This is a genomic window from Actinospica durhamensis (genome assembly GCF_018139695.1).
Taxonomy (GTDB): domain Bacteria; phylum Actinomycetota; class Actinomycetes; order Streptomycetales; family Catenulisporaceae; genus Actinospica; species Actinospica durhamensis.
The window spans coordinates 1-80,989 of the sequence record NZ_JAGSOG010000008.1 but is presented as its reverse complement, the minus strand read 5'-3'; the positions used below and the strand labels follow the sequence as shown (position 1 = coordinate 80,989).

The window sequence follows — 80,989 nt, the reverse complement described above, 5'->3', positions numbered from 1 at the left end:
GGTGAGGGTCGTTCCCGCGGGCGGGTCGAGGGCGCCGAGGTGGGGGACGACTGCCACGCCCTGGCCGATGGCGACGAGGGCGAGGACGGTGGCGAAGTCGTCGGCTTCGTGGCGTATCCGGGGACTGAAACCCTCCGCTTCGCATGCTCTTTCGACCATGGCGCGGCACAACGTGCCGGGGGGCGAGACGATCCACGGGCTCTGGCGGTGGTCCGCGATCGAGCCGGAGGTTCGTGCGGCCAGGTAGAGCGGCTCGCTGAACAGTTCCCGGGTGCTCAGACCCGGTTCGCCCTTCGCGGGGACGAAGTCGTACTCGTGGATCAGGGCGACGTCGAGGTGGCCGGCGCGCAGTGCGTCCGGTACGTCGGCCGGGTCGAGCTCGGTGACGTGCGGCTCGAGCAGCGGGCTCGTGCGGCAGAGCGCGACCAGGGCGGCGGGGATGACGGCGCGGGCGGCGGTCGGGTAGCTGCCGATGCGTACCGGGCCAGCCGGGCCCGTACGGGCGCGGGCCAGTTCGGCCTCGGCCCGGGCGAGGTGTTCGAGTACTGCTTCGGTGTGGTCGACCAGATTCCGCCCGGCGGGGGTGAGGCTGACGCGGCGTCCGGTGCGGGTGAGCAGCGGCACTCCGGCCTCGCGTTCGAGCGTCGACAGCTGCTGCGAGACGGCCGAAGGGGTGAAGGACAGCGCTTGGGCGACGGCGGCGATGGTGCCGCGGTGGGACAGTTCGCGCAGCAGGCGCAGGCGATGCACGTCGAGCATCAGTTCACCTTACGCTCACCATGGGAAATGTGAGCTGGACCTGATGCTGGGCGGGTCGGCACCCTCGAGGTATGAATCCACACGGGATACACGGGATCTATGTGCCGATGGTGACGCCGTATGACGCGGACGGGTCGGTCGCCTCGGACGCGTTGCGGGATCTGGCTCGCTCGGTGCTGGCCGAAGGTGCGGCGGGGCTGGTCGCGCTCGGCACGACCGGGGAACCTGCGCTACTCACTGTGCGGGAGAAGAGCGAGATGGTCGCGGTGTGTGCCCAGGCGTGCCGGGAGTTCGGCGCACCGCTGATCGTGGGGACGGGAGGCAGCGCCACCGACCGTAGCGCGCGGGAGCTCGAGGAGTTGGCCGGCACCGGAGTGGCCGATGCCGCGTTGGTTCCTGCTCCGCCGTTCGTGCGACCTTCCCTTGCAGGAGTTCTGGCGCACTTCACTCATCTGGCCGAACACAGCCCGGTACCCCTGATCGTGTACGACGTCCCGTATCGGACCGGGTGCGCGCTCGATGCCCCGACCCTGCGCGCCCTCGGCCGTCTGCCCGGCGTGGTCGGGGTGAAGTTCGCGCACGGGACCGTGGACCACGACGCCGTCGATCTGCTCGGCGACCTGCCGCCCGGATTCGCCGTGCTGGCCGGGGACGACGTGTTCTTGGCACCCCTGCTCGCGCTGGGAGCGGCCGGCGGCGTCCTGGCTTCCGCGCATCTGGCCACGGCGCGGTTCGCCGAACTCGTCGAAGCCTGGGACAAGGGCGACCTGACGCGGGCACGCGTGCTCGGCCACGCGTTGGCCCGACTGTCGGAGGCGGTGTTCGCCGAGCCGAATCCGGCGGTCGTCAAAGCGGTGCTGGCCGCACAGGGCCGCATCCCGACCGCGGCGGTACGGCTTCCGCTGCTGCCCGCCTCGGGCGACGCGGTCGCCCGGACCCTCAGCGCGTTGAACGCGTTGAATGCTTTGGAATGCTCTGATCACCGGGCTCTACTTCGTGCGCAACCCTGAGAAGCTCCCGCCTCGAGCAGGAGGCCGCTCTACGTCGCTGAGTTGTCGCCAAGCCGACGAGTGAGGTGCGCGAGCGATGAGAACTGCGAGCCGACCGATCCTGCGAATGCCTCTGATCAGGCGGCTACGCGCAGGCCGTGGCGGCGCTCGTGTTCGTCGAGGAGGCGCTCGAGGCGTTGGCGGGTGTCGGTCTCGGCGAGCGGGGTGTGCATGACGACGGTCAGGTCCGGCCATTCCGGCACGCGCAGCTGGGTGGTCTCGAAGCGCAGCTCGCCTACTTGTTCGTGCTGGTAGACCTTGTGGTTCACGCCTGCGGCCTCGACTTCGTGCAGGTCCCAGAGCTGGGCGAAGTAGGGGCTGGTGCGCAGCAGGCGGTTGACGACCTCGTGGTAGCCGGGGTCGCCGGGGCTGTTGGTCATCTCGGCGCGGTACTGGGCCACGAGGCGGCGGGAGATCTGGTCGGCGACCTGGTAGCCGCGCTTGAACTGCTCGCCTTCGAAGAACTCGACCAGGCAGTTGCCGCCCGCCCTCAGGCCGAGGACCAGGTGGGCCGCGGCGTTCGTGGCGGTGATGTTCCAGTAGCGGTCGACGATGTGGCCCGGGTTGGGCCACCAGGCGTCGATCATGCGCTGCAGGGCCGGGCAGCCGTCCTGGGTGCGCATCGCGGCGGCGCGCAGGGGCGGCGGGGTCAGGCCGGCGAGGGCGTAGAGGTGCTGGCGCTCGGGCTCGGAGAGCTTCAGGACCCGGCCGACGGCGTCGAGTACCTGGGCCGAGACGGTGATGTCGCGGCCCTGCTCAAGCCACTGATACCAGGACACGCCGACGCCGGCGAGTACGGCCACCTCTTCGCGACGCAGGCCGGGGGTGCGGCGGCGGCCCGCGCCGGCGGGCATTCCCGCCTCGGCCGGGGAGATCTGGGCCCGGCGGCTGATCAGGAAGTCGCGCAGTTCGGCGCGGCGGCGTTCGTCGGGGGCGAGGACCGGAGCCGCGGCGGGATCGAGTGCGGCGGGTGCGGGGGTGGCGAGCACCATGTGCGGGTTCCTCTCACGCCGTGGCTGGTGGTGGCGACACCACCATAAGCACACTCTCGGGACGGATTGTTCCGCGGCCGCAGGCTGGGGGCATGACCGAGATCTTGAGTGGTGCGCGCGGGATCGATGCGCAGAGAACTGATAGGGACGTGGAGCCGGCGTCGAGGCGCGGCGGGGGGATGGACCGGCGGGGGCGGCTGGTATTGCTGGTGCTGTGCACGGCCAACTTCCTGGTCGGCATCGACTTCTCCATCCTCACCATCGCGGTGCCGGCGATCGGGCGCGATCTGCACCTCGGCGAGTCGGACCTGCAGTGGGTCGCGACGGCGTTCGCGCTGCCATCGGGCGGACTGCTGTTGCTGTTCGGGCGCACCGGGGACCTGATCGGGCGGCGACGGGTGTTCCTGGGCGGGATGGTGCTGTTCACGCTCGCGTCGCTGCTGACGGCGCTGGCCTGGAGTCCGGCCGTGCTGCTGACGGCGCGGGCGTTACAGGGCTTGGGCGCGGCAGGCGTGGTGCCGACCGGGATGGCGCTGCTGACCACGTCGTTCGCGGAGGGGCGGGCCAGGGACCGGGCGCTGGGAATCGCCGGGTCGCTGATGGCCACCGGGTTCACCGTGGGCACGCTGATCGGCGGCGTGGTGACCGACCTGGTCGGCTGGCGCTTCACCATGGTGCTGCCGATCGTGCTCGGCGTGCTGGTCGTGGCGGGCACGCCGCTCCTGGTCGAGGAGAGCCGCAACTCCCGGCGCGAGCGGCTCGACCTGCCCGGCGCGGTGACCGTCACAGGTGGGCTGCTCGCGCTGATCTACGCGCTCAGCACGGCCGCGCAGGGCGGGTGGGGGCGGCCGAGTGTGCTCGGGACGCTGGCCGCGGGCGTGGTGCTGCTGGCCTTGTTCCTGGCGGTGCAGGCGCGCTCCGCGCAGCCGCTGGTCTCGCTCAGGGTCCTGCGTCGCCGCACGGTGGCGCTGGGAAACCTGGGCGGACTGCTGGCGTTCGCCACCGCCACCTCGGTGTCCTTCGTCGGCGAGCTGTTCCTTCAGCAGGTCAACGGCCTGAGCCCGATCCAGACCGGGCTGGTGTTCGGCTGGCTGGGCGTGGTGGCGGCCGTCTCGGGCAACCTGGCGCCGCGGGCGATCGGGCGCTTCGGCTCGGGGAACGTGCTGGTGGTGGGACTGTTCGTGCAGGGGCTCGGCACCGTGGTCATCGCGACGATGACCCGCGGCGACAGCGTGGTGATCCTGTTGCTGGGCGGGACCGTGTGGATCTACGCCAACCTGCAGGCGATCGTCGGATACAACGTGACCGCGACCTCCGGCCTGCCGGACGTGGAGCAGGGGCTGGCCACCGGCCTGGCCACCACGACGCAGCAGGTGGGGTTGACCGTCGGGATCCCGGTCATGAGCGCCTTGGCCGCCGGCCGTACGAACGGGCTGGTGCGCTCGGGGCGGGGCCAGCTCGACGCGCTGGCCGGCGGGTTCCACCTGGCGATGGGGGTGAACGCGGCGATCACGCTGGGCGGCGCGCTGCTGCTGGGCGTGGCGCTGCGGCGGCGGGTGCGCGAGCGCTGACGCGGCGGTGCGGCGCGGTCCCCGTCCGCTGCCCGCGGACGGGGATCATGCGCTGAACAGGGCGCGAAGAAGACAAACCCGGCTTTCGCCACGGCGCGCTACTTGCGAACTATTTGCATTTGCGGCCATGATGCATCAGGGCTCGCGACCGCGGGCGCCCTGAGACCCGTCCCGGACCCGTCTCGAGCCACCGCCGACCGTGAGGAAACTCCCGTGACCGCCACGATGCCCGACCAGGCCATGGGCCGCATCGCCCGGCTGCGCGCGATGCTCACGCCGCGCGAGTGGCGCCGGATGCTGCTCATGTTCGGCATCATCGCGCTGCTGCACGTGATCGGCTTCGGCATCTTCGCGGTGGCGGTCGTGCCGGAGCACTACAAGGGGCTGGGCATCGGGGTGGCCGTGCTGGCCTACACGCTCGGGATGCGCCACGCCTTCGACGCCGACCACATCTCCGCGATCGACAACACCACCCGCAAGCTCATGCACGAGGGACAGCGGCCGCTGAGCGTCGGGTTCTTCTTCTCGCTCGGGCACTCGACCATCGTCATGGCGATCGGTATCGGAATCGTGTTCGCCGAGCGGGCCGTGTACTCGGCCGTGGCCAACCCGAACTCGCGGCTCGAGCAGTTCGGCGGGGTCTTCGGCACGAGCGTCTCGGCCACCTTCCTGTTCCTGATCGCGGCGCTGAACCTGGTGATCCTGGCCGGGATCATGAAGGTGTGGCGCTCGATGCGGCGCGGCGAGTACGACGAGGAGGCGCTGGACGCGCAGCTGGCCCAGCGCGGCCTGATGAACCGGTTCTTCGGGCGGTGGATGCGCACGATCCGCAAGCCCTGGCAGATCTATCCGGTCGGGGTGGTCTTCGGGCTCGGCTTCGACACCGCGACCGAGGTGGCGCTGCTGGCCACGACCGCGCTGCTGGCCAGCCAGCACGTGCCCTGGTACGCGATCATGGCGCTGCCGGTGCTGTTCACCGCGGGCATGACGCTGTTCGACACCATCGACGGCTGTTTCATGAACCTGGCCTACGGCTGGGCCTTCCTGAACCCGGTGCGCAAGGTCTACTACAACCTCACCATCACCGGTCTCTCGGTGGGCATCTGCCTGTTCATCGGCTCGATCGAGGCGCTCGGGCTGCTCGGACAGGAGCTGCACCTGTCCGGATCGTTCTGGAACGCGGTGTCCGGGTTCGACATCAACCGGGCCGGTTTCGTGATCGTCGGGCTGTTCGTGGTGACCTGGCTCGCGGCCATGGCGGTGTGGCGGTTCGGGCGGATCGAGGAGAAGTGGGGATCCGCGCTGCGCGACGCGCCGTGACCGGCGCTCTTGGCGTAGAGTCCGTGGCGCCGCCTGCAACCGGAGCCGTGTGCCAAACGTCTCTAGGTCAGCCGGTTTTCTCTGGTCACGGGTTATACCCGAGAGCTCCTCGAGAAGGGGGTTGCGCACTATGTCCATGATGATGGGAGAGTCCATACCGGAGGCCGCCGAAAGCGGGCGTCCTACCGTGCCCTATGACGGCATCCAGATCACGGACGAGCAGCGCGCCGCGTTCGACCGCGACGGCTTCTTCATCATCCGGGACGCGATCCCGCCGGTGCTGATGGAGCGGCTGATCGAGGCGCAGGACCGGGTCTACGCGCTGCAGAAGGCCGAGGGCCGGCTGGACAAGCGCGATCAGAGCATGCACCTGATGGGCTTCCTGCACCGGGACAAGGTCTTCCTCGAGCTGCTCGAGCTGCCCACCGTCTTCCCGCTGGTGTGGGGCATCCTGGGCTGGAACATCCACGCCTATCACCACCACATCGACATCCACCCGGGCGTCCCGGCCGAGACCCGCAAGACCTGGCGCTGGCACCAGGACGGCGGCCGGCAGAACCTTGAGATCGAGACCGGGCCGGAGCGGCCGCTGCTCTCGATCCGCACCGCGTTCTACCTCTCGGACCTCTCCGAGCCGGGCCGCGGCAACTTCATGTGCATCCCGGGCTCGCACAAGACCAGCAGGCTGGCCCGGCCGGAGGACCTCTCGGTCGACGTCGAGCAGCCCGAGGGCGCGATCGAGGTCTGCGCGAACAAGGGCGATGTGGTGCTGTTCGACCGCCGGCTCTACCACGGCCGCTCGGACAACTACTCGGACATCGCCCGGCGCTGCCTGTTCATCGGCTGGACCTACCGCTGGATCGCGCCGCACGAGGACCGGGTCCTGACCCCCGAGCACCCGTGGTGGAACGAGCTGACCCCGATCCAGCAGCAGTTGCTCGGCGGGGGCAAGGACGCGCTGTCCTACTGGGGCATCGGCGACAGCTACCCGCTGCGCGAGTACCTGCGGGAGCGCAGCCTGCTCGACATGAAGGTGAACAACAACCGCTGACGGCCCGGCTCCGGCGCGGCGCACGGTGCGTACGCCGCGCGTGGAGCGGGTAGGAGTGCCCCCGATTCGCCGCATTGAGCCGGATTGGGGGCACACATGTCCGACCAGCCCGCCGTATCAGACGTCGATATCGCGGTCGTCGGGGGCGGTGCGGCCGGGTGCGTGCTGGCCGCGCGCCTGTCCGAACGGCCGGACCGGACGGTGGCCCTGATCGAGGCGGGCCCCGACTACCCGGATCCCGAGGCGCTGCCGGAGGATCTGCGCTCCGGGTGGCGCTCGGCCGGCAGCCACGACTGGGGGCTGACGGACGAGGCGACCGGTGCGGTGGTGGCCCGGGCCAAGGTGGTCGGCGGGTGCAGCGCGACCAACGGCACGATCGCGTTGCGCGGGGCGAGCGCGGACTTCGACGGCTGGGCCGCCCTGGGCAATCCCGGCTGGTCCTTCGCGCAGGTGCTGCCGGACTTCCGGCGGATCGAGACCGACCTCGACTTCAGCGACGACTGGCACGGGCAGCATGGTCCGGTGCCGATACGCCGGTACGGGCCGAAGGAGCTGACCGCGGTCAACGCGGCGGCGTACGAGGCCTTGGTCGAGGCCGGGTTCGCCGAGGTGACGGACCACAACCGGCCGGGCGCGATCGGGGTGGGCCCGGCGCCGGTGAACACGGTCGGCGGGGTGCGGATGAGCGCGGCCGCGACCTATCTGCGCCAGGCCAGGGACAGGCCGAATCTCAGCATCCTGGCGGACGCGACCGCGGACCGGGTGCTGCTGGAACGGGGCACGGCCACCGGGGTGCGTCTGGCCGACGGCCGGATCGTGCGCGCGGGCCGGGTGGTGCTGGCCGCCGGAACCTACGGCTCCCCCGCGATCCTGCTGCGCACCGGCATCGGCCCGGCGCACGACCTGGCGGTGCTCGGACTGCCGTGCCGCTCGGATCTGCCCGGCGTGGGCGCGAATCTGCAGGAGCATCCGGGGATCTCGGTCATCTGGCCGCTGGCCCGGGAACTGCCGGACGGGCCGCGCTTCCAGATCGTGGCGACGCAGGCGGCGCCGGGGCACACCGCGGGCGACGGACCGTGGCTGCAGCATGTGCCGGCCGCGACTCCCACGCTGTTCTGGGTCTCCGCGACGGTGATGAATCCGCGTTCGCGCGGCCGGGTACGCCTGGCCACGCTCGATCCGCTGGCTCGGCCGCGGATCACGCTCAACCTGCTGGCCGAGCTCGAGGATCTCGCGGCGATGGTCGAGGGCGTGCGTTCGGCCCGGCACGTCGGCGCGCGCGGCCCGCTCAAGGAACTGGCCGGCGGGCCGGAGCAGTGGCTCGGCGCGGGGATACAGGATCCTGCCGAACTCGCGGACGCGCTGCGCCGGGCGGTGTGGACGTACCACCACGCCTGCGGAACCTGTGCCATGGGCCCGGATCCGCAGACCGGCTCCGTGGTCGACGCGCAGGGGCGGGTCTACGGGGTGGACAACCTGTGGGTGGCGGACGCCTCGATCATGCCGGTGATTCCGAGTGCGAACACGCATCTGCCGACTCTGATGATCGCGGAGCACCTGGCCGGCCAGATCGCCGCGGCGGACTGAGCAAGGCCGTTTCGCCATGTTCCACGTGGAACAGTATGCTGCATAATGCATGATGTTCCACGTGGAACACTGCCGGAAAGCCGTGAGCAGGATCTGCCCCGCGGGTCTCGAGCCCCTCCAGACAAAGGTACGCCGGACCCGGCCCGCCAGTGTGCGGTCTGGCGAAAATGGCCGGGTCCGGCGCTCCCTGTGCGAGCGCTTACCCTCAGTCAGCGCTCGTCTTCATCCCCGCTCACGGAACCGCGGGCGAGGGGGTCGGGAAGTAGGCCAGTGTCGGGCTCAGGCTCCAGCCGGAGTTGCCGGGGCCGAGCACGAACTGGAACTGCGGGGTGGCCGGCGGGTACTGGTCCTGCACCGTGCCGGTCACGCCGACGCCGGAGGCGTGCACGTTCGCCACGTACGCGCTGCCCTGCGTCTCGCCCTGGAACACCACCGTGCCCACGTTCTGGATGTCCGCGTGGTCGATGGTCAGGCCGCTGATGCCGAGGCCGGTGCCGTCGCCGGAGACCAGTTCGAAGACGCTGTACGGGGTGTCGAAGACGTTCAGGTAGGTCAGGTTCACCTGGACGCCGGTGAGCGCGTAGTCGTACGCGTCGATCTGGACCGCGCTCATCGGGTGGCCCCAGTTCGGGTTCATCGCGCCGGCCCGGATCACGGTGTCGTGCGAGGCGTCGATCGTGCCGGAGAGCGTGGTGAAGCCGGGGCTGGCGAACTGCTCGTTGGAGATGGTCAGGCCGCTGCCGAGGGCGTTGGTGTCAGCGATGACGTCGTGCGCGATGGTGTTGTCGGTGCCGCCGTACTCGGCGATGCCGTTGGCCAGGTTGGTCTGCTCGACCGTGTCCCAGGCCAGGACGTCGTGCGCGTCGTTCGCCGGATAGGACCACAGGGCCAGGCCGTCGTCGCCGGTGTTGCGCACGAACACGTTGTACACCAGGTCGCCGGTGGCGTTGCCGTTGAGGTTCAGGCCGTCCGCGTCGGTGTCGAAGATCTCGGTGTTGCGCACGGTCACGTTCGTGTTGCCGTACTGCAGCCACAGGCCGACGTTGGTGTTCTGGATCCAAAGGCCGTCCACCACCGCGCCGGTGCCGAGCGAGCCGTTGATCGCGTTGGCGGTGCTGTCATCGTGCCGGCCGACGGTGGAGCCGAGGATGGCGAAGTTCTTCAGGTTCACCGGGCCGGGGACGGCGGCGGTGTTGTCGATGAAGGCGTTCGAGTGGATCCGGGTATACCAGGACCCTGCGCCCTCGAGGGTGGCGGCGGAGATCTGCAGCGAGGAGCCGACGGTGAAGTCGCCCGCCGGGATCCAGACCGCCTCGTGCGCGGCGTTCGCGGCGGAGACGGCAGCCGCGAACGCCGCGGTCGAGTCGGTCGCGCCGGTCGGGTCCGCGCCCTCGCTCAGCACGGAGACCGTGTGCGCGGGCTGACGCAGCGGCGCGGCCACCTGGTAGAAGTCGGCGAGGTTGATCGTGTACGGCAGCGCGGTGTCCTGGGCGTCGGCCTGCAGCCGGACCGTGTCGCCGCGGTGGAGCTGGAAGCCGAACATGATCCGGACGTCGTTGTAGAAGTGGTGCGTCTGGCTGCCGTAGATCTGCGGCGTGTCGATGTAGCTGTACGCCGAGGTGAGCGAGAGCTCCTGCTTCTGGCGCACGCCGTTGACGTAGACCGACAGCGTGCCGGTGGTTCCCTGCGGCAGGGCGTAGTCCACGTCCACCGCGTTCGCACTGGCGGCGAGGGTGAACTGGACGTACTGGCCGGCCGCGGTCAGTTGCACGGCTTCGCGTCCGACGGCCTCGGAGGCCAGGGTGCCCTGGGTGTAGTCGGGGCCGATGACCGAGCCGTCGGTGGCGGCGTTCGCTCCGGTGGCCAGGTATTCGCCGGTCAGTCCGGGCACCGTGGCGCCGCCGTCATAGGACGGATCGAAGGCCGAGCGTGGTCCGGTCGCCGTGTGCGCGGCCGCGGAGTTGGCGGCCGGGGCGGACGCGGACGCGGCCTGGGCCGCACCGGTGACGCCGAGGCCCAGCAGCCCGGACGCGGCGGCGGCGGCGAGCAGGCCGAGACGTGCACGTGGTCGAGGCAAGGACGGTTCCTCTCCATTGAGTAAGGGTCTTGCGGATCAGTGGTGCGACGGTGCGGCGGTGCAGGTGCGGTAATGCGGTGCAGCGGTGGTGCGGTGGTGCGGTGGAACCTTGGCACCCCCGTGTGCGCGCGGGGGAAGGGGAAGGCCGGGCTCAGCTCAGCCGGAGCCAGGCGGCGGTGTCCGCCGGCAGCAGGCCGTCCTCGGTGAGCGGGCCGGACTGGAGCAGGATCGTGCTGTGCGGCGGCAGCGGCGCGGGCTCGGTGCCGAAGTTGAGCACGCTGGCGAAGTCCTCGCCGCGGCGGAAGGCGAGCACCTCGGGGGCCGAGGGCAGCCAGCGCAGGTGCTCACGGTCGCTGCGCAGCCCCGGCTCGGCGCGCCGGACGCGCAGGGCTTCGCGGTAGAGCTCGAGCATCGAGCCCTGCTCCCCGGTCTGCGCCTCCACCGTCATCCGGCTCCAGCTCTTGGGCTGCTCGGGCAGCCAGGGCTGCTCGCTCGCGCCCTCGGGGCTGAAGCCGAACGGCGGCTCCTTGCCGGACCAGGGCAGCGGCACCCGGCAGCCGTCGCGTCCCGGGTCCTCCCCGTTGGTGCGCAGCCACATCTGGTCCTGCTTGTTCTCGTCCGGGATGTCCTCGACCTCCCACAGGCCGAGCTCCTCACCCTGGTAGATATATGCCGACCCGGGCAACGAAAGGCTCAGCAGCGCGGCGGCACGGCCGCGGCGGGTGCCGAGCTCGAGGTCGAGCGGGGTGTCGAAGCGCCGGGTGGCGAAGGCGAAGCTGGTGTCGGCCCGGCCGTAGCGGGTGACGTGCCGGGTGACGTCGTGGTTCGAGAGCACCCAGGTCGCCGGGGCACCGACCGGCAGGTGCGCGGCGATGGTCTCCTCGATGACCCGGCGCAGCTCCCGCGGATCCCAGGGGCAGGAGAGGAAGGCGAAGTTGAAGGCGGTGTGGATCTCGTTGGGGCGCAGGTACATCGCGAACCGGTTCGGGTCCGGCAGCCAGACCTCTCCGATCAGGGCCCGGGGCGCGGCGTAGGAGTCGGCCACCGCCCGCCACTCCCGGTAGATGTCGTGGATCCCGTCCCGGTCGGTATAGGGGTGCGGCGCGTCGACGGGGGCGTCGGGGTCCATGTCGGCCAGGAACGGGTCCTTGACCAGGATCGCGGCGGAGTCGATGCGGATGCCGTCGGCGCCGCGGTCGAACCAGAACCGGAGGATGTCGAGGTGCTCCTCGCGCACAGCGGGGTGCTCCCAGTTCAGGTCCGGCTGCTCGGGCGCGAACAGGTGCAGGTACCACTGCCCCGGGGTGCCGTCCGGCTCGACGGTCCGGGTCCAGGCGGAGCCGCCGAAGTGGGAGATCCAGTTGTTCGGCGGCTCGTTCCCGCCGGGGCCGCGGCCGGGCCGGAACCAGAACCGGGCGCGCTCGTCCGAACGCGGCTCGGCGGCGAGCGCGGACCGGAACCACGGGTGCTGATCCGACACGTGGTTCGGCACGATGTCGATGATGATCCGGATACCGAGCGCGTGCGCCTCGTTGATGAGCGCGTCGGCCTCGTCCAGGGTGCCGAACACGGGGTCGATGTCCCGGTAGTCGGAGACGTCGTAGCCGCCGTCGGCGAGCGGCGAGGGGTACCAGGGGTTGAACCAGATGGCGTCGATGCCCAGGTCGGCGAGGTAGGGCAGACGGTCTCTGATTCCCTGCAGATCGCCGACTCCGTCACCGTTGCCGTCGGCGAAGCTGCGTACGTACACCTGATAGGTGATCGCGTCGCGCCACCAGGGCCCGCCGGCGGGGCCGCGGGTCGCCGCGTCCTGCGTGGCGGGCGCCACGGGGGTCGGGCGCTGCGCGGCGGTCTGATGGAGAGTCACGGGGCGGGCTCCTTCTCTGTCACATGCCGGTTGCGCACAACATACATAGCCCCACACAACTACGCAAGAGATCTACGTTTCCTGTGCAAAAACTAGATCACACATTGCCGGGTACGTCAGGCGAACCTGCTGGTGTCCTGCTCGTCTTGCGGAGCACAGCCGAAGCCGGGCGGGCCGAGGACGCCGGGAGGTGTCGAGTGCCGCGGGGGTGGGGATGCCGCTGGAGCGAAGAGAACGCCGGGGTGCGCGGCGCACCCGCCGCGCACCCCCGATCCAGGGCTCGCACGTCCTGCGCGCCCACCGCGCAGGACCGCTCCCACCACACCGGATGATCCTCACGGCAGCCGGCGAACCCGGTGACGAGCACGAATCCTGATGTGCCGGGGCGGACCGGGGCCGGGGCGGCGCACCGGCGGATCAGTGCCCTGCGCCGGGTGCGCCGCAAGCGCGCCGCGCAGGTGCGGCGCACGCGTACGGCGGGAGCTTGCCGCCGTGTTGCCAGGAGCGTGGCTGACGGCCGCCCCATCATGCAGAGTTGATTTTTTGCAGGACTTAGATCGAGGTCTTGCTAAGTTCAGCGTGCGTCTGTATGTTTTCGGCAGCCGAAGTACCGGAAGCCCGTCCGGGCGCTGCGGCCAGCCCTGAGATCCACTCAATGCAGAGATCCGCTCATTGACCAGCGCATCGGGAGCGAAATCCACTCCGATCCGCTGCACAATCCGGAAGGGATCCGTCGAATGAAAGCTCGCAAGGCCGCTGTGGCCGTCGCCGTTGGAATGGCGTTCGCCGCAGCCGGATGTTCCAGCAGCAGCAATAACTCCGGTACGCCGACCGCCGCCAACACCGGGCCGGTCACCATCACGGTCGGATGTGAGCCGCCTACGACTCAGAAGGCGCAGCGGCAGATGTTCCTCGACGACATCACCGCCTTCGAGAAGGCAAACCCCAACATCACGGTCAAGGGTGACGACGCGAACCCCTGCGACGTGCCGGCCAAGTTCACCGCGCAACTGGCCGCGGGCACCGAGGACAACGTCTTCTACACGTACTTCACGGACGCCCAGACGGTCATCTCGTCCGGCCAGGCGGCTGACATCCAGCAGTACGCCAGCCAGATCACCAACTACAGCAGCATCCTGCCGGGCCTGCAGAGCGTGTACAAGCCGAACGGCACCGGGGACCTGTACGGCATACCGGTGAACAACTACTCCGAGGGCCTGGTCTATAACAAGACCCTGTTCCAGAAGGCGGGCATCGCCAGCGCGCCGAGCACCTGGGACGAGGTCGAGGCCGACGCCAAGAAGATCAGCGCACTCGGCCCCGGCTACATCGGCTACGTGGACCTCAGCGCCCAGAACACCGGCGGCTGGCACTTCGCGGCCGAGGTCTTCTCCCGCGGCGGGCAGATGGTCACCGGCACCGGCGACAACGCCAAGGCCGCCTTCGACAACAGCACCGGCCTGTCGATCCTGCAGATGCTGCACCAGATGCGCTTCGTGGACAACGACATGGGCACCAAGCAGGGTCTGGCCTGGTCCGACCCGCAGCAGCTGATGGCCAGCGGCAAGCTGGGCATGTACATGGGCGCGCCGGACACCGTCACCAACATGCACTCCACGTACAACACGCCCTACACCAACATCGCCATGGCCCCGCTGCCCGGCGTGAGCTCGCCGACCGCGACGCTGCTCGGCGGTGACGGGTACATGTTCAACAAGAAGGACACCGCGGCCCAGATCCAGGCCGGCATCAAGTTCCTCAACTTCGAGTTCCTGACGCCCGGCGACGGCCAGTTCAACTACACCCGGACCGCCCAGCAGGGTCAGCCGGTGGGCCTGCCCGAGCCGGACCTGTTCACCTCCGGGTCGGCCGCCGACCAGCAGGCGAGCTCGGACGAGGCCGCCTCGGCGAACGTGCCGACGGACAACTTCAGCTCCTTCGCCCAGGCTCTGGGCACCATGCAGCTGATCGTCGAGCCGCCGGCGGCGCAGTCCATCTACGCCCAGGGCGACAAGATGATGTACGCGGTGCTGACCAACCCGAACGCGAACCTCCAGGCGCTGCTGGACACGTTCTCCAACGCGGCGAACCAGATCCTGCAGAACCAGTAAGCGGCTCCACCCCTGGCGCCGTCCCCGCCGGCCACCCGGCCCGCGGGGGCGGCGCCGATGCCGCCTCTCTCCTCACACCGACCAGACGCCGGGCGTCCGAAAAGAGCGGAAGTGTAGATCCGATGGCGACCATCAACGTTTCCCACGCCAAGGCGCGGGGACTGCCGAGAGCGGGCGGCCCGGTGCCGGCCGCGCGCCGCCGCAAAGCCCCTCTGGGCAGTCGGATACGGCGCAATCTGACCAGCTACGCCTTCCTCGTCGGGGCGATCCTGTGTTTCCTGCTCTTCTCGTGGTATCCGATCGTCCACGAGTTCCTGCTGAGCTTCCAGCACCTGAACGTGATCGGCCAGAGCGAGGGCTGGCGGGGCTGGCGCAACTACGAGAACATGATCCACGACCCGGGCTTCTGGACCTCGGTCCGGGTCACGCTCATGTTCACCGGGCTGGCCCTGATCTTCGGGTACGCGATGCCGTTCGTGCTCGCCGTGGGGCTCAACGAGTTCCGCCACGCGCAGAGCTACTTCCGACTGCTGGTCTACCTGCCCGTGATGCTGCCCCCGGTGGCCGCGGCGTTCCTGTGGAAGTGGTTCTACACCCCGGACAACAGCGGCATGTTCAACTCGCTGCTCCACTTCCTGCACCTGCCGACCTCGGCCTGGCTGCAGTCCCCCAACAACACCTTCGTCGTGTTCTGCATGGTCGTGTTCTCCACCTGGTCGAACATGGGCAGCGGCGTGCTGATCTACCTGGCCTCGCTGCAGGGGATCCCGGGTGAGCTCTACGAGGCGGCCGAGTTGGACGGGGCCGGGATCATCAAGCGGGTCTGGCACGTGACCATCCCGCAGACCCGGCTGATCCTCTCGCTCATGCTGCTGACGCAGATCGTGGCCACGATGCAGACGTTCACCGAGTCGCTGGTGCTCACCGGCGGCGCGAACGGCACCGGCACCATGGTCTACCTGATCTACCAGGACGCGACGAACCTCAGCAACTTCGGCGGCTCCGCGGCGATCAGCTCGGTGCTGCTGGTCGTGCTTGCCCTGTTCTCCGGGGCGTATCTGTACGTGAACCGGCGCTCGGCGGAGGTGTGAGACATGGCTGACTCGCAAACCAGGACCCTGATCTCCAGGGCCCAGCTGAGCCGGCCGCTGGCCCGCCGGATCTACTGGACCGCGCTGGTCGTCACGATCGTGGTGTTCGCGGTGTTCTTCCTCTTCCCGCTCTACTGGGTCGCCTCCAGCGGCCTGAAGTCGGCCGCCGAGGTGGAGCAGATCCCGCAGACCCTGATCCCGCACACCTGGGAATGGGGCAACTACGCCACCGCCTGGTCTAACTACGACCTCGGGCGGCTGATCTTCAACACGGCCTACTACGCCTTCGGCGCCCTGGTGCTGCAGCTGATCTTCGACGTCGCGGCGGCCTACGCGCTCTCGAAACTGCGGCCGGTGCTGGGCAACGCGGTGCTGTTCCTGATGCTGGGCACGCTGATGATCCCGGCCACGGTGCTGGTGATCCCGAACTACCTGACCGCGGTCAACGTGCCGTTGCTGCACTGGAGCCTGATCAACTCGCCGCTGGCGATCTGGCTGCCCTCGGTGGCCAACGGGTTCAACATCTTCCTGCTCAAGCGGTTCTTCGACTCCATCCCGGAGGAGCTGATGGCCGCGGCGGCGATCGACGGGGCCGGGCCGCTGCGCGCGCTGCGCTCGATCGTGCTGCCGATGTCCCGGCCGATCCTGGCGGTGGTCTCCATCTTCGCCATGGTCGCGGTCTGGAAGGACGTGCTCTGGCCGCTGCTGGTGATCACCGACACCTCGAAGATGACCATCAACGTCGGCCTGCTGAACCTGACCGGGGACGGCATCCCGATGAACGTGGAGATGGCCTCGCTGACCGTGGCCGCCATCCCGACGATCATCTTCTTCCTGATCTTCCAACGCAACATCATGTCGGGCCTGACGGCCGGCAGCCTCAAGGGCTGACGCCGCCCGGCGACCGACCGCTCCGGCCGGGAGCGCAGGTCAGCCGATTAGGTAAGCGCGCACAACGAATCGGGCCGTCCTCCCCACCGGTGTGGGGAGGACGGCCCGATCATTTCTTGCGCGATCTCGCCGCGGCCCGGCGGAGCCTATGCCGCGGCCGGAGCCGGGGCCGGAGCCGGCGCGGTGGAGCCGCGCACCACGAGTTCGGGTTCGAACAACAGCTCCTCGGCGGTGACCGGGAAGCCGTCGATCTGCCCGACCAGCATGGCCACCGCGGCCCGGCCGATCGCCTCGAGCGGCTGGCGCACCGTGGTCAGCGGCGGGTCGGTGCAGTTCATGAAGGCCGAGTCGTCGTAGCCGACCACGGACACGTCCTGGGGCACCCGCAGCCCGGCCCGGCGCACCGCGCGCACGGCGCCCAGCGCTATCGGGTCGCTGGCGCACACGATGCCGGTCACCCCGGCCTTCAGCAGCCGGGAGGCGGCCACCTGCCCGCCCTCGGTGGAGAACATGGTGTGCTCCACGAACTCGGCCGGAGCGGCCAGTCCGGCCCGCCCCGCGGCGATCAGGAAGGCCTCCTGTTTGCGCCGTGAGGGCATGTGGTCGGGCGGCCCGAGGATCAGGCCGATGCGTTCGTGGCCGAGCGAGACGAGGTGCCCGAAGGCCTGCTCGACGGCCACCGCGTCGTCCGTGGACACCCGCGGGAAGTCGAGGTTCTCGCTGGCCGCGTTCACCAGCACCACCGGCAGCCTCAGTTCGAGCAGGCGCAGGTAGTGGCCGTGCGGGGCGTCCGCCTCGGCGTACTGGCCGCCGCCGAAGACCATCCCGGAGACCTGCCGCTCGAGCAGCATGTCCACGTAGTCGGCCTCTGACATGCCGCTGGTGGTTCGGGTACAGAGCACCGCGGTGAAGCCGCGTTGCGCGAGTGCCCCGCCGACCACCTCGGCCAGCGCCGGGAAGATCGGGTTCTGGAGTTCGGGCAGGACGAGGCCGATCAGCCGGGCGCGCTCGCCCCGTAGCTGGGTGGGCCGCTCGTAGCCCATCACGTCGAGCGCGGTGAGGACGGCCGCGCGGGTGGCGGCCGAGATCCCGGGCTTGTCGTTGAGCACGCGGCTGACCGTGGCCTCGCTGACGCCGGCCTTCTTGGCCACATCGGAGAGTTTGCCTGGCATGCCTGCAAGTATACGGCATCTCGGTGCAAGAATGTTGCGGGAATTTCGATCTCTTGCGTTGTCTCGCGTGCGGGTTTGTTCACGCGGACGGCGAGGGGCCGTCGGGGCTTGTGTCCGCATTGCCGGAGTACCGGAACAGGGCACGAAGATCGCAGGTCCGTGAGCTGCCATGTTCGTTTCGTTATACGGCGTTCATTGACGGGAAACCGGGCCACGGCTTTACTTTCTCGCACGGTACCGGTTACGGAACCGGTACCGGAGGCGAGGAGGCAGCGTTGCCGATCACCATCACCGACGTCGCGATGCGCGCCGGCGTGAGCAAGACCACTGTCTCGCGCGTGCTCAACGGCAAGGGCGAACTCGACGCCGCGACCGCCGCCCGGGTCCGCCAGGTGATCGCCGAGCTCGGCTACGTTCCCAAGGCCGGGGCGGTGGGCCTGGCCCGCGGCCGCACCCGCGTCATCGGCATGCTGGTCCCCTCGCTCACCTGGCCGTGGATCGGCGAGGTGCTCCAGGGCACCGTGGACGTGGTCGAGTCCGCCGGATACGGGCTGATGCTCTTCACCTGCAACCAGGGCGATCAGTCCATGCGCCAGTTCGCCGGGCAGGTCTCGGCCAAGTCCTTCGACGGCCTGCTCGTGATCGAGCCCGAGGGCACCCTCGACTACATCAACTCCCTGCACGAACAGGGCCTGCCGGTGATCCTGATCGACGACCGGGAGCACCGCCCACGCTTCCCCTCGGTGGCGACCACCAACCGGATCGGCGGCGCCAGCGCGGCCGAGCACCTGCTCACCCTCGGACGCACCAAGCCCGCCGTGATCACCGGCGAGGTGCTCTGGGGCTGCACCAGGGAACGGCTGGCCGGCTTCCGGGCCCGGCTGGCGGAGGCGGGCCACCCGCTCGACCCGCGGCTGGTGCAGGGCGGGGACTTCACCTTCGAGGGCGGGCTGCGCGCGACCACCCGGCTGCTGCAGTCCGGCATCGCCTTCGACTCGATCTTCGCCCACAACGACCTCTCGGCCGCCGGCGTACTGCAGGCGCTGACCGAGGCGAAACTGCGCGTCCCCCAGGACGTGGCCGTCGTCGGGTTCGACGACGTCCCCCTGGCGGCGTACACCAACCCGCCGCTGAGCACCGTGCGCCAACCCATGCGCGCGATGGGAGAGGCGGCGGCACGGCTGCTGATGACGCACCTGGACTCCGGCGAACAGCTGCCGGACGAGGCGTTCATCGTCCCCACGGAACTGGTGGTCCGCGGATCCTCGCACCCCCAGGCCCGCAGCGCGGAGAACTGACCGCGCCGCAGCGCACACCCCCGACAACCAGTCCGGCCCACCGCGCAAAGAGGTGGGCCGGGTGGGACAAGGACCGGCAGCACGTTCCCGCGTGCGCCGTTCCACCGCACGTCATCCGCGAGTAGACGAAACTCAAGTGAGGGATACATGCGTACATCGAGAACTATAGCGGCCATAGCCGCCACGATCCTGGCAGCAGGCACCCTGAGCGCCTGCGGAGGTTCAAGCGGTTCGTCGACCGGCGGCGGCAGCTCCAGTAGCTCCGGGGTGCTCGACATCGGCATGCCCAACGGCCCGCAGAGCGACAACAACAACCCGTTCCTGAGCTCTTCGGCCGCCAACAGCCTCGGCTACAAGAACGTCATCTACGAACCCCTGGTGATGACGAACGTGGTCGAGCCCTCGCAGGCGGGCGAGGCGTGGCTGGCCACCGCGTGGAAGTGGTCGAACAACTACGAGCAGCTGGTGCTCACCATCCGCAACGGGGTGACCTGGTCCGACGGCCAGCCGCTGACCGCCGCGGACGTGGCGTACACGTTCAACCTGATCAAGAACAACGTGGCGCTGAACTCCTTCGCGATCCACTTCGGCACCATCAGCAGCAGCGGGAACACGGTCACGCTGACCTTCCCGACCTCGCAGTACGTGTACCAGACGCACATCCTCAACCAGTTCATCGTGCCCGAGCACATCTGGTCGAAGATCGCGAACCCGGCCACCGACCCGGACACCAACCCGGTCGGCTCGGGCCCGTACACGCTCTCGCACTTCAGCTCGCAGACCGTCACGCTCGCCCGGCGCGCCAGCTACTGGCAGGCCCTGCCGGCGGTCAAGACGCTGAACTACACCTCGTACTCGTCGAACACGACGCAGGAAACCGCGATGACCGACGGCGAGTCGGACTGGACCTTCGAGTTCATCCCGAACCCCTCGGTGACCTACACCGCGAAGGACCCGAAGCACCTGCAGCTGTGGTTCCCGGCGGTGCTCGGCATCCACGGCCTGTGGATCAACACCACGGTCAAGCCGTTCGACAACGCCAACCTGCGCAAGGCGATCAACGACGTGATCAACCGGGCGACGATCGTGCAGACCGGTGAGGACGGGTACTTCTACCCGACCGTCACCAGCAACACCGGCATCCCGACCCCGGCCGGCACCTCGTTCATCCAGGGCGCCTACACCTCCGACAACGCCACGGTGGACGTCAGCGCCGCCAAGGCCCTGATCACCGGCACCGCCGGGTTCAGCTACAGCGGCTCCACGCTGATGTACGGCGGCAAGGCCGTCACGCTGAACCTGTCCGACCCGGCCGGCTGGTCGGACTACGACACCGACCTGACGCTGATCCAGAACGACCTGGCCCAGATCGGCATCAAGGCCACCGTGTCCCAGCCGAACGCCAACACCTGGACCACGGACGTGGCCAACGGCGACTTCCAGGCCGTGCTGCACTGGACCAACAGCGGCTCGACCCCGTACGACATCTACGAGTCGATCCTGGACGGCGCCCAGTACGAGCCGATCGGCAAGACCGCCAACGAGAACTTCGAGCGGTACAACAACCCGGCGGCCACCGCCGCGCTCGACGCCTACGCCAACGCGGCCACCGACGACGCGCGCAACACGGCGCTGAGCACGCTCGAGGGCATCATGGTCAACGACATGCCGATCATCCCGATCATGGCGGCCAACGGCGGCGGCGAGTTCAGCACCAAGGACTGGACCGGCTGGCCCTCGGCGAACAACCCGTACGCCCCGGCCCAGCCGACCCTGATCAACTCGCTCGACATCATCCTGCACCTGCAGCCCGCCTCAGGGTCCTGATCCATCGCACTCGAACCACGGGAGTCGGCCGGCCGCGCGCCGGCCGGCTCCCGGGGCCTGTCGCACTCTCGCGCGGCGGGCCCCTCGACCCGTAGAAACGGAAACGAATGTGGACGTGATAGCCGCCGAGACGGCCGTCCTCGAGGCGGAGGGTCTCACCAAGCACTTCCCCCTGCCGGCCTCCGGCCGCGAACTACTCGGCGGACACGCCCGGGTGGTGCACGCGGTGGACGAGGTCACCCTCACCCTGCACCGTGGGCGGGTGACCGCCCTGGTCGGCGAGTCCGGCTCGGGCAAGTCGACCGTGGCCCGGCTGCTGGCCCACCTGCAACACCGCACCGACGGCTCGGTGCGGCTGCACGGGCAGGAGGTGAAGGTGCGCGGCGGACGCAAGCTGCGCGCCTACTGCCGCAGTGTCCAGCTGATCTTCCAGGACCCCTTCGCCTCGCTCAACCCGGTGCACACCGTGCGCTACACCCTGTCCCGGGCCCTGCGCGTGCACGGCCACGCGGGCCGGTCGAGAGCCGAACTCGACCAGGCCCTCACCGACCTGCTCGGCCGGGTGAGGCTGACCCCGGCCGAGCAGTACCTGGCCAAGTTCCCGCACGAGCTGTCCGGCGGCCAGCGCCAGCGCGTGGCCATCGCCCGCGCCCTGGCCGCGCAGCCGGAGGTGCTGCTCGCGGACGAGCCGGTCTCCATGCTGGACGTCTCGATCCGCCTGGGCGTGCTCAACCTGCTGCGCGACCTGAAGGAGCAGCTGCACCTGGCCGTGCTCTACATCACCCACGACATCGCCTCGGCCCGCTACTTCGCGGACGAGACCCTGGTGATGTACGCGGGCCGGATGGTCGAGGGCGGGCCGAGCGAGACCGTCACCCAGCACCCCGCGCACCCCTACACCAGGCTCCTGATCAACTCGGCACCCGACCCGGAGCGCCTGGGCACCGGGTTCGGCGAGTACGACGAGGACGGTGAACTGACCGAGGAGGAGGACCTGGGCGAGCCGCCGAGCCTGGTCACCCCGCCGACCGGCTGCCGCTTCCACCCCCGCTGCCCGCACGTGATGGAGCGCTGCAGCACCGAGACCCCGCCGCGGTTCGAGGTACCCGACCCCGACGGCGCACCCACGACCCAGTGGGCGGCCTGCTGGCTCTACGCGAACGAGGAGGCGAGCGCCGCATGAGACGCCTGCTGACCCGCCTTGGCTTCTATCTCTTCACCGCCTGGGCAGCGATCACGATCAACTTCCTCATCGCGCACACGCTGCCCGGCGACCCCGTCAGCGCCCTGCTGGCCAAGTACGCCGGCCAGATCAACTCCAGCGCGATCGCCTCGCTGACCGCGCTGTTCGGCCTGAACAAGCACCAGTCGCTGTGGGGTTCCTACCTCTCCTACTGGGGCCAGCTCGCGCACGGGAACCTGGGCATCTCCTTCACCCAGTTCCCCACCCCGGTCAGCACCCTGATCGGCCAGTACCTGCCGTGGACGCTGTTCCTGGTGGGCACCGCCACGGTACTCAGCTTCGTGATCGGCACCGGGCTCGGCGTGATCTCCGGCTGGCGGCGCGGGGCGTGGACGGACGGGCTGCTGCCGGCCGCCTCGTTCCTGTCCTCGATCCCGTACTTCTGGCTCGGCCTGATCGCGATCACCGTGTTCACCGGCCCGGGCAGCTGGCTGCCGGGCTCGTTCAGCTTCAGCCAGGGCCTGACCCCGGTGTGGACCACGTCCTTCGTGGGCGACGCGCTGCAGCACGCGATCCTGCCCGCCGCCACCATCGTGGTCTCCACCATGAGCGGCTGGATGCTGAGCATGCGCAACATGATGGTGACCGTCACCTCGGAGGACTACATCACCGTGGCGCACGCCAAGGGCCTGTCCGAGCGGCGGGTCATGCTCAGCTACGCCGCCCGCAACGCGCTGCTGCCGAACATCTCCGGCTTCGCCCTCTCCCTGGGCTTCATCGTCAGCGGTACCTTCCTGGTGGAGATCGTGTTCAACTACCAGGGCGTGGGCCTGCTGCTGCTCCAGGCCATCGGCGCGGACGACTACCCGCTGATGCAGGGGATCTTCCTGGTCATCACCCTGGCGGTGCTGGCCGCGAACTTCCTGGCCGACCTGGCATACCTGATCCTCGACCCGCGCACGCGCCAGGAGGGCTGACCGATGCGACCGAACCGATTCCGGTTGCCGCGCTTCCTGCGCAACCACAAGGCCGCCGCGGGCGCGCTGATCCTGTTGTTCTTCCTCGTCTTCGCGGTCATCGGACCCTGGATCGCGCCGTACAGCCCGGACCAGACCGGCACCGCGATCGTGGTGGGGCCCTCCTCCGCGCACTGGTTCGGCACCGACCAGCTCGGCCGGGACATCTACAGCCAGCTGCTGGTGGGCACCCGCGGCGTGGTCGTGGTCGGCTTCCTGGCCGGCGCGATCGCCACCGTGCTCTCGATGCTGATCGGCATCGCCTCCGGCTACCTGCCCGGGCGCGGCGGCGAGAGCCTGTCCGTGCTCTCGAACGTGTTCCTGGTGCTCCCGGCGCTGCCGCTGCTGATCATCATCACCTCCACCCAGCAGAGCAACGGCTGGGTGGTCATCCTGGTGATCGGGCTCACCTCGTGGGCCTGGAACGCCCGGCTGATGCGGGCTCAGACCCTCTCGCTGCGCCGGCGCGACTACATCGAGGCGGCCCGCGCCACCGGCGAGTCGACCTCGCGGATCATCGTGTTCGAGATCCTGCCGAACCTGACCGCGCTGATCGCCTCCGGCTTCATCGGCACCGTGGTGTTCACCGTGCTGACCGAGATCACCCTGGCCTTCGTCGGGATCAGCGTCTCGGAGTGGAACTGGGGCACGGTGCTCTACTGGGCCCAGAGCCAGGACGCGCTGGCGCAGAACGCCTGGTGGTGGTTCGTCCCGGCCGGTCTGGCCATCGCGCTGCTCGGCACCGGCCTGGCGCTGCTGAACTTCGGCATCGACGAGTTCGTCAACCCGCGGCTGCGCTCGAGCGGGCCGGCCCGGATCAAGACCGCGACCGGCCGCAGGGTCCGGATGCGGATCGGCTTCACCCCCGTCACCGGCGCGCCGGGCGAGCTCGTCCCCGCACTGGCCCAGGACCCCGAGGGAGAGACGCTGTGAGCACGATTGACGCGCCGAACCCGGCGGTGGCCGGGGACATCGGCCACAGCCGGGCGCACCGGCCCGGCTTCGGCGAGCCGGTGCTGGAGATCAGGAACCTGAGCGTGGACTACGGCACCGGCCCCTCGGCCGTGCGCGCGGTGCGCGAGGTGGACCTGACCCTGCACCGCGGCGAGGTGCTCGGCCTGGCCGGGGAGTCGGGCAGCGGCAAGTCCACCCTGGCCTACGGCATGACCCGGCTGCTCGCCCCGCCCGGGGTGGTCTCCGGCGGCCAGGTGCTCTACCACGCCCCGGACACGGAGCCGGTGGACGTGCTGCGGATGAACGACGCGGAGCTGCGCCGGTTCCGCTGGGCGCAGACCGCGATCGTGTTCCAGGGCGCGATGAACTCGCTCAACCCGGTGCACCGCATCCGGACCCAGATCGGCGACGTGATCAAGGCGCACGAGCCGGACACCAGCCCGGCCGAGCGCACCGATCGCATCAAGGAACTGATGGCGCTGGTGGGCATCCCGGAGGACCGGCTCGAGGCCTACCCGCACCAGCTGTCCGGCGGTATGCGCCAGCGGGTGATGATCGGCATGGCCATGGCCCTGCATCCGCAGGTGGTGGTGATGGACGAGCCCACCACCGCGCTGGACGTGGTGATGCAGCGGCAGATCCTCAGCCGCCTGGTCCGGCTGCGCCGCCGGTTCGACTTCGCCGTGCTCTTCATCACGCACGACCTGTCCCTGCTGGCCGAGTTCGCCGACCGGATCGCCATCATGTACGGCGGCCGGATCGTGGAGAGCGCGACCTCCGCGCAGCTCTACCGGGAGCCGCTGCACCCCTACAGCCAGGGCCTGCTCGGCTCCTTCCCGGCGCTGCGCGGTCCGCGCCGGGAGCTGACCGGCATCCCCGGCTCCCCGCCCGACCTGCGTGCCATGCCCGCGGGCTGTTCCTTCCACCCGCGCTGCCCGCACGCCTTCGAACCCTGCTCCGCGCGCCGTCCCGAACTCGGCGCGCCGCAGCAGAACGCCGACGGCGCCGCCGCGCCCGCCCCGCTCCCCCTCTCCCTGACCCGACCCGCCGAGACCGGGCCCGGCCGCAGCGTCGCCTGTTGGCTGCATGCCACCCCCGAAACAGAGGACTGACATGAATTTTCCCACGGCCTCCGAGAGCGCTGCCGTCGCCGGAACCGCTTCCGGTATCCACAATGCCCCGCCGAACGGTCCGGCGCCCGAGCTCGGCAGCCTCGCCGCGCTCGCCGGGGTCTCCCCCGCCTCGGCGCTGCGCATCGCCCAACTGCCCCGCGACTTCCGCTGGGGTGCGGCCACCTCCGGGTACCAGATCGAGGGGGCGGTGGCCGAGGACGGCCGCGGCCCCTCGGTCTGGGACACCTTCTGCCGGGTGCCCGGGGCGATCGACAACGGCGACATCGGCGACCTGGCCTGCGACCACTACCACCGGATGCCCGAGGACGTGGCCCTGATCAAGGAGCTCGACCTCGACGTCTACCGCTTCTCGGTGGCCTGGCCGCGGGTGCAGCCGGGCGGGCGCGGCCCGGCCAACGCGGCCGGCCTGGACTTCTACGAGCGCCTGGTGGACGCGCTGCTCGAGGCGGGCGTGGACCCGTGGCCAACGCTGTTCCACTGGGACACCCCGCAGGAGCTCGAGGACGCGGGCGGCTGGCCCAACCGGGATACCGCTTACCGCTTCGCCGACTACGCCGAGCTGGTCTACAACCGGTTCGGCGACCGCGTGCGCACCTGGACCACGCTGAACGAGCCCTCGGTCGTCACCACCCACGGCTACCTCGGCGGCGTGCACGCCCCGGGCCGCACCTCGCTGGCCGACGCGGCCGCCGCGGCGCACCACCAGCTGCTCGGCCACGGCCTGGCCGGCCAGCGCATGCGCGAGCTCGCGGCCAGTGCGGGCAACGACTTCAAGCTCGCCGTCACGCTCAACCTCGGGCCGGCCACCCCGGCCAGCGACACGCCCGAGGACCTCGACGCGGTGCGCCGGGCCGACGCCATGAACAACCGGATGTACCTGGATCCGCTGTGGTACAAGCGCTACCCGACGGACCTGATCGCCGACCTCGAGGCCGAGGGCGTGAGCATCCCGGTGCAGGACGGGGACCTGGAGATCATCGGCGCGCCGATCGACTCGCTGGGGGTGAACTTCTACTTCGGCCAGCAGCTCAGCGGCCGCACCGAGGACGGCGCCACCCACGACGCGCAGGGCCGCCCGGTCTCCCGGCACGTGCTCCAGGGCCTGCCCCAGACCCACATGGGCTGGGAGATCATGCCGCACGACTTCGCGTCGCTGCTGATCCGGGTCGGGCGCGAGTACCCGGGCGTGCCGGTGTACATCACCGAGAACGGCGCCGCCTTCGACGACAAGCCGGACGAGACCGGCTACGTGCACGACGCCGACCGGGTGGGCTACATCGCCGACCACCTCGCCGCCGTGGCCGAGGCCCGGGAGCAGGGCACGGACATCCAGGGCTACTTCGTCTGGTCGCTGCTGGACAACTTCGAGTGGGCCTTCGGCTTCGACAAGCGCTTCGGCATCATCCGGGTGGACTTCGAGACCTTCAAGCGCACCCCCAAGCTCAGCGCCCGCTGGTTCACCGAGACCCTGCGCCAGGTGCGCGCGGGCTCCGGCGACGCGCAGGCGTGAGCCGCCTCCGGCGCCGGGCCACGCGCCGCACCGCGTCCCCGGCGCCGGACACACCGATCCCGGCCGACGTTCTCACGTCGGCCGGGATCGGCCCGGGTAGCGATACCGCGCAGCGGTAGGTTCCGCCCGCGCTGATATGCGCTCAGCTCTTCTTGAACAGGCCCTTGACCTTATTGACGGCGTCTTCGCCCATCTTCTTCATATCCTCGGCGTCGACCTTGCCGTCCGCGTTGCTGTCCATCTTCTTCTTGGCCTGATCCATTGCTCCGGAGGCCTTGTCCTTCATGGACTGGGACTTGTCACCGTCCTGGTCCTGCGCCTGCTGCGCGGCTTGCTCGGCCCTGTTCTTCGCCTCGTCGAGATCGGGCATAGGGATTCACATCCTTCACGGTGATGGAGAGTCTGCGGGCCGCGCGGATGCACGGCTCCCCCGACACCGGCCACGCTAGCTCAGCGTTACCCCCTATGCACCTTTTGTCGTATTTTTTGGAGAACGCGCTGGTCAGGCGCCTCACTCGTTCGGCGGAGCGTGCTGCGGCCGGGTCAGTCCGCCGCGTCCCCGGAGGCCTCGGACCGCCGCCCGCCCCAGTCCTCCCAGTGCCGGAAGCGGTCGAGCCCGAGCACCAGGAACTCGTCGCGCTCCGCACTCGTCTCCACCACCCCCAACCCGGCCAGGGCCTGCGAGATCGCCGTGCTGCCCGGTGCCCGCCCGCTGGCCGACAGGCGCCCGGTCGTCACCGGCCCGAGCGCGACCTGGCCGGCCTCCCACAGCACCGCCTTCTGGTCCCCGGCGCCGCCGAAGTACTCCGCCTCCACGTACACCAGCGGCCAGTCCTTCGACGCCTGCGCGCACAGCTCGGCGAGCGACTCGCCGAGCCACCAGAACGGCTTGATACGTTCCGATACCCGCCCCGCCACGAAGGCGTCGTACACGGCGGCGGTGTACGGAACCAGTGCGAATCCCTGCTCGAGCGGTACCGCCACCGCGGCGGACCCGAGCGCATTCGCCACGCCTTGCGCGGCCGATATCCGGCCGATCACCCCGCGCAACTGGTAAGCCATGGCTCGCATGATGCCAGTCCGGGGTACGGCAATGGAATGGTTGTGTGATATCGCGGCCGACGATTGCCGAATTCGGCCTCGAACAACGCGGGAATCGGCCCGGGATCGGCCTGCGCTCGGCCCTCGGCGGGCGCGGATCAGTCCGATTCGGCGGTCGGCGAGGCCCCGGCCGCGATCAGCTTGTGGTGACGCACGACCTCTTCGACGATGAAGTTCAGGAACTTCTCGGCGAACTGCGGCTCGAGCTGCGACTCCTCCGCCAGCCGACGCAGCCTCCTGATCTGCTGCGCCTCCCGCTCCGGGTCGGCCGGGGGCAGTTCGTGCTCGGCCTTGAGCCGGCCCACCTTCTGCGTGCACTTGAACCGCTCGGCGAGCACGAACACCAGCGCCGCGTCGAGGTTGTCGATGCTGTCCCGCAGCAGCCGCAGCTGCCGGGCCACGTCCTGCGGCGCCTGCCGCTCGTGCCCGACGCCGGGCCGGCCGTCCTCGCTCGGCTCGTTCTGCTCGCTCATCGTCTCTTGCTCCTCGGCGGCGCGGTGCGGATCACGGCACCTCAAGCCGACCCTAGCGCGTCACCGGGCCCGGAAACCGCCCGTCTCACTCCGCGAGCCGCGCCCGGCGGGTGTGTAATGACGCCTGTCAGCACTCGTGCGGCGGCCCCCGAGGAGCCCGCCGCGACGCGTCGGAGGTCGTCGATGGTCGGGATGCAGGGGCGGGTGACCGGGCGGATCGGGCCGGGTCTGGTGGGCGAGGTCATGGTGCGGGTGCGCGGGGGCGCGGAGGCCTTCATGGCGTACGCGGCGGACCCCGAGGAGCGGATCGCGCCCGGCACGATCGTGGTGGTGATGGACTATCACGCGCCGCGTACCGTCTACGTTTCAGCCCTCTGACAGGAGTGTGACGCAGCACACTTTCTCGCCGCTCGCGTACGGGCGCGGACAGGAGTACACCAGTGGTCGGGGCTCGCGGCATCGGGCCGCAGTTTCCATTCACATGCAGGGGGAAGTGACCTCAAGTGCCTCTGGCACTGATGATCGGGGTAATCGCGGCGGCCGCTGTTCTGGTCTTCGTCGTCGCGTTCAAGGCGGCTTGGCGCGTGGCCGAGCCCAACCAGGCGCTGCTGATCTCGGGCGCGAAGCACCGCGTCGACGGCGTGGAAGACGGGATGGGCTTCCGGATCGTCACCGGACGCGGCACCCTCGTGCTGCCCGGGGTGCAGGCCGTGCGCAAGCTCTCGCTGGACCTCAACGAAGCGGATCTGGCCGTGGACTGCGTCACCGCCCAGGGCATCCCGGTGCACGTCAAGGGCGTGGTGATCTTCAAGGTGGGCGACGACCGGGTGTCGATCGCCAACGCGGCGCGGCGGTTCCTGGACCAGCAGGCGAACATGAACACCCGCGTGCACAACATCCTGGCCGGACACCTGCGCTCGATCGTGGGCAGCCTGACCGTGGAGGAGATGATCCGCGACCGGGAGCGGCTGACCGAGCAGACCCGCGCCACCAGCGGACACGAGATGGAGAAGCTGGGGTTGACCATCGACTCCCTGCAGATCCAGGAGATCGAGGACCCGACCGGCTACATCAAGGCGCTGGCCGCTCCGCACACCGCCGCGGTCCAGCGGGACGCGCGCATCGCCCAGGCCGACGCCGAGCGGGTGGCCACCGAGGCCGAGGCCGAGGCGAACGCGCGCAAGGCCGAGGCGATCCGCAACGCCAACATCCAGCAGGCCGGATACCAGGCCGAGGTGGACCAGGCGCAGGCCCGCTCCAAGGCGGCCGGACCGCTGGCCGCGGCCGCCGCGCACCAGGAGGTCGTGGTCCAGGAGACCAGGGTCGCCGAGCTCGAGGCGAACAAGCGCGAGCAGCAGCTCCAGGTCGACGTGCGCAAGCCGGCCGACGCCGAGGCGTACAAGACCGTCACCCTCGCCCGGGCACAGCGCGAGTCGAAGGTGCACGAGGCCGAGGCCGAGGCCAAGGAGACCGAGCTGCGGGCGAGCGCCGACGCGATGCGGGTGAGGGCCGCGGCCGAAGCCGAGGCCGCCTCCACCCGGGCCCGCGGTCTGGCGAACGCCGAGGCCACCCGGGCCACCGGTGAGGCCGAGGCCGCCGCGGCCAAGGCGCGGGGCCTAGCCCAGGCCGAGTCCGCGCGCGCCCTCGGCCTGGCCGAGGCCGAGTCGATCAAGGCCCGCGCCGCGGCGTTGGCCGAGAACCAGGAAGCGGTCATCGCCCAGCAGCTGGCCGAGAGCTGGCCGGAGATCGTCAGGGCCGGCGCCCAGGCCTTCGCCGGGGTGGACCACATGGTCGTGCTCAACGGCGCCGAGGGCGTCGACGACATGCTGGCCAAGGCCCTGACGATGGGCGGCACCGGCCTCGGCCTGGCCCGCAACCTGCTCGCCTCGATGCGCCAGGACGCGGCCACGCCCACCGCGGACTCCGCGGCGAAGGACAACCACCGGCCGACGCAGCAGGTGACGATCCAGGCCGGATAGAAGGCGGGGCGCGACGCGGAACGCAGCGCCCCGAACGTCCGGGTCATCCTGGGCGCTCCCGACACGCTGAACGTCCCTCGCGTCGCGCACCCGCTCCCGCACATGCCCGGCGGTTGAGCACCACGCGATCGGCGCAAGGACGCCGCCGGATCCGACACGGCGAGGATGCCCCCGGATCCGGCGACGCCCGCCGGCCCTCCCGACTCACCCGCACCCCTTCTCCGCACGCTCCCGAGCGGGCCGGCGATGTCGCCGCCCGTGACCTCGGCGTGCCCTCAGTTCCGCGATTGCTCCTCATTCATCCCTGTTGACGGCCTTCCACACGTCGGGAGAGACACATGCCCCCCTCCGGCTCCAATCGAAAATCCCTGCGCGAGGGCTACCGCGCGACCGGCCGCGGATTCGCGCTGACCGTTCCGGTCCTGATCGCCGCGCTGGTCCTGATCGCCGCGGTGACCGCGGTCGGGATCTGGCTGTGGACCTCGAGTTCCGGCGTGCGCGGCGACGCGTCGGTCACCCGGCAGCACAACTCCGGCCAGAACCAGGTGGCGCAGAACACGAAGCTGCTCGGCGACCAGGCCACCGTGCTCTCCGACCAGCAGAAGATCCAGGTGCTCGCCGCGAACGTGACCACCCAGCAGGACAAGATCGACCTGCAGGGCCTCGAGCTCAACTGCCTGACCGACGTCGCCGCGTACAACGCCGACGTCCGCAACATCCTGGCCTCCGGACTGCTGCCCAGCGGCCTGCCCTCCGCCTATCCCACCACCGTCTGCGAGGTCTCCAAGTCATGAAGCCCACCCAGGTCCGCGCCCGCCACCACCGTATCCGCGTCCTGATCCTCGCCACCCTGGTCGCCGTGCTCGGCCTGGCCACGCTCGCCGCGTGCACGGGCTCGTCCGGCAACCAGGTCTCCGGCGGCAACGTGATATCGCAGACCACGTACAAGGAGTTCAACCAGGCGGTCCCGTATCCCTACACCGCCGCGGCGCCCTCCGATCCGCTCGAACGGGAGAATCTCGCGGCCCGGCTGAAGCTGTACAACTCGGCCGGGGACACCAACTACGTCTACATCTTCGCCTGGGGCTCCCCGACGCCGATCGGCTACTACGTCATCAAGGGCAAGGTCTCCTCGACCGAGTCCCAGATGACCGCCACCCAGATCACCACGAACTGCGGCAGTGCCGACGGCTGCGTGCTCGACGCGATCGGCGACGACGGCTCCTACGGTCCGGAGGAGGGCGGGCAGTACGGGGTCTTCTTCTTCACCTCCACCGGCACGCTGGTGGAGACCGACCAGCCGTTCGTGGTCTCCTCGGAGCCGATCAAGCTGTACGTGAACGTCCCGGAGCTCGACGCGACCGTCGCCCAGCCCGGCAACTGATCCGGGCCCGGGTAGGGGTACCGGCCCGGGGTACGTCGACGGGTGAGGCGTCGAAGTCTCCTCACCCGTTGACTTACCCCGACCCGATCACTACGTTCCCTGCCATGTCGAATCCGAACAGCCTCGTCGAGGGCTGGGCCCGGCGCTACGGTCGCCTCGAGGCCCGGCCCTCGGTCGTCAACCCGCTCGACGAGTTCACCGGGTTCTCCCGGCGCCTGCGCGGGCTCAGGCTCAAGGAGTGGATCGGCTTCACCCTGCTGCACCCCGACTGGTACTCCTCGCTCATCATCCAGGACGCGCACTACCTGGCCAGCTCGGAGATCTACGCGTACGACCGGGCCGCGCACGTGCTGCACCAGCACGCCGTCACCATGCGCAGCGGCTCCCTGTCCATGCCCGCGGCGCTGTTCGGCAGCACGTACACGGCCCGGCGCGGCGGCTACTCGATCGCGTACGAGTTCGCCGACACCGACGGCGAACACCGGCTGACCTTCGACGTCGCGGCCACCCCGACCGCCCCGGCCATCGCCGGCGAACTGCGCCTCGACGCCGCGCACGCCGGCCCGCCGCTCTCGGTCAGCTCCCGCCTGCCCGGCCGCCGCGCCCGCATGTACACGCACAAGGCGCTGTTCCCGGTCAGCGGCGTGCTGCGGGTCGGCGACAAGAAGCTCCTGTTCGACGCCGAGCGCGACCTCGCCGTCCTCGACGAGCACCGCTCGCTGCTGCCCTACCGGACGAACTGGCTGTGGGGCACCTTCGCGCTGCGCACCCCGGCCGGCCTGATCGGCGCGAACTTCGTCGACCGGCCCGAGGTCCCCGGCGAGCCCGAGGAGTCCTGCGTCTGGACGCCGCAGGCCTGCGAGCCCCTCGCCGACATCACCTTCGAACCGGCCGACCCCGCCGATCCGAACGCCCCCTGGCACATGCGCTCCGCCGACGGCCGCCTCGATGCGGCCTTCACCCCCGAAGGCCGCAAGCAGGTCAAGCACCAGCTCGGGGTCTTCGCCATCGACTACTTCCAGATGTTCGGCCGCTACACCGGCACCGTGCGCGGCGCCGACGGCACCCACCGGTTCGCCGACGTCCACGGGGTCTGCGAAAGCATGCGCGCGCGGCTGTGATCCGGACTGTGGCGGAACCGTTGATAGCAGGGTACTAACAAACGGGTAGAGTCGACGGCGTCCGCCGCGGCCGCATCGCCGGCGCGCGGACGCGGGAAGACAATCGAAATGGGGAGGCATCGGTGCGCACGCGCCGCACAGCGCTCTGCGCTGTCCTCGTCGTCTCGACAGTGGGCATGGCCCCGGCCATCGCCTCTGCCGACTCGACGAGTTCCACCATCATCTACGTCGACGGTTCGTCGACGGCTTGCAGCGACTCGGGTACGGGCACCGGCGCGGTTCCGTTCTGCACTCTGCAGAACGGCGTGAACGCGGCGGTGGCCGGAGACACGGTCGAGGTCTCGGGCAGCGTTCTGTACGCTCCCGTGACGATCTCCAACACCGGTACCGCCACGGATCCGATCACCATCGAGGGTTCGATCACGTCCACCACGTCGGTCGGCGTGGCGGCGGGCTCGGCCGACACCGTGCCCGTGATCGCCGTGGACGGCGCCTCGTACGTCACGATCTCGGGCTTCCAGATCACGAGTACGCTGGGGACCGCGGTCTCCGTCTCCGGCTCCTCGCACGTGACGCTCGACAAGATCCGAGGCCGCGCGGGCTCGGCCGGGCAGACGGACGCCGCTCCCCTCGTCGAACTCGCCGCGTCGTCTTCGGCGGTGACCGTCAGCCGCAGTGAGCTGATAGTCTCCGGCCCCACGACCGCGCCGGTGATCCAGGTCGACGCGGGCGCTTCGGGTGACGTGATCACGACGAACTTCATCCAGAACATCTCGAGCACCCTCGCCACCTCGTACGCGCCCCTGATCTCGGTAGTCGGCGCCACCGGCACGGACGTCGTGAGCAACACCGTCAGCACGGGTTCGGCCTGCGGCACCGCCGTCGGCGTGAGCGGGGCGTCGGGCGGATCCGTCGTCGAGAACAACATCCTGACGGTCGGCGGCGCGGGCGACTGCGTGACCGGGACCCCGGCGACCGGCATGCTCTCCGTGTCCGACTCCGCTCAGGCGCCGGTCACCGCCGACTACAACCTGCTGTGGCCGTCGGCGAACGTATCCGGCGTCTTCTACCCCTACGCGTGGAACGGAGCCTTCTACAGCACAGCCGCCGCGCTGGCTTCCGCCACCACCGAGGGCGCGCACGATCTCGTCGCCGACCCGCAGTTCACCGCCATCCCGAGCCCGTCTGCCAACAGTCCCGCGATCGGCTCGGCCGACTCGTCCGCGCCGGGCATGCTGAGCACCGACTACTTCGGGAATCAGTGCACGTACGATGCGTTCGCAGCCATCGCGGGCGCCGGGAGCCCCGACTACTGCACCCGCGGCGCCGTGCAGTACCAGGCCTACTCGACCGTGCTCGGCTCCATGTCCTTTCAGCCGCAGGACGCGCTGACCGTGGCCGTCTCGGACAGCGAGCCGCCGGTGAACCCGCAGGGGTACTCGTTCAGCTGGGGTGACGGCACCACCACCCAGAGCACGACGCCGAACGTGACGCACACCTACGCGAAGTCGGGGCACTACACCATCCTGGCCACGGTCACCGAGGCCGACGGCGCCACCGAGTCGCTCTCGACGACCCTGGGCACCAACGGCTCGGACTTCACGCCGTACGGCCCGGTCCGGATCCTGGACACCCGACACGGAGTCGGCACCACCCAGGGAGCGGTGACCTCGGGCGCCGTCATCCGGCTCAAGGTCGCCGGCACCGGCTCGATCCCGACCGGGATCACCGCGGTCGCGCTGAACCTGACCGCCGTGGACGGCACGGGCTCCGGCTTCCTCAGGGCCTACGCCGACGGTGTCAGCGCGCCCAGCGTCTCCAACGTCAACTACGGCGCCACCGCGGCGGTGGCGAACGAGGTCATCGCCCCGGTCGGGGCCGACGGCTGGGTGGACATCGCGGATAGCGGCATCACCTCGACCACGGCCGTCGACGTCATCGCCGACGTCACCGGCTACTTCTCACAAGACCACTCCACCAGCGGCTACGAGGCCGTGCCTCCGGCCCGGATCCTCGACACCCGGCACGGCGTCGGCGATCCCCAGGCGCCGCTCGGCCCGCTCGACACCATCGCGCTGCAGATCGTGAACGCCGACGGCGGCGCTCTCCCGTCCTCCGGGATCACGGCCGTCTCGCTGCACGTGACCGCGGTCGACACCACCTCCAACGGCTTCGTCACCGTATTCCCGGACGGCACGTCCACGCCGGCCGCCTCGAACCTGAACTACCTCAAGGGCCAGACGATCTCGAACACGGTGATCGTGCCGGTGGGCGCGAACGGCAATATCGACCTCTACAACGGTTCGCCCACCGGGAGCACGGACCTCATCGCGGACGTCACCGGCTACTACACCGAGGCGTCGGGCTCGGCCGCGTACGTACCCGGGATCCCCACCCGGGAGCTGGACACCCGGGGCTACCTCTCTCCGGTCTCGGCAGGTGCGAGCGTCAACCTGCCTGCCGAGAGCCCGGGTACCACGTACGTGCTGAACCTGACGGCTCTCGAGGGCACGGGCAACGGCTTCCTCACCGCCGCACCCGCCGGCGGTGCCACGCCGAACGTGTCCAACGTCAACTACCTGGCCGGCCAGACGGTGTCCAACATGGCCCAGGTAGCGGTCACCACGACGGGCTCGGACCAGGGGATCACCATCACCAACAACGAGACCGGGACCGGGTACAACACCGTCGAGATCATCGGGGACGTGTTCGGCTACTACAGCGCCACGTAGTCACACCGGACTTCCGTCCCGCGGAAAGGCCACGGCCCCGGCAGCCTTCGCAGGCTGCCGGGGCCGTGGCCTCGCCTGGCTCAGCCGGTCGTGAAGTAGCCGAACACGTCCAGGATCACGTCGCCGTGCCCGGTCGACTGGTTGTAGACGCTGAGCTTCTGCTGCGCGCCGCTGGTGGCCACGATGCTCAGCCCCGCCACGGTCTGGCCGGTGAGGTAGTTGAGGTTCGAGACACCCGGCAGCGCGCTGCCGGCCGCGAAGGCGGTGACGTACCCGTTGGCCGTGGTGTCGGCGACGGTGATGTTCGCCGCGATCGTCGCGCCCGAGGGGATGCCCAGCTGCGTCTGCGTGGCACCGAGCGCGTAGGTCGTGGTGCCGTTGGAGACGAGCGCGGTGCCGCTCTTGCGCGAATCCCAGGCCCGATACGGGGTGACCGGCACGTACGTGCCCTTCGACGCCGCCGAGTAGTACCCGGCCACATCCCCGATCAGGTCCACCGCCCCACTGCCGCCGCCGTTGTAGAGCTCGATCTTGCCGTCCGCGGCCACCGGCACGATCACCGTGTTGGAGACCGTCTGGCCCTTGAGGTAGTTCAGGATCGAGGTCGTCGGCGTGCCCGCACCGTCCGGCTCGGCCGCGATCCAGCCGTTGGCGGCCGCGTCCGTCACGGTCACGTGCAGCGCCACGGCGGTGACCCCGGACGGGATCGAGTCCGCGCCCGCGATGCCCACGGACAGGCCGGAGTTCCCGGCGACCTGCTTGGCCGGGGCGCCGGTGCCGTGGCGGGTGTCGAGGATCCGGGCCGGAGTCACCGGGGTGTACCCGCTGCCCACGCCCCCGGCGAAGTAGCCGGAAACGTCGGCGATCAGGTCGGCGCTGCCGCCGCTCGAACCGACGACGTACAGGTCGACCTTGCCGTCCGCGGCGACCGGGGCGATCACCGTGTTCGCCTTCGTCTGTCCGGCCAGGTAGTTGAGGTTCGAGGTCGCGGCGCCGGTACCGTCCGGCTCGACGCTGACGTAGCCGTTGCCCACGGTGTCGGTCGCGGTGACGTTCAGGGCCACGGCGGCCACGCTCGCCGGGATCGAGCCGTTACCCGCGATCTTGAGCGCGACGTAGCTGCCGACGGCGACCTTCGCCTTCGGCGCGCCGAGGCCGTAGCGGGTGTCGAGGATCCGGGTGGGTCCGGTCGAGGCGTACTGGGAGCCCACGCCGGTCCCGGTCAGCGTGATGCTCATCGCGCCCTGCCCGGTGTTGGTGGAGACCTCGTAGACGCCCGAATAACTGGTCAACGCGGTCGGGGTGAAGGTGACCGAGACGGTGTAGCTCTCCCCCGGCGCCAGTTCCTGGTTCTCCGGGATCGGGTTGACCGCGCCGAACGGCGCGGCCGCCGGTGCGGCCTTGGTCACCGTCAGATTGACGTTTCCGGTGTTGGCCACGGTGAAGGTCTGCGTGGCGACCTGGCCGATCGCGACGTTGCCGAAGGACAGGCTCGTCGGATTGATCGTCACCTGTGGATCGGCCTGGATCCCGACGCCCGTCAACGGGATCGTCACCGAGCCCTGATCACTCGTGAGCACGATCGAGGAGCTGTCGTTCTCGACTGCGGTCGGCGCGTAGGTGACGCTCATCGTCTCGGACACCCCCGGCGCGATCGTGCTGCCGACGGCGGGAAGTCCGCTCGCGGTGAACGGCGCGCTCGGCCCCGTCACACCGGTGATGGTCTCGGTGGTCGTGCCGGTGTTCGTCACGCCGACGGTCAGCGTCTCCGAACTGCCCACGGCCATGCTTCCCCAGTCCTGGGACGCGGGAGTCGCGGCCAGACCTCCTTGGGTGCCGGTACCGCTCAGTCCGAAGTTCACCGTGCCCTGATCAGTGGTCAGCGAGAGTGTGCCGGTACTCGCACCCCAGGCCGTCGGGCTGTAGGTCACCGGAACGGTCAGCGTCTGACCGGCCGTCAGCGTGACCGGCAGGGCGGGAGTGGTGGTCGCGCCGACCCCGAACGGGGCGCTGGTGGTGGCCGCGGAGACCGTGACCGTCCTCGCCGCGGTCAGCGTGACGTTCGCCGAGCTGGTGGAGTCGACCGCCACCGAGCCGAACGCGGCCCCGCTGCCCTGCAAGGGCTGCGTCGTGGGCGCGCCGAACGCGATCAGGTTGCCGTCGCGGGTGCCGACGTAGATCCGGCCGTTGTTCGTCGCGGGCACCGAGAACTTGGAGACGGTGCCCAGCGGCCAGGAGCGCAGCAGGGTCATCACGCCGTTCGAGGGCACCGCGTTGTAGACCATCAACTCGCCGTTGCTGCCGTTCGGCCCTGAGGCCTGCACGACCCAGACCAGGGCCGAGCCGGACGTGGTGCCGTTCGAGGTCACCACGGGCGAGCCGGAGGTGTAGCCGAAGCTCTCCGCGCTGTTTCCGGCCACGTGCAGCGCCGGCTGCCCGGTCCCGGTCAGCCCGTAGCCGAGGGCGACCAGATGGCTGTAGGCCTCGTCGACGTACACGTATCCGCCGTCCCCGCCCCACACCGCGGGATGCCCCCAGACGCCGGCCAGGGTGGTCTCGCCCACGACCGCGTCGGTGCCGCCCGCGCCCTGCGCCCGGCCGCCGAGGGAGTCGCGATTGAGGAGGAACAGCCGTCCGTCCTTGCCGATCTCCACCATCAGATGCGGGTCGGCCGTGGTGCCGAACTCGGCGTCGGGCAACGCGACCGGACCGCCGGAGGCCACGTCCTGGTCGTTCGCGTCCAGTGTCGCCGCGTTCGCGGGCGCGAAGAAGTCGGAGGCCGAGATGGTGCCGTCGGCCGCGACGGCCAGGTGCACCACGGACTCGGAGAGCGTGGTCGGCGGCGAGGTGCCGGGCCCGACCGGAGGCGTGACCCCGTTGCCGGTCGCGATGAACATGCCGCCCGCGCCGTCCGAGACGATCCCGCCGCCGGAGAGCCAGACCCCCGCGCCCGACGCGTTCGCCCCGGCCTCGGTGGTCCACATGTGCTGCACCTGCGTGCCGATGTTCACCCCGACCACGTAACCGCGGTAGGGCTGGTAGTCGCAGTGCCCGCCGAAGGCCAGGTAGATGCTGCCGTTCTGCAGCAGCAGGCCCGGGCGCTGAAGCTGGTCCTCGGTGTCGAAGGTGTTCGTCGGGTCGTTCGAGGGCGAGCCCCCGATCGTCACCGGCCACCCCGGTCGCACCGCGCCCGTGGCCGCGTTCAGCGCGTAGAGGTAGTAGTGCGGCAGACTGGCGCTGGTCCCGTTGTTCACCTTCGCGGTCAGGTAGACGTACCCGGAGGACGGGTCGTAGACCGGGGTCGAGGTGATCCCGATGTCGGGCACGAGATCGCCGCAGCCGATGGTGGAAGCCGGCCAGGACGGGCCGAGGTAGGTCGACCAGAGGATGGCCCCGGTCTCGCTGTTGAGCCCGTAGACGTAGTTCTCCTCGGTCCCGACGATCACCGTCGAGCCCACCACCAGCGGCTGCGCGTAGATCTGCCCGTCGAGCGCGGTCGAGAACAGCTGGCCGAAGTCGCTGCCGGTCACCGACCCCGACGAGAGCGCGGGCTCGTTCTGGTCCCACCCCGTGCGCTGGTTGTCATTGGAGACGGTGTCCACGTCGGCGCGCGCGGGCGCCGCGCTCACCACCGCCCCCGCCGACACACCGACGAGTAGGGACAACACGAGCGCCCACACGCGCACGGCACCACGGCGCGACGAATTGGCCGGCATGGATAGGTCCTCCCAAGCCCGGCACCCCGGGCACCTGCGAAAACGATGTGCCCGCCGTCAGCAGGCGGGCCGCGAGGCTTTACCCCGCCTTGACTCCCGGATGACCATAAGGGGGCATTCATGATCAGTGCGAGAGCGGGACGGAAGTGTTACAGAGCCCATACGTTCCGGTCGGGCCGGCTGCGAAGCCGACGCACTCAGGCTGCTGCGCCGAACCGTGCCGAACCTCTGCCGAGCGCCGCCCCGCTACAGTCCTGCGCATGGACTTCCACCTCGAAGGACCCGTACTCGAAGGTCGGTTCGTTCGGCTCGAACCGCTCGATCAGCACCACGCTGCGGGCCTGGCCGCGGCAGCGCAGTCGCGCGATTCATACGGGTACACCTGGGTTCCCTCCACGCTGGAGGAGGCAGTCGACTACGTCGAGCAGCAGCACGCGCGGGCCGCCGCCGGGCGCCTGGCCCCCTATGCGCAGATCGAGGTGGCCACGGGTCGGACGGTGGGCGCCACCTCCTTCTGGGACCCGCGCCGCCGCGAGGACGGCAGCCTGTACGCGATCGAAGTCGGCTTCACCTGGCTCGCCGCCGACGCGCAGGGCACCGGCATCAACACCGAAGCCAAATACCTGCTGTTCCGGCACGCGTTCGAGGCGTTCGGCGTCATGCGCGTGGACTTGAAGACCGACGCACGCAACGCGCGTTCGCGGGCGGCGATCGAGAGCGTGGGTGCGCGCTTCGAAGGCGTGCTGCGCAACTGGTCGCGCTCCTGGGCCCCCGGCGAAGACGGCCTGCTGCGCGATGCCGCGATCTTCTCGATCACCGGCGCCGAGTGGCCCGACGTGCGCCGGCACCTGGAGGCGAAGCTCGTCGCGCGCCGGTCCGTATCAAAGCCGTGACGAAAATATATGGCCTGAAACGCTGGTGAGCAGTAGCGTCGGTTGGCTCAGCTCTGTCGCCCCGTGCTCTCGCAGCGCGGAAAACATCCAGGGGAGGATGCGGTGCAACGCCGCTCTGTCTTGATACCGCTGGCCCTCGTCGGCTCGTTCGGTATCGCTCTCACCCCGACTCTCGCCGAGGCCGCCACACCGGCCGCGTCGGCTTCGTCGGCCCACGCGTTCGTCAAGTCCGCCGCGTCGCTCGCGCAGGCTGCCGGAGCCAGGACCTTCACCAGCCCGGCGAGCAGTTCGAAGCTCGTCCGCACGCTCGACGCGACCTCGACCACGACGCCCAACCCGAACCTGGCCGTCGCGCTCCAGGCCCAGGAAACCAGCGCCCTGGGCGTCGAGCTGACGGTCGACGTCACCGGCCTGACGACCGGAACCGCGCAACTCGACATCAAGTGGGGCGACGTCTCGGAGATCTTCCAGACCGTCGACGCAGGCGCCACGGAACCGCTGAAATTCCAGCACGCATACGGCTATTCCGGCCCCGAGACGATCACCGTCACGGTGGACGACGGCTCCGGCGACACCGCGACCAACTCCGTCGCCGTGCAGACGCTCGGCTCCGAGTTCACCGCGTTCGGTCCGTGGCGGATGCTCGACACCCGCAAGGGAATCGGCGCGGCCGCGGCCCCGGTCGCCCCGCACGGCACGCTCAAGCTCAAGGTCGCCGGAGTCGGTGTGAGCGACGGCGCCCAGAAGTCCTCCACCCCCGTCGGCGTCACCGCCGTCGTGATGAACGTGACGGCGACCGGGGGCACCGCGAACGGCGTGCTCACGGTGTACGGCGACGAGGACCAGTCGGGCAAGGCGTCGACGCGTCCGATCACGTCGAACGTGAACTACGCCAAGAACAAGAACGTGCCGAACCTCGTGGTGGTGCCGGTCGGCAAGAACGGCCTGATCGACTTCTACAACAACTCGAGCGGCTCGACCGGCATCGTCGCCGACATCCAGGGCTACTTCACCGACGCGAATGCCGACGCGTACTTCCCGGTCACGCCGACGCGGATCATCGACACCCGCAAGGGGATCGGCACCGGCAAGATCGCCCGGATCCCGGCCAACGGGACCATCTACGTGACCGTGTCCGGCATCAAGGGCGGCGTGATCCCGTTCGACGCGGCGGCCGTCGCGGTCAACCTGACCGCGGTCGACGCCACGCACCCGGGCGTGATCACCGCCTACTCCACCAGCAACCCGAGCGGCACCGGGCCGATCCCGTCCGCCTCCAACCTCAACTACGCGGCGGGAGCGGCTTCGGCCAACGCGGCGATCGTGCCGATCAGCTTCGAATCCCCCACGATCGGCCAGATCGCCATCCACAACAGCGGTGCCGGTCCCGTGGACATCATCGCCGACGCCTCCGGCTACTTCACCGGCACGCCCAGCCCCGCGGGCGGCAGCGCCTACGTCCCGCTCTCCGGGCCGATCCGCATTCTGGACACGCGCAGCACCGGCGGTCCGATCCAGGCCGGCCTCCCGCAATCGGAGCCCTTCCCGGTGGCCGCATCCGACTCACCGGCCTTGCCCACCGCCGCGATCTTCAACGCGACGGTGACGCAGCCCACGGGCAACGGCTACCTGTCGCTGTACCCGTACAGCCCGATGGTGCCCGCGGCGCTGAACCCGACCTCGAACCTCAACTACACGGCCGGCCAGACGATCGCGAACCTGGCGTTCCTCGCTCCCGGTACGAACGGCTACGCGATCTACCTCGGCGGCAACGGAAGCGCCCAGGTGATCATGGACTGGTTCGGCTACTTCGAGAACCAGTGATCCCCGCCGTCCGGGCGCCACGCTGTGAAGACCGGCGCGGCGCCCGGGCGGCCCCGGGCGGCCGGCGGACAGCCGCAGCCGGATGCCGAAGAAACCACCAGCACCTCGCCGCAGCCGGCCTGATCGGCAAGTACCTCTCCTTCGAATTCGCCCTGAACTGGTACGCCCGGCTCGGCCTCGACACCAGCGAAGCAATCCGCACCAGCGGCGTCCTGTGAGCGAGCGCGAGGAGCACTGCGCAAGCCCCCCGCCAAGCGACGTCCCGACACGACCTATGCAGCAGGGCCCTGACCATCGGTGCCATCGGTGCCGTCAGTGCCATCGCTGTCGCCCCTGTCGCCGCTGCTGCCTGCGGTGAGGTCCGTACCGGCGACAGTGCTGACGCTGGCGCGGAGTTGCCGCCGGCGCACCGCGAAGCCGCCCAGTGCGAACGCGGCGAGAACGATCAGGCTCCACAAGGCGTACGTGCCAAGCGAGGAGGCCGCGGCCGTGTTCTGCGCAGCAACATCCTGAGCCCCGAGCGCACGTGTGGGAGCCGAGACAGGCTCGCCGGTCACGCCCGGCGCGGCCTGCGACGCGGTCGCGCCTGCGGTCAACGTGGGCGCGCTGCTGCTCGGCGCCGACGCTCGCGGCGTGCTGCTGTGCACCGTGCCTCCGGTGCCCGAGCTCCCACTCTTCGTGCCTCCCGAAGTTCCGCTGCTCCCGCCGGAGCCGGCTTCAGGGGCTGGACCGTCGAAAGCCGCCGATACGTAGCCAGAGCCGTAAGTGCCGAGATCGCCCCCGGCCGAGCACTTGTCGGCATCGACATAGACGTTGGCACCATAAGCGCCGTACAGATCACCGGTCGCGAAGGTGAAGCCGACCTCGACCTTATGGGTGCCGGTCGACAGCGTCCCGATGGCAAGATCGGGCCCCATCCAATACGGCAAGCCGGACACGTCAGTGATCCACGACACCTGCGGGTTGTGCCAAGCGCCGCCGTCGAGGCTCCACTCGACGCCCGGCAGCGGTGGCCGATTCGTCGCCCCCTGCATCTGCGGGACGATCTGCAAGCGAATCTCGGCATGGGGCAGCGCACCGAGACTGTTCCCGATCACAGTCGTCGAATACACCGTATGACCCGGCGTGCTGGTCTGGCTGTCGTACAGATCGGTGTTCGCGGACATCGACAACTGCCCATCGGGTCCGCACGCCGCCGCGGGCGAACTCGTGCTCGTACCGGGGGAAGCCGTGCCCGTCGCAGCACTCGCGGGCCCTGCGTAAGCCAAGGCTCCCGAAGCAGCCGCACCGGCGGCCACTGTCCACAGCGCACGCCGCATAGGTCCCTCCCGAGGTCAATTGCGGCACAGACTACGGCAACAGCTCAGCCACCGCCGACAACTCCCTACTCGTTCCCGCATACACGTTCCCGGCCCATGAGTGGAGCGCCGATCAACCCGACTCGGACACGCTGCCGATGAGCTCGTGCAGCAGCGCGGCGCTGCTGAGGTCGGTGGGCTGCTTGGTGCCGAGGCGGCTGGCAGCGCCGAGGTAGACGTCCACGCCCTCGCGCACGACCGTCACCGTCTGACTCAGGCGGCGGCCCTCGGTACCGTCCATGGTCACGGCGAAGTCCTGCACCCCGAGGCCGCTGGGCGCGGTTGCCGGAAGGACGGCCATCCGGCCGACCTCGGTCGGGGTGAGGTCGGCCACGATCGTGCGGCAGGAGGACCAGGTCGCCGAGAGATCGTCGTAGAACACGTCGGCCAGACCCGAGCTCGCGAACTGGTAGACCGCCTCCGAGTAGGACTCGCTGGTGGCATTGTTGAAGACGAGGTTCGTCGCCATCGCGGTCTCGCCGAATCCCGGACGCCACAGGTCGGTGACCAGTTGCGGACAGCTCAGATGCTGCGGATCGTGCAACGGGGCCGCCGTCGTGATCGAACCGCCGGAGTCGAGCGCGGCGGTTGCGCTGGAGGCGAAGCCCGCAGGGAACTGATCCGGGGTCAGCAGCAAGGCTGCCAGTTGGCTCCCGGTCAGCTGTGCCGGACCCGCCGGCGTCGGGCTTGCCGGCGGGCTGCTCGCCGCCGCTGTGCTCGGCGGGACCGGCGAAGCAGTGGACGGTTGGGCACCGGGGCCGGAGCCAGAACCCGAGCAGCTCACCATGGTCATCGACGTCACGATCGCAAGCACGGAAATCATCAACTCTCGGCGAGCCATAACACTGATTAAACGTCGGCCGCATCACAGCCGATGAACCTCGGCGTCTCGGATTGGGCATGCTCTACGCCCATCGGCCGGCGAGTGAGCTCATCGAGTCCTCACAGGTCACACTGCTGTGCGCTGATGTCACCGGCCTCAAAACCGAGTCGACGCCGCGATACCGGATCCGGCGCGCCGGCGCTTTCGGGCCGAATCAGCAGCGGCCGCACGGACTCGGCCCGGAACGGGCGCGAAGGCGACGCAACTTCCCGCCCCCGCCGCGCATATCTCCTAGCGTGAACCCGAATACGCAGCGCTTCGCGGCCCCTGGCAGTCGCTGATGAATCAGGCGACGACGCAGGCACAGTTCACCGAGTACGTCACCGGCAGACAGGCGTGGCTGCGCCGGGTCGCCTACCTGCTCTGCCAGGACTGGCACCGCGCCGACGACCTGGTGCAGACCAGCCTGACGAAGCTCTTCCTCAACTGGCGTCGGATCGACGAGACGGCGAATCCGGATGCCTACGCCCGCACGGTCCTCGTCAACACCTTCCTCGCCGAGCAGCGCAGCCCGTGGTGGAAGCGGGTCGTCCTGCACCGGGAGGCGGAGGGGGCGGCCGAAGTGGAGCAAGCCGCCTTCGAGCGGGCAGGCGGCGGCCAGGCGGGCCCCGATCTGGAGGGCACGGCCGATCTGCGCCGCGCCCTGCCGCTGCTGCCGCCCAGGCAGCGCGCGGTGATCGTGCTGCGTTACTACTGCGAGCTGTCCATCATCGAGGCCGCAGACGCCCTCGGCTGCTCGACCGGCACCGTCAAAAGCCAGACCTTCCGGGCGATAGAGACGCTACGCCGGCTGATGCACGTCGAGGCCGAGGACGCGGACGCGGCGGCCGGGCTCCGGTCCGAAGAGCCGGACGGCGGTGCCGCAGCCGCCGTACCCCACGGCGTACCCAAGGGCGCGGAGCGGGCCGAACGCGCCCGCTCCGGACGGCTCGGTCCGCCCGAGCCGGGCACCACCAGCCTCGGTGGCCTCGCGGCCGCCAACACACACCTCAGAGGAGGAATCCGAGATGGACTTTGACAATCTGCTCGGCGAACAGCTGAGCAGCATCGCCGACGACGCGGCCCCGGTAGGCACGATCGATCCCCACCGCGCGATCGGGCAGGCGCAGCGGATCAGGCTTCGCCGCCGAACCGCGGGGGCGGGCACCACGCTGGCCGTGCTGGGCCTGGCCACCGGGCTCGGTTTCACGCTGACCGGGGGCGCCGCCGCCATCGCCCCGGCCACCTCGACCGGCATGGGTCTGACCTCTTCGGCCGCTCCGACGGAACACCGGTCCGTCGCCGGCACCGATCCGCTGACCGTGGACGGGTATTTCGGCAAGTTGGCCTCGCCGCTGGTGGCCACGAGCGTCAGCGTCTCCGACTCGGGCTTGCAGCAGATCGAGGCGACCGACGAGAGCACCAGCACCGTCTTCACCGTGACGCTCCTCGACTCCGGACCCGACCCGGCGATGGGCTACCCGCGGGCCCCTGATGTGAACGGCGACACGGCCTACTGGGACGAGGCCGGCAGCCTCGGCCACCTCTCCGGCGTTCCGAACGGACTGTCCTGGCGGTACTCGCCGAACGGCTGGGCCGACCTGATGTTCGACCAGGCCACGGCGAGCAAGACCGAGTTGGCGGAGATCGCCGACGCGGTGCACTTCGGCTCGACCGCGGTCCGCATGCCCATCGCCCTGCCCACGGCCGCCGGCTTCACCCTCGGCAAGGCGGCTTCCCTGACCTTCAACGCCGACGGGAGCTTGAAGCAGGCGACGATCACGCTCAGGGCGCCCGCAAGCACCTCCATCCTCACCATCGCCGTCTACCCGGCCGGCTCGGTTCCGGCCGGCGGGACGGTCGCCAAGTGCGCTTTCCCCAGCACCGGCACCGCCTCCTCGCCCGAGACCACGACCTTCCTCGGCGAGGACTGCGACGGCTTGTTCGTCGACGCCTACCTCAACTCGCACGACCCGGCCACTGTGGCCGCCGCCGCGAGCCTGCTGAACGGAGCCGTCTGGTACGGCACCAACCCGGAGGACTGGACCGTCAACGTCTACCGATAAGCCTGCCGGGTCGGCCCACTTCGCGGCCGACTGAGCCCAGACCTCGTGCGACTGGGCCCATACCTCGTGAACGTCCGCACGGCGATCCGGCCCACGCTCGTTGAGCGTGGGCCGGATCACCGCTGTCGGCACGCGGACGGCGCCTCGCGGGTTGGTGTGGTGGGAGAATCGGTATGATCTTGGGGGCCGTCGCGCCTGCTGGCCAGGCCCGGCGAACCGCCGAACCCGACCACACGCGGAGGCCTTGCCGAGGTCTTGGCGGCGACGCGCCGGGTACTCCACCAGGAACCCGTCATGCCGCCGCGTGGAGAGCGCGGCATGGTCAGGGTGTGCGGCAGGAGTATCGGGCTTCGGCTCAGCCGGATCAGGTGTCTTAAGGGAATCGCGCGACGCCTGTCGCCGACGGAGAGGTAGACGACGTCATGAGCGCCATCGACGACTTCCGCGTGAGCGGCCTGGAGTTTCCCGCGGGGTTCACCTTCGGCGCCGCGACAGCGGCCTACCAGATCGAGGGCGCTGCCACCGAGGACGGGCGCGGGCCGAGCATCTGGGACACCTTCAGCCAGACCCCCGGCAAGGTCGAGAACGGTGACACCGGCGACGTCGCGATCGACTTCTACCACCGCGTCGAGGAGGACCTCGACCTCATCAAGAGCCTGGGCCTTTCCGCCTACCGCCTCTCGATCGCGTGGCCGCGGATCATCCCGGCGGGCCTCGGCGAGGTCAACGAGGCCGGCCTCGCCTTCTACGAGAAGGTCGTCGACGGACTGCTCGTGCGCGGTATCGAGCCCGTAGTGACGCTCTACCACTGGGACCTGCCGCAGCCGCTCGAGGACCGCGGCGGCTGGACCGTCCGGGAGACCAGCTACGCCTTCGCCGAGTACGCGCGGGTCGTGGGCGAGCGCCTCGGCGACCGCGTCGCGGTGTGGACCACGCTGAACGAGCCGTGGTGCTCGGCCTACCTCGGCTACGGGAGCGGCGATCACGCCCCCGGCCGCCGCAGCGAGGCCGCGTCACTGCAGGCCGTGCACCACTTGAACCTCGCACACGGCCTCGCGCTCATCGAGCTGCGCAAGGTCGTCACGCGGCCGGACGCCAGGTACTCGGTGACCAACAACCTGGCGATGGCCTATGCCGCGGACCCCGCCAACCCCGAAGACGTCGATGCCAAGCGCCAGATCGAGGCGCTTCAGAACCGCGCCTTCACGGACCCGCAACTGCGCGGCTTCTACCCGCAGGACCTGCTGACGGACACCAAGCACATCACCGACTGGTCGTTCGTGCACGACGGCGACCTCGAGCTGATCAACCAGCCGATCGATATCGTGGGCATCAACTACTACTGCACCGGCACGGTGCGCCGCGGTCCCGAGCACTCGACCGAGGGCACCGCGTACCCGGGCGCAACCCGGGTCGAGTCCGTCGAGCAGCCCGGGCCGCACACCGACATGGGCTGGAACATCGCGCCGCAGGGCCTGTACGACCTGCTCGTCGCCACGCACGAGGCGTACCCCGAGTACGAGATCATGGTCACGGAAAACGGTGCGGCCTACGGCGACCAGCCCGTCGAGGAAGACGGCGGCAAGCGCGTGCACGACACCGAGCGCGTCGACTTCCTGCTGCGCCACTTCGTCGCGGCACATCGCGCCATCGAGGCCGGCGTGCCGCTTACCGGCTACTTCGTGTGGTCGCTGATGGACAACTTCGAGTGGGCCTTCGGATACACGAAGCGTTTCGGCATCGTCTACGTCGACTACGAGACCCAGGAGCGCACCAAGAAGGACAGTGCCCTGTGGTACACGAAGCTCGCCGAAACGGGCGTGATCCCGGAGGCTTAGCCCGCGACGTCGAAGCGCAGGGGTCGGCGCGTGTCGACGAGCTGTACCCCTGGGTGACTGCTCCTCAGGCGGACTATCAGGCGGACTATATTCACCATCATGGAATCGGTCCGCTTCAGCTACCCGGCCGCCGTCCGGTGGGGCTCCATCGGCCCCGCGGCCGCGGTGATGCTCGGCACGTCCGCGCTGAACAGAACCGGGTTCCTGAGCGCTCGCCACGATTTCACCCAGCTCATCTTCTTCGCGCCTTTTCTCCTGCTCATGGTGCTCTACCTCTGGGGATCCTCGACCACGGCGTCCGCGACGGGACTCACCACCCGCTACTGCTACGTCATACGCCGCAAGGTCTCCTGGACTTCGATAGCCGGCATCACCACCGAAGCCAGGTCCGGTAAGAGCGCCGGACTGTACGCACGAGTCATCCTGCAAGACGGCAGTACCCTCCCGGTGCTTCCAGGGTTGATAGGCCGCAACGGCGCATCCATGGAAAAGTTCCGCACCGACCTGGAAACGCTCAGGGGCCGCTGGGAGCGCGCATATCCCCACGACCGCCTCAGCTACGCAGACCTGGCCATCCTGCAACGATCGGGCAGCCCGACCGACACGTGGAAACCGATACGGCGGGCCGCGCGCGCGACACTGACGATCCTCGTCCTCTGCGCGGCCGGCGCAAGCGCGTTCGGGCTCTACAACACCGTACGCGTACGGGCCGCCGATCACGCCGCGGCCCTCGCGTCCACCTCCGCGAAGCACTGCACACTCTACGAGTTCGGCTCGTCATCGGCCGACACCTGGTGCCTGCTCACCGACCTCACGCCTCAGATCGACTACACGGAGCCCGACAGCAACGCTGCGTCAAGTGTCAGCTTGGAATTCCAGCTTGACGCCGCAGAAGGCTCCGGCAGCCCCGCCCCGGACTATCCCATCCCGAGTTTCCTCGCCGACGCCTATTTCGGTCCCGGTCCGAGCCTCCCGGCCGCGATCCAGACGGCCCAGACCGTCTCCGCCGTCATCCAGGGCGGCGGAGGCAGCACCGTGGCATCGATCACCGTGGGCTCGAGGACCTACGCCACCGCGGACGCCCCAGCCGTGCGGTACACCACCGACACCGATTCCGCGATCGCCGCCGGGGCGTGCCTGCTCCTCTTCGGATACTGGAGCCTCAAACGTCTGCGGCACCTGCGTGGCCCACTGCACACCGGTGCACTGCTCACGGCTGTGGCCAGCACATTCACGGCGATCGCTTTCGCCGCACACGGGCCCGGTGCGAACTCCACCAGCGCCACCGCGGACTGGTATACCAGCAGCCTCGTCCTAGCCGTGGGCGTCATCACGTCAACGGCTCTCTGGCGGCTTCTACCCAAAAGCCGCACACGCTACTGAGAACTGCATAACGATGCCCATCTCGGAAATTCGAAATTACCACTCAAAACGGTCATTTCGACAGCCAGGACGCCGAAGGTTCTCGGGATGCGGCCTCCGATTGAGCCCGCGGAACCGGCCGGAAGTCAGGGTTCGATAAACAGATTCGTGGGGCGAAATCCGCATCCATTCGCATTTCGGCTCCCACAGCCCGGCCGGGAGCCCGGTGAGCCCGGCGGGTCGCGCGACGGCTCGGATGCCGATCTTCATGCCGGCGAGGCCTTGCCCCGGCACACGGGTTCCCGCGTCGGCACACCGGCGTGCCCGGCGTCACGATCCGGTGCCAAAAAGTGGCGCCTTCGGCGGCGGTCGCTGAAGGAATGCCTGGTCGTGACCGTCCGATCGCGCAGGCATGATCTCGCCACGGTCGGGGAGATGTGCGATCCTGTCATCGTCCTCGCGCGGTCAGGTCATCGTCGATGGGGGGCTCTGTCGATGGTGTCGCCGTCCCTTGAGCCAACTTCGCGACGGCCTGACCTGCACCGGCCGGACCCGTCCGATCCGAACATCCGAAAGGTCGTTGTGAAGGTCTTCGTCCAGGTCCCGTGCCTCAACGAGGAGGCGACGCTTCCCGCCGTTCTCGGCAGCATTCCGAAGTCGATCCCCGGTGTCGACGAGCTGCACGTGCTCATCATCGACGACGGCTCCACCGACCGCACCGTCGAGGTCGCCCGTGAGCACGGCGTCACGCACTTCGTGCACCACGTCCGCAACCAGGGCCTCGCCCGCTCGTTCCGCGACGGCGTTCACTACGCGCTGAGCCAGGGCGCCGACATCGTGGTCAACACCGACGGCGACAACCAGTACCCGCAGGCGATGATCCCGGCGCTGCTCGCTCCCCTCCTCGCCGGAGAAGCCGACATCGCGATCGGCGACCGCCAGACGCACCTGATCGAGCACTTCTCGCCGTTCAAGAAGCGGATGCAGCGGTTCGGCAGCAAGGTCGTCAACATCGCGGCCGAGACGGATCTGCCGGACGCCGCCTCCGGGTTCCGGGCCTACAGCCGGGACGCCCTGATCAAGCTCAACGTCGTCACGCAGTTCAGCTACTGCATGGAGACGATCATCCAGGCCGGCAACAAGCGCATGAAGATCGCCAGCGTCCCGATCACCACGAACGCGAAAACCCGCGAGTCGCGCCTGTTCAGCTCGATGGGCGAGCACATGCTGCAGTCCGGCAAGGCGATCGCCCGCAGCTACTTCATGTTCAAGCCGTTCGCCTTCTTCGCCGGGCTCGGCATCTTCTTCGGCGTCGTCGGCCTGATCCCGTTCATCCGGTACGCGATCCTGATCGCGACCGACTCCGGCGGCAACCACCTGCAGTCGCTCATGCTCGGGATCTTCCTGCTCGTGGCCGCGGCGCTGTCGTTCGCGCTTGCGGTCATCGCCGATCTTCTGCGGACGAACCGGATCCTGCAGGAGGAGACCCTGGAGCGGCTCAAGGAGATGCACTACGGGGTCGTCCGAGAAGGGGTCCGCCTGGACGCCCGCGAAGAGGTCCGCCTCGACGCGTAGCGGTGCGATGACCTCCCTGACCGGATCCCGCAGGTCCCCATCTCTCTCCCCGGCGACGTCGTCGATAACGGCGTTCGGCGGGTATCCGTGCTGGTCGAGCACTCGGCCACGCCCTTTACCTGCGACTTCACGAAGAATGGCACTCCGCCGGGGCACACCTGAAGAAATGGGCGCGCAGCAACGAAGAGGTTGCCGCGCGGCTCAAGGCGGATGAAATACATCAAAGATTCGTCGAAGCTAAGCGAGCTGATCTCAGCGAGAATCAGCTGATCGGGCTTATTCGCGCGCTCGACCGTGGTGGACTTCAGACGAGAACGTCCGCGCGATGGAAGAGATACCCGCCGACGAGGACGCTGATGCCGGCGATCACCGCCAGGCCGAGCAGGCCCTCGCCCACGGTGGAGACTCCGAACTGGGCCGCGGTGATCCAATACGAGGTGGTTCCGATCATCCGAGGCGAGGCCAGCCCCATATAGCCGGTGACCCAGCGGGTGAAGGCGATCGCCGATACGCCGGGCAGGAAGTACCCGACGGCCACGGAGCCGAATCCGACCGACAGGCCCGTGACCACCGCACCGAGCACCCCGCGGGTGACGGCGGCGAGCGCGCTGCCGAGCAGCGCGTAGACCGCGAGGACGACGCACGCCTTACCCACCACGATCAGCCCTGCCATCGTGTTGAACGCGGGCTGCGAGTCCAGGGGTATGGGCGCATTCTCCCGGTAGAACCAGGCGAAGACGGCGAGTTCCAGCCAGATGACCGCCATCCCCGCAACGCACACCAACCAGAGGCTCAGTGCCTTGACGGCGATGGCGAGCACCCTGCGGGGCTGGCCGGCCAGCATCGTGCGCGCCGTTCGGTGGGTCCACTCGCCCCCGACGTGCCCGGCCGCGAGCAGCATGACGAGCAGGAAGCCCAGCATCGAGGTCATGACCGCGCCGGCTTGTACCCCGACCCCGAGCGGGCTCTGTTCCAGGTGCGCGGCGTTCTGCGTCTGCTCGTAGTTGAGCAGGATCTTCGCGTTCGACGAAATGACCCCGGACAGCTCCTGATCGCACACGGATCCGGCCGGGTAGCGCCGGCCGTACGTGCACGAGACGGCGTCGGCGCCGGAGCCGATCGTCACCGTGCCGGTCTCGATGGAGGCCAGTTCGGACGGCGCGCCGGCCACGGCCGCCATCGCGCTGCGTCCGGCGCTCTGCTCGGCGTGGATCGCGAACCCGGCGAAGACCGCGGCGAGCAGGAGTACCGCGAGACTGAGCGGACGCCGCAGTTTGAGCATCTCCGCGGACAGCATGTGCCTCATTCCCCGGCCTCCTTCAAGCTGGCGAAGTAGAACGCCTCCAGGCTCTCTCGGCGCGGCGCCACCGACTCGGGCGCGATCCCCGCGGTCGAGAGCACCCGTACGACCGCCTGCCCGGAGTCGATCTCGACGTGCAGGCGGGTACCGCCTCCGCCGCTCACGCGGTGCCCTGAGCGCTCGAAGGCGGCAGCCGCGGCGCCCACGTCGGCGGAGGCGAGTTCCACGACGAAGGAGCGCTCGTGGTCGGGCTGCCGCACCGGTCGGGATCCGAGCACCCTGCCGCGGTGCATCATGACGACCGTGTCGCAGAACCCTTCGAGTTCGGCGAGCAGGTGGCTGGAGATGAGCACGGTGGCGCCACGCTCGCGCTCGGCGAGCAGCAGCGCACGCAGGTCGGCGATGCCGTCCGGGTCCAGGCCGTTGCCGGGTTCGTCCAGGATCAGCAGGTCGGGCTCGTGGGCGATGGCGACGGCCAGAGCCAGGCGCTGGCGTTGACCCTGGGAGTAGGTACCTGCTCGGCGGCCGGCGATCTCCTCGATGCCGGTGCGCCGCAGCGCGGACTCGATGGCGCCCCTGTCCAGGTCGCGGCCCCAGGAACGATGCGCGGCCAGCAGGTTGCGTCGGGCATTGAGCCACGGATAGAAGGCAGGCCCCTCGATCGTGACGCCGATGCGCCTGGCCGCAGCGGTCGTGCCGGGTCTGTGCCCGCACACCGTCGCACTACCCGCGTCCGGACGCACCAGGCCGGCGAGGACGCGCATGAGCGTGGTCTTTCCGGCGCCGTTCTGGCCCAGCAGTCCCACGATGCCTTCGGCCGGGATCTCCAGAGTGCACCCGTCCAACGCCCTGGTGCGCCCGAAGGACTTCGAAAGCTCGCGCGCCAGCGCGACGGGCGGTCCGCTCATGGTTCCTGTCCAGTCCTCGCGTCGAACGGAGCGGGGCCACACGCGCCGACCGGCCCCGGTGGGCTATGAAACGTCGGTGCAGTCGGTTCCGTCGGTGAAGTAGCCGCTGCCGTTGCCGTACACGTAGGTGCGGGCACAGTAGGTGCCGGTGGGTTCGTTCTTGTCCGGCGATCCCGTGCAGGCCGATTCCGTGTAGATCCCGGAGAGCTTCACGAGGTTTCCGGAGCACACGTGGAATCCGTTGGGTCCGTCGAGCGAGACGAAACGAGTCTCCAGCGTGCCCACCTGATCGACACTCGTCGCCTGCCAGTACGACACGTACGGGCCGGAACCTTGGATGTAGATGCAGGTCGCATAGTTGTACTGGGTACCGCAGTTGGACGCGGTCAGTGGATGGACCGTGACCGCGGCCGCAATCCCCGCAGTGCCGACCAACCCGAGCCCCAGAGTCGCGGCCCCCACAGTCGCCCGTGCGAAACGATGAGCCATGATACCTCCATGTGTATCAGCATGCACAGAAGCGGAGTGACAATATCATGACTCAGGGCTTTGATCAATGGTAACCATGGGATCTTCAACCGCAGTCACCTGTGATTGACCCCATCGATCTTCGCGCGGAAGCGCGGCAGTTCTGCCGGGAGCTCGATGAACCGAATGCAATTATGTGGCACGGGCATACCAGCGCGCGGAAATCGGCATACGAAGCGCACGGCCGAAGGGCCGAGCTCTGCGAATGGAGTCGACACGGCCGCACCGTCAGCCGGTGTCGCCCCTGGAGAAAACCGGTGCGCCGTCAGGGACTCGAGCCCCGAACCCGCTGATTGAGTTAAGCCGTGCTCTTCATGGCTACATATCCCACGCTGCCGTCGTCAACTCCGTCGTGCCGCTCAGCTCCTCAGCTCCGCCCCGTTTCGCGGCGCCCACTCGATCGCCGCTCGCTCCGATCCGGCCGAGTGGTCACCGTGCCGCCGTCGGCTTCGGCGCGTTGTGGGCGCGACGGTAGGCCAGTGGCGACAGGCCCAGTTGCGCGTAGAAGTGCTTGCGCAGGGCGACGGGGTCGCCGAAGCCGCAGGCAGTGGCGATCCGCGCGACGGTCAGGTCGGTGGATTCCAGCAGCAGGCGCGCGTGCGTCAGCCGCTGCTGCGCCAGCCACTTCAGTGGGCTGCTGCCCACCTCGCTGCGGAACCCCCGGGTGTACGTGCGCACACTCATATGCGCGTGCCGGGCCATGTCCTCGAGGGCGATCGGCTCAGCCAGGCGGTCCAGTGCCCACTGCCGGGTCGCCGAAGTGGAGCGGTCGGTGTCCTGCGGAACCGGATGCTCGATGAACTGCGCCTGGCCGCCCTCACGCCACGGCGCCACCACGCAGCGCCGAGCGGCGGCCGAGGCCACTGCGGCTCCGTGGTCCAGCCGGACCAGGTGAAGGCACAGGTCTATGCCGGCCGCTCCGCCGGCGGAGGTCAGAATGCGCCCGTTGTCGACGAACAGCACGTCCGGATCGACCTCGACGCCGGGAAACAGCCGGGCCAACGCGTCACACAGCGCCCAGTGGGTGGTGGCCCGCCGGCCGTCCAGCAGCCCGGCCGCCCCCAGCAGGAAGGCCGAGGTGCACAGGCTCACGATGCGGGTTCGTGGCCTGATCCGCTTCAGCGCCGCGGCGAGTTCTTCGGGCAGCGCTCCGGTCGCGAGCAGGTGCTCGCCGGGTTCCTGCGTGGCGAGCACGACGGTGTCCGCGGTCTCCAGCACCGACTCGTCGTGGTCGACGACGATGCGGAAGTCCTCGTGTGTGCGCACCGGGCGGCCGCCGAGGGAGCAGGTGCTGACGGAGTACAGACGGGTCCCGTCCGGTTCGCGGGCCTCGTTGAACACCCGGGCTGGGATGCCGAGGTCCAGAGGCAGGACCCCGTCGAGGGCGAGAACGGCGACATGATGCGGCGGCATGGCCTGAATAGTACGACAGATGGCTATCCGGCCACTCACCCACCGTCGCCGGCAAACGCCACTGTTTCTTCCACCGGGACGTGATCCCGGTGGAAGAAGAAGCGATACGGACGTGAGCGAGGAAAACATGAACGAGCACACCATGAGGGCTGTCACGGTCAGGCGGTTCGGCGGATCGGAGGTGCTGACCGTCGAGGAGGTCGCGCGCCCGGTGCCGCTGCCGACCGAGGTGCTGGTGCGGGTGCACGCGGCCGGGATCAACCCGGTGGACTGCAAGACACGTGGTGGCACCGGGATGGCCGGGGTGCTGGGCGAGCCGCCGTTCACCGTCGGCTGGGACGTGTCAGGCGTGGTGGAGGAGGTCGGCTTCGGCGTGACCACGCTGAAGGTCTGCGACGAGGTGTACGGGATGCCGTGGTTCCCGCGCGCCGCGAACGCCTACGCCGAGTACGTGACCGCACCGGCCCGCAGTTCGCCCGCAAGCCGGCCACCCTCGACCACGTTCACGCGGGCGCCGTGCCGCTGGCCGCGCTGACCGCGTGGCAGACCCTGGTCGACACCGCCCACGTGCGGGCCGGGCAGCGGGTCCTGATCACGGCCGCCGCCGGCGGGGTGGGCCACTTCACGGTCCAGTTCGCCCGGCACCTCGGCGCCCACGTGATCGCCACCGCCGGCGCCGCGCGCCACGCCTGGCTCAAGGAACTCGGCGCCGACGAGACCATCGACTACACCACCACCCGCTTCGAGGACGCCGTCTCAGGAGTCGATGTCGTCATCGACCTGGTCGGCGACGCCCATGACCGGACCGGCACGCGTTCGCTCAAGACGCTGCGTCGTGGCGGCCTGCTGGTCGCCGTTCCGGCCGGTGTCTCCCCGGAACTGGCCCACGCCGCCGAGGCGGCCGGTGTGCGCGTCACCCCGTACCTGGTGGAGCCGGACGGCGCGGCGTTGGCGACGATCGCAGGCCTGATCGACGCCGGGAAGGTCACCGTCGAGGTGGAGGAGACCTTCCCGCTGGAGCAGGCCGGCGCGGCCCACGCCCGCGTCGAGGCCGGCCGTACCCGCGGCAAGATCGTCCTCACCGTGGCCGACTGACCGTGCCCGCAAGCAGTTCGCAGGAGCACCGTGCATGACGGGATCCGCGACCGGGGCCGCGTTCGCCGGGCAGAGCCCCCGGTCAGCCGACGGACACGCCCCCGCCGGATAAGTTGAGCGACTGGACACTCTCTTATAGGCTGAGGGCATGGCCAGACCACGCAACGAGGTTCGCCGCCTCGCGATCCTGTCCGCAGCGACACACGTCATCGCCTCCCAAGGCATCGGTGCGGCGTCGACAGCGGTCATCGCAAAGGGGGCCGGCGTCTCCAACGGCTCGCTGTTCACCTACTTCGACACCAAGACACAGCTGCTCAACGAGCTGTACGTCGAGCTGAAGAGCGAAATGGCGCAAGCCGCGACCGCCGACCTCCCCCCACACGCCACCGCGCGCGAGCAGGTCCGCCACATGTGGCGGCACTGGGCGCGCTGGGCGACCGACAACCCCGCCAAGCGACGCGTCCTGGCCCAACTCCAGGTCGCCGACGAGATCACCGCCGAAAGCCACCAGCAGGTGGCAGCGGCCTCAGCCTCGATCGCGGACCTGCTCGAGCGCGCCCGCGTCGGCGGCCCGGTCCAGGACGCGGCGCTCGGCTTCGTCCTGACCTTGGCCAACGCTCTGGCCGAGGCCGCGATCGACGAGATGATCCGCGACCCCGAGCACGCGGCCGCCAACGCCGACACCGCCTTCGAAGCCCTGTGGCGCGTTCTGGCCGGCGCCATCCCACCGACCGACACCTGATCCGCGGCCACGACCGCCACCACGTGAGGACTGAACGTCATGACCACCCAGACCCGCAAGGCGTGGATCATCACCGGGCCCACCTCCGGCATCGGCCACCGCACCGCGCTCGAACTCGCCCGGCACGGCACACTCATCCTGGTGGGCCGCAGCCCCGCCAAACTCGAGGACGTCGAGAAGGAGATCAACGCCCGGCCCGGCGGCCACGCCGTCTGCGTCGTGTGCGACTTCGCCGACCTCGCGAGCGTGCGGCGCGCCGCAGAACAGATCGCCGCCCTCGGCCTGCCGATCGCCGGGCTGCTCAACAACGCCGGCATCATGCCCACCGCGGCCAGAACCACGTCCCAGGGATGGGACCTGGCGTTCACCACCAACCACCTGGGCCCGTTCGCCTTCACCCAGGCCCTGATCCCGCACCTGCCCGAGGGTGCCAACATCGTCTTCACCTGCTCGGCCGTCGAAGACCCCGAGCGCAAGCCCGCCGTCATGGCCGGCTTCCGCGGTGCCCGCTACCTCTCCGCCGAGGACAGCCTGCACGGCCGCTGGGCGCCGGGTGGCTCGGCCAAGCCCGGCTACGACGCCTATGCCACCTCCAAGCAGGCCAACCTGGCCACCGTCCTGGCCTTCGCCCGGGAAACTCCGCGCCTGCGGTTCAACGCCGTCGAACCCGGCTTCAACCCCGGCACCGGCCTGAGTCGAGACGCCAACCCCCTCCTGAAACTGCTGGCCACCTACGTCCTGAGCCCGCTCGCCCCGCTCATGCCCGGCGGCAGCACACCCAAGCGTGCCGCCCGCATGATCGCCCAGGTGCTCACCGACCCTTCCGGCGGCACCGGCGTCTACCACGACGAGAAGGGCCACCCCATGCATGGCTCCACGCAGGTCCAAGACCCCGCGTTCCAGGACCGCCTCGTCACCGAGACCCGCACCTTGCTCAAGCAACTGTCCTGATTCACCGTGCGAGTTCACCGCGCGGGGCTGAAGTCGATCACGCGGTGTTCCGGGGTGGGCAGCCGCAGCCGCCCACCCCGGAACGCCGGTGGCGTGTTCGTGTCAGCGGGCTGCCGCCGCGAGTGCGGCGCGGGTGTGGATCCGGTTGCGGCGCTTGGCCAACAGCAGGAAGAGCACGGTCGGCACGGCGCACACGGCGATCGCGAAGATGCTGGCCTCGGGGCCGAAGCTACCGCCGCTCAGTATCTGCGGACCGCTGACGGAGGCGTGCAGCAGGCCGCCGGTGTGGCTGTCGGAGCCGGAGACCGCGGTACCGAAGATGCCCTCCTCGGCCACGTTCCAGCCCAGGTGCAGGCCGATGGCCAGCCACAGCGAGCGGGTCGCGGCGTAGATCGCGCCGAACATCAGCCCGGCTTCGATGGCGATGGCCAGCGCGCCCCAGACCGTCGCGTTCGGGTTGATCAGATGCAAGCCGCCGAAGACGAGCCCGGAGGCGACCAGGGCCCCCCAGGTTCCGGCCTTCTCCTCCAGGATCCGGAACAGCGCGCCGCGGAAGGCCAACTCCTCGGTGACCGCCGCGCTGCTCATCAGACCCAGCGAGGTCAGCGCTCCGCCGAACGAGCCCCATCCGTGCACGTGATAGCTCCCGCTCAGCGCGACCAGGGCGATCGTCACGGCGAACAGCCCCACGCCGAACCCGATGCCCCGACCCAGCTCCCGCCGGGCCCGCTCGGGTGCCAGCTCCAGTGTCCTGCGCCCCTCCAGATATCGCACCAGCCTGACGTAGGCGACCAGCGCGAGCCCGCCGGTGGCCACCCCGGCGATCAGGGCGGTCAGCGGTGTCCCGTCGGCGGCGCTGTTGATCCCGCTGGCGATCGCGTCCACGGCCAGCATCAGTACGAACAGCACCGGCAGTCGCACCCACGCCGAGCCTGCCCAGCGCGGGGCGCGGCTGCCGCTGTCCCCGTTCGATCCGATCCGGTCCGCATCACGTGCGCTCTGCAGGGTCGCAGACTGCTGCTGGGTGGACGACATCGCTCGCTCCTCAAAGTCCCGCTCACACTGAGCGCTTCCTGGCTTCCGTTGATGCAAAGTTAGAAGCCGCGACCACCGCGAGTAATCACCTCCCGGTGGGCACCTGCCACCACCGCGGGTCCCCCGAGCGAGCTACCCGACTGCTCTCCCCCGGGGGATGCCGGCGCTGCCCGGCGGGCGCTACGGTCACGTGCGAGGCGTCCGACCTCGTGGAATGGCGCGACGCCTCGCTTGGCCGGACCGACTGCCGCAACGACCGGAACGTGGTGACGATGCAACAGGATCCATCCGACGGGGCATCGCGCCCCGCCTCCCGCGTACTGGCGGAGCCCTCCGGTGATCGGCCGTCGGAAAGCAAGAAGGCAGGGACGGATATCAGCCGTTCCATACGCGACATCAGATTTCTCACACGTATGCGCCCGTGGTCCGCCGCGGCCGACCGGCTGCGCCCGCTGTCTCGTTGGTGGGGATCACGCCCGGCAGCGATCAGAGACCGCGAGTTCGCGCTCGTGTTCACGCTGCTCTCCTTCGCGCAGCCGCTGTCCCGGATCGGAGCGCAGTTCGGCGACCTTCCCGCTCGCGCCGGCTGCGCCGCGAGCGTGCTGCTGGCCGTGGGGCAGTCGCTTCCGCTCGCGGCGCGCACCCGGTGGCCGGCGGTGTGCCTGGCCATGGTGGGAATCTCTTTCGCCGTCTATGAATCCCTCGGATACCCGCCGACCTTCGCCAGCCTGGGGCTCTACATCGCGCTGTACTCCGCCGGTGCCCACCAGCTACGCCACCGGCGCGCGGTGGCGTTGGCTGGCATGGGCGGATACGTGGTCTTGAGCATCACCCTGTACGCAATCGGCTCGCCCGACGTATGGAGCGACTTCGTGGTCTTCGGCATCGCTCTGGCGGCGATGTGGGGTGTGGGCGCCGCGTTTCGCGGGCACCGGGCGCATGAGGCCGAGCGCCGACGGCACAGCGCGCAGGCGGCCATCGCCGCGGAACGCAGCCGTATGGCACGCGAGTTGCACGACGTGGTGACCCACCATGTCACCGCGATGGTGGTGCAGGCCGGCGCGGCGCAGTACCTCACCGCGTCACCCGACCAGGTCGGCGAAGCCCTCGACGCCATCAACGCCACCGGACGGCGCGCCATGGCCGAGCTCCGATTCCTGCTCAACGTGCTGGAGGCGAGTGGCGAATCGGCCTCCCGGGAACCGATGCCGGGCCGGGTACCCGCTCTGGTGGAACAGGCGCGGGCAGCCGGCCAGCCGACCGAGCTGGTCGAGGACGGAGAGCGAACACCCATGGCCACGAGCCTCCAGCTCACCGCCTACCGCGTCGTGCAGGAGTCCCTGACGAACGCGATGAAGTACGCCGCGGGTCGACGCACCCTGGTACGGCTCTCGCACACCCCCGCCTTCACGGACGTCGAGGTCACCACGGCCGGGACGATCGAGCGCGGGGCCGGCTCGCCTGTCCTCCAGCACGGCGGCGTGCACGTCTCCGGGGGCCGCGGCCTGACCGGCCTGCGCGAACGGGTGGAGATGCTCGGCGGGCAGTTCACGGCCGGGGCCCTGGAAAACGGCGGATTCCGCGTGCACGCGCGCATACCGGCAGGAGATACCGTATGAGCATGCAGCCCTCGCCCATCAGGGTCCTGGTGTGCGAAGACCAGGCCCTCGTGCGCGCCGGATTCGTCACGATCTTCTCGGCCCAACCCGACATGGACGTCGTCGGGCAGGCCGCGGACGGCCGAGCCGGCATCCTGCGCGCGGAGGAACTGAAGCCGGACGTCGTCGTCATGGACATCCGGATGCCGCTGCTCGACGGCATCGAGGCCACCCGTCATCTGGCCGGCCCCGATTCCCCCAGTCCCGCGAAGATCCTCATCGTCACGACCTTCAACGTCGACGAGTACGTCTACGACGCCCTGCGGGCCGGCGCGAGCGGCTTCATCCTCAAGGACGCCCCACCACCCGAACTGATCAACGCCGTACGCACGGTCGCGCGCGGCGAGTCCCTGCTCGCCCCCGCCGTGACCCGCACCCTGATCGGCCGCTTCGCCGAACGCATACGCCCCACCGCCACGCCGTCCTCGCCCGAACACGAACGACTCAAACTCCTCACCCCCCGCGAGCACGAAGTGCTCCTGCTCATCAGCAAGGGGCTGTCCAACGCCGAAATCGCCGCCGAACTCGTGCTCAGCCCCGAGACCGTCAAGACCTACGTCTCGCGCATCCTGACCAAACTCGACCTGCGCGACCGCGTCCAAGCCGTGGTCCTGGCGTATCAGGCGGGGCTTGTAGGCGGCGGCTGATCCCGGCCGGCAACTGGCCGCCTCGTTCCCGCTCATCGGAGCCGGCGACGACTTCACCCGGCACGACGGGTCTGCCCGGTGATCGGCGTAACCGGGTTGTGAAGGGTTCTACGTGCGTCCGGCGGACAGGCGTCCGTCGAAGGTGATGTCGAACGCGTTGAACTCGACGATCCGCGGAGATGGTCTGCTTGGAGACCTCGGCGCAGGCGGTGTCGTGCTTCACGTAGCCGAGGTGATCGGTGATCTCCCCGTCGAGGGCCGGCTCCAACAGCCGCTTCGCCAACGCCTGCAGCAGCCCGCCCTCACCGGCCGACTTCACCCCGCGGTCCTTGGCCTGCCCGATCAGCTGGTCGACCAACTGCTGGTCCAGGGCGCCGAGCCCGCCGGCTCCCCTCGAAGCCATGCTCGACCACGGACTGTTCCACTTCCATCACGCTCATCTCATGCAGCCGCGTCATGCTCAGTAGTCACGTCGAAGACGGCACGGTCCCGACCCGCGCCGCGGTCCATTTCCCGACGGTCGGCACCGCTGAGGAGGTGCTCGGGCACCAGCCAGCGTCGAGCACCTGAGCACCTCAGTCCGCGCTCGGTACGCAACCGCGATACCACCGGATCACGTCGATCACACCAGGCTGGTCATCGACCCAGCCGGCATCGGATGTGCCAGAGCGCCACCGCGAAGCGCTCCCTCCCGCCGCCACATGTGCCCGACCCCGCCCGGCCGGCTACGAACCACCCCTTCCGGAATGAGAAGACCGTGCTCCCAGCTCTCCGCGCCCGCGCCGGCCGCGCGCCCCTCGCCGCCAAGGTGCCCGAGATCACCGCACTGTTCTGGCTGATCAAACTTGTCACGACGTTCATGGGCGAGGCGACCTCGGACTACCTCGGCGATGGCAACATCGCTATCGCCGGGCTCGTGGAAGTACTCCTGGTCGTCGTGGCTCTGTGGATCCAGTTGCGCACGCGGCGCTATGTCGCGGTCGCGTACTGGTTCCTGGCCATGGCCGTCGCGGTGTTCGGCACCGGCGCCTCCGACACCCTGCACATCGTGCTGGGCATCCCGTACGGAGGCACCACCGCGCTCTGGGCGATAGTTCTGGCCGGCATTTTCTGGCGCTGGTATCGCAGCGAAGGCACGCTCTCGATCCACAGCATCACCACACGTCGGCGTGAGCGGTATTACTGGGCCACCGTGTTCGCGACCTTCGCACTGGGCACCGCCCTGGGTGATTTCACAGCCGGGTCACTGAACCTCGGCTTCCTGTCCTCCGGCGTCCTGTTCGGCGTGGTGATCCTGATCCCGGCCGTCGCCTGGCGCCTGGGTATGAACCCGATTGCCGCCTTCTGGTTCGCCTACGTGGTCACTCGTCCGCTCGGCGCCTCGTTCGCGGACTACCTGAGCAAGCCGCACTCACTCACCGGCGCGAACTTCGGCGACGGACCCACCAGTGCGGCTTCCGCGGCGATACTGGTCCTGCTGGTCACCTACACCGCGCTCCGGCGCAACGATATCCAGGCGCCGACCGCGCCGGCGGAGATGGCGATGGCGATGGCGACAGAGAACACCGATGCCGCCCGGCGGACCGTCGCGCCCGCAGCGGTGGGCGCGGACCAGCCGTCGTAGCCGTACCTCGGTCCAATCGGCCGTCTCCGACGCTCGCGAGCACCCGGAGCTGCCGCGGAAAGTCCGTCCATGCCGGTCACGGGTCTTCAGCGGCTATGGCCCGCCCGCGATGACCACGGCCCGTGCATCTGCGTCTGGCGTTTCGTCTTCCTCCCCGCCACCCGGATCCTCACCGCAACTCGGGTCCCGCGCCCGGATATCGCGCCGCCGCTCAGGCTGACACCCCGGGCCAGGCAACACCCAGAAGAGTCTGATCGTCACTCCCGGCACCATCATCCTGCGGTAGCGACGTGACCTGCCGCGCCGAGCGCGATACCGAGCCGAGCCCACTCCCCTCCGATTGCCGCCGCAGCGATGAGGAGGCCGAAGCTGGTGGCGGCGACCGGATACAGGACTTCCAGCCTCGAGCGATCGAGTGATGGCGGTGTCAGTGGTGCCGGGTGCCGGCGCGATTTCCGTGTACACGAACTCGTGTGCGAAGCGCTAGATTCTGCGGCGGGGCTCTCGGTTCTGCGACATTTGCTTCGCAGTCTGTTTTTCTTGTTTGGGGAGGATTTGTGCATCGACAACGTCAATGGGCTGCGGCTGTGGTCATCGCGGTCGCGGCGGGCTCGGCCTCTTCGGTCACCTCCGCGGCGCAGGCGACCGCTGCGGGTGCCACGCTCTATGTGAACAACACCGTCTCGGCGTGCTCTGATTCGGGCACCGGCACCCAGGCTGCGCCGTATTGCAACGTCCAGGCCGCGTTCTCCGCTGTCCAGGCGGGCGGCACGGTGATCATCGTCGCGGGAACGTATGCGATTCCCGCGACGCTGAGCACGTCCGGTACCGCCGATGCTCCGATCACGGTGTCGTTCGGCACTCCCGGGGCCACCTTCTCGAACGGTACGTCGCCGAGCCTCTCGGCGCTGACCCTGGCGAACGCGAGTTATGTCAACGTCGACAACGCGTACGTCACTGGGAGCGGCCCGTCCGCGATCTCGGTGACGGACTCCTCGCACGTCACGTTCGCGGGCGGCGAGGTATCCGGTGGCGCCACGGGTCTCGCGATCTCGGGGGCGAGCAGTGACGATTCCGTGACCCGGCTCATCTTCGAGGGCCCCACGACGGCTGCCGTGAGCATCGGCCCGGGCGCCACCGACACGGTGATCGCCACGGACTACGTGCTTCAGGGTGGGGAGGGCATCGTCGTGGACGGGGCCTCGGGAACCGACGTCGTCGGCAATGAGCTCAAGGCCTGCGACGCGAACGTGTCGGTGTCCGGCGGCGCCACTGATACGACGGTCGAGAACAATCTCATCGACCTCGGTTTGGACTCCTTCACCTTCGACTGTGCGGCTCCCACCCCTCTCGGGCTGAGCGTCGATGCCGACTCGGCGGCGAGCACTACGGAGAAGTACGACAGCATCCTCGCCTGGACGTATACGCCGATCGAGTGGGCTGGGGTCGACTACGACTCTTCGGCCGCCTTCCAGGCGGCCACCGGCCAGGGCGCGCAGGAGGTGGTCAGGGTTGGCGCCTCGATGCCCGGGGCGGGTCCGTCGGATTACGTGGACGACGCCGATGCGCTGGCGCCGGGCGAGACCTCGACCGACTTCTTGGGCAACTCCCGTGAGGACGACCCGTACCAGCCGAACACCGGAACCGGCGTCGGCTACTACGATCGCGGTGCTTTCGAGTCGACGGACAACTTCGCGGCGCAGATCGATCAGGCGACTCCGGTGAGCGGAACGGCGAGCACCGTCAGCCTCGCTTGGAATGTCGACGGAGGCTGGGCGGAATGCCCCTCCAACTACAACGTCACGATCGATTGGGGCGACGGGAATTCGAGCACGGTCTCGGGCAAGCCCTGCGCCTCCGCGTCGACGGCAGCCGACACCGCTGCGACCGCATCCAAGGCCGGAACCACGGCGAAGGTGTCGCCGGCCGATCAAGGCTGCGAGGGCGAGTGCGTGTCCAGCACCCACGCTTACGCCGGCCCCGGCACGTACGGGATCACCTTCAGCGCGAGCGATGGCACCGTGTCGGTGACCCGTACGGCGAGCTTCACCACACTTGCCGCTGACTACCGTGCGTATGGTCCGTCCCGGATTCTGGACACACGCAAGGGCGTCGGCGCGTCGAAGGCGAAGATCCAGCAGGGTAAATACGTGAAGCTGAAGGTCGCGGGTGTCGGCGGTATTCCGGCCGATGTCACGGCGGTGGCGTTGAACCTGACGGTGACTGATGCGGTCGGCAACGGCTATGTCTCCGCGGAGGCTGACGGTGTGGGGACTCCGAAGGTCTCTAACCTGAACTACCTGAGCGGGCAAACGGTGGCGAACTCGGCGATCGTCTCGGTGGATACCGACGGCTATATCGACATCTACAACTGCGGTGGTTCGGTGACGAACACCGCTGATCTGATTGCGGATGTGACCGGCTACTTCGTGCCCGCTGCGGCATCGGGGTACGGGCCGGTGGCGCTGTCGCGGATTTTGGACACACGTAAGGGCATCGGCGCTCCGGCCGCACCGGTCGCGGGTGGTGGGAGTGTTCCGGTGACGGTCGCCGGTGTCGATGCGATACCGGCTTCCGGCGTGACGGCGGTCGCGGTGCACGTGACGGTCACTGATACGGCAGGCAATGGCTGGGTCGCGGCGGTGCCGGATGGTGCGGGCGTGCCGAGCACGTCGACCCTGAACTATCTCAAGGGCCAAACAGTGTCGAACACGGTTATCGTGCCGGTCGGTGCAGATGGTGCGATCCGCCTGTACAACGGCGGCAGCAGCACGCCGGCCGATCTGATCGTGGATGTGGCGGGATACTTCTCGGCGAGCGCGCCGAACTACTACGTGCCGTTGAGCACCGCCACCCGGCCGGTCGACACGCGCAAGTCCGGTAGCACCGCGCTTCAAAAGGATGCCTCGAGCCACTTCTGGCTTGTGAGCAGCTCGAACCTCGCGGCGGTGGTGGGGAACTTGACGGTGACGGAGCCCACGGCCAACGGGTTCATCACCGCCTACCCGGATGGCGTCACGCTTCCGGCAGTCTCGAACGTCAACTTCCTGACCGGTCAGACGCAGGCGAGCCTCGCCATCCTCGACACGAACGCGTCCGAGCAGGCGGCCACAAACGTCTACAACGGCTCCACCGGCACGACGGAACTGATCATCGACGTGTTCGGCTACTTCGCCAGCTGACGCGTGGTTGATACCGTCGAGCAGACGACGGGCTCGGACCTCAACGAGGTTCGAGCCCGTCGACTGTGTTTGTGACCGGTGTGATGCCGATTGGAAATCGGCGCGATGGGCGGGGATGAAAAGGACTCTTCACGTGCTGCCCGGTGTAAGCCGTTGGCGTGCCACGGGATCGGTGCCAAAGCCTGAAGGTGCCGCAAAGCCCATCCATGCCGGTCACGGGTTCTCCAGACCACCCACCCAAACCTGTCACCGGAGTTCATCCCCTGGCGCTGGCGCCCCAGACCGTCCCACGGAGCACTCACTACCCGCTGTGCCATGAGTACCTCGATACGCGCCGATCGTTCCGTATACTCCCCCCATGTCGCGAAGCAGCAAGCTGACTGGCGGTACCGCGCTGGTGACCGGTGCGGGCAGCGGGATCGGCGAGGCGAGCGCGCTGCGCCTGGCTGCGGACGGGTGGAGCGTTGTGGCCGCCGATGTCGACGACGCGGCCCTCAAGGCCCTGCGCGGGCGCGATGCGCGCATCAGGGCCCTGTACTGCGACGTCCAAGACGCGGAGTCCGTGGCCGAGGTGGCTGCGTCGATCGGCCCGGTGGACCGGCTCGTGCACGCCGCGGCCGTCTCCCGGCTCGGTTCGGCGCTCGACCAGCCGCGAGAGGAGTTCGACGCGATCTGGCGGATCAACTTCGTCGGCACCGTGCAGGTGGTGCGAGCCGTCGTTCCCGGCATGATCGAACGCGGTCGCGGGGAAGTCGTGCTGTACTCCTCGCTCGGTGGATGGGTCCCGGCACGCAAGCTCTCGGCCTACGCCTCCTCCAAGGCAGCCGTCAACGCCTTCGCCGACGTACTCGCCCAGGAGTGCCGCGGTACCGGCGTGACCATCCGCTGCGTGTGCCCGAGCCAGGTGGACACCCCGCAGTACCGCCGCATCTCGGCAGAGGATCCCGCCGCCACCGCCCACCGCAAGGGCATGCCGACCGACGTGGTCGTCGACGCCGTCGAGCGTTCACTCGGGCGCCCGAGCCTGTATGTCTTCCCGGGCGCCACCGCCAAGGCCGCGATCCTGCTCAAGCGGCACGCGCCGCGCACCTTCGCCAAGATCCTCGATCGCCAGACGCGCTGACCGGGTTCACGCCTGGGCCGCCTCCAGATAGTCGACCAGCGCCAGCAGCACGTCCCGGCTGACGGAACGTTGACGCAGGTCCCCCATCAGGATGGGGATCTGCGGATCGAGATCGAGCGCCGAACGGATTTCGGAGACCGTGCGGTCCTGGTGTCCGTCGAAGTTGTTGACACAGACCACGAAGGGAATGCCCCGGTTTTCGAAGAAGTCGATGGACCCGAAGCTCGTCCGCAGCCGCCGGGTGTCGGCGATCACCACCGCGCCCAGCGCGCCGTGCACCAGATCGTCCCACATGAACCAGAAGCGCTCTTGGCCCGGCGTGCCGAACAGGTACACCACCAGGTCGGAACTCACCGTGATCCGGCCGAAGTCCATGGCCACGGTGGTGGCGTCCTTGTCCCCGACACCCGCGATGTCGTCGACGCCCAGGCTCGCGACGGTCAGGAATTCCTCGGTGCGCAACGGTTCGATCTCGCTGATCGCCCCGACCATCGTGGTCTTGCCCACTCCGAAGCCCCCCGCGATCAGGAACTTCACAGCGGCCGGCGCGCAAACCGCGGGTGTGTGCCGCCTGTCAAAGTCGTCGTAACCCATCTCGCACCGCCTGAAGAAGTCTGATGTCTGGTCTCTGCCCCACTCCGACCGGCACCGGAGAGCGGGCGGTCACCGCTCCCACTGTGATCAGGTCGCTGATCAAGATCTTCACCACCGCCACCGGCAGGTCGATCCCCGCCGCGATCTCGGCCAGTGCCACCGGCTCGCGGCACCTGTCCAGAATGGATCGGTGCTCGGGCTCGAGGCCACGGGTGCCGTACTGCTCCTCGGGTGACATGAGCGCGACGATGATCGTGATCAGCGTCAGGTTTCCGTACGCCGAGAGCGTCCGGCCATGGGTGATCGTGTACGGCCTGACGAAGGAGTCCTCCGGGTCCTCATCGAGGGATTCGTCGGCCCAGTGGTTGATCGGCATCCACGCCCTCCTCGCCGGACTCCGGACCGAACCGCGTCTCGGCGCCCAGATGCTGACCGACCTGAAGCACGAGGGTGTGCATCGCCTCCGCCATCACCTCTGCCTCCACGTCCTGGTCCGCCAGTACCGCCAGGTGGGTACCGCGGCCGGCCGCGCTGATGAACAGCCAGAGATTCGCCAGCTCGACGATGATCTGGCGCACCCCGCCCCCGCCGAAGACCTCGCCGACGCCGCGGGCCAGGCTCTGCTGACCGGTGGAGATCGCGGCCAACCGCTCGGCGTTCTCGCGCTTGATCTCCCTGGACTGACTGATCACCAGGCCGTCGTCGGAGAGCACGATCGCATGCCGGGTTCCGGCCACCTGGTCGACCAGGCGATCGAGCAGCCAGTCCAGATCGCGGTCGGTGGCCGTGGTGCGCTGCGGCATGGGGGGCTGTTGCGTCATTGTTCGCCTTCCCTGGTCTGCTCGGCGTTGGGCGAAGGACGGGTGAGGAGTGGTTCGACGTCCATGGCCAGCCGCATCCGACGGGACTGGCGTTGAAAGGCGCCGACCGTGGTGGCGGACCGACAAGGTCCGGGCGCCGACCGAGCCGGCTCCGAATCCTCCTCTGGTGCCGTGTCGCCTTCACTCCCACGGCTTTCGCGCAGTTCGGCCACGAGATTCGCCTGGCGGACCCGCCTGGGCAGTGGATCCCGCGACGTCGCGGCGGCCGAGTCCGATGATCTGCCGCCGATGCCTGCCAGGAGCTGATCGGATGGGTCCTGCGACCCGGTGGTCTCAGGGAAGACACGTGATACACGGCTCAGTACCGACACGGCCGCGGACTCGTTTACCTCGTGGACCTCGTGGACCTCGGGGACCTCGGGGACGGCGGCCGTCGCGGCGAGCCGAGGCGTGAAGTCGATGTGGTCCGCATCCTCGGCGGACCAGGGGAGCTGGTCCGCGGAGAACACGTGTTCAGCCGGTACCAGGATGACCACGCGAGTGCCGCCGAAAGCGGAAGGCCGCAGTTCCACCTTCACATCGAGCTTCGCGGCCAGCCGGGCGACGACGTACAGGCCGAGTCGCGCGTCGTCGGCCCGCGAGAGCACGTCCATCTTCGGCGGATCCGAGAGCAGCGCGTTGACCTCGACGTACTGCTCGGCGCCCATGCCCATGCCCCGGTCCTCGATCTCGATGGCCAGGCCGCGCGCCACCGGCGCCGCGGTCACCTCGACCGGGGTAGGCGGCTTGGAGAAGGTCACCGCGTTCTCCATCAGCTCGGCCAACACGTGCACCAGCGGACCGACCGCACGCTCGGAAACCCAGAGCCGGCTTTCGATCTCGATCCTGATGCGCCGATAGTCCTGCACCTCGCCCTGCGCGGATCTCAGCACGTCCAGCAGCGGGACGGGCTTGCGCCACCGCCGTTGCGTCTGCCCGCCGCCGAGGATCACCAGGTTCTCTTCGTAACGCCGCAACCTCGCGGCCAGGTGATCGAGGTCGAACAGGCCTTCCAGTACCGCCGGGTCCTCGTACTCCCGCTCCATTTCGCTCAGCCGCTTCAACTGCAGCCCGATGAGCAGCTGGGTGCGACGTGCGATGCGCTGCAACAGTCGTTCGAAGCCGCGGTATTGCTCAACCTGCCGCACGGACGTCTCCAGTGCGCTGGCGCGCGCGGCGTTCAGCGCCCGGCCGAGCATGCCAAGTTCGTCCCGGCCGTAGTGCAGCACCGGAAGTTCGGCATCGGTGTCGATCGCCTCTCCGCTACGCAGTCGCTCCACCACGTCGGGCAGCTTGGTCTCCAGCTCCTCGGCGGCCAGACGCAGCCTGTATATCCGGCGACGCAGGATGCTGACCAGCCACCAGGTGAGCCCGATCGCCAGCGCGACGCCCGCCGCCCCGATGGCGCTCTGAACGGCCAGACGCGTCTCGAGCGAACTGAGCTCCGCGTTGGCACTTGCCAGAACCGAGCCGGTCCCCGCCTGGGTCAGGTGCAGCAACTCCGGTGTGAGCGACGACATCACCTGCTGCCACTGCCGGCCGAGCGCCGGCGGCACGGCGATGTCGCCGTCGGCGGAGACCGGCGCCTCGTCGAGACTCTGTTCGACCTCGGTCTTGCTCTGCCAGACCGGGCCGGTGAGCATCCCCTGGTAAAGGGAAGACACCGCCGTGAAGTTCGGGATGACCTCGTTCCGGTAGATGAACAGCTCGCTGCCCACGGCCTGATCGACCAGCGAACGCTGGGTGGGGGTGATATGACCGGATACCAGGCCCGCCGTGATGATCGCGTCCTCACGCGAGATCATCTCCTGGCCCCAGCCGGTGGGAATCGAGGGCGAGGTGATGACGTCGAGATCCGAAATGCCGGTCTGGGTCAGCGCCGCGAACAGCGAGAGGTTCGAGCTGATGAGGCCGGTGTAGTCGTCGTACTCCTGCTGCTGCGTGACCGCGCGGTCATCGACCGCGGTCCGATACCCGGAAAGCCGATGAAATTCCGTGTCGAACTGCCCCAGACTGGCGGTGACGCTCGGCGAGGTCACGGCGGACAGCGACACCACGGTCGCGGCCGAGGCATCGGTGAGCTTGCGAACCTGAGCCAGGGGCGCCTGGTAAGCGGCCGGGTCGGCAAGGGCCGCCCCACTCAGTTTCCGCTCCTGTTGGAGGTCGTAATAAAGGGCGGTCGCGGGAACCGCCCCGTTGCTGGAGACGGCGCTGTTCTCGCGATTCGTCGCCGTGCGCCAATCGCTATAGAGCTGGCCCGAGTTCACGGCCAGAAGCGCGATCATGGCCGCGCTGGGCACGAAGGCCAGGATGAGGAGAACGGCACGCAGCGGCAACCACTGCCGCGCGCCCGGTTCTGGTGTTCTTTCGCGCTTTGCCGTGCCCACGTGCCGTGCCATCCGAAACCCCAGGGGACTTGCGTTGACGGGCGATCGACTTCGAGTCTGAGCGAACGCACGGATGCTACCTGTCACGACTCTCACCGGCAATGGGTGTATCTCGATGTGAGCGACCGGCTGAGGCTCTTGTCCTCGCTGATGTCGAATACGTCACCGGGGCGGGTGGAATCAGCAGCCGGAATCACGGCTCGGTTCGGCCCGGCCGCCTACCCGAACGGGACGGCCGAACCGGACTCGGCGAGAGCGGCTTCAGCCGGCGGAACCTGGCGGAACCCGGCGGAATCTCGCCGGCGCGGTCGACGAAACCGTGCGGTCCAGGATGCGCAGTGGACACGGTGGAGTCGATGCGCTTTCAGAACACACCTCTCGCTTATGCTGCCATTGCGATGTGCTCCTGCCAGGCGCGCCACGTCTTGCTCAGAGTGCGGTAGCCCAGTGCGGGGTGCGGTAGCCCAGCGCGGAGTGCGGGCGCCGCTCGTTGTAGGACCTGATCCAATTCTCGATGTCGCGGCGGCCGCTGGCGCGATCGGGCCAAAACGCGACACCGATCTCCGCCTCGATCGTGGCGAAGAACGACTCGGCCGCGGCGCCGTCCAGGCACGAACCCGTGCGGCCGTTACTCTGCCGAATCTCCAGGCACCGCAGCACGTTGCGGTAGAGCTTCGAGTGACACTGCGGTCTCCTATCGATATGCATCACCGCATTGCCAGCCACCATCCCGGCCCGATGTGCCGCGCTGATCGCCTCGACCGCGAGGCTCGCCCGCATATGTGGCGCTGACGCTCACCCGATCAACTCCTTGCTGCACAGGTCCAGGACGGTCGCGAGGTAGACCCAGCCCCCGCCCGTCGGGAAGCACCTGATGTCGCCGACGAGCTTCAGCCCGGGCATCGGCGCGCCGAACTCCCGCCGGATCAGATCCGGAACAGCATCGGCAGCCCGGCCGGTCCCCGCTCCTCGCGCTCCCGTTCATCTCGGCGCACCTGCGCCCGGGTCCACAGGTAGTAGTTGCTCCGGTCGGCCACCGGGATCCGGCACAAGCGCTTGGCCGTGAACCGATTCCGGAGCCGGTGGATGAACGCGAACCGCTCGCCCGCGGGAGCCTGATGAACCAGCGGCGCCGCAGCCTCGCGCAGAACCTCGTTCTCCACTCGCAGCCGCTCAAGCTCCCGATTCAGCCGCCGTACCTCGGCGCGGAGTAGGAACGAACACCAACCACCGTTCACCCGAAGGGTGTGTTCTCAACCGTGTCGACTCCACTGATACAAGAGCACCGTGATGCCCGGCCCCAAGGGGGAACCGGGCATCGTTGGTCTGGCAGCGCCTGGTTAGTGCGTCTGGTAGAAGCCGAACCAGTCGAGGAGTACCTGCGCATTGCCTTGGCCGCCGAGGTAGATCCCGAGGTCGTAGTCGCCCTTGGCATCGAGCTGCGTGCCGGGAGAGGTGATGGCCAGGCTGGGGACGGTCTGTCCAGTGCGGTAATTGAGATTCGAGGTGCCCGGCACCGCGCCCGGGCTCTGCGGGTTGTACGGGTAGAGCGAGAGGAAGCCGTTGCCGGTCGGCTGGACGACGGTGGCGTTGAAGACCCCCGCGGTGTACTGGCTGGCGGCGGTACCGAAAGGCCACGGGGTCGGCTTACCCGTCGACAACGGCCCGGACAACGCACTGCCCTTCTTCCGGGTGTCGATCAGCCGGGTCGGAGCAGCCAGCGGGACGTAGGCGCTGCCGGCCCCGCCGATTTCGTAGAGCACACCGGGTTGGGCGCTGTCGACGTAGTAGCCGACCGCGTCCGCGATCAGGTCCACCGGCCCGCTGCCGGTGTTGTGGAAGATGATCTGTCCGTACTGTCCGCTCGCGGGGTCGTCGATCCAGCCCCGTCATGGCCTGAACGCCCGAACACACCAGAACATTCATCGCCCACACCAAGGACCACGAGTACCACGCCCTCTACAACCTCATCGCCCACGCCAGCCTACGCCGCGGCGAAGCCCTCGCCCTGCGCTGGGAGAACATCGACTTCGCCACCGGCGAAATCACCATCGAAGCCCAACTCGTCCAACTCGGCTGGGAGGTCATCGAGACCGCCCCCAAAACCGAGGCCAGCGCCCGCACCCTCGTCGCCCCTATGCCCCTGCTCATCAGCCTCGCCATCCAACGCCGCCGCCAACACACCTGGGCCGAGCAGGCAGGCAAGCGGTGGGCCCCAGGCCCCGGCAACAACAGCGTCTACGTCTTCACCGACCTCGACGGCCGCGCCATCCACCCCGGCGACGCCCTGACCCAGTTCCAGCGCCTGACCCACGAAGCGGACCTCCCCCCGATCCGCATCCACGACCTCCGCCACGGCGCCGCCACCATGGCCCGCGCCGCCGGCATCGACGTCAGAATCCTCTCCGCCATGCTCGGCCACTCCTCCACCACCATCACCAACGACCTCTACGGCGACGTCGCCACCGAAGCCAAACGCGAAGCCGCCAACACCATCGCCGACCAACTCGCCTACCGTGAAGAGCGCCGAGCTGAGTCGAGCACAGATATGACGACCGCCAAGGGCTGGTGCGCCGGTAGATGATCCCGCTCCTGCCGAGCCAGGCCTTCCGCGCACCTGAACGCCCGGGCCGACGGTTGTCGCATGGGGCTGACGATTGCTAACCTCCATCGTCAACTGATTTCCACCACTTATTCACCATCATGCGATGAGGCGCCCATGCATGGTCTGCGTTCCGCCCGGCGCGGCATACGCGCCGCGGCCGCCACGGCGACAGCGACCTTGGTCCTGTGCTGGCCGACGAGCGCCACCGCGGCCCTCGCGGCAAGCGGCCCCGCGGCCGCCACGCCGACGAGCACTGCGCTGCCCAGCTGCGATACCTCCGGTCTGCAGGCGACCCAGGACCATGTCGGCACCGTCGCCGAGGTTTCGTCCATCGACGAGATGGACACCGTGACCCTGACCATCCAGAACTCCGGTGCCACGTGCAGCGGACTCGGGGCGGCGCTCTACCTGCAGACCGTGCCGAACAAGGTCACCCTGGTCTGGCCGCGGATCTTCTGGCGGATCGACGGCGGCTCGTGGATGGCGGCCCAAGTCGGGTCGGTCTCCTGCCAGCCGCCGCCCTCAGGCCCCACGGACTCCTGCATCCTGGCGACCCTGCCGGAGTTCCCGCCGCTTGAGTCCGGCACCACCAAGCTGGCCGTCGCGCTCGAGTTCACCTCGTGGAACGACGCAAACTACAGCTTCACCGGATCGATCGTTCCGAATGACGACGGCAACGATTTCAACGTCGACGAATTCGGGCCGGGCTCGACCAACGACTGGGCGCTCGAATGCGCAACCTGTATCAACACGGGAACCTCCATCCTGCCCCCCGGTTCGTCCGGGGGCGGCTCACACCCCTCGCCCACGCCGACGAAGGGCCGCGGCAGCACCGGCGGCACATCGAGCGGCTCGGGCGGATCAGCCGGGCCGAGCGCGCCACACCCGTCCACGACCTCCGCACGTGCGACACACAGCACCACCCCGAGCGCCAGCGCTTCGGCACCGGCCACGGCAGCCACCGGCGACGCGCCCGGACCGACGGCGCCGGGGCCAGCCAAGACCCTCGGCCCGGCCGACGCGCAGCTCGCCTCCTCTTCCCACAACAACCCGCTGCCCACGGCCTTCGGCGCGATCACGGCCCTGCTCATCGTGCTGGGGGCCACGAGCCTGCTCCTGCGACGCAGACTGCGCCGCGTCGCCGCCGACTCCAGGGAACCCGGGGAGTCCCGAGACTGACCTTGAGATTTGAGGGCAGGCGAGATCGCCATCGGGGTTGATGTGTGACCGGGTGGCGGTGGGCGCGGCCGCCTGTCACCTTCGGGTCTATCTCAGGAATCGAAGAGGGCGGGTGGCCGCGTGGGCTTGATCCCGCCCCGCACTGGGTGTGGGTCGAGGGGACTATCAGGAAGGCGTGCGGTCCAATCTCCCCAGGGCGCGCATACGGCCTGCTGACCAGCATCCGCACACAGGCCACTGCCCCGCCGACGGCCTCGAGCACGCCCCTGGTGCACCACTAAGACCGAGCCGCCTCTCTCCGACGTGCTCGCCAAGCTCCGCCGCGTCGTCGTCGCCGCCCGATTTCTACCCACCTGTCCAGGTCAGCCCCCCGACGCTGAAATCCGCAGCGCCCGCCAAGCCTGGGCCTCAGCCAGCAACGTTCTGGCAGCCTGCTTCTGCCAGAACGTCGAAGATCGAGAAGACCATCCGGGCCCATCATTCCCGCAATCGTGCGACTTCACAGTGTGATCAAGGGGCAACAATCCCGTCGTCTTGACACGGGCGAGATGGCCGGGCCCGCTGAGGGAGGGCGCTCGGCACCAGCCAGTGCCGAACACCTCAGGCTGCGGTCGGTACGCATACGCAACCGCGGCACCGCCGGATCACGTTGATCACAACAGGTCAGCCATCGAGCCGGCCGGCATCGGGTGCGCCGGAACGCCACCGCGAAACACCGCCGGGTGGCCCAGGGCGGGTGCCCCTATCTGTTTCGTCAGGCTGTGCGCGACGGGTTGAGTAGGTAGAGCGTCCGTTTTTGAGCATGGGGAAGATGACGCCGGAGTGTCGTTGGGCGAGGCAGATCAGTGCCTGGTTGTGCCTCTAGCCTTGGGCGATCTTCCGGTCGTAGTAGGCGCGGGAGGCCGGGTCGGCCAGGGACGCGAACGCGGCGAGGAAGAAGGCCCGTTTGAGTAGGCGGTTTCCGCGCCGGGGTGCCGCTTCGCCGCGGATGGAGCTGCCGGAGCGGCGGGTGACGGGCGCCAGGCCTGCGTAGGCGGCGAGGTGGCGGCGGCGGGACGGCGCTGGCGTCGCCGATCTCTGCCAGGATGCGTGCTCCGGTCCTGACCCCATTTCCCGGCATGGAGGTCAGGACCTGGGAAAGAGGGTGCGTATCGAGCAGCTCCTCGATGTTGCCGACGCGCGTTTTCCGCTGGTCCAGGACGGTGCGGAGTGAGGAGGCAAGGCTCGGCAGGATCAGCGCGGCCGCGTCGGTGCCCGGGACCATGACGGTCTGCTCGTCCAGTGCGGTGCGGATCTCGGCGGCCAGTCGCTCGGCTATGGGCGGGGCGCGGGGCCGGAGCGCCTCGGTGATCTCCTCGTGGGAAGCCTGCTTGAGAGCCGTGGGCGAGCCGTAGCGTTCGAGCAGGTCGAGCACGGCCGGGTGGTGGATGCGGGGGCCGATCACGCGCTCGAGGCCGGGGTGGATCGCGGTGAGCAGGCCTCTGATCCGGTTCGGAGTGCGGGTGGCCTCGGCGGCCAGGTCGTCGTCGAAGCCGAGCAGCATGTGCAGGGCGGCGATGGTCTCGTCGTCGGGTTCCAGCTCGCGCAGGGTGTGGGGCATGGTGCGGGCGGCGTCGGCGATCGTCGTAGGCGCGCTCACGCTCGGGTTCTGGCTGATGCTCGCGCTCCGGCTCGACGAGCTGCCACTGCATCCTGAGGCACCGAACGCCCCTGTCGCCGCGCAGCTCAGTACCACAATCGCTCGCATGCGCCAGCTCGGCATTGTCGCTCCCTTCAAGCCCGATACACCCCCCGCAGTCGGGCACGCCGCCCGCCGTGCGGACGCGTCAGCCCCCGAGTGTGAGACCCTACCCATGCGAGCGGCGTCCGCACACTGCTTTGCGGATGTCTCGGACCGTACCGGGATCTGATGCGCTGCCATGCAGCACCTATGTACGTATACTAGGACTCTGATAAGCCGCCCCGAACAGGCGCGGCGAGCCGTATTCTGGGAGGGAACACGGTGCCCACGCGCCGCTCATCGACCTCGCTCCTGCTCTCGATAGTCTGCACAGCCGTCCTCGCACCGTCGGCGCACGCGGACGCCTCGCCGGAGAACGTGACCTACGTCGCGACGAGGACGGGATGTTCGGACTCGGGCCCGGGCACGGATCCCACCGCCCCGTTCTGCACGCTCCAGGCGGCAGTGGACGCCGCTGCCCCGGGCACCACGGTCGAACTCGCCTGGAACACCGTGGAGAACCAGATCGCGACGGTGACCGCTTCCGGAACGGCCGAGGACCCGATCACGATCAGGCCCGCTCCCGGCGACACCCCCGTCATCGGCCAGATTCTGGGCAACCCGGGCACGATTCCGGCGCTCACGTTCTCGGGCGCGAACTACGTCGATGTCACCGGCGTCACGTTGGGCGGGGTCACCACGCAGTTCGCGCAGATCGAAGGCTCCGCCCATATCGACTTCGACGAGATCGGATTCGACTGGGAGAGCTACGAGCCGAACGAGGATTCCGGACCATTCCTCGAAGTCGCCGGAACCTCCTCCGACGTGGTTCTCACCCGCTCAACCATCACCATGCCCTACCAGGGCTCCGGTACGGTCGTTCAGCTCGACTCAGGCACGACGGGCGACGTCATCGCCGGAAACGCCATCAGGCAAGGCTCTCTGGAAGGCTCCGGAACCCAAGCGGCCATCGTGGCCACCGGAGCGACCGACACCGAGATCACCAGCAACACCATCGACCAGTACGGCCCCTTCTGTGGCTCGACGATCGTTCTCGCCGAAGGCTCGGTGGGGACGACGATCGAGAACAACGTGCTGGAGGGCAACGAAGCCAGCTGCGACGGCGGTGCGGCCCAGGCCGTGCTGGAAGTAGACCCGACCTCGGAATCGGGATCGGTCGCCGACTACAACCTGCTCTACGCACCGCCGCAGAGTCTCGTCTCCACGTTCCCGGCCTACGAGTGGGGCGGCGTCACCTACTCCACCGTCAGCTCCTTCACAGCTGCCACCGGCCAGGGATCACACGACCTGGTCTCAAACCCCGATCCCTCGCTCGGCGCGAGCCCCACGATCAATTCGGCGAACTCCGCCGCGCCGGGGATGCCCGCCACCGACCTCGACGGCAACGGCTGCTCTTACGATCCGTATGTGCCCATCACCGGCGCCGGCTCGCCTGCGTACTGCACCCGCGGGGCGGTGCAGTACCAGAGCGCACCGCTGACCGTCACGGTCGATACCAGCCCGCTGAGCGCGCTCGAAGCACAGGCCTATGACGCAGCCCAGGCACCCGCGGACCCGCAGGGCTTCTCCATAGACTGGGGCGACGGGCAAACCACCGACAGTGCCTCCTCGGCCACGCACTACTACGCGCGCCCGGGCCTTTACACCGTCACCGAGACCGTCACCGACCAACTCGGCGAGAAGATCTCGGGATCAACGTCGTTCTCCACTCGCGGCACGGACTTCACCCCCTACGGCCCGACCCGAATCCTGGACACCCGCTCCGGAACCGGCGCCTCGAAGGGCCTGGTGGCCTCAGGCAGCGTCATCAAGCTGCGCGTGGCCGGAACCGGGTCGATCCCCGCCGGCATCGGCGCGGTGGTCATGAACCTGACCGCCGTGGACGGCACCGGCAACGGCTTCATATCCGCGTACCCCGACGGTTCCGCGGTTCCCCGGGTGTCGAACCTGAATTACGGCAAGGCGGCTCCGGTCGCGAACGAGGCCTTCGTTCCCGTCGGCGCCGATGGATACGTGGACCTGCTCAACAGCGGCGCCGGCCCGTCGGTGAGCGTGGACCTGATCGCAGATGTCACCGGGTATTTCTCGGCGGCTCAGTCCAGCAGCTTCTACTCCCTCGACCCCACGCGCATCCTGGACACCCGCAACGGCACGGGTGCTGCCAAGGCCAAGGTCGCGCCGCACGGCTCCATCCAGCTGGCGATCACGATTCCGGCGTCCAGCGCAGCGCCGAAGACCGGCATCACCGCCGTCTCCCTGCACGTGACAGCGGTCGACGCGACTGCCAACGGCTTCGTCACCGCCTATCCCGACGGTCAGACGAGACCGACCGCGTCCAACCTGAACGACACCACCGGAGCAGCGGTATCGAACACGGTGGTGGTGCCGGTCGGGGCCGACGGGAAAGTCGACCTCTACAACGGCTCGCCCACGGGCAGCGTCGACCTCATTGCCGACATCACCGGCTACTACAGCACCACCACGGTCACCGGCCTGGCCACGGTGTTCGTGCCGGTCACCCCTTCCCGGGTGGCGGACACCCGGACGAGCAAAGCCATGACCCCGGGCTCGACGGTCACTTTCCGCCCCGTCGGCGGGCACAACACGATGCCCGCCCCGGACACGACCTACGTGGTGAACCTCACCGTCACCGCCGCAACCGGCAATGGGCTGATCACGGCCTGGCCGCACGGCGAGCCCACGCCGAACACCTCGAACCTCAACTATCTGCGTGGACAGACGGTCGCCAACCTGGCGCAGATCCGCTCGGGATCCATCGACGCCAGCGGCAACGACGTCATCGCCAGCAACACCGAGAGCGGCGGCACGGTCGAATTCATCGCCGACGTGTTCGGCTACTACACCCTCGAGTAACGCGCCGTCAGGACTCGAAGCCCGAATCCGCTGATGACGAGGGGTCTGTACTGAACTCGGCTCTTCCAAGATTTTCGTGAGCGGTGATCGTTGATCTCGGGCCGCTCGTGGCCTGCCGGGCCGGTGGCAGGATTCTGCGGATGCGTGACCTGGAGACCCTGCTCCTGTTGCTTCCCCAGCTCGCGGCGGTGGACGTGACGTCGATGGCCGTCGTGGACGGGACACTCGTGATCGCGGCGGCCACGCGCATCGGCGCGGCGCCGTGCACCTGTGATTGCCGATTATGGCTTTCACGCTGGTCGGCGAGGGGCAACGTTGCGCTCTACACGGCGGCTCAGCAATGATCGTGAGTCGCGTGTCTCCGATTCGTGTTCCTTCTGGCCGTGCGCACGCCCGCGTGGCTTCGGCTTTCGCAGCGTTCCTCGGCGTGGAAGGATGCAGAGATCCTACTGCTGCGTCACCACATCGCGCTTCTCGAACGCCGGAGCACCACCCGCCCGAAGCTGACCTGGTCCGACCGGGCGCTGTTCGCGGCGCTGCTCGCCCTCATACTGCGCCCAGGCCATGCCCAGCTGCGGCTGCCGGTCACACCCGCGACGATCCCGCGCTGGCATCGCGACCTGGTCAAGCGCCGCTGGACGGCAAAGTCCAAGCGCAAGTCCCGCGGCCGCCCACGACGGCACCCCACGATCACCCAGCTCGTGCTACAGATGGCCCGCGACAACGAGCACTGGGGATACCGGCGCATCACCGGCGAACCGGCCGGCCTCGGCATCACCGTCGCCGCGTCCACCGTCTGGGAGATCCTCAAGAAGCACGGGATCGACCCGGCGCCACGCCGCGACGGCCCGACCTGGGCGCAGTTCCTGCGCTCCCAAGCCGAGGCAATCATCGCGTGCGACTTCTTCACCGTCGACCTGCTCGACGGTACCAAGGCCTACGTCATGGCCGCGATCGAACACGCCACCCGGCGCATCCACATCCTCGGCGCCACAGCCCATCCCACCCACGCGTGGGTCACCCAGCAGACCAGGAACCTGCTCATGGACCTCGAGGACTCAACGGCACAGGTCAGGTACCTGATCCGCGACCGCGACATCCTCTATCCCCCGCAGCTCGAGGATCTCCTGGCTGGCGCCGGGATCGAGACCCTCCGCAGCGCCGTGCGCGCACCCCGCATGAACGCAATCATGGAACGCTGGATCGGCGGATACCGGCGCGAACTACTCGACCGCACACTCATCTGGAACCTGCCACACCTGCTCCGAATCCTGCACGACTACGAAACCCACCACAACACCCACCGGCCACACATGGCACTAGCCAGCGCCGCACCGGACAAGCCGAAACCACCCGAAGTCACCGACCTCGACGCCTTCCGCGCACGCAACCAAGCCCGCGCCGGCGGAGTAGTCAACGAATACCGCAGAGCGGCCTGACCAGTGCAGACGACATTATCGGCAAGCACAGGGTGACGGCGGGTCACTAGACGACGCGGCGGAGTCAACGGGTGAATGCGAAACGGCTAGGTCATTCGTCACGACCTGGCCGTACGGTTACGGTGCGCCGTCAGGGACTTGAACCCCGAACCCGCTGATTAAGAGTCAGCTGCTCTGCCTATTGAGCTAACGGCGCTGGTGTTGAGCTGTTGAGCGTCGGAGGCCGGGGGCGGCCTGCGGACTCGTTGTTGCGGGATTGAGAGTACCGCAGATCGGCCGGGGGTGTGAAATCGCTGACCGCGATGATGCTCAGTGGGATCGCCCCGGAGCGGGCCGGGCTGGCCGGGGGCGTGCTCAACTC

The 80,989-nt window shown here is 69.1% G+C and carries 64 protein-coding genes, 1 tRNA gene and 3 pseudogenes; 42 read left to right on the top strand and 26 right to left on the bottom strand.

All coding sequences use genetic code 11. The features are described from left to right. On the bottom strand, window positions 1–759 hold a 759-nt coding region (locus KDL01_RS03335; protein WP_212526806.1), incomplete at its 3' end, for a LysR family transcriptional regulator. A 71-nt stretch (window positions 760–830) separates the two neighbouring features. Between KDL01_RS03335 and KDL01_RS03330 the strand changes: the two genes are divergently transcribed. Further along, on the top strand, window positions 831–1,769 hold the full coding sequence (locus tag KDL01_RS03330; protein ID WP_281415211.1) for a dihydrodipicolinate synthase family protein: 939 nt from the start codon (window positions 831–833) through the stop codon (window positions 1,767–1,769). A 116-nt stretch (window positions 1,770–1,885) separates the two neighbouring features. Here KDL01_RS03330 and KDL01_RS03325 read toward each other — a convergent pair whose 3' ends face one another. Then, window positions 1,886–2,800 (bottom strand): helix-turn-helix transcriptional regulator, encoded by a 915-nt coding sequence (locus KDL01_RS03325; protein WP_212526804.1) that lies wholly within the window; start codon window positions 2,798–2,800, stop codon window positions 1,886–1,888. 179 nt (window positions 2,801–2,979) lie between these two features. Between KDL01_RS03325 and KDL01_RS03320 the strand changes: the two genes are divergently transcribed. The 4 genes from KDL01_RS03320 to KDL01_RS03305 all read left to right on the top strand — a co-directional run bounded on the left by KDL01_RS03320 (window position 2,980) and on the right by KDL01_RS03305 (window position 8,329). Further along, on the top strand, window positions 2,980–4,371 hold the full coding sequence (locus KDL01_RS03320) for an MFS transporter (RefSeq protein WP_212526803.1): 1,392 nt from the start codon (window positions 2,980–2,982) through the stop codon (window positions 4,369–4,371). 225 nt (window positions 4,372–4,596) lie between these two features. Then, window positions 4,597–5,691 (top strand): Nickel transporter NicT, encoded by a 1,095-nt coding sequence (nicT, locus tag KDL01_RS03315; RefSeq protein ID WP_212526813.1) that lies wholly within the window; start codon window positions 4,597–4,599, stop codon window positions 5,689–5,691. A gap of 130 nt (window positions 5,692–5,821) precedes the next feature. Continuing rightward, window positions 5,822–6,742: a phytanoyl-CoA dioxygenase family protein gene (locus KDL01_RS03310; RefSeq protein ID WP_212526802.1), complete on the top strand. Its 921-nt coding sequence runs from the start codon at window positions 5,822–5,824 to the stop codon at window positions 6,740–6,742. Window positions 6,743–6,838: 96 nt separating this feature from the next. Further along, on the top strand, window positions 6,839–8,329 hold the full coding sequence (locus KDL01_RS03305; RefSeq protein WP_212526801.1) for a GMC family oxidoreductase: 1,491 nt from the start codon (window positions 6,839–6,841) through the stop codon (window positions 8,327–8,329). Window positions 8,330–8,561: 232 nt separating this feature from the next. Here the strand turns inward: KDL01_RS03305 and KDL01_RS03300 are convergent, their stop codons facing one another. Together KDL01_RS03300 and KDL01_RS03295 are read right to left on the bottom strand one after the other, a co-directional pair. After that, window positions 8,562–10,406, bottom strand: a complete 1,845-nt coding sequence (locus KDL01_RS03300; RefSeq protein WP_212526800.1) for a glycosyl hydrolase family 28-related protein — start codon at window positions 10,404–10,406, stop codon at window positions 8,562–8,564. 151 nt (window positions 10,407–10,557) lie between these two features. Continuing rightward, entirely contained in the window at window positions 10,558–12,234 is a 1,677-nt protein-coding gene (locus KDL01_RS03295; RefSeq protein WP_212526812.1) for a glycoside hydrolase family 13 protein, read from the bottom strand. A gap of 776 nt (window positions 12,235–13,010) precedes the next feature. Here KDL01_RS03295 and KDL01_RS03290 point away from each other — a divergent pair. From KDL01_RS03290 to KDL01_RS03280, 3 genes are all read left to right on the top strand, one after another. Then, window positions 13,011–14,384, top strand: coding sequence for an ABC transporter substrate-binding protein (locus KDL01_RS03290; protein WP_212526799.1), 1,374 nt, complete (start codon window positions 13,011–13,013; stop codon window positions 14,382–14,384). 122 nt (window positions 14,385–14,506) lie between these two features. After that, the gene (locus KDL01_RS03285) at window positions 14,507–15,475 is read left to right on the top strand and encodes a carbohydrate ABC transporter permease (protein WP_212526798.1); all 969 of its coding nucleotides are present in this window, start codon (window positions 14,507–14,509) and stop codon (window positions 15,473–15,475) included. A 3-nt stretch (window positions 15,476–15,478) separates the two neighbouring features. Further along, window positions 15,479–16,366 (top strand): carbohydrate ABC transporter permease, encoded by an 888-nt coding sequence (locus KDL01_RS03280; protein ID WP_212526797.1) that lies wholly within the window; start codon window positions 15,479–15,481, stop codon window positions 16,364–16,366. Between the two features lie 146 nt (window positions 16,367–16,512). On the opposite strand, the gene KDL01_RS03275 is transcribed toward KDL01_RS03280, so the two are convergent. Further along, the gene (locus KDL01_RS03275) at window positions 16,513–17,538 is read right to left on the bottom strand and encodes a LacI family DNA-binding transcriptional regulator (RefSeq protein WP_212526796.1); all 1,026 of its coding nucleotides are present in this window, start codon (window positions 17,536–17,538) and stop codon (window positions 16,513–16,515) included. A gap of 275 nt (window positions 17,539–17,813) precedes the next feature. Here KDL01_RS03275 and KDL01_RS03270 point away from each other — a divergent pair, with 275 nt between their 5' ends. From KDL01_RS03270 to KDL01_RS03240, 7 genes are all read left to right on the top strand, one after another. Continuing rightward, a complete protein-coding gene (locus KDL01_RS03270) occupies window positions 17,814–18,836 on the top strand; it encodes a LacI family DNA-binding transcriptional regulator (RefSeq protein WP_212526795.1) in 1,023 nt (340 codons plus the stop codon). 147 nt (window positions 18,837–18,983) lie between these two features. Next, window positions 18,984–20,663, top strand: coding sequence for an ABC transporter substrate-binding protein (locus KDL01_RS03265; RefSeq protein WP_212526794.1), 1,680 nt, complete (start codon window positions 18,984–18,986; stop codon window positions 20,661–20,663). A gap of 109 nt (window positions 20,664–20,772) precedes the next feature. Continuing rightward, entirely contained in the window at window positions 20,773–21,846 is a 1,074-nt protein-coding gene (locus KDL01_RS45815; RefSeq protein WP_212526793.1) for an ABC transporter ATP-binding protein, read from the top strand. Next, window positions 21,843–22,823, top strand: a complete 981-nt coding sequence (locus KDL01_RS03255) for an ABC transporter permease (protein ID WP_212526792.1) — start codon at window positions 21,843–21,845, stop codon at window positions 22,821–22,823. The genes KDL01_RS45815 and KDL01_RS03255 overlap by 4 nt, the downstream gene beginning before the upstream one ends. 3 nt (window positions 22,824–22,826) lie before the next feature. Continuing rightward, window positions 22,827–23,795 (top strand): ABC transporter permease, encoded by a 969-nt coding sequence (locus tag KDL01_RS03250; RefSeq protein ID WP_212526791.1) that lies wholly within the window; start codon window positions 22,827–22,829, stop codon window positions 23,793–23,795. 80 nt (window positions 23,796–23,875) lie between these two features. Further along, window positions 23,876–24,928, top strand: coding sequence for an ABC transporter ATP-binding protein (locus KDL01_RS03245; RefSeq protein ID WP_368861503.1), 1,053 nt, complete (start codon window positions 23,876–23,878; stop codon window positions 24,926–24,928). A 1-nt stretch (window position 24,929) separates the two neighbouring features. Further along, window positions 24,930–26,459 carry a GH1 family beta-glucosidase gene (locus KDL01_RS03240; RefSeq protein WP_212526790.1) on the top strand — a complete coding sequence of 510 codons (1,530 nt, stop codon included), beginning with the start codon at window positions 24,930–24,932 and terminating at the stop codon, window positions 26,457–26,459. A 142-nt stretch (window positions 26,460–26,601) separates the two neighbouring features. On the opposite strand, the gene KDL01_RS03235 is transcribed toward KDL01_RS03240, so the two are convergent. The 3 genes from KDL01_RS03235 to KDL01_RS03225 all read right to left on the bottom strand — a co-directional run bounded on the left by KDL01_RS03235 (window position 26,602) and on the right by KDL01_RS03225 (window position 28,033). Next, the gene (locus KDL01_RS03235) at window positions 26,602–26,829 is read right to left on the bottom strand and encodes a hypothetical protein (protein ID WP_212526789.1); all 228 of its coding nucleotides are present in this window, start codon (window positions 26,827–26,829) and stop codon (window positions 26,602–26,604) included. A gap of 173 nt (window positions 26,830–27,002) precedes the next feature. Further along, window positions 27,003–27,521: a hypothetical protein gene (locus tag KDL01_RS03230; RefSeq protein ID WP_212526788.1), complete on the bottom strand. Its 519-nt coding sequence runs from the start codon at window positions 27,519–27,521 to the stop codon at window positions 27,003–27,005. A gap of 137 nt (window positions 27,522–27,658) precedes the next feature. Further along, the gene (locus tag KDL01_RS03225; RefSeq protein ID WP_212526787.1) at window positions 27,659–28,033 is read right to left on the bottom strand and encodes a chorismate mutase; all 375 of its coding nucleotides are present in this window, start codon (window positions 28,031–28,033) and stop codon (window positions 27,659–27,661) included. 183 nt (window positions 28,034–28,216) lie between these two features. On the opposite strand from KDL01_RS03225, the gene KDL01_RS03220 reads away from it, so the two are divergent. The 6 genes from KDL01_RS03220 to KDL01_RS45065 all read left to right on the top strand — a co-directional run bounded on the left by KDL01_RS03220 (window position 28,217) and on the right by KDL01_RS45065 (window position 35,249). Beyond that, on the top strand, window positions 28,217–28,411 hold the full coding sequence (locus KDL01_RS03220; protein ID WP_212526786.1) for an NfeD C-terminal domain-containing protein: 195 nt from the start codon (window positions 28,217–28,219) through the stop codon (window positions 28,409–28,411). Between the two features lie 131 nt (window positions 28,412–28,542). After that, entirely contained in the window at window positions 28,543–30,012 is a 1,470-nt protein-coding gene (locus KDL01_RS03215; RefSeq protein WP_368861502.1) for an SPFH domain-containing protein, read from the top strand. 338 nt (window positions 30,013–30,350) lie between these two features. After that, window positions 30,351–30,806, top strand: a complete 456-nt coding sequence (locus KDL01_RS03210) for a hypothetical protein (protein ID WP_212526785.1) — start codon at window positions 30,351–30,353, stop codon at window positions 30,804–30,806. Further along, complete coding sequence (locus KDL01_RS03205; protein ID WP_212526784.1) at window positions 30,803–31,396, top strand: hypothetical protein; 594 nt, start codon at window positions 30,803–30,805, stop codon at window positions 31,394–31,396. Before KDL01_RS03210 ends, KDL01_RS03205 begins: the two co-directional genes overlap by 4 nt. Window positions 31,397–31,500: 104 nt before the next feature. Beyond that, complete coding sequence (locus KDL01_RS03200; protein WP_212526783.1) at window positions 31,501–32,517, top strand: DUF2804 domain-containing protein; 1,017 nt, start codon at window positions 31,501–31,503, stop codon at window positions 32,515–32,517. A 122-nt stretch (window positions 32,518–32,639) separates the two neighbouring features. Further along, complete coding sequence (locus tag KDL01_RS45065; protein WP_212526782.1) at window positions 32,640–35,249, top strand: beta strand repeat-containing protein; 2,610 nt, start codon at window positions 32,640–32,642, stop codon at window positions 35,247–35,249. A gap of 80 nt (window positions 35,250–35,329) precedes the next feature. Here KDL01_RS45065 and KDL01_RS03190 read toward each other — a convergent pair whose 3' ends face one another. Continuing rightward, on the bottom strand, window positions 35,330–38,965 hold the full coding sequence (locus KDL01_RS03190) for a choice-of-anchor D domain-containing protein (RefSeq protein WP_212526781.1): 3,636 nt from the start codon (window positions 38,963–38,965) through the stop codon (window positions 35,330–35,332). Between the two features lie 260 nt (window positions 38,966–39,225). On the opposite strand from KDL01_RS03190, the gene KDL01_RS03185 reads away from it, so the two are divergent. The 3 genes from KDL01_RS03185 (at window position 39,226) to KDL01_RS03175 (ending at window position 41,900) form a co-directional block, all read left to right on the top strand. Further along, window positions 39,226–39,858 (top strand): GNAT family N-acetyltransferase, encoded by a 633-nt coding sequence (locus tag KDL01_RS03185; RefSeq protein WP_212526780.1) that lies wholly within the window; start codon window positions 39,226–39,228, stop codon window positions 39,856–39,858. A 102-nt stretch (window positions 39,859–39,960) separates the two neighbouring features. Beyond that, on the top strand, window positions 39,961–41,682 hold the full coding sequence (locus KDL01_RS03180) for a hypothetical protein (protein WP_212526779.1): 1,722 nt from the start codon (window positions 39,961–39,963) through the stop codon (window positions 41,680–41,682). After that, on the top strand, window positions 41,679–41,900 hold the full coding sequence (locus tag KDL01_RS03175) for a hypothetical protein (protein ID WP_212526778.1): 222 nt from the start codon (window positions 41,679–41,681) through the stop codon (window positions 41,898–41,900). The genes KDL01_RS03180 and KDL01_RS03175 overlap by 4 nt, the downstream gene beginning before the upstream one ends. Window positions 41,901–41,954: 54 nt before the next feature. Here the strand turns inward: KDL01_RS03175 and KDL01_RS03170 are convergent, their stop codons facing one another. Both KDL01_RS03170 and KDL01_RS03165 read right to left on the bottom strand, forming a co-directional pair. Next, window positions 41,955–42,848, bottom strand: coding sequence for a hypothetical protein (locus KDL01_RS03170; RefSeq protein ID WP_212526777.1), 894 nt, complete (start codon window positions 42,846–42,848; stop codon window positions 41,955–41,957). Window positions 42,849–43,113: 265 nt separating this feature from the next. After that, the gene (locus KDL01_RS03165) at window positions 43,114–43,677 is read right to left on the bottom strand and encodes a hypothetical protein (protein WP_212526776.1); all 564 of its coding nucleotides are present in this window, start codon (window positions 43,675–43,677) and stop codon (window positions 43,114–43,116) included. A gap of 526 nt (window positions 43,678–44,203) precedes the next feature. Here KDL01_RS03165 and KDL01_RS03160 point away from each other — a divergent pair. The 5 genes from KDL01_RS03160 to KDL01_RS03140 all read left to right on the top strand — a co-directional run bounded on the left by KDL01_RS03160 (window position 44,204) and on the right by KDL01_RS03140 (window position 50,743). Next, window positions 44,204–44,941 (top strand): SigE family RNA polymerase sigma factor, encoded by a 738-nt coding sequence (locus tag KDL01_RS03160; protein WP_212526775.1) that lies wholly within the window; start codon window positions 44,204–44,206, stop codon window positions 44,939–44,941. Then, window positions 44,931–45,968 (top strand): hypothetical protein, encoded by a 1,038-nt coding sequence (locus tag KDL01_RS03155; protein WP_212526774.1) that lies wholly within the window; start codon window positions 44,931–44,933, stop codon window positions 45,966–45,968. Before KDL01_RS03160 ends, KDL01_RS03155 begins: the two co-directional genes overlap by 11 nt. Before the next feature lie 422 nt (window positions 45,969–46,390). Next, entirely contained in the window at window positions 46,391–47,806 is a 1,416-nt protein-coding gene (locus tag KDL01_RS03150) for a GH1 family beta-glucosidase (RefSeq protein ID WP_246575883.1), read from the top strand. A gap of 99 nt (window positions 47,807–47,905) precedes the next feature. Beyond that, window positions 47,906–49,189 (top strand): hypothetical protein, encoded by a 1,284-nt coding sequence (locus KDL01_RS03145; RefSeq protein ID WP_212526773.1) that lies wholly within the window; start codon window positions 47,906–47,908, stop codon window positions 49,187–49,189. A 147-nt stretch (window positions 49,190–49,336) separates the two neighbouring features. Next, window positions 49,337–50,743 (top strand): glycosyltransferase family 2 protein, encoded by a 1,407-nt coding sequence (locus KDL01_RS03140; protein ID WP_212526772.1) that lies wholly within the window; start codon window positions 49,337–49,339, stop codon window positions 50,741–50,743. Between the two features lie 304 nt (window positions 50,744–51,047). Here the strand turns inward: KDL01_RS03140 and KDL01_RS03135 are convergent, their stop codons facing one another. From KDL01_RS03135 to KDL01_RS03120, 4 genes are all read right to left on the bottom strand, one after another. Continuing rightward, window positions 51,048–52,049 carry a hypothetical protein gene (locus KDL01_RS03135; RefSeq protein WP_212526771.1) on the bottom strand — a complete coding sequence of 334 codons (1,002 nt, stop codon included), beginning with the start codon at window positions 52,047–52,049 and terminating at the stop codon, window positions 51,048–51,050. Next, the gene (locus KDL01_RS03130; protein ID WP_212526770.1) at window positions 52,046–52,951 is read right to left on the bottom strand and encodes an ABC transporter ATP-binding protein; all 906 of its coding nucleotides are present in this window, start codon (window positions 52,949–52,951) and stop codon (window positions 52,046–52,048) included. Before KDL01_RS03130 ends, KDL01_RS03135 begins: the two co-directional genes overlap by 4 nt. Before the next feature lie 63 nt (window positions 52,952–53,014). Beyond that, the gene (locus KDL01_RS03125; RefSeq protein ID WP_212526769.1) at window positions 53,015–53,440 is read right to left on the bottom strand and encodes a hypothetical protein; all 426 of its coding nucleotides are present in this window, start codon (window positions 53,438–53,440) and stop codon (window positions 53,015–53,017) included. A gap of 468 nt (window positions 53,441–53,908) precedes the next feature. After that, window positions 53,909–54,892 (bottom strand): GlxA family transcriptional regulator, encoded by a 984-nt coding sequence (locus tag KDL01_RS03120; protein WP_212526768.1) that lies wholly within the window; start codon window positions 54,890–54,892, stop codon window positions 53,909–53,911. Between the two features lie 127 nt (window positions 54,893–55,019). On the opposite strand from KDL01_RS03120, the pseudogene KDL01_RS45810 reads away from it, so the two are divergent. The 3 genes and pseudogenes from KDL01_RS45810 to KDL01_RS03100 all read left to right on the top strand — a co-directional run bounded on the left by KDL01_RS45810 (window position 55,020) and on the right by KDL01_RS03100 (window position 57,680). Then, a pseudogene (locus tag KDL01_RS45810) lies at window positions 55,020–55,987 on the top strand (NADP-dependent oxidoreductase). A gap of 148 nt (window positions 55,988–56,135) precedes the next feature. Next, a complete protein-coding gene (locus KDL01_RS03105) occupies window positions 56,136–56,729 on the top strand; it encodes a TetR/AcrR family transcriptional regulator (protein ID WP_212526765.1) in 594 nt (197 codons plus the stop codon). Between the two features lie 39 nt (window positions 56,730–56,768). Continuing rightward, a complete protein-coding gene (locus KDL01_RS03100) occupies window positions 56,769–57,680 on the top strand; it encodes an SDR family NAD(P)-dependent oxidoreductase (RefSeq protein WP_212526764.1) in 912 nt (303 codons plus the stop codon). A gap of 102 nt (window positions 57,681–57,782) precedes the next feature. Here the strand turns inward: KDL01_RS03100 and KDL01_RS03095 are convergent, their stop codons facing one another. Beyond that, a complete protein-coding gene (locus KDL01_RS03095) occupies window positions 57,783–58,574 on the bottom strand; it encodes a CPBP family intramembrane glutamic endopeptidase (protein WP_438801947.1) in 792 nt (263 codons plus the stop codon). A gap of 554 nt (window positions 58,575–59,128) precedes the next feature. Between KDL01_RS03095 and KDL01_RS03090 the strand changes: the two genes are divergently transcribed. Both KDL01_RS03090 and KDL01_RS03085 read left to right on the top strand, forming a co-directional pair. After that, entirely contained in the window at window positions 59,129–60,334 is a 1,206-nt protein-coding gene (locus KDL01_RS03090) for a sensor histidine kinase (protein ID WP_212526762.1), read from the top strand. Continuing rightward, window positions 60,331–61,020: a response regulator gene (locus tag KDL01_RS03085; RefSeq protein WP_368861501.1), complete on the top strand. Its 690-nt coding sequence runs from the start codon at window positions 60,331–60,333 to the stop codon at window positions 61,018–61,020. Before KDL01_RS03090 ends, KDL01_RS03085 begins: the two co-directional genes overlap by 4 nt. A 205-nt stretch (window positions 61,021–61,225) precedes the next feature. On the opposite strand, the pseudogene KDL01_RS45805 reads toward KDL01_RS03085, so the two are convergent. After that, window positions 61,226–61,451: pseudogene (locus KDL01_RS45805) on the bottom strand (IS256 family transposase); the annotation flags it as partial. 326 nt (window positions 61,452–61,777) lie between these two features. Here KDL01_RS45805 and KDL01_RS03080 point away from each other — a divergent pair. The 3 genes from KDL01_RS03080 (at window position 61,778) to KDL01_RS03070 (ending at window position 66,949) form a co-directional block, all read left to right on the top strand. Beyond that, window positions 61,778–62,644: a COG4705 family protein gene (locus tag KDL01_RS03080; RefSeq protein ID WP_212526761.1), complete on the top strand. Its 867-nt coding sequence runs from the start codon at window positions 61,778–61,780 to the stop codon at window positions 62,642–62,644. A 587-nt stretch (window positions 62,645–63,231) separates the two neighbouring features. Beyond that, window positions 63,232–65,826: a right-handed parallel beta-helix repeat-containing protein gene (locus tag KDL01_RS03075; RefSeq protein ID WP_212526760.1), complete on the top strand. Its 2,595-nt coding sequence runs from the start codon at window positions 63,232–63,234 to the stop codon at window positions 65,824–65,826. A 358-nt stretch (window positions 65,827–66,184) separates the two neighbouring features. Then, on the top strand, window positions 66,185–66,949 hold the full coding sequence (locus KDL01_RS03070) for an SDR family NAD(P)-dependent oxidoreductase (RefSeq protein WP_212526759.1): 765 nt from the start codon (window positions 66,185–66,187) through the stop codon (window positions 66,947–66,949). Between the two features lie 6 nt (window positions 66,950–66,955). On the opposite strand, the gene KDL01_RS03065 is transcribed toward KDL01_RS03070, so the two are convergent. From KDL01_RS03065 to KDL01_RS03035, 7 genes are all read right to left on the bottom strand, one after another. Next, entirely contained in the window at window positions 66,956–67,543 is a 588-nt protein-coding gene (locus KDL01_RS03065) for a GTP-binding protein (RefSeq protein ID WP_212526758.1), read from the bottom strand. Next, window positions 67,524–67,919, bottom strand: coding sequence for a DUF742 domain-containing protein (locus KDL01_RS03060; RefSeq protein ID WP_212526757.1), 396 nt, complete (start codon window positions 67,917–67,919; stop codon window positions 67,524–67,526). Before KDL01_RS03060 ends, KDL01_RS03065 begins: the two co-directional genes overlap by 20 nt. After that, window positions 67,882–68,364, bottom strand: coding sequence for a roadblock/LC7 domain-containing protein (locus tag KDL01_RS03055; protein ID WP_212526756.1), 483 nt, complete (start codon window positions 68,362–68,364; stop codon window positions 67,882–67,884). The genes KDL01_RS03060 and KDL01_RS03055 overlap by 38 nt, the downstream gene beginning before the upstream one ends. After that, a complete protein-coding gene (locus tag KDL01_RS03050) occupies window positions 68,361–70,790 on the bottom strand; it encodes a sensor histidine kinase (protein ID WP_212526755.1) in 2,430 nt (809 codons plus the stop codon). The genes KDL01_RS03055 and KDL01_RS03050 overlap by 4 nt, the downstream gene beginning before the upstream one ends. 429 nt (window positions 70,791–71,219) lie before the next feature. Next, window positions 71,220–71,570 (bottom strand): integrase core domain-containing protein, encoded by a 351-nt coding sequence (locus tag KDL01_RS03045; RefSeq protein WP_212526754.1) that lies wholly within the window; start codon window positions 71,568–71,570, stop codon window positions 71,220–71,222. A gap of 146 nt (window positions 71,571–71,716) precedes the next feature. Further along, a complete protein-coding gene (locus tag KDL01_RS03040; RefSeq protein WP_212526753.1) occupies window positions 71,717–71,953 on the bottom strand; it encodes a hypothetical protein in 237 nt (78 codons plus the stop codon). A 177-nt stretch (window positions 71,954–72,130) separates the two neighbouring features. Next, window positions 72,131–72,607: a hypothetical protein gene (locus KDL01_RS03035; RefSeq protein WP_212526752.1), complete on the bottom strand. Its 477-nt coding sequence runs from the start codon at window positions 72,605–72,607 to the stop codon at window positions 72,131–72,133. A gap of 107 nt (window positions 72,608–72,714) precedes the next feature. On the opposite strand from KDL01_RS03035, the gene KDL01_RS03030 reads away from it, so the two are divergent. Next, window positions 72,715–73,374 (top strand): site-specific integrase, encoded by a 660-nt coding sequence (locus KDL01_RS03030; RefSeq protein WP_212526807.1) that lies wholly within the window; start codon window positions 72,715–72,717, stop codon window positions 73,372–73,374. Window positions 73,375–73,509: 135 nt separating this feature from the next. Next, window positions 73,510–74,574, top strand: a complete 1,065-nt coding sequence (locus tag KDL01_RS03025) for a hypothetical protein (RefSeq protein ID WP_212526751.1) — start codon at window positions 73,510–73,512, stop codon at window positions 74,572–74,574. Between the two features lie 789 nt (window positions 74,575–75,363). Here KDL01_RS03025 and KDL01_RS03020 read toward each other — a convergent pair. Further along, window positions 75,364–76,195, bottom strand: a pseudogene (locus KDL01_RS03020) (IS110 family RNA-guided transposase); the annotation flags it as partial. 381 nt (window positions 76,196–76,576) lie between these two features. Here KDL01_RS03020 and KDL01_RS45060 point away from each other — a divergent pair. From KDL01_RS45060 to KDL01_RS03005, 3 genes are all read left to right on the top strand, one after another. Next, window positions 76,577–79,189, top strand: a complete 2,613-nt coding sequence (locus KDL01_RS45060) for a PKD domain-containing protein (protein ID WP_212526749.1) — start codon at window positions 76,577–76,579, stop codon at window positions 79,187–79,189. A 140-nt stretch (window positions 79,190–79,329) separates the two neighbouring features. Further along, window positions 79,330–79,533 (top strand): hypothetical protein, encoded by a 204-nt coding sequence (locus KDL01_RS03010; RefSeq protein ID WP_212526748.1) that lies wholly within the window; start codon window positions 79,330–79,332, stop codon window positions 79,531–79,533. Window positions 79,534–79,572: 39 nt separating this feature from the next. Beyond that, the gene (locus tag KDL01_RS03005; protein ID WP_212526747.1) at window positions 79,573–80,628 is read left to right on the top strand and encodes an integrase core domain-containing protein; all 1,056 of its coding nucleotides are present in this window, start codon (window positions 79,573–79,575) and stop codon (window positions 80,626–80,628) included. Between the two features lie 123 nt (window positions 80,629–80,751). Here the strand turns inward: KDL01_RS03005 and KDL01_RS03000 are convergent. Then, a tRNA-Lys gene (locus KDL01_RS03000) sits at window positions 80,752–80,824 on the bottom strand. Between the last annotated feature and the right edge of the window lie 165 nt (window positions 80,825–80,989).

Coding starts and splice junctions, on each gene's coding strand:
- KDL01_RS03330 (WP_281415211.1), top strand. CDS start 831: ATGAATCCACACGGGATACACGGGATCTATGTGCCGATGGTGACGCCG.
- KDL01_RS03325 (WP_212526804.1), bottom strand. CDS start 2,800: ATGGTGCTCGCCACCCCCGCACCCGCCGCACTCGATCCCGCCGCGGCT.
- KDL01_RS03320 (WP_212526803.1), top strand. CDS start 2,980: ATGGACCGGCGGGGGCGGCTGGTATTGCTGGTGCTGTGCACGGCCAAC.
- nicT (WP_212526813.1), top strand. CDS start 4,597: ATGCCCGACCAGGCCATGGGCCGCATCGCCCGGCTGCGCGCGATGCTC.
- KDL01_RS03310 (WP_212526802.1), top strand. CDS start 5,822: ATGTCCATGATGATGGGAGAGTCCATACCGGAGGCCGCCGAAAGCGGG.
- KDL01_RS03305 (WP_212526801.1), top strand. CDS start 6,839: ATGTCCGACCAGCCCGCCGTATCAGACGTCGATATCGCGGTCGTCGGG.
- KDL01_RS03290 (WP_212526799.1), top strand. CDS start 13,011: ATGAAAGCTCGCAAGGCCGCTGTGGCCGTCGCCGTTGGAATGGCGTTC.
- KDL01_RS03285 (WP_212526798.1), top strand. CDS start 14,507: ATGGCGACCATCAACGTTTCCCACGCCAAGGCGCGGGGACTGCCGAGA.
- KDL01_RS03280 (WP_212526797.1), top strand. CDS start 15,479: ATGGCTGACTCGCAAACCAGGACCCTGATCTCCAGGGCCCAGCTGAGC.
- KDL01_RS03275 (WP_212526796.1), bottom strand. CDS start 17,538: ATGCCAGGCAAACTCTCCGATGTGGCCAAGAAGGCCGGCGTCAGCGAG.
- KDL01_RS03265 (WP_212526794.1), top strand. CDS start 18,984: ATGCGTACATCGAGAACTATAGCGGCCATAGCCGCCACGATCCTGGCA.
- KDL01_RS03255 (WP_212526792.1), top strand. CDS start 21,843: ATGAGACGCCTGCTGACCCGCCTTGGCTTCTATCTCTTCACCGCCTGG.
- KDL01_RS03250 (WP_212526791.1), top strand. CDS start 22,827: ATGCGACCGAACCGATTCCGGTTGCCGCGCTTCCTGCGCAACCACAAG.
- KDL01_RS03240 (WP_212526790.1), top strand. CDS start 24,930: ATGAATTTTCCCACGGCCTCCGAGAGCGCTGCCGTCGCCGGAACCGCT.
- KDL01_RS03235 (WP_212526789.1), bottom strand. CDS start 26,829: ATGCCCGATCTCGACGAGGCGAAGAACAGGGCCGAGCAAGCCGCGCAG.
- KDL01_RS03230 (WP_212526788.1), bottom strand. CDS start 27,521: ATGGCTTACCAGTTGCGCGGGGTGATCGGCCGGATATCGGCCGCGCAA.
- KDL01_RS03225 (WP_212526787.1), bottom strand. CDS start 28,033: ATGAGCGAGCAGAACGAGCCGAGCGAGGACGGCCGGCCCGGCGTCGGG.
- KDL01_RS03220 (WP_212526786.1), top strand. CDS start 28,217: ATGGTCGGGATGCAGGGGCGGGTGACCGGGCGGATCGGGCCGGGTCTG.
- KDL01_RS03210 (WP_212526785.1), top strand. CDS start 30,351: ATGCCCCCCTCCGGCTCCAATCGAAAATCCCTGCGCGAGGGCTACCGC.
- KDL01_RS03205 (WP_212526784.1), top strand. CDS start 30,803: ATGAAGCCCACCCAGGTCCGCGCCCGCCACCACCGTATCCGCGTCCTG.
- KDL01_RS03200 (WP_212526783.1), top strand. CDS start 31,501: ATGTCGAATCCGAACAGCCTCGTCGAGGGCTGGGCCCGGCGCTACGGT.
- KDL01_RS03190 (WP_212526781.1), bottom strand. CDS start 38,965: ATGCCGGCCAATTCGTCGCGCCGTGGTGCCGTGCGCGTGTGGGCGCTC.
- KDL01_RS03185 (WP_212526780.1), top strand. CDS start 39,226: ATGGACTTCCACCTCGAAGGACCCGTACTCGAAGGTCGGTTCGTTCGG.
- KDL01_RS03170 (WP_212526777.1), bottom strand. CDS start 42,848: ATGTCCGCGAACACCGATCTGTACGACAGCCAGACCAGCACGCCGGGT.
- KDL01_RS03160 (WP_212526775.1), top strand. CDS start 44,204: ATGAATCAGGCGACGACGCAGGCACAGTTCACCGAGTACGTCACCGGC.
- KDL01_RS03155 (WP_212526774.1), top strand. CDS start 44,931: ATGGACTTTGACAATCTGCTCGGCGAACAGCTGAGCAGCATCGCCGAC.
- KDL01_RS03150 (WP_246575883.1), top strand. CDS start 46,391: ATGAGCGCCATCGACGACTTCCGCGTGAGCGGCCTGGAGTTTCCCGCG.
- KDL01_RS03145 (WP_212526773.1), top strand. CDS start 47,906: ATGGAATCGGTCCGCTTCAGCTACCCGGCCGCCGTCCGGTGGGGCTCC.
- KDL01_RS03135 (WP_212526771.1), bottom strand. CDS start 52,049: ATGAGGCACATGCTGTCCGCGGAGATGCTCAAACTGCGGCGTCCGCTC.
- KDL01_RS03130 (WP_212526770.1), bottom strand. CDS start 52,951: ATGAGCGGACCGCCCGTCGCGCTGGCGCGCGAGCTTTCGAAGTCCTTC.
- KDL01_RS03125 (WP_212526769.1), bottom strand. CDS start 53,440: ATGGCTCATCGTTTCGCACGGGCGACTGTGGGGGCCGCGACTCTGGGG.
- KDL01_RS03120 (WP_212526768.1), bottom strand. CDS start 54,892: ATGCCGCCGCATCATGTCGCCGTTCTCGCCCTCGACGGGGTCCTGCCT.
- KDL01_RS03105 (WP_212526765.1), top strand. CDS start 56,136: ATGGCCAGACCACGCAACGAGGTTCGCCGCCTCGCGATCCTGTCCGCA.
- KDL01_RS03100 (WP_212526764.1), top strand. CDS start 56,769: ATGACCACCCAGACCCGCAAGGCGTGGATCATCACCGGGCCCACCTCC.
- KDL01_RS03095 (WP_438801947.1), bottom strand. CDS start 58,574: ATGCTGGCCGTGGACGCGATCGCCAGCGGGATCAACAGCGCCGCCGAC.
- KDL01_RS03090 (WP_212526762.1), top strand. CDS start 59,129: ATGCGCCCGTGGTCCGCCGCGGCCGACCGGCTGCGCCCGCTGTCTCGT.
- KDL01_RS03085 (WP_368861501.1), top strand. CDS start 60,331: ATGAGCATGCAGCCCTCGCCCATCAGGGTCCTGGTGTGCGAAGACCAG.
- KDL01_RS03070 (WP_212526759.1), top strand. CDS start 66,185: ATGTCGCGAAGCAGCAAGCTGACTGGCGGTACCGCGCTGGTGACCGGT.
- KDL01_RS03065 (WP_212526758.1), bottom strand. CDS start 67,543: ATGGGTTACGACGACTTTGACAGGCGGCACACACCCGCGGTTTGCGCG.
- KDL01_RS03060 (WP_212526757.1), bottom strand. CDS start 67,919: ATGCCGATCAACCACTGGGCCGACGAATCCCTCGATGAGGACCCGGAG.
- KDL01_RS03055 (WP_212526756.1), bottom strand. CDS start 68,364: ATGACGCAACAGCCCCCCATGCCGCAGCGCACCACGGCCACCGACCGC.
- KDL01_RS03045 (WP_212526754.1), bottom strand. CDS start 71,570: ATGCGGGCGAGCCTCGCGGTCGAGGCGATCAGCGCGGCACATCGGGCC.
- KDL01_RS03025 (WP_212526751.1), top strand. CDS start 73,510: ATGCATGGTCTGCGTTCCGCCCGGCGCGGCATACGCGCCGCGGCCGCC.
- KDL01_RS03010 (WP_212526748.1), top strand. CDS start 79,330: ATGCGTGACCTGGAGACCCTGCTCCTGTTGCTTCCCCAGCTCGCGGCG.